The sequence below is a fragment of the Chlorogloeopsis sp. ULAP02 genome, assembly GCF_038404745.2.
In the GTDB taxonomy this organism is placed as follows: domain Bacteria; phylum Cyanobacteriota; class Cyanobacteriia; order Cyanobacteriales; family Nostocaceae; genus Chlorogloeopsis.
In genome coordinates this window covers 57,672-173,014 of record NZ_JAYKTT020000017.1, presented here as the reverse complement: position 1 = coordinate 173,014, position 115,343 = coordinate 57,672, and the positions used below count along the sequence as shown (strand labels likewise).

Genomic DNA, 115,343 nt, shown 5'->3' with positions numbered 1-115,343 from the left:
CGAGGGCAACCAGTTACCCGAATGGTGCTCAACCATGACCAAGTTTCCCGTTTTCATGCCTTAATTGAGTGGGAACGAGATCAATTAGTGGCAACCGATCAAGGTAGTGTTAATGGCATTTATGTGAATGGTCAACGTCAAACACAAGCCATTCTTAATAGTGGGGATCTTTTACAAATAGGCCCTTATGTAATTTCTCTAAGCTTTGCAGTTCCCACTACACCCAGTCCACCTCCACAAGTTCCTAGCAGGAATTCTACTATTCAATTCAACCCTAATACCAACCTACCAGACCCGACTTTACCTCCACAACAACCTGTGACACCAGTGAGTAGCAATTTTCCGCCTCCGGTGTTTCAACAACAACAAATTTCTGTACAAGCACTTCATGCTACAGGCTTACCAGTAGAGGAAATAGACTACCTAGCAGTTGGGGCTGGATTAGGTAGTTTTGTTTGGATAGATTTACTGAGAATAAGTGGTGTCCCAGTTGACAAAATTATCGCACTGGGCATAGATAAAGAGCCATACGCCCGTTATAAGCTTCTATGTCAAAATTCACAGATTCCTTTACACGAAAGATTGCGCTCTAATTCTGACTCTTGTCCTGATAATATTTGGGGCTGGCCTAGTTATGCTTTGCGGGAAGCTTGGCACGACTTTACTAAAGGCAGGCTTAATAATTCTGTGAGGCATCTGTGGCAAGTTTTTGCTGAACCTACCTTGATCGAAACTTATACGCCCCGTTCTGGTAATGTATTTGATTCTATAGACCGGGAGGCAAAGCGTATTGGCTGGGATACAATGTATCGCTTCGGGCGAGTGTTGGCAATTCGTAAAACTGATGATGGCAGGTATTGTCTAGCCTATTCACGCGGACGTGGCAATCATGCTTTTTTTGTGTGCCGTTATTTACACTTAGCTACTGGTTATCCAGCACTTCAGTTTCTTCCCCACTTGCAAGTTTATCGGGAAAAATACAAAGACTTCAAGTCGGTTGTAAATGCTTATGAAGAACACAATCATGTCTACGAGCAATTAGAACGCCAAGGTGGCAGAATTTTGATTCAGGGGCGAGGAATAGTTGCTTCTCGGATTTTGCAGCGCGTTTATGAGGTACGACAGAAGAATCCCAATATTTCTGTTTTGCACTTAATGCGATCGCCTAAACCGGAAGGCAATAAATACGGCAGTTCTCAGCGTTCAGTCAAGCATCACATCGAATTGCAACCATTTAACTGGCCGAAAGCTTGTTGGGGTGGAGAATTGCGAGAAATGCTAGAAAAATCAACTCCAGATGTACGTAAAGAATTAATATCAAATAAAGTCTGGGGAGGAACCACCACCGCCGATCGCCTAGACTGGCAACGCATTACAGACAATGGAATTGCAGAAGGTTGGTATAAAATTCAATTTGCTGTGGTGACAAGAGTAGAGCAAGACTCCAGGCAGCACATCATCACTTACATTCAAGATAAAGACTTTGGTGAAATTCAACTTCCTGCTGTTGATTTTATTATTGATGCCACTGGCTTAGATGCCAAAGTCAAGGAAAGTCCTTTATTGAAGGATTTGGTTGAACATTACAATCTACCGCTAAATCCTATGCAACGTTTAGCTGTTGCCAACAATTTTGAGTTAGTAGAAATGCGGAATAACAAAGCTAAAATGTATGCTGGGGGAACTATTACATTCGGTGGCCCCTATGCAGCAGTTGATAGCTTTTTGGGCTTGCAATATGCTGCTCTTTGTGCCGTGGATAGTCTTGCTGTTGCCCGTGCGCCTAAACTACATCGCTTAGATCCTGTAAGTTCCTTCAGACAGTGGCTAAAGTGGGTATTTAATCAATCTCCCTAGTTAGGTTACAGGGGACAGGTTACAGAACAGGAGGGGGAGAGAGGGAGAGTGGGAGAGAAAATCCTTCTCCTTGTCCCCGCGTCCCCTTCCACGTCTTTGCCTCTTTGCGTCACCTTCCTCACCTCCCTCACCTCCTTGTCCCCGCGTTCTCTTCCCCGATTCCCTATCCCCTATTTCTCCAATATCTGTAGCATGGAGCTGGAAAATATACTTGTTTATGGTGTAGAAATGTATAGAATTTTGTAAATAAATAAAATACTGTTTGTTTAATATGCAGACATTTTCAGTACCTACCTCAATGCAACTGTCTACAAGACCAACCGAAACTCAGCCTTTAAAGATTGTCGCACTGGGGGACAGTTTAATATACGGATTTGGTGATCCCGAAGGAGGCGGCTGGGTTGAGCGACTGCGGCGGCAGTGGATGTCACCCGATCGCGCCGGTCATGTCCTCTATAATTTGGGTGTCAGAGGCGATCGCGTCCAGCAAGTCGCTCAAAGACTAGAAGTTGAATTTCGCCACCGGGGCGAACTCCGCAATCAAGTTCCCGACTTGATCATTCTCTCAGTCGGTGTGAATGACTCCGCGCGGCTAGGTCGTGAGAATGGACGCAATTACACAGACTTTGCCATTTTTGATGTCGAAATCTCTTCTCTGCTAGAACAGGCACAACAACTCTGTCCAGTGCTATTTGTGGGTATGGTACCAGTTGACGAAGCAAAAATGCCATTCCTCGATTGTTTCTATTACAATCACGCCGATCAGTTTCGTTACAAAGAAGCGACTCGACTTGCTTGCCAAAAACACGGAATTCCCTATCTCGATATTTTTCAAAAATGGATGGAACGGGGAGAGAATTGGCGGTTAAGACGTTTGAGTAATGACGGTCTTCACCCCAATACACTAGGCTATCAAGCTTTGTTAGAAGATGTCACAAATTGGGAAGCACTTGAAACTTTTCAACACAAGTCCTATTCCCATTAAGCATCATCTTTTGACTTTTTGTTTTTGACTTGCTCTATGACACCCACATTATTTGGCCGCTGGCAAACTCGATTATTACTGCTTGTAACTGTAGGTGTAGTAGTATCCATACCCTTTGCTTTAGGTTTAGTTGGTTCCCCTCCTGGCAGTGTCTATTTCTGGATTCTTGCTTATGTCGCTATTTTTGGCATAGTCTGGGATGTAGTTTATGATCGGCTGCAAAAAAATCGCTGGGATAGAGACTGGCCAGCAATTTATCAACTATTAGCTGGGATTTGGGAATTTATATTTGTAGTTTGTGGAGTAGCAATTTTTGGCTTTTTGCCAATTCCTCTTCCCAAAGAAAAACTACCTGTTTTCTGGGTGGTTATGCATTATAGTATTGTGTGGATAGCGGTTTTTGTTGCTTCGCAAAGTCTAATGCGGATTATATTTCCCAAGTGGCGCTTCCGTGGCGGACAGTGGTTGTAAATAGAAGGTAAAAGGTCGAGAGCATGAGATGGTAAAGTTATACCAATTTTGGATTAAAACCATTGATTAGTAGGCTTGTCTAGAATTTTGAAACAAAACTCCTTACGCCATTTTGGTATTACCACACTTTTACCAATGCTCAATTTTCGCAGGCCATTTAATTACCACTAAATTTAAGTGGGACTTCCCATAGCAACTAATGGAAGATGGCAATAAAAATTACATCGTTAAGCGTCGATTTCCATACCATTGACTCAAATCATCCTCGATCGCCTCAATCATCGCAATTGCCTCAGTGATTGATTTTGCATCGGTAGTTAAAAGTGTAAACGCTCGCTCAACCCGTTTTTGATAGTCCTGCGGGCAAATAGCAAACCTACCTGCGACTGCCGTCGCTCCCTTTTCATTCAACAGGTAATCTTCATTAAACGCAAATAAAACCTGATTTATACACGCCACACTACGGAAACAACAACCTGCTGCGTAAACAACATCATTGCGTGCGATCGCCTTTTTTGCAACCAATAGCGAGAAACTTATTTCCCAGGCGAAAGTATCAATAGTTGCCTGTTTCAGCCCAACTGGATAGGGCTTTGTTTTTACCTTCAAAGCTTCTAAAACTCCATCAGGATCGTAAAGTGCCTGACAAATAGCAATTTCCCCCATATAAATAGAGGACACAAAGCCATGAGGATGTCCTGGTTGATAATCAATAGTAATACGTCCTATATGGCAATCATCAATAACACGATTGACCTTTGTCAAATCGCGATAGAGAAAATCTACACCTACACCTTCTACCTGTAGCCAACCGCCGCCGTTAATCCACTTTCCCCATTTACCAATCGCAGTCATCAAATTTTCGCGATGCTGATCATCAAGTTCACAGGCAAGACGATTGAGAGCAATTAAATCGGGTGGGTTTTCTGGATTGTAAAAAATCCCCAAATCCACATCTGACTTGTGAGTGTGGTTGCCCCTTGCCCGTGAACCACCCAGTGCGATCGCTGCAATTCCCTCAATTGACTGCAAGCTTGAAACAATATGGTTGATGAATTGGGGCAATTCTTGATTCATAGAGCGATTGTGAGATTCCTATCGCTGTCATTCTATATTTTAAAGGCAACACTGCTCAGAGCGATGTTGGCGCTCAAGGACTGGGAAAAGCATTGATGATATTTAGCCCTAGATATCACTGTATTGTAAGATCGCTTCTGTATAATTCATCTCTCAGTCGTATGCTGTGGTCGAGCAATTCCTTGATTGTAGGGAGTATTAGAGCACCCAACTCTAGCCACTGTAATTATTTTAAAAAGTAATAAAAATAGTTTGATTTTCATCAACAACATGATTTAATCAGAAATCAAAAAATAAATTACAAGTTTAAGAAAAAGACACAGTTTATAGTATTTCCTTTAGGTATTATGTCCTTCAGGTAGTGAATATATCTCCATCAAATCACAATACTGAGGGAGAATAAAGCGCGATTATACTAGGTAAATAAAATGCAAGGAAGTGTATTAGACAAGCGCTACGAGATTATTCAGCCTTTAGGACGGGGTTTTTTTGGCGCAACTTACCTTGCTAAAGATATCCGCAGGATGGGTCGTCAGTGTGTAGTTAAGCACTTACAACCAGGAAGTAATGACCCATACACACTGCAAGAAGCAAAAAAGCTATTTGAATCAGAGGCAAGAACTCTGGAAAAATTAGGTCAACACGATCAGATTCCTGATCTACTGGATTACTTTCAAGAGAATAACGAATTCTATTTAGTACAAGAATTAGTTGAAGGCTATCCTCTAAATACAGAAATACTGTCTAATCAGAAATTAGCAGAAACCGAGGTTAAATTGATTGTTAAGGATGTTCTAGAGGTATTAAGCTATGTACACAAATGCCAAGTAATTCACCGCGACATTAAACCCAATAATTTGATGCGGCGGCACAAAGATAGAAAGATAGTTCTAATTGATTTTGGAGCAGTTAAACAAGTTCGGACTCAAGTAGTTAATGCTCAAGGGCAAACAAGCTTTACTCAGGTAATTGGTACTCCTGGTTATATGCCCGATGAACAACTAAGAGGTCAACCACAGTTTAATAGTGATATATACGCCTTAGGAATAACAGCAATTCAAGCATTGAGTGGAGTAGCACCAACAGAATTCCCCTCAGATCCGCGTACAGGTGAAGTTATTTGGCATGGATTGGTAGAGATAAATCCTGAATTGAGAAAAATTTTAGACAAGATGGTGCGATCGCACTGGATGGATCGCTATCAATCTGTAGATGAAGTACTGCAAGACTTACAAAAATTGTCTGCACGGCAAACTCCCTTGCCAAATCCATCTCCACCTCGGAAATTCAAGTTAATTCTCGGTGGTGCAATTTTGGTTTTGGGATTAGGGGGATTAGGAAGTCTTGCATATATCAACTCTGTTTCCAGTCAAACTGAAAAATTCTTCAAAGCAGGTGTAGAAAAGGTTGAAAAACAAGACTGGAAGGAAGCGATCGCCGATTTCGACAAAGTTATTCAAAGTCATCCCAGCAATGGCGAAGCTTATTTATATCGAGGTAATGCTTACTATCAGCTAAAGGAGTCAAAAAAAGCGATTGAGGATTACACCCAAGCATTACGCTATTTAGTTAAAAAAGTTGCTGGTATTGGTGTGCAGTGGCAAAGCGAGCCACAAACCAAAACACTAACTATTCTCAGTGTCCAAGAAAATTCTCCAGCCGCACAGGCAGGAATCAAAGCAGGCGATCAGATTCTGGCAATTGATGGTAATTCGACTGAAAATATCACTGTAGAAGAAGCAACTAAGCAAATTCAAAGCGGCAAGGAGGGTACTCCAGTTACTCTGCGAATTGGGCGCGAAGGTGGTGAATTTACGCTCACGTTCAACCGAATCGACATAGTTAATCGCAAGTATGCCGAAGCCTATCACAAGCGAGGTCATGCCCATTATCAATTAGGAGATAAACAAGCAGCGGTTGAAGATTATACCCAGGCAATTCAAACGGATGCTAATTTCGATCAAGCTTACTATAGCCGTGGATATGTTCGTCACTATGACTTCAGCGACAAACAAGCAGCAATAGATGATTACAACCAAGCAATTCAGCTCAACCCCAACTATACTGCTGCCTATATTAATCGAGGTCATGTCCGCTTGGACTTGGGCAACAAACAATCAGCCATAAATGATTACAACCAAGCAATTCGTATCAATTCTAACTATTCTCTAGCCTATTACAGTCGAGGTAATGTCCGCTTTGACTTGGGCAATAAACAAGCAGCAATTGAAGATTACACACGAGCCATTGAAGCCAATAGTGATTGGGGTACTATTAGTCTCGTTGATGCTTACTTCAAACGTGGTTTTGCTTACCAAGATCTAGGAAATCAACGTGCAGCAATTGAAGATTACAACCAAGCAATTCGGCTTAATCCCAAATATGCCGCAGCCTATAACAATCGAGGTAATGCACGCTCAGAGCTAGGTAATAAACAAGCAGCTCTAGATGATTACACTGAAGCAATACGTATTAACTCTAACTATTATCTTGCTTATTACAATCGTGGTCTAGTTTATCAAGAAAGAGGAGACAAACAAGCAGCTATAGATGATTACACACAGACAATACGTATTAATCCTAACTATGAATCTGCCTACTATAACCGAGGTTTAGCTTACCAAGACAGTGGAGACAAACAAGCAGCCATAAACGACTACACCAAAGCAATCAACATTAATCCCAATAAAGCTAATGCTTATTACAACAGGGGTATCGTTCGCTCTCAGTTAGGAGAAAAACAAAGCGCGATCGCAGATTATCAAAAAGCTGCCCAGCTGTATCAGGAGCAAGGAAAAACAAAAGATTATCAAAATGCTCTCACACGCATCAGTTTGCTTCAGCGGTAGTGAGGGAGGCAGGAGGAAATTAGGACGCGGAAGGGGACGCAAAGACGCGGGGATAAGGGGAGACGGAGACAATAAGAGAAGAATCTGAAACCCTCGTTACCGGGTTCAACCTGGTAAAGAGAATTAAGTGGAAGGTGAAAATTTAGCCTGCGGAGGCAGGCTACCCTCCCGGTAGACACGTAGACGGACGTAGTCCGGCTTCTCGTAGAGTAATGGCTTCTGTTTCCCGTAGGGGTTCCCACAGGGTAAGTAGCTGCCTTTGGCGTCTATATTTGTATAGCCGTACCCTTATAGGGTATCGGAATATTGTAAAAAATCATGAAAAATCAAATCGAAAGATTGAAATAACTATTATGACTTGTGAAGTCACAATTTAGCTTTAATTTTTGAGAGTTTAACTTTGTTATCATCATTATTCGCTGTTAATACTGCTTCTGGCACCCCATTACCATTAACCGATCCAGTTTATATTTTTTGTATTTTATTGTTAGCGATCGCTACAGCACCCCTAATTGCCAAACTGCTGCATCTGCCACCTTTAGTTGTACTGATTATTTTAGGTGCTATTTTAGGTTCCAATGTTCTAGGGATCTTAGCGCGAGACAGCCAATTAATTTTATTAGAAAAAATTGGTCTGCTTTACATTATGTTGTTAGCAGGCTTACAAATGGATTTAAGTAAATTTAGACAAGTGGGAGTGCGATCGCTAATTTTTGGATTGCTCACATTTGGTCTACCCTTAACAGTAGGGATTGTATGCGGTCATTGGCTGACAACGAGCTTTTTAGGTAGCGCACTTTTAGGAATTCTGTACTCTCCTCATACTTTGGTTTCTTATCCAATCGTGACCGTGTTGGGAATCGTGCAAAAAGAAGCAGTTGCAGTTGCGATTGGCGGCACAATCGTTACATCAATTCTTACCCTAAGTGGCTTATCAATTGTGCAAGCGATCGCTGGTGGTAACGTCGGAATTCTCCTGTGGATTAAGTTACTGATTCTGTTACCGTTACTAGTTTTAATCTGTCTTTGGGGTATACCTAAATTTGGACGGCGTTTTCTTTTCAATCAATCAATACCATCTTTGAGAAATCAATTTATCTTCATTCTCAGTAGTCTATTTTTAACAGCAAGTGCTGCACTCTTACTAGGTGTTGATTCTATTGTCGGAGCTTTTATAGCTGGATTATCTTTAAATCCTCTTATTAAGAACGAAAAATCTTTAATGGAACGGGTTGAATTTATCGGAAATAGTTTATTTATTCCTGCATTTTTAATTTCCGTGGGCATTCTATCTAATCCACGGATTTTATTTACTCATCCAGAAAATTTAGGACTTGCCCTTGTGGTAGTAGCAGGAGCAGTGGGCGGTAAATTCCTTGCAGCTTGGATTGCTGGGCTTATTTTTCACTACTCCTTTGCAGAGGTAATGACAATCTTAGGCTTAACAATGTCTCGCGCAGCTTTAGTATTAGTAATAGCTCTGTATGGTAAACAGGTAGGATTGCTAAATGAAGGTTTATTTAATGCCATCATTTTTTATATTTTAATTACCTGTTTGATTGGCCCTTTAGTGACAAATGCTTTTGGCAAAAAAGTTGCAGGCAAGTAATACCATTTTGGATTTAGATTTTGGTTTTTGGATTAAAAGACTCTCTCTGCCACTTTGGTATCAGAATATGAAATATATTATCAGTATGTTTTGCTTAAATTAGGTAGACATAATTCAATGTAAAATGCCACTTGTAGACAACAGACATAAACAGTCTTTTGCCTTCTGCCTACCTACGCTCTTGCGCGCAGCGACTTGGTGCAAGTAGCCGTACCTACCCTACCCTGCGGGAACCCCTTTCGGGGAACGGGAACAGCTTCGCTGAACGGAAGCCGCTAGCTAACGCAACACCTTACGGCGAACGCGTCTACCGCGTCTACTGCCTCCTGCCCTACCCTTCGGGAACGGCTACTCTGCGAGAAGCCGCTTTGCGTCTACGCCGAACGGGTACCTGTGGGAACGCCTCCGGTGTATGGGTAGTCCCCCTACCCTGACGGGAAGCCGCTAGCTAACACAACGCCTGACGGCGAGCGCGTCTACGCCGGAAAGCACAGCCACTGCGCCCTTGCGGCTGTGCCGATTTGTAGTTGCCCGTCAGGGCGGCTACTTTCAAAAGCCACTACTCTACGAGAAGCCGGACTACGTCCGTCTACGTGTCTACCCGGAGGGTAGCGCGTGGCATCCAAGACGGGGGCTGCCTCACCTCCTGCCTTCTACTTAACAACAATTAACATAGCCAGTAACTAAGAAAAAAGTTAAGTGAGCTACAACGGTTGACATATTCAAGCGATTTACAGAATCATCTTAGGAACACCGGATAGTCGCTTGTGAGGAAACTATGCACACAGTTGTTCTCGTTTTGATAGAGGTGCTAATTGTTATTGGGCTGTCTCGGCTAGTAGGATTGGCATTCCGGTGGATTAACCAACCGCTCGTCATTGGTGAAATTGTAGCTGGAATTATGCTCGGCCCTTCTTTTTTTGGCTTAATTGCTCCAGGGCTAGCAGCTACTTTATTTCCAGCCCAAACAGCCCCCTTCCTGAATGTTTTATCTCAGGTAGGGCTAATCTTTTTTATGTTTTTGATTGGGTTGGAACTAAATCCTAGATACATTAGTGGCAATTTAGAAATAGCAATTTTGACTTCCCATGTCAGTATTTTAGTACCGTTTTCCTTGGGAACTCTGCTGGCGGTACTGATTTATCCTTTGCTTTCCAATGCTAGTGTGTCGTTTACAGCCTTTGCCCTTTTTTTGGGAGCGGCAATGTCGATTACTGCTTTTCCAGTACTGGCACGAATTATTACCGAGAACAACTTGCAGGGAACGCGATTGGGTACTTTAGCGCTAACTTGCGCTGCTGTAGATGATGTGACTGCTTGGTGCATATTAGCGGTGGCGATCGCTGTAGCACGTACCGGCAGTTTTGCTAGTGCTTTTCCTACAATTATAGAAAGTTTAGTATACATAGGCGTGATGGTTACACTAGGACGGATTTTCCTATCTCGCCTTGCTACCTATTATCGTCGCACCGGACGCCTGAATCAATTTGTTCTCGCCTCAATTTACATTGGCGTCATTGCTTCGGCGCTGCTCACCGAACTAATTGGCATTCACCTAATCTTTGGGGCATTTTTACTAGGGGCAATTATGCCTAAGAGTGCAGGTTTGGTAAGGGAATTGGCAACAAAAACCGAAGATTTTGTCTTAATATTCCTGCTACCAGTATTTTTTGCTTACAGTGGATTGCGGACGGAAATCGGTTTACTCAATCGCCCTGAATTATGGATTTTGTGTGCATTAGTACTTGCAGTGGCGATCGCGGGTAAATATATTGGCACCTATGTAGCAGCTAGAGTTAGTGGCATTGAAAAGCGAGAGGCTTCTGCTCTTGGTTGGTTAATGAATACCCGTGGCTTGACTGAGCTAATAGTCCTTAACATTGGTTTGGAGTTAGGAGTCATTTCGCCCTTACTCTTCACCATGTTAGTAATTATGGCGTTGGTAACAACATTTATGACATCGCCACTACTAGAGTGGACTTATCCGAAAAAGCTGATCAAATTAGATGTGATAGAAGCAGAATTGGAAGTAGAGACGGCTGTAAAAACCATTACAAGTGGAGATAATTTTAGTCGTCCTTACCGAATTTTAGTACCAATAGCCAATCCTGACACTCAAAAAGGTTTGGTACAACTAGCAGCAGCGATCGCAATTAACAATATACATCCCGCCACTGTTAACCCCCTCAGCTTGATCGAACTTGAGGAAGATTATGCCTTTGAGAGTACCCCCGTTGAAGCAGATAGATTAATTCAACAGCGTCGCCAACATTTAGAAGAGTTAATTCAACGCTTGGAACCACCAACAGTTCGTTCATATGTGCATCCTATCATTCGCGTCTCTAATAATGTCGCACGGGAAACTGCTCAAATAGCCGCACTTGAACAAGCTGATCTAATTATCGTCGGTTGGCATCGTCCAGCTTTTAGTAATAATCGTTTAGGTGGACGAGTTGGTCAAATTTTGACTAGTGCAGCTGTTGATGTTGCGGTATTTATAGACAGAGGAGAAGAGCGGTTGGAAAGTTTGCTAGTTCCTTACTCTGCGAATATTCATGATGATTTAGCTTTGATACTTGCCCTGAGATTATTAGTAAATCGCGATACTAGCCACTTACAAATTTTACAGGTAGTTTCAGAGCATCAAGTCAAAGATGAATTGAGTTATGAGTTTCGTTCTTTGATCGAACAAATGCCTAGCAGGATCAGCGATCGCATTGACATGATCACCGTTGCAGCTACAGAGCCAATCCAAGCCGTCGTTGCAGCCTCACAAAACGCCGATCTCACCATTGCAGGCACAAGTCGTGCTTGGGGTATAGAACGTCAAACGCTAGGAAGATACACAGATGAACTAGCCATTCAGTGCCGTTCTTCCCTGCTTATTACTCGCCGTTATAGCCAAGTTACTTCTCATCTCGCCTCGGTGCTGACTGAAATGAAGTCGGAAGTTACAAATTAGGGGAAAGTAAGAGAACAAGACAATATGACGCACAGACAAGGAGAAGAATTCTTCCCCCACTCTCCCACTCTCCCCCTCTTCCCTATTCCCTATCTCCTGTCTTTACCAGTGATTCAGTAATCACATTGGATTGCTATATGCACCATTTCAACTTTAAATCTTTAACCTTTTACAGTATAGCGATCGGTTCAGTTTTGCTTTTATTTAAAACTGTAACTACCTATGGAGAAAAAAATCTTAAGGCTCCTCCCCAAATTAACGGTCGTTATCGTATAGTGTTGGCAGAAAAATTATCTCCTTGCAACCAATCAAACCCAATATTATTAAATATTTATCAATCAGGAATTTATTTAAACGGTTATTTATCACCAGCAAACACTAGTACTGAAAATTTTTCTACTGTCAGTCAAACTAACCAATCTCTCACAGGCAAATATCAAAATTCAACAGCAAGTTTATCTGGGCAAGTCTCTGATTTTGTACTTTGTAATAACGCAAATATAGAAACACAAGCAAATACCAATCAAAATAAGAATTCTCGTAGCTCAATTAGCCTATATATGCAACTAGTTGAGCAAGAAAATTTAATCGGTCAAATCAAAGTAGGTAGTTTTCCTAAAGCAGTCAAATTTACTGCCACATCACAACAATATCAGCAGCAATCTGAGCAATCAAGCAGTTATTAAAAATAAACGCAATTGACTTAACCAGTAAAGGATAATCTCATGGCAAAGCAATTCAGGAATAAGTTATTTTCTCAGTGCTGGGGCAAGTATTTGTTGCCGATAAACTTGTTTGCCTTTCATGCAATCTTTGCCTTAGATGCTGGCATTAGTACTGCCGAATCAGTCGTTAAGTTGGAAGATTGGCGCTTTGATCCAAAAGTAGCCCAGTTAGAAATTAGACTTTCAGCACCTTCACAACCACACTTTTTTTACCTCTCCCAACCTCCTCGCATTGTTGTAGATTTACCAACTACTAAATTAGGTTATGTTTCTACTCAACAAAACTACTCAGGAGCTATAACAAGCATCCGTGTTTCTCAATTTGACACAGATGTAACTCGTATTGTGATTGACTTAGCACCCGGTACTATTTTCAATCCCAACCGCGTACAACTACAAGCATTATCTCGTCAAAATCCTACACGTTGGGTTTTACGTCCATTCCCAGCAGGTAATAGTACATCTCTAATACCTGAAAAGTCTCCACCTCTACCTAGTAGCTTATCCCCTACTCCAGGTTTATACAACTCACCAGCTTCGACTAACTCCACACCAAATTCAGGTAAACATAACCCACTATTGCCTTCAAATAACAGCACACCAAATCAAAATTTATACTATCCGCCACCTCCCAATCACTCCTCACCACAGCCCTTGGTTACTGTACCACCTCTAGTTCCTGATAGTTCTTCTCAAACACCTAACTCTGTTCTTCCGCCACCGATTTTTCCAAATCAGTCCGGTAATTTGAACAATATTCCTTTTTTTCCAACTCCTAATTTACCAGTGCCAACCGCTCCTAAAAATCAACCGATTGATCCTGCTTCCAAAATTATTGAATTTGGGCAACCTCTACCTATCCAAACTAAGTAAAGTTAAAAGTTAGGAGTTAGTCCAAAGTCATTTGATTTTAGATTTTGGATTTTGGATTAACTCACAGATAAATTTAGAATCTTTCCGTTTCTATTGACGGAGCAACGGCTCCTGGTTCATTGACAAAAAAGTTTTTAGCAGCATCATTCTGGTAAATGCAGTTAATATCTGGTTTTTCACCCAAATCACCTGTATAGCCAAAGGTATTCAAACGGTTCTTGCATTCTCTTACCTGTTCATTTGTCACTAGCTTGCGTTGCTCTAAAATAGCCCAGTTATTAGTACGCAAAACGCATCCTGGACGCATTGTAGGTTGAGAAACATAAACATTGAAGGGGTTAAGTGTTACGAACAATCTGGTGTCCATAACCATAGCGCTAGCTCCAAATTGCACACAAGTTTCGGGATTTGGTGCTTTGGTGTCAATAAATTCGCGGGAAGCCACGTTGGATGGAGTAAACGTAGCTGTAGAGCTAAAAGCAATACCAATACCAATGCCTAAAACAAACACCCCTCCTAAAATAGCGAGCGTGGTGAGGTTGAACATTGGAGATTGAAAAAGAGGAGATTTAGGAGTAGTAGCTGTTCTACCAGTGGATTTACGTCTCATTTTTATGTCATCAACTTTATGCTTTAGACAGCAAGTGGGTTTAATCGCTGTCCTTATATTCAGTATGCCTATTATTGGGTGCAATTGCCTGCAACTTTATTTTTTAACCATTGTTTATGTAATTGCTGTAAATTATGCAGTCTTTGCTGGATTAGATCTAACTATAGGGTAAAAAGTGCGATCGCCCCCGGCGGCGTTGTTATTGGCGTGTTCTTTGCTACATCGCGCACAATCGGGGCAAAAAATCCTCTGGATTGTTTACTGACGACGGAGTCAATAATCCTCGCGTATGCGATCGCTATTACCACAATTGCTCTCCAATCACTTTGTCATCATTTCTCTATTTTTTTAAGAGCAAAAATTTTTCACCCAGGTACATCTAAACTACATAACTGCTGTACGCGTAAGCTTTAAGAGCAACTTCTCTTAAGTGATGAATCTATAAATCAATACGCTCCTGCTACCAACTACCAAACGAAACCGCAGATATGTCTTACACTCTAATATTCGCCAACTATTCTTGATGTTGACTTTATCAATTGCTTATTCAGTTTCTCAAGCTAAATATATATTTATTAGTGCTATAAAAGATACAATTTTAGCAAATCCTTTGTTTCATTTTTAACACCTTACTTCTTTTTTTTAAAGTATACATCAGATAAATTATTATCTTTCAATTTTATAACAGAAATCAAGCGCTATATTCTAATGTAGCAAATGATATCTGCTTAATAATTCCATTAAATAAGTCACATAAAATTCTACAGAAAAAACATTGTTTTTTGCATAATTTTCATAAATTTAAACTGGCATTTTGACTTTATCTTCATTACAATTACAGACAAAATTATGTAAAAGTATATGACAAAAAATACTGTAAAAAAAATAAGTATTGCACTTTCTCTGATCCCAGCCCTTATCCCTTTTAAAGCCTTAGCAGATGATTACAATCAGCTTTTTACCTTTGGTGATAGTCTATCCGATAATGGCAACTTGTTTAGATTAACAGGAGGCATATTTCCACTCAGCCCTCCCTACTTTCAGGGGCGTTTTTCTAACGGCCCAGTTTGGGTAGAAATACTAGGTTCTGATTTAAAGATAGATACTAATGCAACTAATAATTTTGCGATTGGTGGTTCCACATCAGGCAATACTAATGCTCTCAGTGAAACACTAAAAATACCGCTACCATCTTTGCCGGATCAACTGGACAACTTTACTTCTACACCAGGAAATCCTAGTTCCGATGCTCTCTTTATCTTGTGGGCTGGTGCTAACGATTATTTAATTCAACCAACAGAACGCAGAGCAACCGACACGCAGGTAGTGGTGAACAACTTATCTAACGCAGTTGCCACACTTATTAATAAAGGCGCTCGCAATATTATTGTGCCTAACTTGCCAGATTTAGGCAAAACTCCTCAAGAGCGATTAGAAAAAACAGCTTCCACTACTACCGCCCTAACTAACAGTCATAACAACAACTTGAATCTCGCCCTCCAACAGATAGTAAAAAACCGCAACGTTAATATTATTCCTCTAGACGTTAATGCCTTATTTAATGAAATTCTTGCTGAACCTGCTAAGTATGGTTACACAAATGTCACAGAGCGTTGTTTTAATCAAGCTTTAGGTACACTTTGCTCAAATCCAGATCAGTATTTATTTTGGGATGGTATTCATCCTACAGCTCGTGGTCATCAACTGATAGCAGAATATACAGTTGCGGTGCTAAATGCTCCTCAAGATATTCTTCCCCAAGCAGACATTGCCTTAAATGTTGCCAAAAGACAAGTACAGCTAATTGATGCTCGTCTTCTCGCACTACGAAATACTTCTGTTAAACCATCAGCAAACCGTTTAGCTATTTTTCTCAACGGTGATGTCAATTTTGGTAATCAAAACTCTAGTAATCAAAATATAGGTTATGATTCTACAACTTCCGGTGTGACAGCAGGCTTTGATTATCGCATTACAGATCAACTTGCTGTGGGAACTACATTGGGCGTTGTAAATAATGATAATGAGTTACGTAAAAATAAGGGTGAAATTGAAGTAAATGGTTATGCCATTTCTGTGTATAGTTACTATGCCCAAAAAGACTTTTACAGCAACGCTGCAATTAGCTATGGTGGTAATGATTTTGAGATAAAACGTAAAATCGATTTCGACAATCGCACAGCAACTGCTAACACTGAAGGCAAGCAGTTTTCTGTTAATATCAACAGTGGTTACATTGCTAAATCAGGCAGTGTTTCCTATGGCCCTACTCTCAGTTTGAAATATGATCGCGTCAGCATTGATAGCTACACAGAAAAAGCAGCTGGTAGCTTAAATATGAAAGTAGATGAGCAACAAGCAGAGTCATTTACCTTAAGTATAGGTGCTCAAATAGCAGTAGCATTAAAGACTGGTATCGGCACCGTTATACCCAATATTCGCGCCAGTTACGAACATCAATTTGCAGAAGATAGCCGCACCATTACCACGGAACTCGTTACCCAACCTGGTATACCCATGCGTGCGAAAACAAATGAACCTGATCGCAATTACTTTAAATTAGCTGCCGGAGCGCAGATAATACTTTCGGAAAATTTTACAGGTGCGATTGACTATGAGACAGCGATCGGGCTAGAAAATGTTAGTGATAATACAATTAGGGGGGAAATCCGCTATCAATTTTGATTAGTTCTTAGGTTTTTTGACATTCATTCTGATCACAGCGATTATTTACATCCTATGAATTTCGCCTCAACTCAGTGGAAATATTGAAAGAGCTTGGCCATTAGTATTAATAATGACCAAGGGCTAATAACTAACAACTAACTAGCTAACAGAGTCTTTTCCAGTGGCATCCACCGGAAAGTGCGATCGCCACCCCTTTCAATCACCACCTTGACTCGTGGTTCTAATTTGGGCAAATTAGCTAAATACTCAACTTCCTCATCAGAAAGAATATGCCCTTCAATGATCCACAAAACTAGTCCCTTTGACTTAGGTGGTAGCTGCTCGAGCTGATAATTGACAATGGGAGGTACGTAATACACGTAACCCACTGCCGCTCCATTCGCAGTACTTTTTTTACCAAGATGCGGAGGTCTAACACCATGAACTCCTGTGAGATAGGCAGAAACATCTCCTAATCCCTTAGCAGTCATATGCAGGGTGACATAGCCAGCTGCACGCAGTCGCCGTCTATACCGACCTTCAAACCCTCCTTCTAGAGGTACGTACACACCAAGAGCGCCATGTTTTTCCAGATCGCGAATTAAAGTGTTACCAGTGGTAATTAGTGCCATAGATTTTTGTCCTATCCCACCTAGATATCTCTATTATTCACCGTTTGCTGTTACATTAAGTTACACAATTAACTTATAGACTAGATTAACTTCATCCACACATGGGTCATTAGTGAGTGGTTAGTAGGAGAGCCAGTGCGGTGGGGAGACAGCGCGTCACGTAAACGCGTAGCGGCTTCCCGTAAAGGTAGGCTAAGTGGCGTAGACGCCCGGAGGGCGGTGAGGGAGTCGCAGTCTTGGACGCCACGTAGCGGGTTTAGAAGATAAATTATCAGTTTGAACAGCAAGATTATCAACAAAACCCGCCCGTACAGTGTTTAGTGGTTGGTTTATTACTCTTTTTGTCCCCTTGTCCTCTTCCCACTCCCATCCTGTTGCTGCTTCCCTACTAAAAAATAATAAATGCAAAAATTTTCTAGACAAAAATAAATATTTGATCTACACTACTAGATTGTGGTCAATTATTAGTCTGCAATCTTATTGTCCTTAGCTAAATTCCAAACCAAAATGGCTAGCTATAGTGGACAATAGGCTGGTAAACTATATAAGCCTTAAGGTTAACTTAAGAGGGCAGAGTGAGTTATAAACTCAAGCCAGCCCTGAGCAGTCAAACAAGTTCACTCTCTCAGCCCTGAAAAAAACAGGTAAGCCCTTAAGCACATAGTTTAAGGAAACAAGTAGAAGCTAAGCAGTAATGTTGGTTTATAGCATTGCATTAGTCTTAGTAAATGGATACTGGGTAAGTCGCTGCCTAAGTCCTACTACAACCAAAAGTGCCAGAGCAATTGCTTGAGTAAAAGTATTGCTGCACCAAGCGCATAGGTTTTAAAGCCTTGCAAAAAATCCAAAAGTGACTCCTTCTAAATCGGAAGGTTCTTTTGGCTGTTCTGGTGAGAAATGAGTGAAATGTAATTGTGGATTCACCAAATGGTACAGACGCTTGTGAAAACCCAGAAGTTGGAACCCTATTACCTAAGGTGTTCCTGACTTCGTTAGGAGGTACCGCAATCAGCGCTAATTAGTCTTGAAGACGTCTGCACCAGCGTTCTGAAGAATCCAATTCCCAAGGAAACAAGTAAAAAGGAGCCAGTAACTGTGTCTGTAGGTATTCTCGGCACTAAACTGGGCATGACCCAAGTTTTTAGCGATGAAGGAGTAGCTATTCCTGTCACCGTTATCCAAGCAGGGCCATGTACAGTTACCCAGGTCAAAACAAAGCAGACCGACGGTTACTTTGCCATTCAAGTCGGCTATGGTGAAGTAAAGCCAAAAGCGCTAAATAAACCGCTATTAGGTCACTTAGCTAAATCATCTGCTCCATCATTACGTCACTTACACGAATATCGCATAGATAATTCTGGCGATTATTCCTTAGGTCAAGAAATTAAGGCAGATATTTTTAGTGCAGGTCAGATTGTAGATGTCATAGGTACCAGTATTGGTCGAGGTTTTGCAGGCAACCAAAAACGCAACAACTTCGGTCGTGGGCCTATGTCGCACGGTTCTAAAAATCATAGAGCGCCTGGTTCTACAGGTGCTGGTACAACACCCGGTCGTGTCTATCCAGGTAAGCGGGCGCCGGGTCGTTTGGGAGGTAGCCGTGTCACAGTTCGTAAGCTGACTGTGGTGCGAGTAGACCCGGAAAGCAACATATTACTAATTAAGGGAGCCGTTCCTGGTAAACCAGGAACCTTATTAAATATTGTGCCTGCAAAGAAAGTTGGGAAGTAGTCATTGGTCATTGGGTCATTGGTCATTAGTAAAGAAAAACTACCAAGGACAAATGACAATTGACAAATGACAAAGAACAAAGGACACGAAAATGGTTGAATGTGTAGTCAAAAATTGGCAAGGAGAGCAAGTCGGGCAGAAAAGCTTTGAGTTGCGGGTTGCCAAAGAAGAAACAGCGGCTCATGTTGTGCATCGAGCCTTGGTTAGACAATTGACCAATGCTCGCCAAGGAACTGCTAGTACAAAAACCCGTTCTGAAGTCAGAGGCGGTGGTCGCAAACCTTGGCGGCAAAAAGGTACCGGTCGGGCGCGTGCAGGTTCTATTCGTTCACCCTTATGGCGTGGTGGTGGTGTCATCTTTGGGCCAAAACCCAGAGAATATAACCTGAAAATGAACCGCAAAGAACGGCGTCTGGCACTGCGGACAGCCTTTACCAGCCGTGCTGATGACTTGATTGTGGTAGAAGATTTTAGCGAACAGCTAGCCCGTCCCAAGACAAAAGAATTAGTGTCGGCGATCGCTCGTTGGGGTTCCGAACCAGAACAAAAAACTTTATTAATAGTGCCTGAGCGGAGCGAAAACGTATACTTGTCAGCCCGCAATGTTGAGAATTTAAAGCTAATTGCTGCTGATCAAATTAATGTTTACGATTTGCTGCACGCTGACAAAATCGTAGTTACAGCATCAGCCCTAGAAAAAATTCAGGAGGTCTACAGTGACTAAGTTTGACCCCCGAAAACTTCCTGATTTAATACGTCGCCCCATTGTAACCGAACGGGCAACCATGCTGATGGAGCAAAACAAATATACTTTTGAAGTCACTCCAAAAGCGACAAAGCCAGAAATTAAAGCGGCAATAGAAAGCTTGTTTGACGTTAAAGTCACACAGGTGAATACCACAAATCTACCTCGTAAAAAAAAGCGCGTAGGCCGATTTGTAGGTTTCAAGCCCCAATACAAGCGAGCCATTGTTACAGTGGCGGCTGGGGACGAAGAGAAGATTAGACAAGTTCTATTCCCAGAGGTTTAAAACAAAATGGGTACTCGTTCTTATCGCCCCTATACCCCCAGTACTCGCCAAGTCACAATTTCCGACTTTGCGGAAATTACCAAGACCGAGCCAGAAAAATCTTTAACTGTCTATAAGCATCGCCACAAAGGTCGAAATAACCAAGGGCGTATTACCAGTCGTTTCCGGGGTGGCGGACACAAGAAACTTTACCGGATCATCGACTTTAAACGCGATAAACGTAATATTCCAGCCAAAGTCGCAGCAATTGAATACGATCCCAACCGTAACGCACGCATTGCTTTATTGCATTATCAAGACGGCGAGAAGCGTTACATCCTTCAGCCCAACGGCTTAAAAGTTGGCACAACAGTGATTGCAGGCCCAAATTCTCCCATTGAAGATGGTAATGCTTTACCACTAGCCAACATCCCCTTGGGTACAAGTGTCCACAATGTGGAGTTAAAAGCAGGTAAAGGTGGTCAAATCGTTCGTTCTGCTGGAGCAACTGCTCAAGTAGTAGCCAAAGAAGGTAACTACGTGAGCTTGAAATTGCCTTCAGGAGAAGTCCGGATGGTAAGGCGGGAATGCTATGCCACCATTGGACAAGTGGGTAACCTGGATGCCAGAAACTTGAGCTTGGGTAAAGCTGGTAGAACTCGTTGGAAAGGTCGTCGTCCTCATGTTAGAGGTAGCGTCATGAACCCAGTTGACCACCCCCACGGTGGTGGTGAAGGACGAGCACCTATTGGTAGATCCGGCCCCGTAACACCCTGGGGTAAACCAGCATTGGGTATGAAGACTCGCAAACCCAAAAAACCAAGTAGCAAGTTGATTGTGCGTCGTCGTCGCAAATCTTCTAAACGTGGTCGTGGCGGTCGTGAATCATAAAAAGTAGGAAGGATGAAGTATGAAGTATGAAACTTAATTAACTTTTCATTCTTCATCCTTTAGCCTTTATCCTTTAACCTTTATCCTTCATCTCTTACTATGGGTCGTTCTCTTAAAAAAGGTCCCTTCGTTGCGGATCATCTGTTGAGCAAAATTGAAAAGCTCAACGCTAGTAACAAAAAAGAAGTTATCAAAACTTGGTCGCGAGCTTCGACAATTCTGCCTGAAATGGTAGGTCACACCATCGCGGTTCACAACGGACGTCAGCACGTACCCGTTTTCGTTAGTGACCAAATGGTAGGACACAAACTAGGCGAATTTGCTCCTACACGCACCTTTAGAGGTCACGCCAAGGATAAAAAAGCAGGGAGATAAAAGGAGTTAGGGGCTAGAGACTAGAGTCTAGTTATTTTCCTAGTCCCTAATCCCTAGTCCCTAGTCCCTACATAGGAGAAAACTATGGCTAATGATACTACTAATGAAGTAAAAGCGATCGCCCGTTATGTACGTATGTCTCCCTACAAAGTGCGGCGAGTACTCGATCAAATTCGTGGACGTTCATATCGAGAAGCACTAATCATTCTGGAGTTCATGCCCTATCGAGCCTGTGAACCAGTCTTAACGCTGATCAGAAGCGCTGCTGCCAATGCCGAGCATAATGCCGGGCTAGATCGCGCTGAACTAGTTATTACTAAAGCATATGCAGATCAAGGCCCAGTACTAAAACGCTTCCAGCCAAGAGCACAGGGACGTGCGTACCAAATTCGCAAGCCAACGTGTCATATCACTGTAGCTGTTGCTCCCGGAGCAACAGCCCAGTAAACACACCAACACGAACAATTGCGTACAAAAAGAATTTTTTAGAGGAAGCATTCGTGGGACAGAAGATACATCCAGTTGGTTTTCGCTTGGGCATCACCCAAGAACACCAATCTCGTTGGTTTGCCGACCCTAGCCGTTATCCAGAACTTTTACAAGAAGACCACAAACTTCGTAATTTTATTGAAGAAAAGCTGGGCAGATACGCTCAAAACAACGCTGGTATTTCTGAAGTGCGGATTGAGCGTAAAGCAGACCAAATCGATCTCGAAGTACGCACAGCTCGACCTGGTGTAGTGGTAGGTCGAGGTGGGCAAGGCATTGAAGCATTACGAAATGGACTCCAACAACTGTTGGGTAGTCATCGCCAAATTCGTATTAACGTCGTTGAAGTGCAACGCGTTGATGCTGATGCCTACTTAATTGCTGAGTATATCGCTCAACAGCTAGAACGCCGGGTTTCCTTCCGACGAGTAGTGCGACAAGCTATCCAGCGCGCCCAAAGAGCTGGAGTGCAAGGCATCAAAGTGCAAGTTAGTGGTCGTTTGAACGGCGCAGAAATTGCTCGGACTGAGTGGACTCGTGAAGGTAGAGTACCTCTACATACTTTACGGGCCGATATTGATTACGCTTACTGTACCGCAAAAACTGTCTACGGTATTCTCGGTATCAAGGTTTGGGTATTTAAGGGAGAAATTATTCCCGGACAAGAAGAAACGCCTACTCCAACAACAACACGGGAGCGCGAACCACGTCGCCGTCAACAACAGCGCCGTCGTCAGCAATTTGAAGACCGCTCAAATGAAGGATAGTCATTAGTCATTAGTAAATGACTAAGGACTAATGACTAATGACTCTTGACCTAACGACAAATGACAAATCATGCTAAGTCCTAGAAGAACAAAATTCCGCAAACAGCAACGCGGACGAATGAAAGGTCTTGCCACTGCTGGCAACTCCCTTAACTTTGGTGATTTTGCCCTCCAAGCCCAAGAACCTGCTTGGATCACTGCCCGCCAAATTGAAGCCTCTCGTCGGGCAATGACCCGTTACATCCGTAGAGGAGGTAAAATCTGGATTCGTATTTTCCCAGACAAGCCTGTAACAATGCGTGCTGCTGAAACACGGATGGGTTCCGGTAAGGGTTCGCCTGAATACTGGGTCGCAGTAGTAAAGCCCGGACGAATTTTATTTGAGATCGCGGGTGTACCCGAAGCTACTGCCCGTGAAGCAATGCGCTTGGCTGCTTATAAGCTGCCGATTAAAACTAAGTTCATTTCACGCTCTGAGCAGGAGACGCAGGAGTAGGTTATGCCTCTTCCAAAAATTTCAGAAGCAAGAGAATTAACTGACGAACAGCTAGCAGAAGAAATTCTTGCTATCAAAAAGCAGTTATTTCAGTTGCGCTTGCAAAAAGCAACAAGACAACTAGAAAAACCCCATCAGTTTCGACACGCCCGACACCGCCTTGCTCAATTAATGACGGTAGAAGCAGAGCGCAAGCGGGCAACAAGTCAACCTGCTAAAGAACAAGAGTAAGAGAGTATGGCAGTCAAAGAAAGAGTTGGCTTAGTAGTGAGCGACAAAATGCAAAAAACGGTGGTAGTCGCCGTTGAAAACCGCGCTCCCCATCCCAAGTACGGCAAAATCGTGGTGAAAACCCGGCGTTATAAAGTTCATGACGAAGAGAATCGCTGTAAAATAGGCGATCGCGTTCGCATTCAAGAAACTAGACCCCTGAGCAGGACTAAGCGCTGGCAAGTCACAGAAATCCTCACCACAAAAAATAGCTAAAGGTTAATAGCTAACAGCTAAGAGCTAATGGTTAATCACAATGAAAAATTAACAATTAGCAATTAACAAAACCAAGGAGAGTAATTGTGATTCAACCCCAGTCTTATCTTAATGTTGCAGACAACAGCGGAGCCCGTAAACTTATGTGTATCCGCGTCCTTGGGGCAGGTAACCGTCGCTACGGTCACGTCGGCGATAGAATTATCGCTGTTGTCAAAGATGCACAGCCTAACATGGCTGTCAAAAAATCTGATGTTGTTGAAGCAGTGATTGTTCGCACCCGTCATAATATCAAGCGGGATAGCGGTATGAGCATTCGTTTTGACGACAATGCCGCAGTAATCATTAACAAAGATGGCAACCCCAGAGGAACACGGGTCTTTGGACCAGTTGCACGAGAATTACGCGACAAAAACTTTACTAAAATTGTTTCTCTGGCTCCGGAGGTGCTCTAATGCCAAGCAAGAAGGAGAAGCCCAAATTTTACAAAATGCACGTAAAAACTGGCGATACCGTGCAGGTGATTGCCGGTAAAGACAAAGGCAAAGTTGGTGAAGTTATCAAAGCACTTCCCCAAGAAAGCAAAGTCGTTGTCAAAGGTGTCAACATCAAGACTAAGCACGTCAAACCCCAAGCAGAAGGCGAGTCGGGACGAATTGTGACCCAAGAATATCCAATTCACAGTTCCAACGTCATGCTTTACTCCAATAAGCAAAACGTTGCTAGTCGCATCTGTTATACCTTCACTGCTGAAGGCAAAAAGGTTCGGATGCTCAAGAAAACTGGGGAAATTCTAGATAAATAAAAGTGTAAAGGCTGAAGGATGAAAATTAGTCATTAAATCACTGATTGGTTCAGATTTCAGACTTCATACTTCAATCTCTTCCCTGACCAAGCCCAGGGGTAGCTAGGACAAAAAACTATGGCAACAAGACTAAAAAGTTTATACCAAGAAACAATTGTCCCCAAACTGATGAAGCAGTTTGAATTCACCAATATTCATCAAGTACCGAAGGTGGTGAAAGTAACTGTGAACCGGGGTTTGGGAGAAGCAGCTCAAAATGCAAAAGCTCTGGAAGCGTCTTTAAGTGAAATTGCCTTGATCACCGGTCAAAAACCCGTAGTAACGCGGGCAAAAAAAGCGATCGCAGGCTTCAAAATTCGTCAAGGTATGCCTGTTGGGATCATGGTGACCCTTAGAGGCGATCGGATGTATGCTTTTCTCGACCGTTTAATCAACTTATCTTTACCGAGAATCCGCGACTTTCGTGGTGTCAGCCCCAAAAGCTTTGATGGTCGTGGTAACTATACTCTTGGCGTCAGAGAGCAATTGATTTTTCCAGAAGTCGAGTACGACAGTATTGACCAAATCCGAGGGATGGATATTTCCATCATCACTACAGCTAACACTGACGAAGAAGGTCGCGCCTTACTAAAAGAAATGGGAATGCCCTTTCGGGATCAATAAATTCATTTATAGAGGAAACGATGGCAACAAACGACACTATCGCTGATATGTTGACGCGCCTCCGCAATGCTAATTTAGCGCGGCATCAAACTACACAAGTGCCATCCACAAAAATGACCCGTAGTATAGCCAAAGTTCTTCGAGAAGAAGGATTTATTGGTGATTATGAAGAATCAGGCGAAGGAGTAAAACGTAACTTGGTGATTTCCCTCAAGTACAAGGGTAAAAATCGCCAACCGATTATTACAGCCCTTAAGCGAATCAGCAAACCAGGCTTGCGTGTTTACTCCAACAAAAAGGAATTACCACGGGTATTAGGTGGTATTGGCATTGCCATTATTTCGACTTCCAGTGGCATCATGACCGATCGGGAAGCACGGCGTCAGAATTTGGGTGGCGAAGTACTTTGCTACGTCTGGTAGTCATTTAGTCATTTGTCATTTGTAATTAGCTAAAGACAAAAACAAATAACAAACGACAAACAACAGAGGACAAAAGGTTATGTCTCGAATTGGTAAACGCCCAATCACAGTCCCTGCAAAAGTGCAAGTGACAGTTGATGGCACCAAAGTTAGTGTCAAAGGGCCAAAAGGTGAGCTTTCTCGCGAGCTTCCCAATCATGTAATAGTTTCCCAAGAAGGGGAAATCTTGACGGTTAGCCGTCGAGATGATTCACGCACCTCAAGGCAAATGCACGGATTGTCCCGCACCTTGGTTGCCAATATGGTTGAAGGAGTTTCCAAAGGCTTTGAACGCCGTTTGGAGATTCAAGGAGTTGGTTACCGGGCTCAAGTCCAAGGTCGTACCCTCGTTTTAAATATGGGTTATAGCCATCAAGTGCAGATTGCACCACCAGAGGGAGTTAACTTTGCAGTTGAAAATAACACCAATGTTATTGTCAGCGGCTATGACAAAGAGGTGGTAGGCAACACGGCAGCCAAAATTCGTGCCGTTCGTCCCCCAGAACCCTACAAAGGTAAAGGTATTCGTTACTCTGGCGAAGTCGTTAGACGCAAAGCTGGTAAGACTGGTAAGGGTGGTAAGAAATAAATTATGAAGCTTACTCGTATAGAATCAAGACAGCGTCGCCGTCGGCGCATTCGCGGCAAAGTAAACGGTTCTACCGAACGTCCACGGTTAGCAGTGTTTCGTTCACACCAGCATATTTATGCTCAAGTAATTGATGACACTAGTCATCACACTTTAGTGGCAGCCTCTTCTGTTGAACCCGAATTAAAATCCAAACTTGGCTCAGGTAAAAACTGTCAAGCTTCTACCGAAGTTGGTAAATTAATCGCTCAACGATCGCTAGAAAAAGGCATCTCTAAGGTAGTCTTTGATCGCGGTGGCAATCTTTATCATGGTCGGGTGAAAGCACTAGCTGAAGCAGCACGTGAGGCTGGGCTAGATTTCTAAATACTAGTCATTGGTCATTAGTTAGTAGTCATTAGCAACAAATGACAAATGGCAAAGGACAAGTGACAAATGACAAAGGACAAAGGACTATCGAAACATGGCAACAAATCGTCGTAAAGCTAACCGCGCAAAAAAAGAAGAAACTAACTGGCAAGAGCGGGTTATTCAGATCCGTCGAGTCAGCAAAGTAGTAAAAGGAGGTAAAAAACTTAGCTTCCGCGCGATCGTGGTCGTCGGTAATGAACGCGGTCAAGTAGGTGTGGGAGTAGGTAAAGCCTCAGATGTAATTGGTGCCGTGAAAAAAGGTGTAGCCGACGGCAAAAAACACTTAATTGACATTCCCATTACCAAATCCAACTCCATTCCCCACCCCATTAATGGCATGGGCGGCGGTGCAAAGGTAATGATGCGTCCAGCCGCTCCTGGTACTGGTGTAATTGCCGGTGGCGCTGTTCGTACTGTGCTGGAGTTGGCAGGCATTCGTAATGTCTTGGCTAAACAACTCGGCTCAAATAATCCTCTCAACAACGCAAGAGCTGCTATCAATGCTCTTACCACCCTGCGTACCTTCTCAGAAGTTGCTGAAGACAGGGGTGTTTCTGTAGAAAATCTTTACATTTAATAGCTAAATGCTAATTGCTAATTGTTACGTGCCATTAGCTGTTAGCTATTAGCAAACTAAAAATATTCTCTTACGAAAAGCTTTGATTATGAGATTAAATGATGTTCGTCCTCAAAAAGGCTCAAAAAAGCGACCTCGTCGTCTAGGGCGCGGTATCTCTGCCGGTCAGGGTGCAAGTGCCGGTAAAGGTATGCGTGGTCAAAAAGCTAGATCTGGTGGCGGTACCAGACCTGGTTTTGAAGGTGGTCAACAGCCATTGTACCGCCGCATACCAAAGTTGAAGGGCTTTCCCCTAGTTAATCGTAAAAATTACACTACGATTAATGTAGAGAAGCTAGCCTCCCTCCCAGCAGATACAGAAGTAACATTGACCTCTCTAAAAGAAGCAGGTATTCTCACTGCTGTCAAAGGTCCATTGAAAATTTTGGGTGATGGGGAATTGAGCGTTCCGCTCAAAGTTAAGGCGGCAGCTTTCACAGGTACAGCTCGTAGCAAAATTGAGGCAGCTGGTGGGAGTTGTGAAGTTTTAGAGTGAGCCAACTGGGAGCGCACCTAAGCGTACGCGTACTCTAGCCAGCGCCTGCTTCACTATCTAAGGTAGCCCTCTATGATCAGTCGAGATAAACCCCCAACAGCTCAAGAAACTTTTATGCAAATGGCACAAGCAGCTGGGCTAAGAGGTCGGCTGCTTGTCACCGTTGGTATTCTGATTCTGATTCGTATGGGTATACACATACCCATACCAGGAATTAATCGAGAGCAGTTTGCTGCTGCTGTTAGTAGCAATAACCAGATTTTCAGCTTTTTGGATATTTTTTCTGGAGGCGGACTTTCGGCATTGGGAGTCTTTGCCTTAGGTATTTTGCCTTTCATTAATGCCTCTATTATTATCCAATTGCTTACTGCTGCCATTCCATCTTTAGAAAATTTGCAGAAAAATGAAGGTGAAGCAGGAAGGCGAAAGATTTCCCAAATTACACGCTATGTAGCTTTGGGTTGGGCGATTCTTCAAAGTGTCTTCTTAGCAGCATTCTGGCTCAGACCTTTTGCCTATAACTTCAGTCCATTTTTTGTAGTTGAAACAGCAGTGGCTTTAGTCGCTGGCTCAATGTTCGTAATGTGGGCATCGGAAGTAATTACAGAGCGGGGAATTGGAAATGGCGCATCTTTGTTGATTTTTGTCAACATCGTGGCAACACTACCCAAGTCTCTTAGTGATACTATTGCCTACATCCAAGGTAGCGGTCAAGAAATAGTAAGGGAAAGAGTTGGCCCAGTTATTGTACTTGTCCTAGTCTTCTTAGCGACGATTGTCGGTATTGTATTTGTTCAAGAAGCGATTCGCCGTATTCCGATTATTTCTGCTCGTCGTCAAGTCGGTAGGCGTATTTTCGCCGAGCAGCGTAGCTATCTCCCCTTACGTTTAAATCAAGGCGGAGTGATGCCAATTATTTTCGCTGCTGCAATTCTTAGCTTGCCACTTTTGATCGCCAACTTTACTAGAAATCCAGAGATTGCCAACATCATCAATACTTATTTAAGTCCTGGCGGCTCTCAATCTTGGGCTTACGCGCTAGTTTACCTCATTTCGATCGTATTCTTTAGCTATTTCTATTCATCTTTGATTGTAAACCCTGTTGACATAGCGCAAAACCTCAAAAAAATGGGTTCTAGTATTCCTGGTATTCGTCCGGGTAAAGCCACCAGCGAATATATAGAGCGCGTTTTAAACCGACTAACTTTTTTGGGTGCTATATTTTTGGGTTTGGTTGCTATTATTCCCACTGCCGTAGAAAGAGCTTTAGGAGTACCAACCTTCAGAGGATTAGGTGCTACTTCTTTGCTAATTTTAGTTGGAGTGGCAATTGATACAGCAAAGCAAATTCAAACCTACGTGATTTCTCAGCGCTATGAAGGAATGGTGAAACAGTAGTGACGCGATTAATCTTCTTGGGACCACCTGGAGCCGGCAAAGGAACTCAAGCTAAAACATTAGCTGAGTACTGGAACATCCCCCATATTTCTACGGGTGATATCTTACGCCAAGCATTGCAAGAACAAACTCCTCTTGGGATTAAAGCTCAAAGCTATATGGATAGAGGAGAATTAGTTCCCGATCAACTTGTGCAAGATATGGTGGAGGAACGTCTCCAGCAAGGTGATACTGATTCGGGTTGGATTCTTGATGGTTTTCCCCGCACAGTCAAACAAGCAGCTTTTTTAGAGGAATTGCTGCAAAAGTTAGCTCAAAGTGGAGAAAAGGTAGTTAATTTGGATGTTCCAGATGAGGTTGTAGTCGGTCGTTTGCTGCAACGTGGACGCAAAGATGATTCGGAAGAAGTGATTCGTCGCCGCCTAGAAGTCTACCGCTCTGAGACAGCCCCCTTGATTGATTTTTACCGTAACCGTCATCAACTCTTGAGTGTCAATGGTAATCAGTCCCTTGAAGAAGTTTCTACCGAAATTAAAAAACAGGTAAACGCTTCCTAGTTTTACAAGCACCTATATGGAGTGGGATCAGGAAACTGTATCCTATCCTACTCTCATCCACTCTCATTCCAGATAGTGTCAAGAATTTTAGATAAGATATATTAATAAACTGTTGATATATTCCCCGAATTATGTGCGAGTGCAGACTAAAATTAGCTGCAAACGACAACAATAGTTGAGTTGAGGAACAAACAAATTGTCTAAGCAAGATTTGATTGAAATGGAAGGAACTGTGACTGAGTCATTGCCCAATGCGATGTTTCGCGTTGATCTAGACAATGGCTTTAATGTTCTAGCTCACATTTCTGGTAAAATTCGCCGCAACTATATCAAGATTTTACCTGGCGATCGCGTCAAAGTTGAACTGACTCCCTACGACCTTACAAAGGGTCGAATCACTTATCGATTGCGCAAGAAATAATGTAGAAGTAATAGTTTTTACAGGAGGTGAAGAGACAATTGAATGAGCAAAACAGGATTTAGATTGAAGGTGTCATCACCGAGATTTGCTCAAGTGATACGTTTCAAGTTGAAGAAAATGATGGCTAGATTGTTACTAAATCACAAGTTCAAAGTGACTTTAGAACATAGCGGTGCTGACCTCTTGGCTTGCATCCCTCCTTAAGGGAGTTACTTTAAGGGATGTTATGGCAAAGACAAGAATATGGAGTGAAAGAGCCAATAAATAAGCGAGGTTCAATCACCTATAGATTTCGGAAAAAGTAAGTGTATGTAGAATACTATACCATACAACCAAATCTGTTAGTTTTCCTTCTACCATTTAACTGAATATTTTCTCGAAAAATGCTATAATTCACTATTTGTAATCAATCAAAAAAGTATGAAAGTCAGAGCTTCAGTCAAGAAAATGTGTGAAAAATGTAACGTGATCCGACGTCGGGGTCGCGTAATGGTGATTTGTATTAACCCGAAGCACAAACAACGCCAAGGCTAAAGCAATACTACAGTTATAGCGCTTGGAATTCAGTGAAGCACAAAATCACTATTTCAAAGAGACAAAAAAGCTTGAGAAGATAGGGAGATAATTGTTGTGGCACGTATTGCCGGAGTAGACCTTCCACGTGATAAGCGTGTTGAAATTGGTCTAACTTATATCTACGGAATTGGTTTATCAAGGTCTAAAGAGATTTTAGAAGCTACAGGTGTGAATCCAGACACCCGTGTTAAAGATCTCAGTGATACTGATGTGACAGCCCTACGGGCAGAAATCGAAAGTAACTATCAAGTAGAAGGCGACTTAAGACGCTTGGAAGCAATGAACATCAAGCGTTTAGTTGACATTGGTACCTACAGAGGACGTCGCCATCGCTTAGGTCTACCAGTCAGAGGACAAAGGACTCGCACCAACGCCAGAACCAGACGCGGTAGAAGGCAGACAGTGGCTGGCAAGAAAAAAGCACCAACGAAATAATTCTTCTTTCATGCTTGCTAAAAGCAAGTTTTACCTTCATTTAGTTACACCACTATGGCGCGACAACCAAGTAAAAAAACTGGGAGCAAAAAACAGAAACGCAATGTACCTAACGGTATTGCCTACATTCAGTCTACTTTCAACAATAGCATTGTCACCATTACCGATCAAAACGGAGATGTGATCTCTTGGGCAAGTGCTGGCTCTAGCGGCTTCAAAGGCGCAAAAAAGGGAACTCCTTTTGCAGCCCAAACCGCTGCTGAAAGTGCAGCACGTCGAGCAATAGATCAGGGAATGCGCCAAATAGAGGTAATGGTAAGCGGCCCAGGAGCAGGTCGAGAAACTGCAATCCGGGCATTACAAGGAGCAGGACTGGAAATAACATTAATACGGGATATTACCCCGATCCCCCATAATGGCTGTCGTCCGCCCAAACGCCGTCGAGTATAGACACAAACACTTGGGCGGTAGAGGCAATCAGTGAACAGTTAACAGTAAACAGTACAGACGCGCTGCGGTAAACCAGCACGATCTTGGGGATTTCTCCCGTGTAGACCGTCCGTCAGGACAGCTTTCCGTAGGGTACGACTGGTAAACCCGTAGGGCTTGCCGCAAGCTACAGCAAATGATTACTGAATTATTGATGAGTGTTAAACTTGCCTGTTTCCCTCACACGTATAGTGGCCGTCCGAAGTGCGTCAGTTTTTATTGCACGAAGAACTGCTAAACTTCGGAAAACCTAAAACATAATAGTAGCGCCCATCAGTTCTTCAGGACTTCAAACTCTATCGCCATTGGAAAATTGCAGTTTGATAGACCTCAAGCACAGGGCAAAAAATTATCTGTAGGCAAATTATTGCCTACAAGCAAGACCTTACAACAAGGGAGGCTACTCCGTGGCGCAATTTCAAATTGAATGTGTAGAGTCTAATACAGAAGAAAGTCGGAGCCACTACAGCAAATTTATTTTGGAACCTCTGGAGCGGGGACAAGGAACTACCGCTGGCAATGCTCTGAGACGGATTTTATTGTCAAACTTAGAGGGAACAGCGGTAACAGCAGTAAGAATCGCGGGTGTTACACATGAGTTTGCTACTGTTCCGGGCGTAAGGGAAGATGTTTTGGAAATTATGATGAGGATGAAGGAAGTTATCCTCAAAAGCTATTCCGCTCAACCGCAAATAGGTCGCTTACTTGTGACTGGGCCAGCCACCGTCACTTCGGCACATTTTGATTTGCCAAGCGAAGTAGAAGTAATGGACCCAACCCAGTACATAGCTACCCTAGCTGATGGTGGAAAGCTGGAAATGGAATTTCGGATTGAGAAGGGTAAGGGTTATCGCACCATAGAGCGAGGTCGTGAAGAAGCGACATCTTTAGACTTTCTCCAAATTGACTCGGTATTTATGCCAGTCAGAAAAGTTAACTACAGTGTTGAAGAAACTCGTAGTGATAGTGGATTGCCCAAAGACCGACTGCTGTTGGAAATATGGACAAATGGCAGTCTAACCCCTCAAGAAGCTCTTTCCTCGGCAGCTGGAATCTTAGTAGACTTATTTAACCCCTTAAAAGACATTGATATCAGACAGACAGATACAGATTCTGATATCCCAGACGACCCCACTGCTCAAATTCCAATTGAAGAATTACAGCTTTCAGTACGTGCTTATAACTGTCTAAAGCGAGCACAAGTTAATTCTGTAGCGGACTTGTTGGATTATACCCAAGAAGACCTTTTAGAAATTAAAAACTTTGGTCAAAAGTCGGCTGAAGAAGTAGTTGAGGCTTTACAGCGACGCTTAGGTATTACTTTGCCGACTGAAAGGTCTTCTAAACATGGAGGTTAATAGCTAATGGTTAATAGCAACTAACAATTAACAATTAGCAGCCATCTTAAGTAAGTATTATCGTTAATGGTTCATAGTTATGCGTCATCGTTGTCGAGTCAAAAAACTCAGTAAACCTGCCGATCAGCGTCGTGCTCTGTTGCGAGCGCTGACTACCCAGTTGATTCGTCATGGTCGAATCACCACAACTCTAACCAGAGCCAAGGTCGTACGGGCAGAAGTAGACAAAATGATTACCCTGGCAAAAGATGGCTCCCTCGCAGCACGTCGTCAGGCGATCGGTTATTTGTATGATAAACAACTAGTTCATGCTCTCTTTGATCAAGCTGCTAGTCGTTATGGTAACCGTCAAGGTGGTTATACTCGGATTTTGCATACCGTACGTCGCCGCGGAGATAACGCCGAAATGGCAATCATTGAGTTGGTGTAAGAAGGATGAAGGATGAAGGATAAAGGATGAAGTAATAAGAAGAAAGAATTAATTGCAAATTAAATAATTCATATTTCACACTTCATACTTTTTTCAGACTTCAGACTTCAGACTTTAATTGATTGTATGTTAGAGAGCTACCAGCCTACACCAACCCAGCGAGTCGCCCTGGTAATCCAATACCTGGGCACTCATTTTCATGGCTGGCAAAGACAACTACAACATCGCACGGTACAAGAGGAAATAGAAACAGCACTGGCGAATATCCTCGGCTATCCAGTGACATTACATGGTGCGGGACGTACTGATGCTGGAGTTCACGCCGCCGCTCAAGTGGCTCATTTTGACACCAACAGTGTAATACCAGCTCATAAATGGGCAACAATTCTAAACAGTTACTTACCTAAAGATATATTGATTCGGGCATCAGCAGGTGTGAGTCAAAGTTGGCATGCTCGTTTTAGTGCCGCATATCGCCGATATCGCTATACCATATATACCGATCAACGACCGAACTTGTTCACTAAAGCCTTTTGTTGGCATTATTATCATGCATCTTTAGATGAATTATTGATGCAAGCAGCATTGAAGCCCCTGGTTGGATGCCATCACTTGGGAGCATTTCATCGGGCTAACTCAAGTCGCAAGCATTCTTGGGTAGAGGTGCAAGCAGTAGAGTGTTATCGTAGCGATCCATTTATTCATATTGAAATTCAGGCAGATGGATTTTTGTATGGGATGGTGCGGCTGTTGGTGGGAATGCTAGTACAGGTAGGTTCTGGGCAGCGATCGCTAGCTAACTTTACCGACCTCTGGAAATATGAACGTCGAGAAGAGGTGAAATATGCTGCACCCTCTCACGGTCTATGCCTTTTGCGAGTAGGCTATCCAGATTTTCCCTTTCCAAAAGAGGTCTGGTTTGATACACAGCCTCTCTATGTCATTAGTCAACATTAGTCATGACAAAAGCCAAATGACTACTAGACAAATGACAATAATAAAAGACAGATGACAAAGGACAAACGACAAATGACACTGAACAAAACATACCTTCCTCCTGGTAATTCTCTCACGCATGACTGGTACGTTGTAGATGCCACCGATCAGCGTCTTGGCCGTTTGGCCAGCGAAATTGCGATGGTGCTACGAGGGAAAAATAAACCTGAATATACACCCCATCTAGATACAGGCGACTTTGTAATTGTCATTAATGCAGAAAAAGTAGCTGTAACCGGCAAAAAGCGTAGCCAAAAGCTTTATCGTCGCCATTCTGGTCGTCCCGGTGGCATGAAAACAGAAACTTTTGCCAAGCTGCAAGCTCGTTTACCAGAACGGATTATTGAGCATGCTGTGAAAGGAATGCTGCCCAAAAACACTCTGGGACGCCAGTTATTTACTAAGCTTAAAGTTTACGCTGGCCCGACTCACCCTCATCAAGCCCAAAAACCTCAAGAACTAAAAATTAGTACCATTCCAGGAGAACAAGATTAATGCAAGCAATCGATAATACTGACGGTCGTGCCATGTACTGGGGTACTGGTCGTCGTAAGTCTGCTGTGGCACGTGTACGCCTAATTCCAGGTAGCGGCCAGTTAAACGTCAATGGTAAAGCTGGAGATTTGTATTTCCAGTTCAATCCCAATTACCTGGGAATTATCAAAGCTCCTCTAGAAACTTTGGGTCTGGAGAATGAATATGATATTTTGGTCAAGGCTGAAGGTGGCGGCTTAACTGGACAATCAGATGCAATTCGTCTGGGAGTAGCTCGCGCTCTTTGTCAACTCGATCCAGAAAACCGCTCGCCTTTGAAAACCGAAGGCTATCTTACCCGTGATCCACGGGCAAAAGAACGGAAAAAGTACGGTTTACACAAAGCCCGCAAAGCCCCTCAGTACTCCAAGCGTTAAGCGATTTTGGATTGTGTTTAGATAGTCTGCGGTAGGGCATTCCGTGGACTTAAAACAAAGCTCGTCACCTCCTAAGCAATAGCCGGATTGGACGAGAAGCCTACACTGTATGCTTGGATCAGTTTAGGAGTATGTCACCTGGTGGCTAAACTATTTGTTGCCATCAATTAGGCTCAAAGCCAAAAGTTATAATTGTAATAAACTCACAAACAAAAAACAATGGCTAAACCTGGAATTCATCCCGAATGGTATCCAGAGGCTAAAGTTTACTGCAATGGTCAAGTTGTGATGACCGTAGGCTCTACAAAGCCAGAACTGCACGTAGATGTTTGGTCTGGAAACCACCCATTTTACACTGGTACTCAGAAGATAATTGACACCGAAGGTCGCGTTGAACGCTTCCGTCGTAAATACGGCATGACGAACGATCGAACTTCTGGCGGCAAAAATAAAAAGTAGCTGGTTGGCAGCCTCATTTTACGACGACCCTGCATCTGCTGGGTCGCTTGTCATTAAGGCTTGAGCCAACTTGTTATTTTAAGGAGCGATTGCACTCGTCATGGCTGAACAGTATTTACTGGAGAAACTTAAATCTGTTGAACAAACTTTTAATGAATTGACTCGTCGTCTTGCCGATCCTGATACTGCCAAAAATCCGGATGAGTATCAGCAAGTGGCAAAGGCACGTTCTTCTTTGGAAGAAGTGGTCAACACCTATGAAATTTGGAAAACAGCTCAAGAAGAATTAGTAGGGGCGCGTCAAGTCCTCAAAGAATCTCAAGGCGATCCAGAACTGCAAGAAATGGCAGCGATGGAAGTTCAGGAACTGGAAGAAAAAATTGACAACCTGGAAACTCGTCTGAAGATATTATTATTACCACGCGATCCCAATGATGATAAAAACATCATGTTGGAAATTCGTGCAGGTACTGGAGGTGATGAAGCTAGTATCTGGGCTGGTGATTTAGTCCGAATGTATTCCCGCTACGCAGACACTCAGGGCTGGCGAGTCAAGCTGGTAAGTGAATCTCTTGCTGAAATGGGTGGCTTTAAAGAGGCTATTCTGGAAATACAGGGAGACAACGTTTACAGCAAGCTCAAATTTGAAGCGGGTGTCCATAGAGTACAGCGCGTACCAGTTACAGAAGCTGGTGGACGGGTTCACACTTCTACTGCCACCGTGGCGATTATGCCAGAAGTGGATGATGTGGAAATCCATATTGACCCTAAAGATATAGAAATGACTACAGCTCGTTCTGGTGGTGCTGGTGGACAAAACGTCAACAAGGTGGAAACAGCAGTTGACTTGATGCACAAACCCACTGGAATTCGGATTTTCTGTACCGAGGAACGCAGTCAGTTGCAAAACAAAGAACGGGCAATGCAGATCCTGCGGGCGAAATTGTATGAAATGAAGTTGCGTGAACAACAGGAAGCAGTAACTTCCATGCGGCGATCGCAGGTTGGTACAGGAGCACGTTCTGAAAAAATTCGCACCTACAACTATAAAGATAACCGCGTTACAGACCACCGTCTTGGGCAAAACTACTCGCTGAACACTATTCTGGAAGGCGATTTAGAGTCAGTTATTCAAGCTTGTATCTCTCAAGATCAGCAGGAACGCTTGGCAGAACTCGCTGCTTCTGGTGTATCTCAATCATAGGTTTTATTTATTCTATTAGGTTGTAGACAACCGCTTGTTGTGCTGCTACATAGAGCATGTTCAGGCGGTTTTTAATTGCCGTGAAATGAAGAGAGCCAGAATGCTATAGTTCTCGTTACCAGGTTCAACCTGGTAACGAGTATTTGTGAGGTTTTTGAATTTCTATCGACCCACGCCTATGTATTGGAAGCCAGCTCTAACCATTTTTTCAGGATCGAGGAAGTTGCGACCATCAATGATCACAGGGTGACTCATTAATTTTGCCATCTGACCATAGTCAAGATTGTTGAACTGCTGCCATTCAGTCACTAGTACTAAAGCATCACAGCCATCAGCAAGTCTTTCGGGATCGGTTTCTACCAGTACACCTGTTAGACCATCACGCAAACCAGATTGGGAAACAATTGGATCATATGCTTTAACTTTGGCTCCTAGTCTGTTCAGTTGCTCAATGAGGTTGAGTGCTGGAGCATCACGCATATCATCGGTATCGGGCTTGAAAGTTAAACCAAGTAATCCAACTGTCTTCCCTTTGAGGATTTTCAATGCTTGTTGAAGTTTTTCTACAGCAATCAAGCGCTGGCGTTGGTTAACACAGACAGCAGATTTAAGTAGCTGGGCTTCATAACCGTAGTCATCGGCAGTATGAATCAGAGCAGCCACATCTTTGGGGAAGCAGGAACCACCCCAGCCGATACCAGCGTTTAAGAATTTGTTGCCAATCCGAGAGTCTAAACCGATACCTTTGGCTACCTGGGTAACGTCCGCACCAACGCGATCGCAAATGTTGGCAACTTCATTAATAAAGCTAATCTTGGTTGCCAAAAAGGCGTTAGCAGCATATTTAATCATTTCTGCCGAACTCAGGTCTGTTACCAACACGGGTACTGGTGGTAGAGACTGGTCTTCAGCATATTTACGCTCAACAATCGGAGCATATAATTCTTGCATCATGGCAACAGCCCGAGAACTATTACCACCTAAAACAATGCGATCGGGGTTGAAAGTATCGTAAACCGCCGAACCTTCACGCAAAAACTCTGGATTGCTGACTACATCAAACTGAGCTGTAATCTCAGGCAGTTTCTCTTCAGTACGCCCACCCCCAACGGGTACTAAAGTTTTTTGGCGTTCGGCGATGCCATCTAAAACGATCATCCGCACCCAGTCACCTGAGCCAATTGGTACTGTCGATTTATTTACGATCACTTTGTAGCCACCGTTTAAATTGGCACCAATTCCACGGGCAACAGCTTCGACGTAACGGGTATCACTTTCACCTGTGGGCAGTGGCGGGGTTCCTACAGCAATAAAGAGAATATCGCCATGACTGACTCCTGCACCAAGATCGGTCGTAAATTGGATTTTACCAGCTTGAATAGCAGCTTGCATAATTTCCGAGAGTCCCGGTTCAAAAATCGGTGACTGCCCAGCCTTCATCAACTTTACTTTTTCTTCGTTGTTATCTACACAAATAACATCATGTCCGATGTGAGCCAAGCAAGCACCCGTCACCAAGCCCACGTAACCAGTACCAATAACGCAAACACGCATTTTTTTCAATTCCTTGCTTTGTTGGGGTTAAATTTAAAAAAGAAGTTTTCAGCAGTCTACAGCTAAAAGTTATGAGTTAGTTTAACTGTTGCATGAGTATTTTTAACTATTGATTTTTGAGGTTTGAGTGTTCGTTATGCGATCGCGGAAATCTTCTACAGTCAGTTTTAACCCCTCTGGTAAAGGAACGGTAGGTTTCCAATTTAACCATGTTTTAGCTTTAGTAATATCGGGACGACGACGGCGCGGATCGTCTGCGGGCAGTGGCTCATACTTAATTTGTGCATCTGGATTGATCAGGTTTTGCACAGCCTGAGCTAATTCGAGAATTGTATATTCGTCAGGGTTTCCTAAATTCACTGGCCCAATATATTCTCCATTCATCAACCGTATCAGTCCATCCACAAGGTCTGATACATAGCAAAAACTACGGGTTTGCGATCCATCACCATATACTGTCAGGGGGATACCCCGTAAAGCTTGAACTACAAAGTTGCTTACCACCCGACCATCATTTTCCAGCATCCGAGGCCCGTAAGTGTTAAAAATGCGAGCAACCCTAATATCAACTTTATTTTGCCTGTAGTAATCAAATGCCAATGTCTCGGCAATACGTTTGCCTTCGTCGTAGCATGAACGAAGTCCAATCGGATTGACACTACCTCTGTATTCTTCACTTTGGGGATGAACTTCGGGATCACCGTAAACTTCACTAGTTGAAGCCAACAGAAAGCGAGCCTTGACACGCTTTGCTAACCCCAACATATTTAAGGTTCCCATCACGTTAGTTTTGACAGTTTTGACAGGATTGTACTGGTAATGTACTGGAGATGCAGGACAAGCTAGATGATAGATTTGATCAACCTCTAACCGAATTGGTTCAGTAATATCATGGCGGATGAGTTCAAAATAAGGATGATCCAACCACTTCAAAATATTTCGCTTATGACCAGTATAAAAATTGTCTAAGCAAATTATTTCATGTCCCTCATTTATTAGTCGGTCGATCAGATGGGAACCAATAAAGCCGGCACCGCCCGTCACCAAAATTCTCATAGTTTCCTTGGTAGTTGCAGATATTTTTAGCCAGAACTAGAACTTGTGCTTAGATTTACCACTAATGGTATAAAAACAGCACAGGTATTGTGATTGAGACAACTAGATAATATTAGTCAATATTAGTCAATATTTTTTCGTAGACAAGTTTTGTTGTTTATACGTAATTTTTTAGTAATTAAACAATTATTTAAGAAAATTATCAAATATCTTTTGGAAATATTAAGATTTACATAAACTTTTACTAAATCTTTAAAAAAATTAAAATTATTCAATTAATCTTTTTAATTTAAATAAATAATAATGCTAAATCTCAAAATTTTGCTACTAATCAATTTGCCAATCACAGTTTCACATATATCAACTAAATTGTGTATCAGTAAAAATTTCTTAAATTCATAGAAATCTTTGTGAGTAAGAAAATTCTAAATATTTTTCTCGTCAAATCGCTCAAATGCTTAGGCTAGTGAGGACGTCGTTCAGTAATTAAAAAATTAGCTACTAACGCTATCTACCTACCGTCTTTTAAACAACTGCTGTCGAGTTAGGTACACCTGTTAATAAAGCTGTAGATGGGCTGTGTTGTGGTTCTCCAAACATGACAATAGAGCAGGTCAATTGACTAGCTAACTGAGTTGTGACATCACTTATCGCTAATCCACCCGGACTAGTACGATTACGTACAAAAGGCAGTACAACTAAATCATATAATCGTGCTGCTTGCAAAATTGCCTGGGCAACATTTTCATGAGCGATGATTTGTATTTCTGGTGGATTAGGCAAAGTTAACTTTGACACCAGTAAAGAAAGTTGCGATCGCCGCCATGATATTTTGCTAGAACTAGTACGGCGATCACACACATTTAACACAGTTACTTGTGCTTGATTTGCTTCTGCCAGAATTTGAGCAAATTGTACGGGTTGTAATGTTGGTGCGATGAGGTTTTCTACTGGCACTAAGATACGCTGTATTTTTTTTGGTGAGTCCACTAGACGTGTAACTGCAACTGGACAGTGAGATGCCCAGAGCACGCCATCAATGACATTACCAAATAACCGCGCTCTTAACCCAGTGCGTTTACCCCAACCCATAACAATTAAATTAGCCTTATGTTCGCGTGCGGCTCTGCTGATTCCTTGTGCAAAAGCATCATCGATACGCAATAGTGGCTCTGCTTTTACACCCAATACTCGACTTAGTGCTGTAGCTTTTGTGAGTAACCTTTCACTCTTTTGTAAAGAGGTTTCTAATTGGGGTGCATCCATGTGAGCTGTGGCAGTGGCAATTGCTAAAGGCATAATTCTGCCATTAGCTTGATCAGCTAATAATGCCGCCATTTCAATTAAGTATTGCTGTGTCTGCGGATTGTAAACTGGTACGATGATAGTAGACGGCTTTTTGTCTGTTTTTTCAGAATTATTTTCAGGTGGCACTGGTGCAGGTTGTTGTCTAGTTGGTGAGGAAGGCAAACTAACAGCAAACTGACTGGTCATGAATGGTCCTAAAGTTGATGTAAAAACCATGAGTATAATGGCGCTGTCTAAGACCATTCCTGATAGCAACCCACTCTGGTAACCTACTAAAGTTGCAGCTAATGTCACGCCAACCTGAGGTAGTGAAAGCGACCACATAGTTAACATTTCTTGCCAGTTGTAGTGGTAAACCAGTCTTGTCAATAAAGCTGCGATAAATTTACTGGCTATTAAACCCACAATCATTAAAAAAGTTAACTCAAGTGTAGCGATGTTATTAATCAAGCTGGGCAGGTCAATGAGCAAGCCAAGGTAAACAAAGAAAATAGGGATGAACAGCACACTCCCAGCAAAGACCACTTTATCTTTTACCGGCCCTTCACCGACTACTTCATTTACAGCTAAACCTGCTAAAAATGCTCCGACAATTCTTTCTACGCCAAATAATTGCGCACTTATAACAGCGAAAAATACAGAAAGCAGCACAAACAAAAACTGATTGCCCTCATCTTCTCCCGATCGCCGCAAAAATTCTTTACCTGCCCAATTGCAACCAACTAAAACGACGAATGTATAAATAGCTAATGAATTCAGTGAAGGAAAGATCTGCCAAAAGCCTAAGTTTTTGGTATTAACTGCTAGACATAAGGCTAATACCAGTAATGCACCTAGATGGGTAAAAATAGTAGCTCTAACGACTACACTCACTGCCTCGTTGTTGATTATTCCGAGACGATTAATTAAGGGATATGCCAAAAGAGTGTAGGAAGCTAAGGTCGAGCCAATGATGATTGTAGCAATCCAGTCAAAATCAAAGCTCCGGCCAATTAAAATTCCCACTACCAAAGGTACACCGAAGGTCAAGCTACTAAAACCTAAAGCTTGCCATTTCTGCTGATCGCGAAATTGCTCCAGGTTAATTTCTAGACCTGCTACAAACATTAAGTAGATTAACCCAATATTTGCTAACAGGTTTAATATTGGCGAATTGATATGAAATATATGCCATCCAGAAGGGCCAAAAACTACCCCTGATAACACTAAACCTACTAATCCCGGTACTCGTAGCCGCTCAAACAGAATTGGTACAACTAAAATAACCACTAAGAGAATGGCAAAGGGAAGAATGGGTTCTTGGACAAAAACACGGGTACTAGGTTCAATAATCAGAACTTGTGATATCAGTTCCATAGGTAGGGCTTGGAGGGTTAACAGTGAGGCTGCGATTTTCTAAATGCTGGTTTCAATTCCAAAATTTTACTTACATTAACGAAAGCCACGAGCAAGCAACTACCTATGGGTGGATTTGACTCAAAATAAACCGTAAGCGATCATAGTCATCTTTGAGCAACACACTTAGAGTTCGTCCAGCTTTAGTTAGCCATTGTCGATCAGCTTTACGCAATTGATATACCTCGCGAATAGCTGCTGCTGTTAAAGACTCTACTGGTGCACTGTTAACACAAAGTAGTGTCCGTAAAAAATCAAACTCTTCAGTGAATTTAATGATCGCTTCTGGTTCGCAACGATAAACTGGTTGGTGGATTTGGGGAGGGCGAGGGGGTAAATATTGGTACATCCTATTACTGGAACCTTGAGTTCCAGAGGTTGTTTCAAACCCCACAATTACTGCACGAAACTCAGTTTTGAGCATGGCAAAAATTTGGGGTTGTTCCTCTCGCAACTCCTGCAAAGATAACCCCAGAGCGACTGGTCGGTGTACGGAATCTACGGGCATCGTGGTTGCATAATGCACTACAGCATACACTTGATTGCCAGACTCTTCATCTACAGAATAAACCCAACTACCGAAGGGAGGCATGGGAGGAAAGCTTAAATCTTCTGGTTCCAAGCACTGGGCTAAAAAATCGCAAGTAGAAGTTTCGATCACCTCTGCAAAGTGGTTGGGATGGCGATCGCCTCTATTAAATTGTGGTAGGGGGAGGCGCATAGTATTTATTGGTCATTAGTCATTAATGACTAATGACCAGTGACAAGAGTTAATTTATTTTGCTTTTTTACGTCCTGCGGTGGTTTCTACAACTTCTAATTCCGAAAGGCGAAAGGAAACTAATTTGTCCCAGTTACCACCTTCAAACAGTACGGCAACCTTGCCATCACTAACCCGTTGCACGAGTCCTTCATAACGATAATAGATATCTGTCGGATTTTTGACGCGAACAGTTGCTCCTGGCAGGATCATAATGTGTACCTTCTAGCGTTCCTGTTAATAGCTTAATACTTGTGACTAGTGATTTGTCATTGGTAATTTGCGCTTTGTTGCTTTTCAATTATCAATGATCATGACTGTTGACTATGACCAATACTTCTGTCTTTGTCGAAAGTTAGCCACCGATTCGACTACTCCCAAGGCAATGAAGTTTGTCAACATAGCAGAACGCCCATAACTCATCCAAGGAAGGGGAATGCCTGCTACTGGTGCTAAACCTACATTCATACCAATGTTGACTATCATCTGGAATACAATCATAGATAAAACACCAATAGCTAACAGTGAGCCAAAGTTGTCTTTAGCAGTTTGGGCAATATGCAATAGGCGTAGGCAGAGTAAGCAAAATACCAGTAAAACGAGTAAACACCCAATAAAACCAAATTCTTCACCTACAGCAGAGAAAATAAAATCTGTATGTTGTTCAGGAACAAAATTTAACTGAGTCATTGGGCCTTTAAAAAGACCCCATCCCCACCATTCACCAGCACCAATAGCAATCCGAGATTGGATTTGGTGATAGGCAGAACCGAGGGGATCGGCATTAGGGTTGATAAATGAAGTGAGTCGGTCTTTTTGATAATCTTTGAGTAAATACTTCCAAGCAAAAAGTCCTAATTCCCCACCCAGCATATTTAAACCCCATGCTCCAATGGTGCCAAGACCAAATCGCCGCCAGGGGAGAGTACACCAGCCAACAATGCCCATCGCGATTGACCAAACTAACCCCAAAGGACCGAATGTTAGGTCTTTTGAGAAAGCGATCGCAAATGGCCAAGGTATGCTAAATAAAATTGCAGCAACAATTGGAGAAATCAGCAGTATCAACCAGCCGGGATTAGCATTTGCCCAATACAACATCCCCAAAACGATCGCGCCAAATACCAGTGAAGTTGCTAAGTCTGGCTGCAAAAAGACTAATCCCCAAGGAACGGCAGTGATAGCCAAAGCCCGGAACACATTATCGAGGCTAGAAGCTGTGCGTTTGTGCAACAAAGCTGCAAGGGTGATAATTATTCCGATTTTGGCAAATTCTGAGGGTTGAACGTTAAAACCAAAGACACCTATCCACCTCTGTGCGCCTTTGGCACTATGACCGATCAGCATGACTGCAATTAAGCTGATGTTGATAAGAGTGTAGGTAACCCAGTGCCATTGCAGCATATTTTCGTAACGGATGCGGGCTAAGAGCAACGCGATCACACAACCAATTCCACCAATCAGCCAATGCCACCACCAATCAGTGAGTCCTTGGTTTAATTCCGTACTGCGGATCATAATCCCGCCAAATATGGTTAAGCTGATTGGTAAACAAAATAACAACCAGTCTACTTGTTGCCAAGGTTTAAACCAATATTTCCAACGTAGCTGGGGGAGCCAGGAACGTGACCTTTTTAACAACATTAGTAATTTTAGATTTTAGATTTAGACTTTAAATTTACTGACTAATTTAAGTAGGTGACAGGTTACAGGTGATAGGTTACAGTTTTTCCCTATTCCCTGTTCCCTGTTCCCTGTTAAGAGTTCCCTATGCTAAAGCTGCAACTGATACTTTGCCTGCGATTGTTTGAGCGATCGCTTTAAAAGCTTTAGCACTGGCAGAACTTGGATCGGCAACTACTATTGGTACACCATTGTCACCACCAATTCTGGTGGAAATTTCTAAGGGTATGCATCCCAACAATGGCACTCCCAACTCGTTTGCTGTTTTTGAACCACCACCAGAACCAAAAATGTCATACTGCTTATCCGGCAAATCTGGGGGAATAAAATAACTCATGTTTTCTACTATTCCCAAGACGGGAACATTCATCTGTTGGAACATCCGTAAGCCCTTGCGAGAATCTAACAAAGCTACGGTTTGGGGTGTAGTTACAATTACAGCCCCTGCCATCGGCACCGCTTGTGTCAATGTTAACTGAGCATCCCCCGTTCCTGGTGGCATATCCACGATCAAATAATCTAATTCTCCCCATTCCACTTGGTAGAGAAACTGACGAATCACCCCGTTTAGCATCGGCCCCCGCCATATGACTGGCTGATCGCGGTCAATCAAAAAGCCCATTGATACTAATTTGACACCATGATTAAAAGCAGGTTCAAGTATTTCTCCTTTTTCCGAGGAGCGTACTACTATCTGGGCATCAGCCAGTCCTAACATTGTTGGGTCGTTGGGGCCGTAAATATCAGCATCGAGCAAACCCACCTTTGCTCCTGTTTGAGCCAGAGCAACAGCAACATTCACAGCCACCGTACTTTTACCGACGCCACCTTTGCCACTAGAAATAGCAATGATATTTTTGACACCAAGAACACCATTGCGATCAGGTAAACTTTTTTGCTGGGGTGTCTCCGCTGTCACTTCTATGGATACATCCGTAACGCCTGGTAAATTTTTAACAGCCTTTTGACAATCTTCGACAATAAATTCACGTAAAGGACAGGCGGGTGTAGTCAACACCAAAGTGAAGCTGACCTTACCTTCTGTGATTTTAATGTTGCGAATCATGTTCATTTCTACCAGACTTTTGCGGAGTTCTGGGTCTTGTACCGGTCGCAACACTTCTAAGACCGAGCGAGAATCGAGGACATCATTCATAATGTTTTTTACCCTTACTGCCGCAATTTTTTTTAATAAACAGCAATGATTATCTACTTGAGATCTTATCTTTTAGGGGTATTAGGGACTAGGGACTCTTGAGTGGGGACTAGGAAGAATTTCTTTCCCAGTACCTAGTACCGAGTACCCAATTCCCAATTCTAAAAATCAAAACAACTATCCTTAAGAGGTTTACTTTTGCCTGAAACTGTTGACAGGGTATTTTCTTCAACTGCCTCGATTAAAGCTTTGGCCACGCGATTGGCATATGGACGAGACAAAGACCAAATCAAGGGTGATAACCAACCACGTAGTGTTACAGAATATGACAAACAAGTACCGCAAACTGTAGACTCGATTTTGTAAGTAACTCGTTCTTCAACACCGGGAATCGCCAATACTCTTACGCTCAATAGCTCTTGGTGATTAACGCGCTCAACAAAAATCCGGATGGGAATTGGTGACCAACGTGTCACCGCTTGGTAAATTAATCCAGGTTTGGGTACCAGTCCGTAAGGGACGTTAGTACTTTTTAGTAATGGATGCCAAGACACATCAGCCAAGTTAACTAGCTTTTGCCACAGTTCATCGACAGAAGCAGAACTAATCTCGCGATAAGTTCGCACTAAAGAAGCGCAAAACCGACGACGTTTGCGGTGGATGAATTTGGACAACCAAGCTCGCATTTTCCTAATCCTCCTCGCTACACGCTTTTTGGTAACTCTGGCATGGTCGGCACTGTGACTGATGTACAGCAAGTCTGGATTTGATACAAAGGCAGCTGCTGTTTAAAGCTTTTAATATAGTTATTAAATTTTACTTTTTGTTAGCTTTGTCTACATTCTGATGTCGTAGATGACAACCCTGCAAGAGAGACCATTTTTGATAAAAACATGAATCAGTGTCTGATATTATTCCTATCTACTGCCCAAATGCACAAGTGCTAGTAGACTAATTTGCTTAAAGTTGAATATTCATAGCAAAAAATTTACATAAAGAAAAGAACTTGAAAAAAAATCAATCAGTGTACAAGCCTACACGCATTTGAGGGAAAATAACTCTAGTCATGACCACAGATGGAGTGAATGCTTGACTTTAAGACAAAAGCAAGCTGGGTAATTTTAACTAGTTTGTTTACTCCTGTTGCCTTCTATTTTCAGTGAAAATTTTTCTTGCTTTTTGGAAATTGTAATTTAGGTTATTGATTTTATGGTGACCAACTCCCAAAGCCCAACTTTGTCAACAGAGTCGTTGACTTCTTTGCCGCCGACTGATGCTAAGGCTAGAGTCAGTCAGTTTATGAAAAATTTACAAGACGAGATTACGCAAGCTTTAGAAAAATTGGACGGTGTTGCTGAGTTTCAAGAAGACTCTTGGGAGCGTCCAGAGGGAGGTGGCGGGCGATCGCGCGTTCTGCGAGATGGAGCAATATTTGAACAAGCGGGTGTAAATTTTTCTGAAGTTTGGGGTTCTCATTTACCGCCCTCTATTTTGACCCAGCGCCCAGAAGCTGTAGGACACAAGTTTTATGCCACAGGTACTTCATTGGTATTGCATCCCCGTAATCCCTATGTGCCTACTGTTCACTTGAATTATCGTTACTTTGAGGCGGGGCCTGTATGGTGGTTTGGGGGAGGTGCGGATCTCACTCCCTATTATCCTTTCGCTGAAGATGCAGCACATTTCCATAAAACGCTCAAGCAGGCTTGTGATACACATCACCCAGAATATTACCCGGTATTTAAACGCTGGTGCGATGAATATTTTTATTTAAAGCATCGCGGCGAAACACGGGGTGTTGGTGGTCTATTTTTTGATTACCAAGACGGTCGGGGTACTTTATATCGTGGGCCAAATCCTGATGGTGAAGCAGCTAAGTACAGTAACCAACTAGGAGCAATTACACCACGCGGTTGGGAAGATTTGTTTGCCTTTGCGCAAAGCTGTGGTGGAGCCTTTTTAAACGCTTACGTACCGATCGTCGAACGGCGGCACAAGATTGAATATGGCGATCGCCAACGGAATTTTCAACTGTATCGCCGGGGAAGGTATGTAGAATTTAACTTGGTTTATGACCGAGGTACCATTTTTGGCTTACAAACTAACGGACGCACTGAATCAATTTTAATGTCCTTACCTCCTCTTGTACGCTGGGAATATGGGTATCGTCCCGAACCTAATTCCCCTGAAGCTGAATTGTATGAAACTTTTCTCAAGTCTCAAGATTGGGTAAACTGGGTACCAAGCCACACATAAATGGTGTGATTTAAACTACCTAATTAAATATCCAGCAATTAGGATGACATTTATCTATATTGCTTGTTAATCTCTAACTACAGAATCAATCAATCCTGAGTCAGAGGTAAAAAAAGTAACTAATGCTGGATAGATTACAGTCCACAATTCAGCAATTTTGCCTATCTTCTTTCGATAGAGGGATGAATGGCAATAAGGATGTTAGTGGTTAGTAGTTAGTAGTAAAAAAATCATTACCAGCTACTAACATCCAACAATTATCAACTTCAAATCAGTTGAGCTTAAAGATGCCAAAAGGAGGTTAAGTGATTCAGATCGAACAGAAAACATATACAAGCCAAGACGGTAACAGCGTGATTGTCCTAGCGCCTACAGGTCGTTTGGACATAACTACAGCTTGGCAATTTCGCTTAAAATTGCAAGAGTGCATTTCTAAACTGAGTTGTCACATAGTTGTAAATCTCAGTCAAGTCAACTTTATTGACAGTTCTGGTCTTACCTCTTTAGTGGCAGGAATGCGTGATGCTGATAAAGTCAACGGTAGTTTTCGGATCAGCAATGTCCATCCAGAAGCTAAATTGGTGTTTGAGGTAACAATGATGGACACAGTATTTGAAATCTTTGAAACAGAGGAGGAAGCTCTAGAGGGTGTACCTCGTAGTATTGCCAGCTAAATCAAAGTTCTATCTTAAAAGTGAAGAGTCCAAAATACAAACACTTCACGCTCCATAATTCATAATTTTAGTACTGTTCTTGCTTAGTGTAGCGATAAGGGCCCAAAATCGCTCCCCACATTGCCCCCCCAGTAGTAGGGTCAATTCCTTTGTCATAGGTGATGAATTCTTGGTGAGTAACTTCAAATCCCAAGGCAACTTGTACTACCCTGCCAGCATAATTAAAGCAGCAAGTAGCCCCGAAAGGAGGGCTAGCAACAAATTTATAGCGATCGCTAGCTTGGGTTTGCACAGTCACGTTGAGAACACAACCAGGTAGCAAATCTAATTGTTCAGGTGTAAGGTTGTGAAGTAATAAAGGGTTTTGACCAGCACCACGTAAAGCCAACGGATCTTTAGGCATATAGTATTGCACTTTCAAAAGTGCATTAGGTTCGTTAGCTTCCGTCAGTCGCATGATTCGCTGACGATAAGGTTGATCTAAATTAACAATATTGGCTTGTTCAGCAAATAAGGTCAAGCTATCTTCAGAAAATAAAGGTATGAACCTTTGCCACAAACGCAGGTGAACGTACCAAGCAGGATCAGCAAGAGCTTGTTGTTGATTTTCAAATTCACCAGCCAAATAATTCGCGAGAGTGAGCAACTCTGGTGAGAAATTCATAAATTATTAATACAATCACACAATATTATAAATTTTGCCTACTTGTGTAAGAAAGGGGTTTACAGCCCTTGATAGATGATTTTTGAGTAAGATTAGCGTGATTAACAAAGAGCTAAACTTGGCAAAGTTGCCTGGAAGCGAGAAAATAAACATACGTCGCCCTAGAAGTTTAAAAATTCTCTTTGTGAACAACGTCCGTACTTTATCTGATACAAAGCGAGCTTTCCACACCTTACACACCCGTCCGATCAACACTATTTATCGGCGGGTTGTAGAAGAATTGATGGTGGAAATGCACCTGCTCCAGGTTAATGTTGACTTCCACTACAACCCAATTTATGCCTTGGGCGTCGTCACCTCCTTTGACCGTTTTATGCAAGGCTACCAACCAGAATTAGATAAGGAGTCGATTTTTAACGCCCTGGTGCGATCTGTAGAGGCAGATCCGCAAATATATAGGCAAGATGCCCAACGGTTGCAAAATCTGGCAACAAGCCTGCCAAGCCAAGATTTAATCGCGTGGTTGAGCCAACAAAATCAACTTGATCGAGATGCTGATTTCCAAGCCTCACTGCAAGCGATCGCCAGCAATGCCAATTTTAAATACAGTCGCTTATTCGCGATCGGTTTATTCTCATTACTAGAACTATCAGAACCAGAAATGGTCAAAGACGAAAAAAAACGTACTGAGGCACTTAAAACCATTGCTGCTGGCTTGCACTTATCTGATGACAAACTTAATAAAGATTTGGAACTTTACCTTTCCAATCTAGATAAAATGACGCAAGCACTGGTAGTCATGGCAGATTTGCTCTCAGCTGATCGCAAAAAACGCGAACAGCGTACTCAACAATCAGGTACTACAGCTACTCCCCCAACCTCTAACGAATAGTCATAAGCGCCCTTTGCGGGTGCTTATTTTTTCCTCAAAATCATTGAAAGACGCGCAGTTTAACGCGTCTTTTAATAATTAGATTCTCTACACGATGATTTTTTCTGATCACCTTTGCGGAGTCGGATTGGTAGTTGTCGGTGCTGTGGGCTGTTGGGGAACAGCACCAGGATTAACAGGGGTAACCCCTGTTCCTATGGGGGGTTGACCGGGTACAGTTGGGAAAGGATTTTGAGTAGGGTTACCTTGAGGATTAACTGGGAACGGAGGAGTAAGGGGTGAGGGAGAATTTTGAGTTTTTTCTGAAGAACCAGGGATAATACCTAAAGACACGCGATTGCCCCCGACTTGTCGCAGCAAATCTAATAATTCAATCACATCATTATAAGTTGCGGAACGGGAAGCATATAGCACCACTGTGCCTGTAGGATTGGCTTGGAGATACTTACTTAAAATTTCTCCCAACTGCTCCCGTCTAACTGGTTGTTTCTCTACATAAGTTTGTCCAACGGCATCAATAGTCACGGGTAAAATTTGTCGCTGTGGCTTTAGCTCGATTGCCGTTGATGAACTAGCTCTGGGCAAATCAACATTAATTGCCTGCTGCCGGGTGAGTTGTAAAGATGCCAAAAGAAAAAACGTGAGTATACAAAAAATAACATCAATTAAGGGAATAAGTTGAACTTGAGCTTCTTCGATGGGAGTGTGCAGGTTAATTTTCATCGTCTTGCTTGCAAGCCAGGAGATAATTTTAACTAATTATTAAGAATCAGAAGCATTGGTTTCTGGATTTTCGGGAGATTGAGAAAACTTGTTTTGTCCCAGGTTGCGTGGAGGCGGAGGAGGAATGAAGTTTTCTCGTGCAGTATCTCGGACAACAGTCTGAGGTATGACTATATCTGATTTACTATTACTTATATCAGGCGCTGATTGTAGGTAAAGTATTTCCAAATCATTACCCGCCTTACGAAACACTTTGACTTGATTAACGACAAGAGCTTGAAATAGTCTATAGAAAATCAAGCTAACAATAGCAACACCCAAGCCAACTGCTGTACTATACAGAGATTCTCCAATCCCGGTAGTAACTCCTGCTGTGGCTTCTGTGCCTAAATCTCCAATCCGAATAGATTCCAAAGAACCAATTAAACCCCAAACAGTACCAAATAATCCCAGCAAAGGGGCGACAGCAATTACAAGTTCCAAAACTTTTTCGCCGCGTCGCATCTGAGCCAATTCAGTTTCTGCTGTTGACTCTAGGGCTAGTCGAAAAAGTTCCATATCGCTTTTTGGTTGGCTTAAAGGAGCATATAAAAACCTGCCTATGGGCTGATCTGTTGCCCGTCTAGCAATCTCTGTTGCTAATCCCCAATTTTTTTCACCAGCTGCATTTAAAACACGAGCAACAATTTCCTTTTCCTGATTTAAAATTCGCAACCAGAACCAAAGACGTTCTAGAATCACACTTAACGACAAGATTGAGAAAAAAAGCAACGGCCAGATTACTGGCCCGACTTTACGAAAAATATCTAAAATATCCACTGTTTTTGGTTTCCTCCGTCCATTGCTGGAGCAACTATCCCCAAGCATTTTAATACTTAGAGATGAACACACAACTTCTATACTTGTTTAAATTTTATGGAAAAGGATAGGGTTACAGAAAACTGGTAGCATCTTCCAGACATAATAGGGCGGTTATTCCCACAGGAAGTTTAGAGCATCATTTGCCAGAATTAAAAATAACTAGAGGTGATGGTTATGAAAGTTCCGCTCCAATCTGTCTATAACTGGTATCGTGGTTTAATTCGCAATCCTAAGTACCGCTGGTGGGTAATTTTAGGAACACTATTATACTTTGTTAGTCCCATTGATATAGTCCCAGATATTTTACCGATTGTGGGACAAATTGATGACGTCTTTCTTCTAACACTATTGATGACGGAAGTATCTGGGCTAGTAATTGAAGGCTTTAAAGCGCGTAGAGGTGTAGAGGCTCAAGCTGCTAATACCGCTGAGGATTCTACTTCTTCCAGCGACACTATTGATGTTGATGCTGTTTCTGTCAAGTAGTGGCGATCGCGAAATAAAAATTAATAACCCCCTTCTATTGTGTTCACGAGTACGCTGCTTTAGAAGGGGGATATTTTTGGGAATTTGGTAATTATACCAATTCTCCAAATTAAGACTACACATAGTTTGTAGTAGCGCTTAAGCGCAATTACAAACCTTTTTCCATCTGTAGCCAAAATTTAGGGAAATCGTATTAGATAGTAGGGGTGGGTTTAAAAGATAAATTGTCTGTTTTTACCAAAAGACAATCAGCAAAACCTGCCTATACTGTTATTGGTTATTAAACTTTAAATTATAAATTGTAAATTATCTTATACCAAGTATATTTAATTACTTATGCGCCAAATCGTTGCACTGTTACCTGCAGGAGGGGAAGCTAAAAGAATTTCTCCTTTACCACTGAGCAAAGAACTATATCCAGTAGGTTTTCAAACTTGTGGTCAAAAATCTAACTATCGACCGAAAGTAGTTTGTCACTATCTACTGGAAAAAATGCAGTTGGCAGGCATTAACAAGGCATATTTTATACTACGCCCAGGAAAGTGGGATATCCCGACATATTTTGGCGACGGCACAATGCTTTCGATGAACCTTGGTTATCTAATTATGGGTTTGCCTTATGGTGTGCCATTTACTTTGGATCAGGCTTATCCCTTTGTGCAAGATGCAGTTATAGCATTGGGTTTTCCCGATATTTTGTTTCAACCAGAGGATGCTTATGTACGGATATTAGCACGTCTGGAGACAACTAAAGCAAATGTAGTTTTAGGCTTGTTCCCAACCGATCAACCCCAGAAAGCGGGGATGGTTGAATTTGACGATACAGGCAAAGTTCATCTGATTGTTGAAAAACCTCCTCAGTCTGATTTACGTTATATGTGGGGTATTGCCGTTTGGACACCGATTTTTACCCAATTTTTACATGAGTATTTGATTCAGCTAAAAGCCGCTCCTAATGTGTCACTACTACCGGAAGTACCGATTGGGGATGTAATTCAAGCTGCGATTAAACAGGGTTTGCGTGTAGAGGCAGAAGCGTTTGCAGATGGTACTTACCTGGATATTGGCACACCGAATGATTTGATAAGAGCTGTGCAGCAGTTGAGTAGTAATATTTAAACGCAGAGGAGCGCAGAGGGAAGCGCAGAGGTTCGCGGAGTTTAGTAGCGTTCTTTTTTTGTTTTCAGAGGATATAACCCATGCAAATTTTGGGCAAATTAAGATTAGTTGATTTTTGAGACCACAACTTCAAGGCCAGATGACAGAAAATGAGTTAAGTGGAGTAATTATTGGTTGCGCGATGAGGGTGCATACCGTTTTAGGAGCAGGTTTGTTAGAGTCAGCTTACGAAGAGTGTTTGTATTATGAACTAAAGAAAACAGGATTGAATGTTGGCAAACAAATTCCTTTACCTTTAGTCTACGAATCAGTACAGTTAGATTGTGTTTATCGATTGGATTTGAAAGTAGAAAATAAAGTAATTGTAGAAATCAAATCTGTAGAAACCTTGAAACCGATTCACTCCGTTCAACTCCTAACTTACCTCAAACTAGCAAAATGCAAACTTGGTCTCATCATTAACTTTAACGTCCTCCATCTCAGAGAAGGAATAAAACGCGTAGTTAATAACCTTTAACTCTGCGTTCCTCTGCGTTTTCCTTTGCGCCCCATTGCGTTTAAAGTTCTGTCACAAATTCCGTCAAGAACCTAAACGCCTTAACAACATAACTAGCACACTCCTTAGGAGAGGTATTGTAGAACGCTCGCCACGCACTCGCTTTATCTTCGTCGTAGCGATCGCCTCTTTGGGGATGCCCGTCTAACCATGCTAATCTGACTGCATGACCGATTAATACATCCAAGACTATATATTCTTCGATTTGCAAACTTGGGTTGTTGGAAGCGATCGCCGCTAATTCCATCAAAGTTTCGATATTCACTTGTCGGTATTCTGGAGCCTCAATTTTATTTAACAGATGTTCTATTCGTAGAGCAAAGTTCTTTTCCCCCGCCGTCATCTCGGAGATCATCACCTCGCTATCCAAGCGGTTGCGGCGTTCTAGTTTATCGCCAATTACCAAGCCTTTACAATGATGCATCAACAGCCAAACTTGTTGAAAAAAGTCTTTTGGCACGCGCCCTGTTGCTCCCTCAGCTTGGCGAAAGCGTCGCCAACCCCCCAGTGGCATTTCTATGTCTTCAACAACTAATGGTTGCAACACCCATGCAATATCACTTTCTTTTTGTTTGACGTGCAATGACTCTTGCTGACGCAGTAATTTACTCATGCCTGCATATTCAGCTAATACCTGACGCAATCTTGTTTTTACTTCCAAGGGAGAAAGTTGCATGAGTGTTTCGTAGGCTTCATCTTGCGTAACTTTCAATTCCTGTGCTAATTCGCTGGTAATTAACAAAATTAGGTAGCCAACTCGTAGCGTTAGCAGTCCTTGAAACAGTTCTGGTTCTGATTTAATTAAGGTACTCAGATAAATCAGGATTTCTTGGGTGAGAACGCGATCGCGTATATCTTCTCGACAAAAATGATTGATTTTTTCGACAATTTCGCTGTGGGATAAAGGTACGGTAATTAGGGAGTCTTCGCTGTAGGCTTTACCGACTGCTATTTGCTTGCCCCGTACAACAATACTTGTCACTACATCTGATAAGGCTGTGTATGCCATCTGCCGCAAACCCGCCGCCCGACGCACAACTGCCCAAATCCCTATTTCGGCAGCTTTGGTGTAGACTTCATCAAGTAAATCACTGACTGTGACGGGATGTAAAGGCCCGCCAAAACCAGTGTTAAACTCCAGCCCTTGCAAACGAGTTAGCGTCTGCAATAATTCTATTTGTTCGTAAATATTTTCTGAAGAGCGTAAAGAAGTCAAGAGTAAATTCAAGTTAGTTTCGCATTCTACCTGAAATTCTTGAGTATGTCTGAGCAGCCAGTTTTTTTCTGGATGAAAGGCGAGATAAGCACAGCGGGGTTTTGCATTTTTGACAGAAGACTGAGAAAATTCAAACTCTGGCAGGAAATCAATTCGTTCAATAGCAGCAGTGAGCATCTGCTGATTTAGCCGCCCTAATTTTACCCGCACACCGTTACATACTCCATCTTTGAGTTCCTGCATCAGATTAAGCAATGCTTCGGAACCTGTTTCTAACATTGTATGTGTCAACATTAAAGTCAGGATCGGACGTCCTAAATCGCTCCAATATTTTTGAATGTAGGCGAGTTCGCTCTTGAATTGGGCGACGAGAAAATGGTAATCAAGGGTTAAGTAGAACTGTTGAGAGTCTAACTGTGAGGGTAAGAATACTACTGTTTCATTACCGATGCGAAAAATTCTGGATGTTGTTAAACTTCGAGGACGACGAGGCGGACGTCCTGTTAAACCGAGTTTATCACTACGTCCAATTTGGGAATAAATCGCAATAAAGTCATCGGCTTGGCGAACTTGAATCGGTTCTACTTGCTTGGGTGTTTGGGTTTCAATGCCGTGAACTTCTAGTATGATCTGTAAATCTTCATCTTCTGCTAGTAAGGCGATTTGCACTAAAGGTTCCCGGTGTATGTCCATGCGTAAGTGCCGCCCTAAGGGATCGATATCCCCGACGGCGATTAATTTTTCACTTAGCATTTGACTGAGAAAATACAAACTTTGCGCCCAGACTAAGGGAATGTTTTCGTTGGGCAGGCGCGGTTGAGTATGGGGTGCTTGCTTTTCTGCTTCTATGTATTCATCTGGAACATAATAAAGTTCTGGCAACAAAGGCAAACCATTTCGTTCAACCACTAGAGACTCTAAACGCTGTTGGTAATATTCGGTTTGTTCTTTATCACCACGAAATATTCCATCAAGTACCAAATATGTGAAAAATAAAGGCCATTCACATTCTATATTCTCAAATTGTTTGAGTTCCCAAGGTTCGTAGTGGAGGCGCTTGGTGTCTTCTAAAACTGTTTGGTGTCCGTCGCGTAAAAAACGCTTGCAGCCGTATTTGCCTGCGAGTTTAGCGATGATGTCATTGCGGGTGCGATCGCGCAATTGCACATCCTCAACTGCAAATGCCGGAAAACTAATCACACTCAAGAGTGCTGCATCAATTTCTTTGGAAGCAGATTCTCTAGGTAATAAGGATTCTAGAGTGATTCTGGCACGAGCAATTTCATCGGGGAGTACGTGAATTACCGATGCATGACTACCGCGCACGCCAAATAAATCCAGTCCATTAATTGCTTCTAAAGCAGCTTTTGCCATTCCTATGGAACTGGCGTTTAGTTCTGCACTTCCATGATTGATTTTGTTGCCCCGCTCCCAAATTCCGTAATCTGGAGTGCGATAAGCTCGACCGATATAGTAAACCAAATTTTGGATAAAGTTTACTTCATCAAGGGTGTAAATTATCTGCAATCCGGATGAGGTCATTTGTGCCAACATCAGCAAATATATTGATGTGGCATCAAGTTGCAAATGTCCCCATTCTCCATCACCAACAACGATATCCCCAGTTGTGGTGTTGTACTTGGCGTGTAGTGCATCCAGTGGTGATTGGGTGTGTTTAAATTGCTCTACTTTATGTGCTTGTCGCATCATGGCGAACAACAAGCCCCGCATTAGCTTGACAACACTGTGTTCTAATTCGTAAGTCCGTCCTTTGTCTTCATCCAGCTTGCGGTATGCCAGCGCCAACCCCCAAACTGCCAAAATGCTGTAAACGTTATCACGCACCCAAGCATCTGTGTAATCACCGTGGGCTGTAATTGCAGTACTGGCAGGTAGCAAACCAGTAATTGGATTTTGACGCGCCAAAATGATTGTCTTGATTTGCTGATAATAAGACTCTAAACGAGCTTGTAATTGGGAGGCGGTTTTCATGATTTAACTCGAAAGCAGATTACGGAATTTTAGCCCGTAGCTATGAAGTAAATGATGTCAGGCAAAGTCAGAACTAAGTAGAGGGCAGAGGGCAGTCGTTATAAAACAAGTTTCAATACCAGGTATGAAAAAGGTATTTTCCTCTACAACGCCACTTGACGCCAGTCGCTTCAACGGGGGGAACCCTCCGAAGTCGCCTCAACGGGGGGAACCCCCGCACGGCGCTTCTCTCCGCAACGCGCTGGCTCCTTTATGCCGGGAAACCCGTCCACCGCAGTGGCTCCCCCATACCCTTACACCCTTACACCCCTCTTTCAAGTCAGAGGGCAGAAGGTAGCAGAAGGTAAAAGACTGTTTCCGTTTGCGGTCTAGAAATTGGTATTTTACATTTAATTATGTCCGCTTACTTAGTTCTGTAATTGTTAATTACATAGCAGTTTAGGTTGAGGGTGAGTTTTTTATTATCTCGTGTTCATGGCTATATTGTTAATCATTGCTTACTAGCACCTCATTACTTTCGTAAATCTATTCAAATTCTTCTATTATTTTTGTATAATTTTTTACTTTTAATTCAAATCTCTTTTCATGATTGATACAAATAGTAACTTTTTAAAAGTACAAGATAAACCAAAAATTATTCAGTCCATTTTCAGCACTCAAAACTTAAATATAAATCAAAGATAAACCAGGAAAATTATTATGTCTTTGCTTTACAATCACAATCAATCACCGTTGGTAAAACTTGTGTACTCTCGAATTAAAGTGAACGGCAAAATCGAGTTAGTACCACTAGAATTATATGCCGATGGTACACTTAAGAAGTCTATCAGCTAATTAGAGTAATAATTTCTAAGTGATAATTTTTAATTCTGAATATATTTATTGTCCTGATTGATTATTTATAATAAAAATAATTTTTTAGTCGCTGTTCGTTGATGTTTGCTGCGAAATCAAGTTTAGCCATGAAATGGCGCAAATTTTTTCTTGGCGCACGAGCACGAATTTTAGTTTGGTTGGTTGTTCTCATTTCTCTTTCAACCGCTATTTCTATCTTTGCGATTCGACAAATTTTGTTTGCACAGTTGTTGCAACGAGTACAGCGATCGCTTGAGCAAGAAGTTGAGGAGATTCAACGACTAGTAAATGGACGTAATCCCGCGACAGGAGAACCATTTGGCGATAATGTTGCGGCAATTTTTGATGTATTTTTGTCCCGCAGTGTGCCTGAGGATGATGAATTCTTCATCACGTTGTTGAACGGTGAAGTCTATCAAACCAGTCCAATTGCCTTACCAGATGCGTTGAGTACAGACACCAACTTACTGCGATCGCTAGCTCAAATTGAACGCCCTATACAAGGTCAAAAATCGACAGGTTGGGAAACCATTGTGTATTTAGCTCATCCTATTCAAGCATCAGGGAAGGATCGGAGTGTTTTTGTAGTAGCGCATTCTTTGAGCAATCAACAAAGAGAAATTGATCGAGCAGTATTGGTAGCGGCTCAGGTGATTATTAGCGTGCTGTTACTCGCGCTAATTCTGGCGTGGATTGCGATTGGGCGAGTGTTATCTCCCTTGGAGTTACTGACAGAAACTGCGCGATCAATTAAAGATTTTGATCAGTCGCTGAATCGTCGAATTCCGATCAAAGGAGTGGATGAAATTGCTGAGTTGACTGCTACATTTAACAAAATGCTCGACCGATTGCAAGCTTCATTTGCCAGTCAACGTGAGTTTATTAATGATGCCAGTCATGAATTTCAAACTCCAATCACGGTGATTCGCGGCAATTTGGAGGTACTGAGTCAATCGTTAGGAAAACGCTATGAAGCGCTAGATTTAATGCATGATGAACTCAATCGCATGAGTCGATTGGTCGATGATTTACTGCTCCTTGCCAGAGCCGAAAGACCGGATTTCTTAAATTTAGAATTATTAGAGGTTAGCAAACTCACACAAGAATTATTTGCTAAAGCAACAGCTCTGGCTCCACGAGATTGGCAGCTTGCGAGTGTAGCCTCGATTCGGATTGTGGCAGATCGGCAACGCATCACTCAAGCTGTTATGAATTTGGTACAAAATGCTGTGGAACACACGAAAGCTAGCGATGTAATTGAACTTGGTTCACAGTTAGTTGGAGATGCAGTATGTTTTTGGGTAAAGGACACGGGTATTGGCATTGCTCCTGCCGATCAAGTGCGGATTATGCAACGCTTTGCCCGTGCAGCCAGTAGCCGTCGTAAATCAAAGGGGGCTGGGCTGGGTTTGTCAATTGTCCAAGCGATCGCACAAGCACACGGAGGACAGGTAACAGTCGCCAGTGAACTTGGCAAAGGCTCGCGATTTAGTATCACCCTTCCCCTCGATCCACCACAAGATAAGATTGTCCGATGAGTCGAATTCTGATTGCAGAAGATGAACCGCGAATAGCTGCTTTTTTACAGAAAGGCTTACAAGCTCATGGCTTTACCACCACGGTAGCGGATGATGGAGTTAAAGCAGCCTATTTAGCTCGAACTGATGATTTTGAGCTGTTGATTCTCGATTTGGGTTTACCAGCAAAGCATGGAACACAGGTGATTGAAGAGTTGCGAGCACGTGGAGAATCTCTGCCTATTATTATTCTCACCGTCATTCAAGATGTTCAAGATAAGGTCAAAGCCTTGGAAGCCGGGGCAGATGATTACTTAACCAAACCCTTTTCGTTAGAGGAGCTAATTGCTCGTATCCGCGTCCAACTGCGACATCAGCGATCGCCCCGTACATTAGAAGAAACGGTGTTAAAAGCAGGAGATTTAGTCCTCGATCTGCGGCAGCGCAGCGTTCAATTTAAGGGACAACCCATCGAGCTATCCACCCGCGAATTCACACTACTAGAGATACTGGCGCGTCAGCCAGGGCAAGTGTGGACACGAGAAGACTTACTAGATCAGGTGTGGGGCTACGACTACGATCCCAGTTCCAATATTGTTGACGTTTACGTAGGCTATTTAAGGAAAAAACTAGGACGAGGATTCATTAAAACCGTGAGAGGCATGGGCTATCGGCTGCAAGCTTAAACCTGCTTTGTTGAGGTTAGAACTTACGCACTCAGATCCCCCAACCCCCTTAAAAAAGTGGCTTTTATAAGTTCCTGCTTTTTAAGGGGGCTAGGGGGGATGTAGGTTTCAAGCTTCAATGCGTAAGTCCTAGAGGTGATCCAAAGCTGCATCCTTAACCTTTTAGGGAGGCTGTTTTGAGATGACATTTCTTTGAAAAATGAGAGTTTTCTCATGATTTCTTATCAAAGTTTCATGCAAGGTAGAGCAATTTTACTTAACCTTTAGTTAATCTCACCTTTACTAAAGACTTACATTTTGTTTAAAAGCATCTAGAGTCGGTAGATTGCTTCAGGTTTTCCTATTCTTATGAAGAGGAAATACCTGCTTTGTCGCGTGTGCAAGTAATATTACTCATTTTTTCAGGATACTGAAGTGATGAAATTGCACACTAAAGATAAAAAAACCATTAAGTGTAGTGAAATGCCACCGCCTAAATCAAATGAAGAAGGCGTCCACAGTCGATTGGTTGATTGTGGGCAAATTGTTCTATCGCCAGGGGTAAAGCCACAACAGCATCCCTTAAAGATTGCTCTTTATTCCCATGACACGATGGGCTTAGGACACAAGCGGCGTAATTTGCTCATTGCTCAAACCTTGGCGCGATCGCTTCCCCATGCATCGATTCTTTTAATTAGCGGTATGGAGGAGGGACGTAGTGTTAACCTGCCTGCCAACGTTGATTACTTGTCCTTGCCTGCACTACAAAAAGAGGTCGATGGACATTATCAACCTCGGCGATTAGAGGTATCGCTGCAAGAGTTGATTGCGATTCGCTCACAGGTAATTCAAGCTGCGATCGGAACTTTTGCCCCCGATCTCTTCGTCGTGGACAATGTGCCACGCGGCGCAGTCCGAGAGCTAGATCCGACTCTAGAGCAACTATGTACACAAGGGCAAACTCGCTGTGTTTTAGGGCTGCGAGATGTTTTAGATGAACCCAGAGTGGTTCAACGTGAATGGCGACGCGCCCGCAATGAAGAAGCCATTCTTAAGTATTATGATGCCGTTTGGGTCTATGGCGACCCGGACGTGTTTGATCCGATTCAGAAATATCGGTTCTCACCGGAAATTGCCGCCAAAGTTCGCTATGCAGGTTATTTCGACCAGCGCCATCGCCTCCAATATATAGACTCTACTGAGAATGTGCTGGAGCAGTTAAATTTACCTCCTGGTAAACTGGCGTTATGTTTGGTGGGCGGCGGACAAGACGGAGCGCTTTTGGGGCAGATGTTTGCTCAAGCGACACTGCCTCCAGATATGAATGGAGTAATTTTAACTGGCCCGTTCATGCCGTCAAATATCCGGCAGCTACTTTACAATCACGTCAAGATAAATCCTCGCTTGCGCGTTCTGGAATATCTGCAAGAACCGACGCAACTGTTGAGTCAGGCAGATTGTGTGGTGTCGATGGGTGGCTATAATACCACCTGCGAACTGCTGTCATTTGGTAAGCGATCGCTAATTGTTCCCCGCGTCACCCCTCGATTAGAACAATGGATTCGCGCTCAAAGGTTGCAAGAACTTGGCTGGATTGATGTATTACATCCGGATCATCTCACTCCCAATGCGATTGCGAATTGGCTAAGACAATGCCAATATCCTTCATCAAAAACGCGAACGCCTATTGATCTGAACGGTTTAAATCGATTGCCAGAACTGGTTATGGAAGTATTAACCAATTCAACTGTTCAATCAAAATCTGTTGTTTGTCGCGTTTCATAAAAGAAGGATGAATAAATTTATATCTGTTCCCGATTCTGCCAAAGTGGGATATGTGCTCAAGCGTTATCCCCGTTATTCTGAAACCTTTGTTGTTTCTGAAATTCTGGCACACGAAGCGGCTGGTTTAGACATACAAATTTTTGCGCTCCATCCTCCCTTAGATGGACATTTTCAAGACATTATTGCTCAGGTGCGATCGCCTGTTACCTATTTATTTTCCCACGATCTCAGGGGCAGTACATTGTGGAGTGTCTTGAACGAAGCAAGCTACATCATTCCTAATTTCTGGAACAAGCTGGAATTTGCCCAAGGCGAAGACGTGCATCGATTGCATAAAGCGATTCAGCTTGCCTGTATTGCCCGAAAACAAAACCTCACCCACTTACACGCCCACTTTGCTACATCAGCAACAGTCATAGCACACTTGGCGAGCCATTTTGCAGAAATTCCCTATACCTTTACCACGCACGCCAAAGATATCTTTCATGAAAGCGTGGTTCCGGCGGAATATGAGCGCAAATTGACTGATGCCGCAGCAGTAATCACCGTCAGCGATTACAATCTGGACTATCTTCAGCAAACTTACGGTGCGGCAGCACAGAAGGTGCAGCGCATCTACAACGGGTTAGATTTGCAGCGATTTCCATATGTATCTCCACAGCATCGTTCTCACAAAATCGTGGCGGTGGGGCGATTGGTGGAGAAGAAGGGATTTGCGGTACTGATTGATGCATGTAAAGTTTTGGTTGAGCGCGACATTCCTTTCACCTGTGAGATTGTGGGAGCGGGTGAACAGGAAGCTCATTTGCGTACTCAGATTGAGACATTGGGATTACAAGCAAAGGTGAGATTGGTAGGTCTGCGTCCGCAAGGTGAAGTGGTAGAACTGGTACAGTCGGCGGCGGTTCTTGCCGCTCCCTGTGTGGTGGCAGCAGATAGTAATCGAGATGGTTTACCGACAGTCTTACTAGAGGCAATGGCATTGGGAACGCCATGCATTTCCACAGATCTAACCGGAATTCCAGAGGTGCTGCGTCACCAGGAAACGGGATTAATGGTGCCACAACACGATCCGTTTGCCCTGGCAGATGCGATCGCTCAACTGTTGCAAAATCCCGATTTGCGAGTGCAGCTGGCAACCCAAGCTAGACAACTAATTGAACAAGAATTTGATATTCACCGCAATGCGGCTCAACTGCGAACGGTGTTTCGTGCTGCTGCGTCGGTGAACACGGTAGCAGCTTAGGAGGTAGGGGAATGCGAATTGCTTATATTTGTGCCGATCCGGGAATTCCGGTATTTGGCTGTAAGGGATGTTCGATTCATGTCCAAGAAGTCATCCGTACTCTAATCCAACAAGGGCATCAAATAGAATTGTTTGCCGTGCGTTGGGGAGGCAATCCTCCCTCTGATTTAGTGTCTGTAACACTACACAAACTACCCAAACCACCCAAGGGCGATGCCTGCGGCGGGCTTCGCCAACGCGCCTTGCGAGAACAAGCGCTGTTAGCCCATAACTTAGATTTACGATTTGCTCTAGAAACAGCAGGACGATTCGATCTGGTTTATGAACGCTATTCTCTCTGGAGTTTTACGGCGCTGCAATATGCTCGCACTCAGGGTATTCCTGCGGTATTGGAGGTGAATGCACCGCTGATTGAAGAACAGGCAACACACCGGAGTTTAACTCATCGACAGGAGGCAGAAGCAGTCGCTCGGCGCGTGTTTAGTGCCGCAACAGTAATAATCGCAGTCTCAGAGGGCGTTGCGGATTATCTCCAGCGTTATCCCCAGACTCAGGGCAAAGTGCATATCATTCCCAATGGCGTTAACCCGGATCGCTTCCCCGTACATTTGCCCCCCACTTTACCGAGCAACAACTTTACAATCGGCTTTGTTGGCACCATGAAGCCTTGGCACGGCTTACCGACACTGGTAGATGCCTTTGCTCAATTGCACGATCGCCACCCTCACACGCGTCTGTTAATTGTCGGTGATGGGCCGGAGCGATCGCAACTTGAAGCCAATCTCATCGATAGTGGGATTCGGGATGCGGTGCAGTTTACCGGCAAAGTGCCACCAGCAGACGTGCCAGGATTACTTGCCTCAATGGATGTCGCCGTTGCACCCTATCCTCACCATCAGAATTTCTATTTCTCGCCGCTTAAGGTTTATGAGTACATGGCGGCAGGGTTACCAGTTGTAGCCAGTCGGATTGGGCAACTCCAAGCGCTGATTAACGATGGCGTCAATGGGATACTGTATGAGCCGGGCAACAGCCAGCAGTTAACAAATTGCTTAGATCATCTGTGGCAACATCCCTGGTTGCGTACTCAATTGGGACAGAATGCCCGCGCCACCGTGTTGCGATCGCACACCTGGGAAGAAGCTGTACAGCGGATTTTGAGCCTCACGCAACAAGCCACAAGTACGCTGGAGGTAAGCGCCTGATGGCTCGTCCCCAAAATCTCAAGGAGGTTATACCGGGATTATGGCGGATTGTACGGCGGTTTTCGCCCTACATCCGCAAACAGCAGATGCTGCTCGTCATTTCGATGCTGGCGCTGTTCTGCGAAATCGGGTTGCGATTGTTAGAACCTTTGCCGCTCAAGTTTGTCTTTGATGAGATTTTTGCAGAGCGATCGAACGGAGAGTTTAACAATTTTCCTTTTCTGGTTGAAGTGCTGAATACACGAACGCTGCTGATTGGATCGGCGATCGCCGTGTTCGGCATTGCTGGATTAAGAGGCATCGCCGCCTATTGGAATACAGTGGGTTTCGCATTGGTAGGCAATCGCGTTCTGACTGAAGTTCGCAGCGTGCTATATTGCCATCTCCAAACCCTCTCCCTCTCTTTCCATAACAGCGCTCGCAGTGGTGATTTGACGTTGCGCGTCATTAGTGATGTAGGCTTACTTCAGGAAATCGCTGTGACAGCATTGCTGCCCCTGCTTGCCAATTCTCTAATTTTGGTGGGCATGGTGGGCGTCATGTTCTGGCTGAATGTTCAACTTGCCCTGTTAACACTGGCGATGATTCCCCTATTTTGGTTCTCCACAATTCGGCTGACTCGTCGCATCCGAGAAGTTTCTAAGCAACAGCGTCGCCGCGAAGGAGCAATGGCAGCTACTGCTGCTGAGTCAATCGCTGCGATCAAAATTGTGCAGGCTTTATCGTTACAGGATAAGTTTGCGTCTGCGTTTGCGGGACAGAATAAAAAGAATCTTAAAGAAGGCGTGAAAGTCAAGCGACTAGCGGCAAATCTGGAGCGGACGGTGGATGTGCTGATTGGAGGTGCAACCGCCCTGGTACTGTGGCGCGGAGCAGAATTAGTATTGAGCAATGCTCTCACACCGGGCGATCTGTTGGTGTTTCTCACCTATCTCAAAAACGCCTTCAAACCCGTGCGTGATTTTGCCAAATACAGCGGACGGCTGGCAAAAGCCTCAGCCGCAGGCGATCGCATCCTCGATCTGCTGGATCAAACGCCCGAAGTCTACGATCTGCCCGGAGCAAAACCCGCTCCCCGCTTTGCTGGAGCCGTTGAGTTTTCGGAAGTAAGTTTTGCCTATAAGCCAGGACATCCAGTGCTACAAGGCATTGACTTTGTGGTGCAGCCCGGACAGCAAGTGGCGATCGTCGGACATTCCGGCAGCGGTAAATCTACGTTAGCCAATCTGCTGTTGCGGCTCTATGACCCCAGCAAAGGTAGCATTTTAATTGATGGCGAGGATATTCGCAATTACACCTTAGAGTCACTACGGGCGCAAATTAGTGTAGTGTTGCAAGATAGCCTGCTGTTTGCTGCCAGTGTGTGGGACAACATCGCCTATGGTTCTCCTACTGCCACTGAGGAAGAGGCGATCAGGGCAGCAAAACTAGCCAATGCCCATGACTTTATTACCAACCTGCCCCAAGGCTATGACACGGTGTTAGGTGAACGAGGAGTGACGCTCTCCGGTGGACAAAGACAAAGAATAGCGATCGCTCGTGCCGCCATTCGTCAAGCGCCGATTTTAATTTTGGACGAACCCACCACTGGACTGGATAAAGAGAATGAACAAGAAGTATTGGACGCATTAAAGCGGCTTTCTCAAGGACGCACTACTTTCTTGATTGTTCACGATTTAGATCTTGCTGCCCGTGCTGATTGCATTCTCTACTTGGAACGAGGGCGCTTGGTAGAACGGGGAACGCATGATGAATTGATGCAACTGAACCATCGCTATGCGGCGCTCTACCGTTTGCAAGCAACGGAACGCAAGCGTTCCGAAGATTCTCGTCACCAGAAGGAGGATTCTGATGTTATCGCCTGCTGATTATCATTTGATTCGTCGTGATGTCGATCTATCGGGATTGCGTCTAGTGCTGGACACAGATGCCTTGGCTGCCGTACTTGTTGCCCAGTTTCCCGATCTCAATTTGAGTCAGGTGAAAAGAACCTACATTCGTTACAAACCTGCTACAAGTTGTATTGTCAGCTATGAATTGATGATCGCTCAAACAACGGTGTTGGCATATGCCAAAGCCGTTACCAGCGCAGACAAACTGGAAAAATACAGCCAACGCCCAGGAGTCATTCAAGATTTTGGCATCGGACGCACCGTTCTCAAACGAGAGGGTATTATTTTCTCAGTGTTGCCCAATGACAACGCCCTGAAGCAATTGCCAAAATTGTTCGATCCACAATTGCGTCAGAAACGGCTGCAAAAACTGCTGCTCGATCGCCCCGATTTATCACAAGCCGCCTTAAAAACACTACGATATAAGCCCGAACGTCGCTACGTTGCTCAATTGGATGCTGGAGAACAGGGGCAAGCCGTCGTTAAAGCCTACACCAGTAGCAACTATCAACAAGCACAAGTCAACGCTAATGCCTTTGACTCGATCGCCCCGTTGCAAATCGTGCCAGAACTGGGGCATTCCAACCGCGATCGGCTGCTTGCCTTTCCCTGGATTGTCGGTTCTCCGTTGTCACAATTAATTACCACTTCCAAGGCAAAATGGGAAAAAATCACGCAAACGGGAATTGCCCTAGCTCAACTGCATCAACAGCATCCTAAACACCTTAATTTTCTGTCTCGCCATGATGAAGCTACAAATCTGCTGCTGCTTGCCTCCGATTTAAGCTGGCTTTGTCCTCAGTGGAAAAATCGGATTCAAGCGATCGCTGTACAACTTTCCACGGCGCTGTTGAATGCACGCCCAATCAACTTTCCTATTCACGGTGACTTCAATGCGGAACAAGTACTATGGAGTCCAAATACAAATGACATTACATTTCTTGACTTCGATCGTGCTGTTCGCAGCGATCCGGCAGCCGATTTAGGCTCATTCATCGCTAAGTTAATGCAAGATGAATTGCGGGGAGTGCTGTCTGCCGAGCAACGCGAACAAATTGCAGCAGATCTGATTGCCGGTTATCGTACTGCTGCACCTGAGCTAATTTCAGAGGATCAGATTCAACTCTATACCGCCATTGGACTGCTTCGATTAGGGGCAGATCCATTTCGCTATTGTGAATTTGATTGGTTAGAAAAAATCGACACTATACTTTGTCGCATTGAACAACTCATGAATCGACTTCCATTTGATCGGTTTCATTCTAGTTGTCCAGCTTAATTTTTTCTATGTTTGTTTCTGTCAGCGATCCATTCAATATCCTTAAAGATCCAAAGCTGAGTTTTTTAGCATCCGCCCTTGATCCACAGCAAGTGCAACAGCAATTTCAAACTCAGTTATGCTATCGGTTTAACCGTAATCAAAAATTACAATTACAAGCGATTCGCGTGATTCGATATAAGCCAAAGCGACGGTGTTTGATTGAGTATGATGTAGTTATAGAACAATTTGGTCGTATTTGGCATACAACATGGATTGGTAAAGTCCGAGCCAAAGGACTAAATCCGTCCACTTATCAACTGCAACAAATCCTTTGGGAGAATGGCTTTCAAAGCGATAGTTCAGATGGTATTTCTGTTCCGGAAACTATTGGTATTATTCCAGACTGGCAGATGTGGCTTCAGCGTAAAGTCACTGGTGTTACCGCAACAACCTTACTGGCTCCAACTGAAGGACTAGAACTATGTCGGCGAATTGCACAGGCAGTTCACAAACTTCATCGAGCCTGGATTTTGCCGCAGCGCTGCCACACTATAAACGATGAACTCGACATTCTCAATGATCGCCTTGCTAAAGTCACCCAACAGTTTCCGCAGTGGGAACAACGATTAGAGCGAGTGTTGGCAAGATGCGATCGCCTAGCTGCCACGATTGCCGCTCCTAAATTCTGTGGCATTCATCGCGACTTCTATCCAGATCAAATTTTGGTGGATGGCTCGCGGCTTTATTTACTAGATTTCGATCTCTATGCCGGAGGCGATCCAGCCCTAGATATTGGTAACTTTAACGGACACCTGATTGAACAAGGACTACGTACCTTTGGCAATCCAGATGCTCTGCTCGCCCAACAAAACGCTTTAACCGACGAATTTATCCAACTCAGTGATAAAAAATTTCACCATTCCATTGAAGTTTATACAACCCTCACGCTAGTCCGACACATTTATTTGAGTACCCAATTTCTCAATCGCCAAGCTTTCACAGAAAAGATTTTAGAATTATGTGAACAGCGGCTGGAAAATTCATTGCTTAAATTCGTTTGATTGCGCTGATGACTATAAGAAAAGTAAGTTTGTCGATTGCTGCAATTCTAGCCCTGTGTATGCCACCAGCGATCGCCAATCAGCAAACAACTCAATTTGTGAAGTCTTCCTCCAACCCAATCAGTAGCGAAACTCCGAGTCACTTTGACACAAACAGTCCATCTGTTGCACAGCTATCCGATCTCACTCCCGATCATTGGGCTGTTGAGGCGTTGCTATCCCTAGCCAATCGATATAAATGCATTTCCGGATATCCAAATGGCACTTACCAAGGCGATCGCCCTCTGAATCGCTATGAATTTGCTGCCGCTTTGTCTAAGTGTTTAGATCGGCTCAATCAACAGATCGCGCAATCCACAATCAATTCCATCCACTCCGACGATCTGGCTACACTGCAACGACTTCAAAGCGACTTTGCCACCGAACTAGCAACAATCCAGCAAGAGGTGGATAATTTAGAAACTCGAACCGCCACCCTAGAAGCGCAGCAGTTTTCCACCACAACAAGATTCAACGGTGAAGTGATTTTTGCTTTGGCTGGAGTAGGCGGCAATCGCAAAGCAGATGGTAGTGGCGAATCTATTGATCGCAACATTGTGTTTGGCGAGCGAGTCAGGCTTGAATTTAGAACTAGCTTTAGTGGCTCCGATCAACTGCGGATGCGTCTGCAAGCTCGCAATATTCCAGAGTTGGAAGACGCGACTGGAACCCAAATGGCAAACCTCGGATTTGATGGCAACACTAGCAATAGTATCGAACTCGATCGCCTGGACTACGAAGCAAGAATTGGCGAACGAGCGCTTGTTATCGTCAGTGTTGTGGGTGGTGGCTTGGGCGATTATGTTACTACGGTTAATCCCTTGTTCAGTGGTAGTGCGGATGGAGCGATTTCTCTTTTTGGCCGCGAGAATCCGATTCGACGGCAGGGCAGCGTTCCCGGTGTGGGACTGGTTTACGAACTCACTGACGACATTGTATTAGAACTGGGATATATAGCCGCACAGGCAACCGATCCGGAAGTTGGAATTACTCAAAGTCCCTACGCCGCAGTTGCTCAAGTCACCATCGAACCAACAGATTTTTCTCGATTCAGCCTGACATATGTGCGATCGTTTAACGGTCTTGATACAGGTACTAGCAGCGAGTTAGCAAGCGATCCGTTTGAGGGTGATTCTGATGCTATCATTGCTAATTCCTTTGGAGCAGAAGCCTCAGTCAATGTTAGTCCAAACTTTACAATCGGCGGACGGGTTGGATACATTCAGGCAACCGCAAAAGATTTGAGCGAAAATCCTCAAGCTGATATCTTCACCTGGGCTGTGCTGCTCGGCTTTCCCGATCTGGCAGGAGAAGGAAATTTGCTGGGGATAATTGCAGGTCAACCGCTACGAGTGACGCATAATCAATATGGCGATCGCGAGTCGAATGCCGCATTGCATTTGGAAGCCTTTTACCGTTTGCAAATCAATGACAACATTGCGATTACACCGGGTGCGTTTTTATTAATTCATCCAGAAAATGATGCCAGCAACGATCCTATTTATGTGGGAACCATTCGTACTACATTTAGCTTTTAAAATAAAAGTTATTTAGATTACATACTTAACATAATTCTTTTGAAAATTATTTCTGTAGCAAAGTGTTCAAAAGGCTTCTGACGGAATTAGTATTGCTCAACTTCCCTGTCTTATCTTCTAGCAAGATTACTTCTAAAGTAGTAAATATTATCACTTTGTAAAGATTAAAAATAAACCCCCAGATAAGCTTGACACAGGTACTAATAGTAGTAAAATCTACTGAAATAAGGATTAAAATTTCGAGACAGTTAATAGGCTGATAGTAAGAAATGTCACTACATTTCAACACTAAAGCCTAATATCTACCCGACTACATAACTTACGAGTCAGGCTTCTAACTTAATGATGTCTTGACTCAAACATATTGAGTTGAGTTTTTGAAGATTTTATGGACAAAAGTCCACAAGATGGCAGTACTATCCTCCTCTAAGCTGGCGAGCTTGTCTCCCAGCTAGGGGAGACAATGGGAGGTTGTTATGCTCGCACAGGACATTCGCAATGCAGGCGTTGATGTTGCTGACTTAAATCAATTGAAGTGCGATTTGAATCGTTTGCAACCTGTTGACGTGGGAGATTACATTACACAATTACCAAGTCAACAGCGGGCGATCGCATTTCGTTTGCTCAATAAAAATCAAGCAACTGATGTTTTTGAATATCTACCTCCTGAGGTGCAGGAAGAACTAATAAATTCTCTGCATGATTTGCAGGTAGTGCAAATTGTAGAAACTATGAGTCCCGACGATCGGGCAGAATTATTTGATGAGTTACCTGCAAAAGTTGTGAAGCGGCTATTGCAAGAACTTAGTTCAGAACAGCGTCAAGCAACAGCAACTATTCTCGGTTATCCCGAAGGAACCGCCGGCAGGGTGATGACAACGGAGTATGTACGGTTGCGGCAGGGTTTGACTGTCGGTACAGCTTTGAGTAAGATTCGCCTGCAAGATCAGGATAAAGAAACTATTTACTACGCTTACGTTACAGACGACAACCGCAAGTTAGTAAGTGTTGTTTCATTGAGACAACTATTATTTACTTTTCCTGATGTTTTAATTGGGGATATAGCGAGCGATCGCGTTGTCAAAGTTAGAACGGAAACACCCCAAGAAGAAGTCGCCCGCCTCATGCAGCGCTATGATTTAATCGCCTTGCCTGTAGTGGATCGCGAAGAGCGATTGGTGGGTATTATCACAATTGATGACGTAGTTGACATCCTCCAAGAAGAAGCCACAGAAGACATTCAAAAACTTGCGGGTGTTGGTGATGGAGATGAAGCTGCACTGTCGCCTCCTTTGGTAACAATCAAGAAGCGCCTGCCGTGGCTGTTGGGAATCATGTTTTTGTACATCGGAGCATCAAGTGCGATCGCGCCATTTCAATCTACTATTGCGATGGTGCCAGTACTAGCTGTAATCATGCCCTTGTTCTCCAACACAGGTGGTACTGTCGGTATCCAAGCATTAACTGTCACAATTCGCGGGCTGGGAGTCGGAGAAGTAACACCTAAGGATACTCTCAAAATCCTCCGTAAAGAACTGATGGCAGGAATGGGTACAGCTTTAACCTTAGGACTGACGATGATTTGTCTTTCCTTAATTTGGGCGCCTCCCCAAGAACGTTGGGTATCGCTAGTTGCTGGATGCGTAATGGCAACAAATACTTTTGTGGCTGTGACGCTGGGTACTTTGCTGCCAATGGGTTTAAAGCGGCTCAAGCTCGATCCCGCTTTGATGAGCGGCCCTTTGGTGACAACAATGTTAGACGCGATTGGATTTATGATTTTCTTAACGCTTATTTCTACGGCTTTGCATTTTTTCCAGTTCAAAACCTGAGCGTTGTTGATTGTTGTGAGGGTGTAAGAAAGAGTGGGGGAAGAATTTAATCTTATCACTTCCTCAACTCCCTTAGATGCTTGTCCCCGTGTCCCTGTTTCCTAATTTCCTACCTACGGAAGCAGCTTGCGTGTCTACTGCCTTCTGCCTTTTCAAGACAGCTTAGGTTGCCAATGCTCGTTTTTTTAATTGCAGTTCAAAGCGTTCACCTGGTAATGGTTCAATCACTTGCACAGCAAGATTGTTGTTCTCAAGTAAGGAGCGAAATTCCTCAACGCTTCCCTCTTGCCGCAGAAATTTTGTCAGCAATCCTTCAAATATTACATCCCCTCCAGCCGCTGTAGGCAGCATAACTTGAGGTTGCAACAACTTTGCTACTTCTAAGGCATTTTTTCTACCCCTGATGATTGACCCAACCAATGGTAAAGCCAAGTCAACGAGCGGAATGATGATAACATCTACTGGGGCAGCTTCTTTTAGCGAAGGCGAATGATACCCGTGTGGTTCGTAGTAAAGAGTTAAGCCAGTTTCTAACTCTTTGAGCAGATAACCATTTTCTACTAAAGTGGGGCCAATAGGAGAGCCAGGAGTTGCCTTGATTTCTACACTATTGTTGAGGATAAAGGATTGATCGTGAGAAAGTGTTGTGATTTGGGTGTAACCTAACTGGTGTACTACTTTGGCAGCATTGGGAGAAGCTACAACCTGAATGTTGTGATTGAGTTGTTTGAGGGTTGGTGGATGGGCATGATCTTCTAATCCCTGAGATAGCAAAATCAAGTCAATATTTTCTGGGATTGAGCGTTGTAAAGTTCGCGAACCTTTGAAAAACCAATCCAAATTGCCAAAGGTTAAAGAATCAACAAGCCAAGGATCTAGTAGTACGCGTTGTTCCCCGATTTCAATTAGCCAGCTATTACTGTCTAAGTATGTTAGATGCATAACGTTTGTAAAAATAATTTTATTGGAAAGAACTCAGAATGATTTTGATGACTGTTCTATTATTTATTATGAGTTGATTAGAGCTTTAGGTTTTGAGCTTATTTCCTAAACAACTGTGCGATCGCCCAATCAAAATTAACCACTACCTTAGAAGGGATTAACAATAATCGAAAAATACACACCGTTTTCCTGCCATGAGTCTTTCTCCCCAGAAATGGAAACTAAAGGAATACCCCAGTCAAAGCGGGCAGTAAGATAATTTTGAAGTTGCAAGCGCAGTCCTAATCCTACAGATACCAAAGTATTTGTATCTAGCTCTAATTGAGAATCGTCTCTGCCAGACTCGTTCCAAGCATTACCAATATCTACAAAAGGAGTTAGTTGCAAAAGATTGTTACGCTCCCCTAAGCGAGCAATGGGAATGCGCACTTCTGCTGAGGCAAAAATGGCACTATCTGAAAGTAAGGCATCTTGCCGATAACCCCGGACAGTTTCTATCCCTCCTAAGCTAAATTGTTCAAAGGGAACAAGTGGGCGATCTGCTAGTTGTACATCACCTCGTAGTAATAATAAAGTATCAGGAGCTAACAAGCGTACCCACTGGGCTTGCCCCCTCCAAGCAAAAAAACGTCCATCCGGTGAATTTTCGTTGATAGTTGCATTCAAAGCATCGATTCCAATACTAAACTGGGAACGCAGGGCGAGTACCTCTTGGCTACTGCGAGAAGTCCATTCTTGAAAAAAGCGTACAGCCGTAACTCGCGTTCTTCCCTCCTCATCTGTTCCCGATCCCGGAAAGGGAAGTTCTCCATTTAAAAAGCTGGCTTCGCTTTCGCGGCGAGTTGCTGTGACACCCAAGGAAAATTCCCGTGTTGGTGTTAAGATTATCGGCTGGCGGAAAGTTAATTCATAGTACTTAGAGTTAGATTGAATATCGAGAACGTTGAAGGGTCTTTCAATTACTCTATTATCAGATGTCCCGTAGCTAAATGAGAGAGTGCCGTTACGGGGGTTGATGGGCAGAGTATAGTACAAATCAAAGGCATTGCTGCCATCAGTGTTGGTGTAGACTGCGCTAATGCTATCGCCCCATCCGATGAGATTACCTTCATTTACTTGTACTTGGCGACGAAAACTTCCTACCGCAGGCGATCGCCCATTATCCAAAGCTACCTGCACGTTAAAAGTATCTGCTTCCTTGATTTGCACTTCTAATAAACTTTGTCCCGGATTTGTACCTGCCGATAGTTCTGCTGATAGATTTTGAATGAGGGGATTAAGTTGTAATAGTTGCAATGCTTCGAGTAAGCGATCGCGATTTAGAGGTTTTTTTGTGGCGATCGCCAGACGACTTCGCACGTAGCCAGGATTGAGTCTACGAGTACCTGTAACTTGAATTTTCTCCAATCCTCCTTCGACTACCCGGATTTCTACCACACCTGCTTGGAGTTTCTGCGGTGGAATATATGCTCCAGATGTAATGTATCCCCTATTTACATAAAAATTGGTAATTTCTGTTCGTACCTGGAATAGTTCTGCCAGGGTAATAGGACGATTGGTGTAAGGTTCGGTAACTTGTGTGAAATCTTCTGGGCGAAAGACAGTACTACCTGTGATTGCAAATTTTTTAACAATAATAGTTTGGGGAATTTTCGCACCAGGAGGAGTTTGTTCTGGAATTGCAGGTGTTGTAGGAGGTGGGAGTAATTCTTCTGGAGGTGGCAGAGGTTGTGGTGGTAAAGGTTCGGGCAGTGGTTGAGTTGAAGGTGGTTTTGTTTGCCGAGGAGTGTTTGGAAATATAGGATTTTGAGCGCTAGGTTGCAAGGGCGATCGCCTGATGGGAATAATTTGTGCTTGTAATGGTTTAATAATAATTACACTGGGAATGATTACCAAATTCAAACTCAACCAGTATTTGTAAATATTTGATTTCAAGCAAAATTTACCTAACATGACAAAAGCGTAGAAGATAACCTTGAGCATCAAGAGTTCAAGCAAGTTTGATTCAAGCAAGTTTGAAAAAATTTAAATATTAACCTCTTTGGATTATAAAATGTAAGAAATTTAAATTGTTATTAAAAGTAAAACTTATCACAGCATTTAGCTTCTTACTCACACCCTACATAAAATGGCGAAAGAAATAGAGCGTAAATATTTAGTCAAAGGAAATGATTGGAGAGAGCTTGCTCAAGGCAATGTATATCGGCAAGGATATATTGCCACGCAAGATGGAGTGACGGTAAGGGTACGTATAGTAGAAGAAAAAGGATACTTAACTATCAAAGGGCCTAGTGTTAAGTATTCCAGAGCCGAATTTGAGTATCTCATTCCGATTGAAGATGCTCAGGAAATGCTTGAGACATTATGTCAACGCCCTTTTATAGAAAAAGTCAGATATAGATTAGAGTGGGGTAATTTGATTTGGGAAATAGATGAGTTTGATGGTGTGAATAAAGGTCTGATATTAGCAGAAGTTGAACTAAATGATGAAGCACAACAAATTGAATTGCCGCACTGGATTGACAGAGAAGTTTCTGAAGATCCCAAGTATTTTAATAGTAATTTAGTTAAACGTCCCTTTTCGCAATGGTAATTGGTGATAAATTCTTCCCAATCAGACAAAACATATAATTCAATTAGCTGACCCCTCACCTGATGATATAGCACTTCAACGAAGAATAAAGCTACCCTAGCTTAAAACCGAGCAGGAAAACAATTATAGTGGGGCTTTTTTAATCAAGGCACTACGCTCAAATTGACAGAGAAACCAAAAAGAGTGGTTATTTTGATTGTACTCTGAAACTTTTACAGAAGTATTCTTGAGTGAATACTTAAAGCATTTTTGTGTGAATTTTTTATATATTTCTTATCAATATCTTATTTTTTTAGTTTATTTCTTTATTTAAGAAGTAACTATTATAAACTGCACAAACCAAAACTAATAAAAAACTTTCTTTTTTTTCTACCTTTACTTTTTATATTCTGACTTCGTATTTATCAATACGATCTAGCAGATTATACATTTCTCGGCAAGCCTATTAGGGATGATTATTGTCGAGCCGCCAGAGATACATAAATTCTTGCGAAGGAGTCAAGAAGCCATGAGTGAAGTAATTGGTAATTTATACAACTTGATCGCGCTTTTAAAGGGGAATCAGGCAAAGCGGCTTTAAATGAGCGATCGCTAAACTCATTCATATGTTTAGAAGATCCAAATATCAGCCAGACATAAGGCTTCGTACTCCTATGGGGATTACTTTGATTTGGAAGCCCTCAGCACGGAAACAACGAGCGGCAAGACGTAGGGCTTTATACTCTAACTCTAATCAGAATGGCATTACTCACAACAGAAGCCAGATTCGGAAAAACTACGGAGTAAATAAGATTCGATTTGCCACTACACCCGAATTGCGAGAGGAATTACGGAAGAATTTAGGATGGGCGATCGCTTTAGGTATTGTCATGATCATTTTGGGTTTGGTAGCGATCGGGAAACCATTCTTCACTACTTTAAGCCTAATATCAGTTTTTGCTTGGTTATTTATTGTAGGTGGAATTTTCTTATTAATTTATGCTTTTCAAACTCGTCAAGCTGGAAATTTTCTCCTAAAACTATTCGTTGGATTTATTTATCTAATAGTAGGAATTATCTTACTGCAAAATTCTATAAAAGGTGTAGCATCAGCATTAGGATTCTCTATTTTGCTCAAAGGTATTTTTCAGGTTACTTTGGCATTACAGCTACGACCATTACCTAACTGGAGTTGGGTATTATTGAGTGGTATCGTAGGTGTCATTCTTGGTATGATCATTTGGAATTACATTCGTACCGAGAATCTATTATTCCTAGCAATATTTGTTGGTATTGACCTATTATCTGATGGATTATGGATGGTTTTGTTATCTTCAGCTGTTTGTCGTGTGCTGAAATAGAGTAACTTTAACATTTGATACATAGGGTGTGTTAGCGAAGCGTAACGCATCTTCCAAAGGTTTTGGTACGCTGCGAACTCTATCCTAAGGTGCTATACATAGAATTAGATTTTTTCAAACATCAAATCGGATTGTTATATGAAACCTAACTAATAGCTTTTAGCTATTAGTTAATAGTTAAAAACAGTTAGCTGTCAGCTACTATAGCCTTGATTTTGTGTATAAATAATTTATGATTGTTATAGTAACTGATTGTGTTCAGCCGCATATGCTCAGAACTCCGACTTCTTTAAAGAAGTTAGAATTTTATACTAATTACATCTTTAACAAAGACGTTGAAAATATTTCTTTTAGGAACCAACAATAAATCGACTTTTTTTCCCAAAAATATTCTTAATTATCAGGAGCGAAACAATACTTGCTCCCACTGAAAGGAGAAAAATTAACGAAAAAGTCAATGGATTGGCTTGAGTCCAAAACTGATTAAATCCAAATTTATTAGCAGCTCCAGAGTAAGCAATAATAAAGTAGCCGTGGAGAAAATAGATTCCAAAACTCAGTTCTGCTAAGAAACCCATTACATCATGGAACTGTTTTGGTAGTTTTAATTCAAATAGCCACAAACAGTAAATAATAAGTACACACAAAATCAGTTTACTCCATGAATTAATCGCTGTCGGTCTTGGTGTAATTGTAAATTCCAAGATAGTCAGTATCACAAAGCCTATTAGTAACCAGAAATATTTCCTCTTCAGAATCGAAAATATCTTGTCTCGATAGTGTGAGCAAAACATACCAATCATATAAACAGAAAGAAAATGAACAAATGACTGGATAGGATTTGCGTTATACTGTGCTCTCGGTATAATTGCAGTTATTCCTAGTAGTATCGGAAGTATCCAATAGTTTTTGGGGTGTCTATCTACCCATATTAGTATAGGTGAAATTAGATAGAAAATGGTAATCATTGGAATGAACCAGAACGGTGGTAAATGCGCTCCGGTCAATAAATACATCAGGATTTGTCCGGGAATTGACCAATCAGAAAAATGGTGCTGAAACCAATCTGGAGGAGTATAGATTTTTTCAATTAAGCAAAGTTTGATAGCTGGTATTGATAGAAATAAATAAGGTAAAATTACGTATTGTAGTTTTTTGTTTAAGTACTTTTTGTACTCATATTTAGAAGATAAAAATTGGAAAAGAAAGCCTGCTATAAAGACAAAATAGACAGTCCCATTGCCAATTAATATGTAAGTAAGTTTTTCGATTGTTTCATTTCTCCACTGTAAAGAGGCAATAATATGTGTAGCTACAATTGTGAGAATGGCAAAGCCACGAAAATTATGTATGTACCTTAAAAATTTGGAGGAGCTTTTGGGATTTTGATTTGGACTTATTTCATTTAAATATGTCCCTGTCATGCCACTTACCTCACAATTGTTTAATTCCGCAAAACATCATAGCTGCTACTAAATTCTCAAACTTTGTCATCAGATTGAGAGAGCCAGAATCTCTAGTTCTTGTTACCACGTTGAACCTCGTAACAAGAGTGTTGTATACATGGCACCTCAAGAGTTATTTTTGCAGCTACTTTACCCTTAAAAATTATTCGTATTCAACTATGATTTTGACTAAAGTCGATTAATGCCTTGTACTTAGGTGAACTTTTTTGCTCTAAATATTCTAAAGCACCCCAGCTACCCCATTTACTGGGTGAACCAATATCAACAAAATGCATGAATAATCCACCTCCAGCTTTTTTCCAACTATTTAGTAATTGAGAATACAAGTCATACATTGCTGGATGGCGATTTAATTTGATAAAGAAATTAGTAAGCCTTTCATTATTTTCTACTCCAGAATGACCAACAATATGTTGTCCACCTTCATAAGCAACTAGCTTCAGTCCTTTTTTTTGGGCTACCTTGTTGTGATAAATAAAGCTGTTGTAATTATCTACTAAGCTATCTTGAGATTTCTCAAGTAACTTTCCTGTTTTTAAATGCTGGATTGCTTTACTAAAACCACCATCTGAATCATTCAACCAAGACTCTACTTTTTGAGTATTTTCTGGTGTACCTAAATCTCTACCAAAATAGCCAGCGATCGCATAAGCATCAATACCATGTTGATAACAGGGTTTATTGCCTTGGGCTACCCAAGATTGGCAATCTAAAGCCGCATTCTCTAACCCTTGCCATCCAGTATGAGTACCCAGCACACAAACTACACGATTCTTTTGTTTACCAAAGGTATTTTTCCAGAGATCGCACATTTGAGCAGTACGCATACCGTACCATTGCATTTGAACATGTTCTTTATCCTTTCCCCATTTAACTTGTCCTTGTTGTAAGGCGTAATCAGCTTGAGGAAATTGCCCGTTCCAAACCTCATTAGAAAACTCTACATAAGCCTTTAACTTTGGGTTCAGTTTTTGCTTAACGATTTGGGCAAATTTAGTCATGTATTCATCAGTAGCCATATGCGGCATATTAAACCACGGTTCCGCATTCGCTTTATTGGCTAGAGCAATCATCACCTCTAGCGGCACTCCTTTTAATGCATAGGAAGCAGTTGTTGTTTTCGGACGAGAAAACCACTCTTTTTGCTCTGAGCCATTCGTTTGCATCCAGTCCATAAAACGAAATGCTCTAAAGTTTTTAATTCTGTTTATAAAAGTGGGGTTAAATATTTCACCCTGATTGTAGAGTGGTAAGTTTTCTGCTTTAACAACTCGAATATTACGAATGTAATTGCCTATCTTTTTTGGATCGGTAGAAGTAATAGTAATTAATATACCTCCGCCTGCTTTTGAATTTACATTAATTACATCTCTACCAGCAGTTGAGGCAGCTTTATCTTGTTGAGCATCAAAACCGTAGGAAATTGTACCTTCACCTTCATAAAAAACAATGTATTTTCCAGAAGGATAAAGACCTGGTATTTCTCTATATAATAGAGTGCTAACTCTTGTGTATTTGGGAGTATCACTAGGTGCTGGTAGAGATTTGATCCAACCATCTTTGTCTAAATTCAATAAATTATATTCATTTGTATCCCATTCACCATTACAGTCAGGATCTGTATTTACGCATTGAGTAATCCATTGTCGAGAAGACTTAAAAGCGTCTAAAAAGGGTAATTGTGTTGACCAATCAGCAATACCATTCAAACCAATACCCAAGGCTGGAGTAGAAGTAATAACACTTTTTTTAGGGCTAGGTTTAACAGCAGTAACAATACTTTTTTCGGGACTGGATTTGACAGCATTAACAATACTTTTTTCAGGGCTAGCAGTGACAATTGTTTGTTGATTTAATTGTGAACAACTACTAATAATTGTTGAAAAACTGAGCAAAGCTAGACAGAGATAAATCAAAATTTTATTTTGAATGTAGAACCTAATTAGCGCACTTCTCCAATGAGATAATTTGGTAATTAGTACATTAAAAAAAGACATAAGTCACATTTGATGGTATTATTCGTTACATTTACCCCTCAATTATTTAGAACTAACGCACGAGTCACGTAAGAATAAAACCGCTCCAGGCACAGGGAACACAGAGGAATAAGAATTAGAGAGGTATGATGCGTGAGTTCTGTTAATAATTAGTAGTAGTGCTCTACTATCTAAAAAACTCCGCAACTGGGATATGTATACCTTCACGAATAATAATTTCGCGGTTTTTGACTGGAGTCCAACCAAGTTCATGCTCGGCTTTTGAGGAGTCAAATTTAGCACTAAAGCTACGACCTTCACAATCGGCATAGCTAGGAAATGCAGTGTGAGGATCGCGTCCAATCCTCTTGATTGCCCACTTGAGGAGGGACTCAATGTAGGAACTCCTGGCTGATGTGGGTACACGTCGTAACTTGATGCTAGCTTGATGCTCAAACTCATCCAGATATTCATTAGCTGTGATACAAGGTGTACTAGTAAGGTTGTAGGACTTGCCCTCGATGCTTGGTACTTTGATTGCTCGCACCATCGCATCAGCAACGTCATCTACAAGTACGATTGGTAGGGGGTTATTTCCATCACCATAGAGGCTACACACTGAACTATAAGGCCAAGCTGCAATTCCCCAATGGTAAGGACTTCCACCACGTCCTAGTACAACACCAGGACGAAATATTGTTACGGGTAAGCCTTGTTTGTGATGGAGTTCCAGCAGCGATCGCTCATTTTCTGCTTTTGATCTCGCATAGGGAGCAACACGCATAATACCTTGGTGGGGTTCAGTATTTTCCGTAATAGTTGAGGTCTTCTTACCAGCATAGTAAATCGCAATTGAAGATGCGTAAAATAGCTTTTCAATACCGTGTTTTAGGCATAATTCGGCAACATGGCGCGTAGGCTTAACATCAGTTTCTAAGTAATCGCTCCATGTTTTTCCATTTCCACGTGCAAGGTGATAGACATAACGGATGCCATCCAAGCCAGTCTCTACCGCGTTGGCATCAGCAAAGTCGCCCTTGGCAAACTCAACTCCCAGACTGTGCAATTCAGATGGACAGCTATTGGGGTTGCGGGCAAGAATGCGGACGCCATATCCTTCTTGACGCAGACGACGAACCAGTGCTTGCCCAATGAAACCAGTACCACCAATTACTAATACCGTAGACTTTGGAGTTGGAGTGTCAGCCAATTGATTAGCAGTAGATACCACTTGATAAGAGATGGGCAAATCAGCCTCACGCGCTATCCACTCAGCTAATGCTACCGCAGCTTCGCTGATGGCAGGATCTATTCTCTCATCAAGCGTCCCTCCTCTAGAGTTGTAGAAACTCTCGACTGTCCGGGCGATGCTGTACGGAAAAGGGCCTGAGTTTTTGGATAAACCCATTTTTGATAATACGAAGCTGGTTAAGGTGCCACTGGCTTGCAGTACGGAATCGCGAGCGCTTGCAACCACATTGGCATAGCGATCAATATCAAGTAGGTAAGGTGTATGTTCCTGACAGATGTAAGTGTTGTTCTCGAAGTCAACTCTTGCCACTGCATTCGTGCCACGGACATGGATGTAATGCTCTGGATATCCATCAATGAATGAAAACCGCAGCCGGATGCTGGTATTATGTTTCCAGCCTCGAATTTCCCAACGACGATAAAACTCTAGCCCGCGTGGTAGTTCCAATTTATCGCGGACATCGACAGAAATTTCATCAGGCTGTCCAAGGAGATGGATAAGGTGAACAAATGAGTGGGGAGCTATCTCAAAGAGAATATTTTTTGGAGACTGGAGCATCCATGCCCCAAAAGGCCCGCCTTTGAGTTGTCCAAGTTCTTTATTCCAGACAATATCAATCTGATCAATCTGTCCTAACCTACCGCTGCGTAAGTCAGATACCAATTTTTCATACACTGGAAAGTACAGAAAGTTATTGCTGACAGCGATCGCTCTACCCGCAGCTTGGCTGTGTTTGCGTAACTGTTGACAATAACTAACCTTATGGCAAAGTGGCTTTTCAATCAAGGCATCAACGCCAGCCTCAATCGCTTGAGTGGCATTTGTAAAGTGAATATGGGGTGGTGTAAGAATGTGAACAACGTCTAGCTGCTCGGAGGACAACATCTTGTCAAAATCGCTGTAGACATTCTGTATCCCCTTTGCCTGAGCAAACTGCTGTGCTAATCTGCTGTTGAGGTCGCAAACTGCTCGCACTTCTACATTAGGTAGCAAGCGTAACGCTCGGAAGTGGTAGTCACTAATGTAACCAGCACCAAGAATACCCACAGTGACAGGATTCCTATGTCCTTTCCTCGCAGCCATTGATTTATCTCCCAGTTGCTTGAATTGCTTCGATCTGTTCCCTTATGGGGGTATAAAACCCATCTTCTAGAAGTTGCAAGTTTGTGTTGGGGTTTAAATCCCCATCTCCAATCCCCTATTCCCTGTTCCCTTTTCCCCGTTCCCTTTTAATACAGGTGTTTGAGAATTTTTGTACTCGATGATTTGAAATTGTTTGTTACTCAGGCGATCGCGGTGAAATTTGATTACACCTACCGCTTCGGGAAACACTGACAGCCCACAAGATAAACCCCAAGCTAAAGTGTCAGCCCACAAGAAGCCTTGTTGTCGAGTCTGATAAATCGTTCGTAATGATACTAATGGATAGCGCCCGAAGATGATCAACGAAAGCCCGTAGGTAAAAGGCAACAGTAACAGCGCGCTCAAAGGTGCGATCGCTCCCCACATTAAGGCGCGTCGTACTTCTTTCACAAACTTGCGCTCAGGCAGATTCCCATGCAGATAGGAAACCTGAGCATATCCATAACCACAGCGTTTGGCACGCTGCCACCACTGCGATAGTCTATGCATATTGGCATCATGCAAAGTGCTATCGCGATCAATACGCAGAATTTTTCCTTCGGCTTGGCGTAGACGTACGCTCAACTCGTCATCTTCGGCAGCAATCACGCTGCTGTTGTAACCTCCGACATTAGTCAAAGCTCCGGCACGAATCATCACATCTCCGCCAAAGCTAGAGATATTTCCAACTGAGCCAATCCGCCACTCAACATCGCAGATGCGATTGTAGACACTCTTTTGGGGATAACGTTCGCGCCGCCAACCACATACAGCCACGATATCAGGGTTGGCATCTAAAGTTTCACAAGCTGCCTCAATCCATCCCTCGATTACTTCGCAGTCACCGTCAACAAACTGGACATACTCTACTTGTGGATACTTTTCGCGCAGTAGCTCAAAACCAGCATTGCGAGCTCTAGCAGCAGTAAATGGTACTGACATATCCAAATTAACCACCTCGACTCCACGCCCAGAAGCAACTTCACAACTGCCATCTGTAGAGCCGGAATCGACGTAGACTACTGTGCAAGCTGTATCGACAACAGAATCCAGGCTGCGGATTAAGCGATCGCCCTCATTGCGCCCAATTACAACTACTCCAATTTTTCTGGCAAAGCTTGACACTTCATACCCCCTTTTTGAGTGCTTATACGTGACTACCCTTCCAAAACACGCTATTGAGCAGAAAATCAATCATCATTTGGGGGGGATCTTTGTCTGGCTTACGCTGAATCACCCTTCGCCATCTCCACAAAATAAAAGCAAATATCCAAATGGCGTCAGCAGCCGCAGCATAGAGCAAACCATGATTTTTGAGAAAGTATCTGCGCCTAGAATCAAACCAATACTTGGGTAGACGCTTGGGTGGGCGCTTAGTATCGGTTACTCCTGTACTTTGCCCAGCTAAATGCATAACTCTAGCCGCGGAAACGTGCCAGCAAGGAAAACCTGCTTTTTTTGCCTGCAAGCAAAAGTCCACTTCTTCAAAATACAAAAAGTATTTTTCGTCTAGCAAACCCACCGACTCAAAGACTTGGCGGCGGATAATCATCGCTGCTCCACACACCCAATCTGTTTGATAGGTGCCTTCACGAACAGGAGGTGCAACTACCCACTTTGATAGTAATTTCGATACTATTCCCAAACGCAAACCAGAATCAAGTTCGCTAAAAATAGTATGGAAGCGAAAAGCCGAGCATTGGGGAGTGCCATCCGGTTCTTCTAAGCGGCAACCTGCTATGCCCACATGGGGATGTTCATCCATAAAATCTAGCAAAGCTTTGAGAGCGCCAGGACGAACGATAGTATCCGGATTGAGCAACATAAAATAGGATGGCGGATGAGTGCCTTGCAATCCTAAGCGAATTGCAGCGTTATTGCCGAAGGCGTATCCACCATTGCGATCTAGTGGCAACAGCGATGCCCACTCACCCCAGCCTTCAGTTTCAATTGCAGCTTGAATTTGTTCTACCGAGCCATCACCAGAAGCATTGTCGGCAACAATGACGCGAATACCTCCTAGCGATCGCACCTCGTCTACTAATGAATGCAAGCACTCAATTGTCAAACTGGGAGTGCGATAATTCAGGATAACTACAATTAGACGAGTCAGATTCTTTAATAAAATTGCATCAGACATATATTAATCTCTTAAAGTTTGCTGAGGGCGAATCTGAACTAAATTTGGTTTTGTTTGATTTTTTGTTTGATTGATGACTAACCCCGCTATACCTCCACAGGCAAGTATGTAGATTGGATTGATTAAAGCGTTGAGCAGACAGTCTATCGTATACAAAATTAAAAGTATGACAAGAGCGGCGGCTGGTGCGACTTTCGGATGATTCCAAATACTCACGGGATAATGTTGCATGAAGGCGATCGCTGGTAATAATAGCGATGCCATCACAGCGATTAAGCCAACTACACCCCTAATACCAAAAGCAATAATCCACAAACTATCGGTGATTGTGAGTCTTTTACCCCATTTGTCATAAATCTCATTTCGTCCCCATCCTCCCCAACCAAACACCATTTTTTCCCGCGCCCTTTCTGAGAGGATTTTTTCGTTATCGAATCTAAACTCCACTGATTGTGCTCTTTCTTCATTTAAGGTAGTGGATACTACAGCTACTATCTGCTCTCCAGGAAAGTTACCAGTTACTCCCAGATATAGATGCAATGAAATAGCCGCAATCACCATCAACACCAAGATGGAGGTACGAAACCTAGTGGAAAAGAAAATGATACACAACCCAACCAGTAGTAAAAGTATTGCACCTGTAGATTTGACTAATATGTTGGTCAATAATAATGCAGCCACAAGCCACTTGATTGGAATACCCCAGACTTGCTTGAGCGCTTCAGTTTTCCATAGCCAAATACCAATCAGTGCAGCAGCCATCATCCATGCACCAACCATAAGCCCATGTTCCATAAAAACTGTTGGTCTGTATCCTCCATATCGCATTGTTTGGGTAAAATCACTACGTGCATGAAAGCCATAAAGCACTCGATGTAACTGCGGACTCATCCGGAGTTCAAAAAGACACAGAGGAATATAGATCAAACCACCAATGAAAATATAAGTAGCTAGCTTGCGCAATCCATCTAAAGTACCGAGATACAATCTACCTAAGTAGTACGGTAATCCCCAAGTCACAACTTGGTAAAAGACGCCTGATAGTCCATCATACAGACCTAAATCGTTAGTCATTGACGATGGCAATGGAGATAAGCACCAAACTAGCATTGGTACATCAAGCCAGCCAAAATGAAAAGAACTGAAGCGTTTAACGTCAAAAACAATAGTTGCCAGTAGAATGCCGTAACAAGTTGCGACTATTTTAGTATAGTTTGGTATTCCCGGCAGTTCAAAGCTGACTACAGGTAGAAATAGCCACGCAATAATAAAACTCAGAATCACAGCTTTCTGAGTTGGCATCCACCTAAACAGAAAGAGTACAAATGGAATCCAGCCGAAAATAACAACATATACTAAAGGATTCATATTTTCCTATTCCCTGGTTTATATTCCTGCCTTGTGCCTAAGGTATTTTCCTGCATCAATCAAGATTGGAGGAAGTAATTTTTTTAGAGTAGTTTTGGCTGTCAAACCTAAAGAATTTTTATTTTTTTCCAGTAATTGATATTCTCCTGGACGAACCCGGAACATAGTTGAATGAGGACTAGAAATTTCTGTAGATGGTCGCCCATTACTGTAGTAATATAGCGCCAGTGACTTCCGTGTCAGTCCTTGGGGACTATTTAATGGTTCCGGATGCCCATGATAAGAAGAATCTGTTGTATTGAAAATAACGCATCGATTAAAGACTGGTAATATTTTTTTTACGCAACTGCTCATCTGCTGATCCCATAATTCCAGATGACCACCATATTCTTCTTGCCAATTTTTATTAAGATAAAGTAAAAGATTTAATCGTCGATCCAGTCGCAGTTTTCTATGCCAATTAAAGTCAGCATGTATCTTTAAGTAACCACCTCTTTCTATTTGATGAAGCCCACCTCCTTCAAAATGAGGATCGGGAATTAATCCGTCAATACCTGTAAGATTCTCTAAAAAATTAATAAAGATTGAAGAATTTAATTGATACAAGAGAAATCGTGTTGTATCTCCCATTTGTAACTCATTTTTTGATGCTAGTTTCTTTTCAGCAGAAGCATCAAATTTTTGCCAATCAATCTTATCTACTCTTGGAAACTCATCGAGAATACTTTCTAATATAAACTCTGGTAAAAAATTATCGATAATAATGTGTGGAAATGGTTTAGCCTCATGGTAAGATTCTCGATATTTAATTGCTAACTTATTTAAGTAATCTGCCTCAATGTAAAACATCATGTTTGTATGCATCATTATTCCTCTGTATTAATCTATATATAAATTTAAGAGCTAATTATCTTAAGGTTTGTATAGATATAAATTAGCTTGATCACCATCTTTTTGCCTATTTAATTCTATTGCCTTAGCTTCAAAACTCTTCATTTGTTCTTTAGAAAAAATAGATTTTTTAGAATTAACAGCATGAGATGAACTATCTGCTATTGGTATATTCTTCATTATCTGTTCGCTGCCCCAAAATTGATAAGAGTTTGAATTGTATTCGACATCTAAAATTTTTAAACCTGCTTGACTTGTCAAAATTTCCATACTTTTAATTGTATGTATAAAGAAGTGACGTGGAGCATCGATTTGAACCCAATTTACACCATAGTTTCGCCAAGCAAAAGATGGAACTATGGGAATCCCAATTACCACATAACCCTGACTATTTAATAAACTGTATAGTTTCTGAAGTACAGCTAAAGGTTTAGGCATATGTTCAAAGGAGTGATTGAGAAATATCAAATCGAATTGCCCTTCGATTTCATCTAGGTATTTTTTTAAAATCTTGACTCCATTGTCATAAAAAATATCTTTTTCTATGAACGGATCTACTCCTGTAACATCAGTAAATCCATCCGCTCGCATATTGAGAAGATATGTACCAACTCCACAGCCTACATCTAGAATTTTTGCGTTTAATGGTAATTTCAGTTTTCTCAGCCAATCATAATAATTATAATTAGGTAATTTATATAATTTTCTCAAGACTTTTGATAAAAAAATCTCCAGATTAGTATTTCCAGAAATTAAGTATTTCATTCTCTGACGTCTGAAAAAATTCTTCAGCGTTTTTTCCTTTTCAACGGTAGGTAATTGAAAAGCATAAAAATTATCAGGGTAATATTTGGAAATATTATTGGGAATATCTTTAATCTGTAAGCATCCACATTCTCCACATTCAAAATATTCAAATTCATCTCTAAACCCAAACATCATTTCTCGGACAACATAAGATTTGTGATCAAGGGAATTATGACAAATTTTACAGATAGTCATTTTCTTTAACAACTCATGACAACTAGGAAGTAAATAACAACTTGATCGGAAGTCCCCATCCGAAAACAATGCGACTACCAATAATGAAAGTGAGTGAAGTCAGAAATATAAAAGTAGCCTGAATATCTTGTTTTATACAGGCAAGTTTTTCCCGCCAAAGACCATAAGTAACTACCACATAAAAAGGAAGGTCATTGAGTGCAACTACAATCACACCTCCGGCTATACCCATAAGATGAAACCCAAGCGGCAATCCAATAATCATAAAAATAAACTTGGTAAGGCTGGCGATCGCTGCATACTTAGCTTTGCCAATAGCAAAAAGAGATGTATCAATTGTTTGGGTAAGTATGCGAGGCCATATACCAAAAGCTAACAGCGGAAACATCCAGCTCGCTTGGATATACCTTTGGTCGTATAAGGTCAAAATTAGTAAATCTCCGAAGCTAACCATAACTGTCAAGCCTAATGCCACTGCAATCAAAACAGGCTTGCGGTTGTTTTTAATTTTGGCACGAAAAATTTCGCGGGGCAGGTCAGCAGATTTAGAAAACACAGGGAAAAATACCTTACTACTGATTGCCAAAAGTACTTGACGTGGAATGTCAGCAAGTGCAAAAGCAATACCATACACGCCTAAAAGCTCGATGGGAATTAATTTGCCAAGAATCAGCCGATCAGATTGTTCAGCCAGAAAGTATAGAGCTGTTGAAACAAAAATCCACTTACCAAAAGATAATATGGCTTTGACTGCATTGTGATCCCAAACAAAGCGGTTAGGTGTCCCAGAATTTATGAGATGGCTTCCAATCATCCAAAGCAAAGCATTCACAAGGCCACCAATGACAAGCGCCCAGATGCTCCGACTCAAAGCAGCCCAGATAATCATGATTGTTAGGGAGATTGTCTGTACGCTAAGTTCAAAAATTGCTAGTTTACGTACAGCCAAATGTCGATTCAGTGTAAACAGAGCAGTGGAGTTGAAACCAGAGATAATCGTGTTCAAACCAACTACTGGTAGTAGCCATAACAGTTGGGGTTCTCCGTAAAAGTTAGCAATCGGCCAGGCAATCAAAGCGCAACAGAGCCACAAAACAAAACCGCGAATTACTTGTAATGTCCAGGCAGTATTGAGAAAAGCTGGTTCATCTCCCCGCTTATTTTGGATGATGCTTTGACCAATACCAATATCTGAGAACAGATTTAAGCCAATAATGAAGGTATTAATCAGTGCCATCAGTCCGAATAACTCTGGAAAGAGTAAGCGGGTTAGAACTAAGTTACTGCCGAATCTCAAGATTTGGCTCGCTCCATAGCCAGCGAACGTCCAAACAGCACCACTAATGGCAAGCTTCTTTAATGAGGTCATGGTTTTTTTGAAGAGAGTTAATTCAGCAGTAGGAGACTTGTTAGCTTTTAATTCAACATCTTTACCTCGACATTAGGATTGTTTAGACAGTCAACAGTTGATGGAGTATCAATCTCCTGAGTTTTTAAATTCTCGTTGCTAGATTGAAAGAGTGCTGCTAAGTTGCCAGCTTCAATAGTGATATTGTGCTTTTGAATAACCCGGCTTCGACCTTTGGTACCCATGTGTTCTAGCTGTTCTATCGGTAACTGTAATGCCTCCCGCATTGCTGTCACTAATGCTTCGATTGAGCCTGGTGGTACCAACCAACCGCAAACTCCTGGTTCAACTAATTCAGGAATCCCGGCTATATAAGTGCTGATGACTGGACGAGATAGTGCCAGTGCTTCCATGAGTACCACTGGTAAACCTTCGGCAAAGCTGGGTAATACCATTGCTCGCGAAGCAAGAATATGTTGGCGAACTTCGCCATTGCTAGCCCAGCCGATGAGTTCAACATAATTTTGCAGCCCAAGTTGAGCGATCGCATTTTCAATTTCGTTCCGCAAGAGTCCGTCGCCTATGAATACCAGCTTGAACTGCAAGCCCTCACGCGCCAACTGAACTGCGGCATCTAATAAAAGTAGATGTCCCTTGGCTTGACTCATTCTGGCAACACAGACAAAGCGTGGCTCTGACGGTATGGAGGTGGGTGTTAGATCTAGAAATCCATCATCTACACCGCAATGAACAACATGAATTTTTGACCACTCAGAGCGATCGCACCAGCGATACAACTGGCTCTTACCAAAGGAGCTAACTGTTACTACAAAAGCAGCTCGTTTAACTTTTTCTACTAAGGATAAAGACTGGACAGAATCAAATTCTTCTGGCCCGTGAATAGTAAAGCTGTAAGGGGGGCCACCCATTGCCGAACACAACATTGCTACCGTGGTGGAATTTGTGCCGAAGTGAGCGTGAACATGATCTATAGATGCTTTTCTCCACCAACCTAAAAGTACGCAAGCCTCAGCTAGGTAGATTAAATGATACAAAATACCCCGCTCGGAACGCCAACCAACTCTCAGCGCCAACCACAGGGCTTGTAAAAAACGAATTGGCCTTGCGATCGCAGTGCGAATTAAACTAACAACTAAACCTATTTTTCCTATTCCTAAAACTACCTGAGTCTTCTCCAACTCTAGTATGTCTGCTTCGTCAACCAGTTCGGTACCGCAAGAACGGATTGCAAATCGCTGAATTTTGATGCCGTATTTCTCCAAGCTGGTGATTTCTCGGCGAATAAAGCTGTGGCTGACTTTGGGATACTGATTTATCAAGTAGGCGATCGTTAAAGACATCTTGATTTTGTAATTGCTCAAAATATTGGGTTGTCTTGCTAGAAAATAATAAAAAACAAATACTGAATCTTTCAAATAGGTCAAACGGTCTATGGTTCATTTACTATGCTCTACTAAATAGAAATTATTGATAGAGCATAATTTTAATTTTTACCGCACTACAATCTATTACTGGTAATAAAGCTTAGGAAATTTCTAGCTGCAATTTTCGCTATGAGCGTACAAACTCAGACTTTGCAACAGGGTCTTATACTTTTAAGAATTTATCACTAAAACCCACACACGTCATTTTAAAAAGAAAATCAAAAAGAAAGTGATATTTATGGACAACCTTCATCTAATCTTAATTCAATTGCCAATGCCTTTTGTAAGTATTATTAACCTCTAACCAAAAGCTTACGGAATATTTTATCATATCTATTTATAAAGATTTGATTAAGACTGATTTTTTTAGATACAAAAAAGGAGAAAGTTTAGTTGATTAAGATAAAACTCACTTAGTTTTTTCGATACCATACAAACTTTCTGTAACCTTATTCATTTCTTATGATTTTCTTATTTTTTTGTAGTAACATCTGAAGTGGATTATAAAGTATTCCGATGTCAAGTTGAGGAAGCGTTATTAAGAGTGCATCATCATACTCTGATTTTTTCAGTATGCTTTCCTCTGTTATTACATGGATAAGGTTGAGTTGATTGAATTTCAAAAATCCATGTCAAGTATTTTATATATTACCCATCTTGAAATACAACTATTCTTGGTAGTCAGAATAGAAGCCACTTAATATTTTAAATATTGAGATTATTGAGAATTTAGAATCTAAATAGATAATTTTTTCTGAATTTATCTAAGTTAATTATTTATGGCTAACTCAAGCTCAAAATCGCTTCGCATTCTATATGCAGCTGGGCCTGGAAATGTAATCGGAACATACAAATATTGGGTTAACGGACAGGATGATCCATCACAAGTCTGTGTTACGTATTCTGGGCAGTTTTATGATATGTGCCGCACTTTAAATGCAGAAGCTTACATTATTTCATCATTTCGTCAGAAAGAATTCTTACGTGATGGTCAATTTACGATTGAACACAGACCAGTAAAATTTAAGAATGCATCGGGTATACTATATCACTTGAATCAACTTTGGTATGGGATAGGCTTGATTTTTTCTGCTTTGATGTGGAAGGCTAATGTAGCAGTTGTGAATGAAGGTACAACGCATTGGTTTATTTTGTCTATCCTACCTTATTTAGGAGTTAAAGTAATACCTTCTTTACACTGTACTCTATGGCGTAAGTACATACCCCTAACATCTACAGAGAAACTTATTTCGAGACTAAACAGACATTTTTTTGCTAGGGGATGTACTGCAATTTTGGCAGCCTCAACAGATATTTCTAAGCAGGTTCAGGAGTGTGCTGGTAGCCAATCTCGACCAATCTTTGAGTTTTTGCCTCTGTACCGTAGATCAGTCTTTGATGGTATTGCTTCTCCAAACGAGCAGCATTTGCCATTTATAGTTTTGTTCATAGGTCGCATCGAACCATGTAAAGGTGTATTTGATCTGTTGAAAATTGCTCAACGCTTTTTATCTGAAGGCAGGCAGGATATTAAATTTGAAATTTGTGGAAAAGGCTCGGCATTAGAAGCTTTACGTTTTGCCGCAAAACAATCCAAAGTTGATTCATTTTTTGTGTGTCAAGGCTATTGTCATCAACCAAAGATGCGTGAAATGTTGGGTAGAGCGCATGTTGTCATTGTGCCAACAACAACAGCTTTTATTGAAGGATTTTGCCAGGTGGTTGCTGAGGGAATTTTAGCTGCTCGTCCTGTTGTGACTTCATCTGTAATTCCGGCTTTATCGTATGTGTCGAATGCTGTTGTTGAAGTTCAGCCTGATGATGTTGAAGGCTATGGTGATGCATTACTGAAGTTATGTAGCGATCGCAAATTTTATGAACAAAAGCGTCAGGCTTGCTTGCAAGTACAAGAACAATTTTATGACATCTCAAAAAGCTGGGGAACAGCACTGAAATCCGTCTTGAAGACAGTTATTTAGTAACCACAGTCAAGTAGTCAAAGGCACTTAGAAGCTTAAAAACTTTGTAATTTTTACGAAGGGCGCTTGTTAAAAGCACCCTTTTTTAATTTGAGAATTATTTCTTGATAAAATTCATGTTGTTCACAATAGACTTTTGCCTTAAGAAAGCAATTTCATTCTTGAGATTCTCTTTGATTGGTAACTCTAAAACTTTAAACATATCCTTAATACGATAGCGCCAGTCATGTCTATTTAGACATTCACGATAGTTTCTCTGTGAGTTAGCAATCAAACCATCATTATCACTTAATAATTCTTCAAAAAATGCAAGCCAATCTGCTGGATTATCTGGAACTTCAATTGTACTATTTTGCCAGTTGATTAAATTAGCCACGCCTTTACCGAAAGGTTTTTTGCCTACAACAGTGCAACCAGATGACCAAGACTCAAACCAGCGCATTAGAATTGGCGAGTACCCTTGAAAACGTTCTACATTACTTGCTTCAAAGCATAAACTAATTTTCGATCTACTTAAAATCTTAAATAACAATTTTGTGTGTTCTTGGATATTAAAAACCTCAGGGTGAGAGAATGTAGAGTGCAAATAGATTCGATTATTGTGCTCCTCATTGAAGTTTCGCTGCAAACACTTATGTATTTTGGGATCAGTTCTTCCATAGCTGATAATATCAATACTACGATGAATCGAATTTGAGCCTAGTTTGAGTACATCAGTTGCTAGTGGTAAAAAAGCTGTACTTAATTTAGTACTTCTATTGATAGCATCAGCAAGATCAGCACAAATTACAAATAAGTAATCTAAGTATGGCATTACATCTCTATCCAAATGAGATGAATAAAAACCATCTAGTATGTAGCCTATTCGTAGGTCAAATTTCTTGAGAACAGAATTAAGAGCATGAATTGATAAAAGAAATCTAGGCCCTAAACCAATAACTAAAAGGATATTTGGCCCTTGATCTAGAGTAGGTAAGTCATCAATTTTGTACCATGACTTAAAAATTCGGTGTCTATAGCGTCTTAGCAACTGAATCTTATTGTTTGGTAAGGGGTAGATGAATGTAGCATTAAAGGTAGATGATAGTACTTCCTCAAGCGGATAAAGTACTGACCAACCAACATGTTTATTCCCAGGATAAAGTTCTGACAATACAAACAGATTCATATTATTAGCATCACGAATTATCAAGTAACTCTTTATCAAACATCTCACTTGGCCTACTACCTATTTTGCATCTATACCCCGTAAACAATGATTATTTAAGTTTTCAGCAAAGTCCTCGTTAAGCTTGCAAATTTTTTTAGAACAGGCAGTTGATCAAACCATTGTGGAGTAATATCACTACGCGAACTCCGCTGTCCTCCAAAACTTGGTATGGAAATTAGTCTAGTAACATCTGAATTTTTTGATTGGAAGAGGTTATAAACTCCATCTGGTGAAATTGGCCCACAATCAGGATGACCGAGAGGCATTTTGAGTGATAACTCAAAGAAATCAATAACTCTGTCAAATATTTTATTATTGACTCCATAAAAATGAGCTCCAATTATTCCTGTAGATAATGATTGAAGTGTCCCAAAAGTATTTTGTTCTGGATTCATAGCATGATCACAAAAGTATCCAAAGTGAACAATATCCCAGTTTATGTTATGTAATTGCTCGACTAGCACATCCTCATATTGTTGAAAATATTCTGATAATGCTAAATCATCCTCCATAATCAAAACATTTTTTAGATTTTGCTCTTTTGCTAGCTTTAATACAGATAAATGACTTAAAAATGCTCCCTTGTATCCTATTTTTTCAAATGGAGCAGCACTATCCGGTCTAATCGCTGCAAAAAGCTCAACTTTCCCTGGAGTAAATGGCATTCTTGCTTTTTCCAGTTCTTTTTCCATTGCTTGGCGTCTGTCTACTCTATAAGGTAGATTGATGACGTAGATACGCTCAAAAAACTCTATGAATTTCATTTTTTTAGCTAATATTTGGTAAAAAACTAAATTGACAGTGCAAACTTTAGGAACTGTGGTATGGAAGTAAAACCTAATTTTTCTAGGAATGTAACGTAAATCTCTTTTTACTTACAAGTTTCAACAATTAGTTGTTTACTTGAAGCAAGTTTAGGTTTATTTTTAGTATACTTTCTCAATTCTAATTTGTAGAAAGTATGAGATAAAGCTTGAGAGAACTGAAAGTTTTTTATTTGATGTTTTTAGAGATATCCATAGCATATTCCAAAAATCGATATCGATAAATATATAAAAACAATCTTATCTGAAATATTTAATTATTTAATAGGAGTATTATATTGTGTAATATTAGCAATAGTTTGAGGAAGTTTATAATTAAAAATTGCTGAAGACAGAGAAAACAAAAAATAAATTACTATATTTATAGACCATAAAGGCCAATGTATCAAACACCATAAATAGTATTTTAATCTTATGAAGAAATTATCTTTTGTTAAATCTTCTTTGAAAATTTTTAAAATCATTCGACTGTAGAATTTACGAGGATAACCTATTTCTTGAAGTTTCAAATAAATTTCAGGTATATCTTTATGTAAAATTTTAAACCAGGCTCTTGGATCTTCTTGCCAATAGCTAACACCCATAGTACATTCTATATAGTTATTTTTAGTTACTAAAATATTTCCTTGAACAGCGCAATAACCAGCTAAATATGCTAAGTAACCCCAGTTCTCCATACCAATTGACCATTCTTGCAAAGCAGCTTGTGCTAGATCTGTGCGATATATAGTAGCAGTCAAAAAAATTACGCTGCCAAAGTTTTTTTCTATACAATGCTGAAATGTTCCTTTTCCATCATAAATATTTTTCTTGTTGTCAAGATTAGTATCAAACCAGTGTTCTGATGTCACTTCACCTGTTTTCCTGTTCAGGTCTGAGAAATTCAGGTATAGTAATCCTAAATTTGGGATGCTTTTCAATTTACTTATGACGTAAGCAAGTGTGTTATTAAAGATTAAATCGTCATCACCAATTATCCAAGTAAATCGACTTGTCGAAACATTTAAGCAATAAGTAATATTTCTGATACAGCCGATATTTTCATCATGTTTGTTCGATTTAAATGTTGTTTGTATAAATGCCGGCTGCCATTTTTTAATTACACTTTGTGTTTCGTCATTTGAACAGTTGTCAGAAATAATAACTTCACAATCATCTTCAAAGCCCTTAATATCTTGAGCAAGCCAAGAAAGCTGGTTATGAAGTTCTTGAGCACGATTAAATGTTGGGATACAAATAGAAATTAGTTTTTTCATTTGATTCAGTAGTTAAGTTTTCTAATTGGATTTTTATAGGATTGCATTGGATTAAGAGTCTGATTAACTTCATAGAGAAACTAAGAAAGAGGTTTTTCGGGTTGTGATGATTTATGATTCTTACTATCTACTCCCCGATCGCCGAATCTCGTTGTGTGCGAATCCACTCTGTCTGAGGTTGAAGTAGAAAAGCTAAATATAGGGGTATCTTCCACAGAATGTACAGTGGAATGGTTAGCATCGTTCGCAGAGGGAAATTGGTACGACCAAACTTAGCCCAAACTGCAACAATTGAGATACAAATCAGTAACCCTTCTATTGCTAGTAAGATAGTTGGCAGCCATGAAGTCCCAAATACTCCTGCTAGGGTAGCTCCTGTTATGGCTGTTGCCCAGAGCATTACCAACAGCGAAAGTGGTGGAACACACAAATCCAAAGCGATCACCAATAAATCAAAACGCTTTTGCTTATAAGAAGCTTTTAAAAGTCGCGGTACTTGCTTGAGCATAGTTTGTAAATAACCATGCTCCCAACGTGTTCTTTGACTTTTGGCTGCTTGCTGCTGTTGTGGAAGAGTTCCCATCACAAGAGCATCCATACAAAATTTAGGAGGATATCCAGTGATGGCAAGATCCATAGATAGTTGAATGTCTTCAACAATATTGCTACTGGCTAAAGGAATGTTATGAATGATTTTCCAGGGGAAAGCCATGCCCGAACCCATTAGTAAGCAGGGTAGATCCAGTCTTCCTAATCCCCTGGGGCGAACTAAGTTCTTAACTAGAAATGCTAGTGCCGAGACTATATCCTTTGGTTGAGGATTGAGGGGTTGTGTCAACAGATAAACAGCCTGAACAGGGCGTACTGTAGCTAATGCTAGACGACTAATCCGAGCGATCGCGCCTGAATGAACGATACAGTCTGCATCTACCATTACCACCACATCAGGAGGATTATTGGCTATAAATTGCAAACCGTAGTCCAAAGCATAGCCTTTCCCCCGACGCTCAGGATCTTGACGCGAAATCACTGTTGCACCAGCTTTGTGTGCTAGAGATGCTGTGTCATCATTACAATTATCAGCTATGACTATAAGGCGGTCTTGTTCTATTAACTGCGGCAGCAATGATTGGAGAGTGGTATTGATTCCAGCTGCTTCATTGTGAGCTGGAACTAAAATATCAACTCTAGGTCGAGGTACAAGCGCGTAATACGACTGAATTTGAAACTCAGGAAATAATGCTGCAATACATTCTATAAAGAAAACAGAAACCGGAACCAAAAGCCCCAGTGCGATTGCAAATAAAACAATCTCAACAAATAGGATTGCCAACTGATGAACTATCACAACTGTTGAACCTTTATTTAAGGATGGGTATGTGCCTACAGAAATAGAGAATCAGTTATAATTCCGAGCGATCAAATCCGAAATCTTTAGCTTCATTTTTTACAGAAGCAGGAAGTACCCGCTGATTTGGCTTTGGATGGAGGTTATGAGAGCTAGTTAAACTATTTTTGCCTGTGTTGGCATGATTAGCAATTATCCCCAAAACAGGTAATTGCAACATTTGCAATCGTGACAGAGCCTGTGTAATTAATGGACGTTTGGTTTTGCCAACTCCCACAACCATCAATATCCCATCTGCATGTTCTGCGAGTAAAGGAACATCAGCAAATCCAAGCAGATGGCTAGTATCGTAAATCACTAAATCAAACGCTTGGCGAAATTTCTCCATTAAATGCTGCATCTGAGCAGAGCCAAGCATTCTGGTAGAGGATGGTAAAATTTTGCCTGAAGTAAGTACAAAAAGATTTTTTTGTAAGGGTGATGCCTGAATGAGAAATGATTGAGACGAAACATCCTGAGAAATTAAATTGCTTAGTCCTTGTACATTGTCTAAGGCAAACTTTTTATGAAGACTAGGATTACGAAAATTTGCATCTACAAGCAAGGTTTTCTTACCCATATCAGCCGCAGCTTGAGCAAGATACATGGCAACGGTAGACTTTCCATCTCCAGGTGCAGGTGAAGTCACGATGATAGATTGAGCTTTAGGAGAACCAGCTAGAAAACGAACACTGGCGTAGAGAGAATCAAAAGCTGACAAAAACCTAGCATCTTCCTCAGTCTCTTTGATTGCACCGACAACCTTCAAAGAATTGGGATTAGTGACAGCAGTTTGATTTGCTGGTATTACCTCTAAGATAGGTAAGTTGATGCCATCTTTAATCTCCTCAGGGCTATGGAAGACATTACGATATTTCTCTTTGAGAAAAGCAGCTCCCAATCCTAATACAGTAGCAGCAGCTAGTCCGATCACTATTCTCCTAAGATTGCCGCTCTTGGCGATTAAATTACCCTGTTCATCACGGGGTATCCTGGGCTGAGAAACAATTTTCCAGGGTACTTCCTTCTGTGCTGCATCGACTCTTAGTGTTTCGCGCTGTAATAAAAATTGATTGAGTGTCTTGGTAGCAATTTCTAGCTGTCGTTTCAGCTCGTTATACTGGCGCATAGTAGCCGGGTACTGCTTTACTTGCTGATCTAGGTAAGCTTCGGATTGAGCGATCGCACTCAGACGGCTCTCTAAGACTCGAACATTATTACCAGTATCAACCAGTTGCTTAATTAGCCCCAAGCGAGTGGGATCTTGGAAGTTCAAGAGTTGAGGATTTACTGTAGCTGTGAGTTTTTGTCCCAGAATATTTTGGGCTTCCCGATTCAAAAGCTGAGATAGATTTTGCTGTTGTTGTTGCAGCGTAATTAAAGATGGGTTACTTTCCGTATATTTTGCCGACTCAATCGCTATCTGAGTTTCTATTTTCTTAAGTTGGGCAAGTAGTTCTTGATAACGAGGTTCTTGACTAAGAGTAGATGTAGCAAGTGCTTCATTAGGTGTTAATCTAAGTTGTTTTTGCAAGTCTTCATAAAGCCGCCTGTTTTCTTGCAACTCTTTTTGAGCACCTAGCTTTTGAGCTTCTATTTCGCGAACTTGTTTAGATAGTTCTCCAACTTGACTATCAGGATCACTTAGATTATATCGTTGTTGCAGTCTTTGTAAATTACCTTCTAAAAAACTGACTCGCTGTTGCAATTGAGGAAGTTGAGCATCAATAAATTTAACACCTCCGTAAATGCGATCTTTTCTATCCTCAAGACTAAAATTCAAATACTCTTTTGCAATTTCTGACAAAATGAATTCTACTTTTTCAGGATCAGAATCCTTGTAAGTCACGTCTATGATATTAGTCGAGTCAAGCATATTTTCCCCGATTCGTTGAACTACTAAATTTTTTCTGATTGATTCATAGTTCACTTTGGGATACTTAACTCTAATGTTTTGAGCTACTCGCTCTAGTAATTCATTCCCTTGCAAAATTTGAAGTATAGACGGATAGTTTATTTCAACTTGTGTCTGAGGTGCAATTTCTCTATTGCGCGATATGAACGAAGGATCAGTAAGTTTGCCTTCAGAAGATACAGGCTCTACTAAAATCTGAAAATTACCTTCGTAGCTACGAGGAGAAACAAGAATTGAGTATAAAGTGATAACAGCAACAAAACTGGCAATGCTACCAATCAAAAGAATATTGCGTTGCAACATTCGACCGAACGAACGCAAATCTAATCCTCGTTTATTTGAATCAATAAAATCATCTGCGTTGACTAATCTTTGCTGTTGTAATTTATCACTACGCTCACTGATTACTAAGGCTGAAGATTCTTGTTTAGAATTCATAGTGACCACTGTAGTTGTGTCTAGTTCTCCCTAGCTCAATGCTTTGATAAAGCAATGATTCAAAATAATAATTATCTATTCTCTATGAGCTTTCATATAATTCCGAAATATGTTTTTGAACAAATGGCATTTTATATAAATTCAGTCTTTGTTTGAGAATCAACCAAAAAAAAGGTATATCATCTATCAAGTACCTTTTCCATAATCTTTTTGGCTCTAAAACTAATCTATACAACCACTCTAATCCTACTTCTCTCATCCATTTTGGAGCTCTTTTAAGTTTTCCTGCTTCAAAGTTGATAGTCGTACCTATGGCCATAAATATTTTGACATTTGGTAGTTGATTTCTGTATTTATAAATCCATTTTTCTTGTTTTGGTGAACCAACTCCAACTGCTAAGACTGTTGCACCAGAGCTATTAATCAATTCAATAATTTTCTGACACTCTTGCTCATTGTTCTCAAATCCCCAAGATGGAGAGTAAGAATCGACAACAATATTTCTTTCTAACTTACTATTTATTCGCTCTTGAGCTATTGCAGCAACACCATTAACTCCTCCTAATAAAAAGATTTTAATTTGATGATTATCTTTGTGATAATTACAAAAGGCAGGAAAAAAATCCGAACCTGCGATTCGCTCTTGTATTGATTTACCTAAAAAACGAGATGCATAAATTAGAATTTTACTATCACATAATTTATAGTCAGCAATGTTATAAACATTAAAGAAATCACAATCATGTTGCAATCTGATTAGATGGTCTACATTAGGCGTAAACACAATACCAGATTTTAGACTTTGCAATACTTCCTCTAAAGTTAGATTGGTAATTTCGATATTTAATACTCTCACTCTCTTCATTTTTGTCTTCCTAATGCTCTACCCTAATTCTGCGTAATTAACTATCGCTTCTATGAGGTCAATAATGTTTTTAAAACAAAAAAATAGCAAGACACAAGACAACAGCCTTGTTGGTTGTCATACCTTCACCATTTGTTAGTTGACTAAATTTCACATACAAATTTTTAGCCAATTATCATCTTTGACATATTTATAAAAACTGTTCAGATAGTTAGTGTCAAAAAAGAGAAAGTATCACCAAGTACTGAACAACTAAAATCCTTGAGGTGTACATGGCTTTTCACCGACAAGCCTCAATTTCTGTGGTCTTTGCGTGAAGCCAGACAAACTTTCACTCTATGGTAAATATGTCAAATCTGTACTTACAGACTTTAACCACTTCATATTGCAACATACAAAAGCTTACAAAGTTTGTTTCTATTTAACGTAGCAAAGGAAATTTTTAAGCTAGAGGGTACTTTTTTCAAGTGTCAATCAAATCCTTATCAATATTTAACACAAAATTGGCTATTGAACACAAAATTAGTAAAAATTGATTAGGTTTACACTTCCTAATTGATTAAGTCCAATGCAATAGTTTGAATATTTTCTTCTTATAAACTTCTTACTTATTTGCACTACTTTCTGTCTAATGTAGTGTTTTGATTGACAAAATAGCTTGAATCGGTTTTTTTGCTAGTTATTGTACATCTTAACCTGATTAACTACTGTTTTTAGGCAGATGGTTGGGTTAGGTATCACATAACTATAAGCTTTAAGTTTGGCAAATGACAAGATTTTCAATATAGCGTGAGACTATTTGTTCTAAGTCTAAAAATGAAAGCTTACTCATTAGATTTACGGCAAAAAATTCTTGAAATCTACAAAAAAGAGAAGATTTCACAACGTCAACTGGCTAAACGCTTTGGTGTTAGCAAGAGCTTCGTGCAATCGCTGCTTAGACGCTATCGAAAAGAAGGAACGGTAGCTAAAAAGCCACATGGTGGAGGTAAACCAAGATTATTGACTTCAACACAGATAGAACAACTAAGACAATTAGTAACTGACAACAAGGATGCTACTTTGGATGAGTTATGCGAACTTCTATATCAAAAAATACAAGTAAAAGTCAGTCGTTCCACTATGGGACGTATACTACAGCAGATGAACTTAAAACGTAAAAAAAAACCTTCTACACCAGTGAATACAACCTTAGGAGTTGGGATTGAAATACTGGTATGAAGATTAGGCTAAGATGCAAAGATTTTATACATTTGGCAGAAAGTCAAATTTTGATAGTAACTTTGGTATCTGACAATGATTGATGCATTGTAGTCAATTGGGAATCTATATGTTCTTTTCTCATTCTTAAACAATAAAACATTGAAGCTTCATAAAAATAGTAGGAGATTTCATTTTATATAGCCAGCTAAAGTAATTCTTATAAGCTTTTAGCTGTTGTATTTTCATGCTTTCTGTCACATTGACTAGATTAACTATTTGCTGCTGATATGTAAATTACACTTAGTCTTTACATTGAGCTTATAACTTTTTTATTTTCCTTTTGAGAAGTGAAAAAATAGCCTCTAATCGCGATTATCAAAATTAAATTCTATATCAGCATGATATTTAAGTTAGACTTGAGACGAAAGATGAAAGTTATCAGTTAACTAATCTTTTTATCATTTGTGCATATTTCTTACTTTTTATTTATGAGTTTATTAGAAAATGATTATAAAATTCTTATTTATCGTTGCTAGATTTGAAACAACAATACACTAGCATGACTGCTATCTAAATTATGAGATGGAAATACTATTAACTTTATCTAGATCTAATCTGAGAGTGAACTCTTTCAAGAAACAAAGCAGATGGCAGAGGAGCCACTGCGTTGCAGAGGTTCTCCGGAGGCGGAGCGTCTTTGGCTCCGCTCCGTTATAGCAAGTGGCGTAGCAGATGGCAGATGGAAATAAGGATTTGACTTGTTTGTTTCATTTGTAGCATGTGGTGTACGCCAGTGCGTCTGCTCCTAAGAAGATGTAAAAAATATCAATAATCTTTAGAAATTTTTCAGGCTTTAGAATTAAAGTTCCTTGGGTAATTGAAAAGAATATGCGACTTAAAAGTTTAGTTGCTGCCTGTATTACAGGATTTGTATTTGCTGTAGGCTCATGGTCTGCCATTATAGCTGGTGAGACTGGTGTTGTAACCTCGCGTTACTTAACTATACGCTCTGGCCCGGGTACAGAGTATCGTTCAATTTTTATTCTCAGACAGGGCGATCGCGTGGAAATTGTCGAGCAACAAGGTGACTGGGCAAAAATCATTGGTGAACTCGGTGGAGAAGGTTGGGTAGAAACTGTCTACATATCTATGCAGAATGCTGGGGACAATTCTTCTGAATCTGACGATAATAATGTTATTCAAGGATTATGGTAATTCAAAGCAACTTTTATAAATATCTTATTTCTTTGATCTAGTCTTAATTATTTAAAGGACAAAGTACTTTCTTATCTTATGATTTACCACATTTGCTGACTTAAAAACTAATTTTGAGAACTTGCACATGACAGTCTCCATCTAAAGATTTTCCCAATTTAGACCACAAGGAAAGAGATCCAAGAGGTAAGTGCTGTATCTATACTTCCCGTAGAAAGGAGTTTGAACGGATGAATATTGTAAAACTTTGTATTGCTGAATTTATCGGCACATTCTGGCTAGTTTTAGGCGGTACTGGAAGCGCTGTATTAGCAACATCTTACGTAACAAATGAGGTAAATATTATTCAATTAGTAGGGGTATCTTTAGCCTTTGGTTTGACTGTGCTAATTATGGCATATGTGATCGGTCATATTTCTGGTTGCCAGCGATCGCCTCTGGCAGGTGCGGCGGGGATAGCAGCATCGCTGTTGTCGCCATCCCCGCACGTGCGATCGCTGCTGCTGGAGTAGTTTACCTTATTGCTAGTGGTCAATGGTTCTATTCAGCTATATTTAGTGAAGATAACTCAACAGAACGAGTTGTAAAGCTTGTGTAGTCAACGATTGCGATAATTTTATTGGCAATTCATGACTTCACAATTCAAACTTGAGATTGGAGCTGTGGTGTGATGAACTCCAATGATTTTATGATGTCTGCAATTACAATTGTCACTCCCCTAGTTGCATTATTACTTGTAGATGCACAGCAGATTACTTCACCCAGTCGTAAAGAAGTCTGTGCAGTTGTCACAGCTATGTCAAACGGACAGACTACAGATAATTTTCTCAAAGAAATTGGTGTTGAGCGGCAGCAAGTAATCCATAATCTGGGACAACTCAAGATAATTAAACTCTATAAAGAAAATATAAACTGGCAATATGCTGTTGAAAACTCAAAGTCAATTCCTGAGGCTCAATTGCATACTTCAATTATGGGTGCATTACATATGGCGTGTGAGTAAGGAAAGCAGATCTGTTTCCTGATTATATGACCCTTTATTTTTCTCATGCTCCGCGGGAAGGCAAGGAAAGAGGACATATCCTGCTATGTTCATCTTCCTTGTCTTCCTTTTCCTATTGGTTAACAATTCATTATAATTGACATGGGAACGCAGAAAAATTTAAGCGATCGCCTACCAAATTGAAGTGTAAACAATTTTATTGTCTTACTTTTGCATCTAATCATCCGTAGTCGTTGATAAAGTGATGAATAGAGGCTCTATTGGCTTCGCACATATAACTTGTGCCTTAAAAGTAGGTTGCAATACCTGCACATAGGGTTTATGAAATTTTGAGCTCATTCATTAGAGACAGATGATCATAGCAAAAGAATTCCAGCAATTAATTGAAAAACAGCAAAAAACTCCTGAATCCCTACCCAAAGCACTGCAAGCTCTGTGGTATGACTACAAAGGTAATTGGGATAAAGCTCATGAAATAGTTCAAAATGCTAGTGATGCTGATAGTGCTTGGGTTCATGCCTATCTCCATAGAAAAGAAGGAGATTTGAGTAATGCCCGCTATTGGTACAGACGCTGTGGTAAACCAGAATTTCATGCCGGGCTAGATCGAGAATGGGAGGAAATTGCTTCTAATTTGCTGACGAAGGTAAAAGAATTATGGATGCCAATGAATTAATCAGGCGTTATGCCGCAGGAGAAAGAGATTTTACAGCAGTCAATTTAGCTAATGCCAAGTTAATTGGAGCAAATTTAGTTGGCATCAATTTGTATGCAGCAGATTTGAGTGGAGCTAACCTAGCTAAAGCTAAACTATGGGGAGCAAATTTGAGTGGAGCTAACCTAGCTAAAGCAAATTTAACTAGAACTAACCTCAGTGGTGCAAAGTTAGTGGACGCGAATCTGCGCGGAGCAAGGTTACACTATACTAAGCTGTTTGAAGCGAATTTAACAGGAGCTTGCTACGACGACAGCACCAAATTTTCTTGGGGATTCGATCCTGTGAGCAAAAATATGCGAAAGATTTAATGCAGCAGCTTGAAGAGTGAGTAGTGGGGAGCTTTGATCACGAAATAGCTGGAGATGTAACTGCTTGGGAAATATAAGGTAACTTCCAATCAACTTGGTAATTGATCTGATCCAAAACTAGTTGAATAGAAGCTTTACTAGTTTCCCAAGTAGATTCAACCAAATACTCGGTAAAAGTTGCCAAAATTTCCAAGCTGCCAGGGGCAAGTTCTAGCAGAACTTCTAATAGTACCTCAATAATAATTGGCTTCCAGTAGATTCGCATTGTCTTACTCTGAACAGCTTGTTAAATATAGATACAAGTGGCAAAGAGTAAATTATGTATTTCGACTGGAAAATGACAGAAGGAATAAGAAAAATTTTTTATGAAATCTGCTGATGAAAGTTTTGCACAAGAATTAGCCCAGAAATATTCAACCTGTTTTACCCAGTAATGGAAAATTCTCAAAACTCGCGGTTGTCGAAGCAAGATGCAATGACACTACTTGATGCATGGTTATTTGTTGATGACGCAACAGTGCTACCAACAAATGAAGGTACAGTTAACACAACTTATTTTGTGAAGACGCAGGCAGGCAATTTTGTCTTCAAGTTGTACAACGATTCCACAACCACTGCTCAAATTCAGTACGAACACTTGCTACTAACACATCTGAAAAAATTGAATTTGTCGTTTGCTGTTCCGGCTCCAATCCCAACCGCATCGGGTGAAACACTGCTTGTGGTTAATCGAGATGACTGCTCGTTGCGAGTTGCTCTGCTGCCATTGATTTTAGGAAATAAGAGCGATCGCACAAATCTTGCTCACACCTACGCTGTTGGTAAGGCATTAGGAGAACTGCATCACGCCTTGGCTGGGTTTGATTTAGAAGGGCAAATGGCTCAGTTACCTCCCTGGGGGGATCTCTATCACATTCATCCATTATTGCCAGATCCATTTGAAGTACCACGGTTACTTGAATTGCCACTAACACAACAACAACGAGTGATTAAAACGTTGACTGAAGTTTTGGAAGCTGTACCTAACCTATACAAAATGCTTCCAGTTCAAACAACTCATGCAGATTTTCTGTCTCCCAATGTTTTGGTAGCAAACAACCGTGTAGTTGGGATTTTGGACTTCGAGTTTGCTACTTCAGACTTACGGTTAATAGACTATATTGCGGCAGTCGATCACTTTACGCGATCGCCTGGGCAGGAGGCACCTCGTTGGGAATTTATTAAAGCTTTCAGTACTGGCTATACCGAATATATTTCTCTTTCACAATTTGAAGTAGAAGCACTAACATTAGTTTGGCGCTTGCAGCAGGCAAGTTGTATTGTTTATTGGACAGGGTGGCTACTTGAGAGAAAAGTGACTTCCCAAAGTGTATTGGATGGAGTAGCGAGAATGCTGGCGCTAGAAGATTGGTTGGCAGAAAACACCGCTCAGTTAATGAGTGATTTACCTGCAATATTTAATTAAGAAAAATACGAATAATGCACACAAAAGCTCCTTTACCTATTGCGCTTGGCTATCCGCTAATTACGACATATGGTAGTTGACAAATTACAACATATACACAAACTGTAAAAGCATGGGCAACTAGAAGCAAGAAGTAGCCTAGTTTCTAGTTGGGTACAGTTATTTGCTGCTACCTTGCTATCTATCATATTCTTCTTTCAATTATCATCACAAACCTATCTAAAATTTACTAAGAGCGGAAAAGTCGTAAAAGAAAATCAAGATTTTTGATACATATCTTGGACATAAAGGCTTGAAATCATCTTCCAATCATTACAAAACATCAAAAGTGTTATTTGTGTAATTTGTTTGGGAAACATAACTTTAATACTAAATGAAGAGAGAACAAGACATTAAATTGCTGAAATCCAAGAGTATTTTAAAAATGCATTTATTATTACAAAAAATTCACAAAAAAACATTTCTTAGTTTAGCTGTGATTCTTGCTGTCTTTACCTTATGCTGTACTGTTTCAGAATCTAATAGAGCCACAAGCGAGCAAGAAAGTTTAGATAGCAAAGACAACAAGCAAAAACTCAAAATAGGAGTTTTACCAACTCAAAGTCACACAGAACAACAACGGATGATTAAACCGTTGGATGAATATCTAGAAAAAGCACTCGGACGACAGGTGAGTTTCCAAATTGCTAAGGATTACAAAGAAGTAGTTGATTGGCTAGTAGAAGAGAAAGTAGATATGGCTTATGTGGGAGCCGTATCTTACTTTGAAGCACTAGAGCGGGGTGCAGAGGTTGAACCGTTAGTTGCTCCCATTGATAAATATACAGGACGACCTTGGTATCGAGCCGCAATTATCGTCAACAAAAATAGTCCGATTAAGACGCTACAAGATTTGAAGGGTAAGCGAGTTGCATTTGTCAGTAAATCGTCTACATCTGGTTATCTCATGCCACTGGCAGCCTTGACAAAGCAAGGGATTAAACCTGAGTATGACTTTACCCAAGTCATCTTCCCTGGAACTCACGCCAAAACTGAAGCAATGCTGGAAGATGGGCTTGTCGATGCAGTTGCCACTAACATCCCTTCTTACATCAAACGGCAGAAAATTGGCAAGCTGGCTCCCGCAAACTCCAGAGTTATTTGGGAATCCGCTCCTGTTCCCCATTCACCTATGCTAGTTTCCAAAAAATTACCCCCAGAACTGATTAAAGAGTTAAAACGGGCATTCCTTAATACTCCCGCAGGCATGGAAGATATCGTCGGTACTCAAGCAGCTGGTTACACCTTAGTTGTGGCGTCAGATTATGCACCGATTGAGCAACTGCGAATACAACTTAATCTCAATTCTCAGGGGGCAAAATGAATATTTCTACTAAATTTATAGGCACTTCTGCTTTTGTTGTTGGGTTAATCGCTGTTGTCTTGGGTGGGATTACAATCTGGCGTAACCAAATGGAAACTTCTGCTTACAAAAAGTTGGAGCAAGCCAGCCGTACTATTGAATTAGCTTGGCAGGTACAGGCGATTGTAGGACATGAAGTTCACGCACTTAAAGACTATGTATTCTTAAAACGCAACACTCAGATATACAAAAGTATCAAACAAATGTGTTGGAGAATCTTGAGGAGTTGGAAAAACTAATGCCTCAGTCTCCTGATTTGGAGAATATTCGTCGCCGTCATGAATTTCTTGTTCGCTTAGGAACACAACTGACAAATTTGGCAACTGTCACGTCTGAGACATCTGTGGCAGATTCTCAACAAGACTTTCGGGCAATTAATGCTTTTGACAGAGATATTGACTTTTTTTTAGATGAGGTGATTGAAGATTCCCATCAGCAAATGCACTTGGCTAAACAAGAATTACAACAAGTTCAGGAAATGTCACATTTTTTTTCCTATGGGATTGTATTTCTTATCCTTGCTATTTCTGTGAGTAAGTTTTTCTTCATCTTGCGTCCGGTGATTCAATCCTTGCACAAACTACAGACGGGAGCTACAGCAATTGGCGCTGGTGATTTAGGATACCGTCTGAACATTCAAAGTGGTGATGAAATTGAGCAAGTTTCTAACGAATTTAACCGTATGGCAGACAAACTTGCTGAATCCTACAATGTCTTGGTTGAGCGCAGTCAGGAATTGAGTAAACTTAATGACAGCTTAGAAACCGAAATTACTGAACGTAAAGAGGCAGAGGCAGAACTTCAGCAAACTTTACACGAACTCCAGAAAACTCAAGCTCCACTGATTCAAACAGAGAAAATGTCTAGCCTTGGTCAACTTGTAGCAGGGGTGGCACATGAAATTAACAATCCCGTTAACTTTATTCACGGTAACATTGCTCATGTAAATGAATATACTAAAGGCTTGCTGGAACTATTATGTCTTTACCAACAAGAGTACATAAACCCCAAACAGACAATTCAAGAAAAGGCTGAGGATATTGAGTTAGATTTTCTTGTTGAAGATATGCCCAAAATACTCAGTTCCATGAAAATGGGAACTCAAAGAATTAAGGATATTGTCTTGTCTTTACGCAACTTTTCCCGCCTGGATGAGGCAGAGATGAAAGCAGTCGATATTCACGAAGGTATTGACAGCACTCTACTGATTTTACAAAATCGTCTTAAAGCTAAAACAGAACATTCAGCAATTGAAATTATTAAGGAGTATGGCAACTTACCTAAGGTAGAGTGCTATCCGGGGCAATTGAATCAGGTGTTCATGAATATTATTAGTAATGCTATTGATGCCTTGGATAGTTACAACCAGAAGCGCTCCCAACAGGAGATTAGAAATAACCCTAGCAAAATTACAATTTGCACCAAGCTTGTTAATAATAGAGTGGTAGTATTAATTGCTGACAATGGTTCTGGTATGACTCCAGAGGTGAAGCGCAAGCTGTTTGATCCATTTTTTACTACTAAACCTGTAGGTCAAGGAACAGGGTTAGGTTTATCAATTAGCTACAAAATTATTGTGGAAAAACACGCAGGCGTGCTGCGGTGTGAGTCAGAATTAGGGAAAGGAACAGAGTTCTGGATTGAAATTCCCTTATGTCAAATATGTCAAAAAAAGCATCAAGAGTCGCTGTATAATACCATCTCTGTTGAAAATTGATAGAGTAGCAGGCTGAGGAGATGGCAGAGATTAATAAACCGCTGAACTTATTTGAGTATGAAAAGCGAGCAGCTGATTGTCTATCTCAGATGGCTTGGGATTACTACTCTAGTGGTGCTTGGGATGAAATCACGTTGCGGGATAACCGAGCTGCTTTTACCAGAATTAAATTACGCCCGCGTGTAATGGTGGATGTGAGCGATCGCCTTTTGGCAACCACAATATTGAATCAACCCCTACAAATGCCACTGTTGATCGCTCCGATGGCATTTCAATGTCTCGCCCATCGAGAGGGAGAATTAGCGACAGCAACTGCTGCATCAAAGGCTGGTGTGGGCATGGTGTTGAGTACGCTGTCTACTCAAAGTCTGGAAGATATAGCTGATGCCTATCAGCCGCACAATCCAACTGCACCCTTGTGGTTTCAGCTATATATTCATCGCGATCGCGGACTAACTCGTGCTTTGGTAGAGCGTGCTCATGCGGCAGGTTACAATGCTCTGTGCGTAACTGTAGATGCACCTGTACTCGGACGGCGTGAACGAGATACACGCAACCAATTTACTTTACCACCAGGTTTGCAACTCGGTAACCTTGCTAATCTATCGGAACTCAATATTCCGATTGAGCAGGGAGAATCTGGGTTATTTACTTATTTTGCTCGACAGTTAGATGCGGCGGTAACTTGGCACGATTTGGAATGGTTGCAATCTCTATGTCCTTTGCCATTGGTAATTAAAGGGATTTTACGGGGTGATGATGCTGCCCGTGCTGTTGAGTGTGGCGCCAAGGCAATAATAGTTTCCAATCATGGTGGACGTCAATTAGACGGAGCGATCGCTTCTTTAGATGCCTTGGCTGAAGTGGTAGCAGCTGTAGATGGATGTGCTGAAATACTTTTAGACGGTGGTATCCGTAGAGGTACTGATATCCTAAAAGCGATCGCATTGGGGGCTAAAGGTGTATTATTAGGTCGTCCAATCTTGTGGGGATTAGCTTTAGCAGGAGAGACTGGTGTAGCTGATGTGATGGAAATTTTACGCGACGAACTAGATGTGGCAATGGCATTAAGTGGTTGTGCGAAATTACAAGATATTGATATCAGTTTATTGACTGTCAACAGTTAATAGTCAAAAGGTTATTAGCTATTAGCCGCAAAATAATGTTCATGAATCATTTAGGATTACCACATAACTAGACATTATTAATATCTTTACTTCTGCGTGGAAGCTCTTGTTCGGTCTAGCTTCTAATTATGTTTATATTCTCTTACTGTAAGAGACAATAAATCAACACTGTTCCATTATAAATATTGATGCTCAATTTTCGTAATTTTGAAGATAATTGTATTTAGTAGCTGAGTGACATGAGAGTTATTGTAGTCTTCTCTGGTTGGTTCACTTACTGATTTCCCTTAACATTTACCCATTATTGAACTCTCCGGGTCTAGCCCTTGGAGAGTTTTTTTCTGCTTTGAACATAAACAAAACAATAGATTACCGATTTCTTTGAGAAGGTGGGTGTCTAACAAAAATTTAGACGAAATATTAAGCAAATTCAATTGAGTAAAATACAATTAACATAAAACTTTAACTATAGAATGTAAACAGTTGGAATTTTATAATTTACTTTGACATTAAATTGAATGTATTACAGCCAATTAAGAATCACCTACCCATAAAAACTCTGTAGATTCACATCTTCCACCAGTTCCAACAGCTTGGAGATAAAGCCTCGTAACCCTCGTTACCAGGTTCAACCTGGTAACGAGAACTAGAGCAATCTGGCTCACTCAATCAAATGGTACAGTTTGATTAAAGTCAAGACTTGGTTAAAACTTTGGAGGCAGAATTACCTTGTCAACTACGTGAATAACACCATTTTTAGCTGGAATATCCGCCTGAGTTACTCTGGCATCGTTTACAGTAATTGCGTTATTGGTATTGTTCACTTTGACTTTGACAGGAGAACCCTCAACTGTTTTTACGTTTCCAGATGTAAACTGACTGGAGGTGACTTGTCCTGGTACAACATGGTAAGTAAGAAGCCTGACTAACTGTTGCTTATTTTCTGGTTTGAGGAGCTTTTCTACAGTACCTTTTGGTAGAGCGTTAAAAGCAGCATCAGTAGGTGCAAAGACAGTATAAGGGCCTTTTGCAGATAATTGCTCAGTTAAGCCAGCTGCTGCTACTGCTTTTGTTAAAGTCTTAAAAGCTCCTTGGCTGGCTGGTGACTGTGCAAGTTCTGCGAAAGTTTGGTTTGCAGTTGTACCAGCAGGAGTTTCTGTTGTGGGTGCAGTGTTAGCTGGAGAAGCTCCAGGTGAGCTAGTTTCTATTGGTGTTTTTGCAATCGAAGGAGTATTTGTATTATCTGCCGTCGGTTGACTACAAGCAGATAAAGTAAAAAGACTACCCACACCAAAAATGCTCAACAAAGTTTTTTGGAAATTACCTTTGCTTGCTTTCATAATTCTCTCAAAATCAAGCTAAATAAGTAGTTGAACAAAATTAAATTCATTTGTAGAGACAGGGTTGGGAAAAACAATGTCTGTAAATAATTCTGTCTAAATACCTACATCTTGCTTTACAAAAAGTAAGGATGCTAGGAAAAAATCCCTCAATCTGACGACATAGTTTTTCAAACATTATCAAGTATTGGTAGCTGGTTTCTCTCTCTTTGGTGGAACTACTTCAAATTCAAAAGTAGCAACGTTGCGATCGCCAATGTAGACTTCGATAGTATGTTTTCCCAATGGATCGCCAGGAGCGATCGTCCAAGAATTTTTGATCACGCCATCTTTAGCGGAATCTTTGCGTTTTGTCTGTGCTGCGGTGCCGTCTGCTGATAATGAAAAGTTTTCGGTATTGGTTGTACCCCAAGTTTCAGGAGGTTCTGGTAGTTGCAGTACTTCTCGCCATGCTACTTCGCCCTTGTAGTCTTTGAGGTGAAGACGCCAACCATATTTAACTCCTTCTTGCAGTGGTATTTTCTTTGTTGGGATCAATGTAACTTTTCCACTCTTTTCTTGTCTAAGAACCCCAAACTCAGCTTTGGTGACAGTAATTGGTTTTGCAGTGCTAGCAGGAGAGGATGGTGTGGTGTTGCTCGCCCATTTCTCCGGAATATTAACTGGTACACCAGCGATCGCTGGAGATATTAACCAAGAAAACGCCAGGAAAAAGCTAGAAACCCAAATTCTCAATCGCATAGTTTTTCTAATATTAAAGTGATATTTATTGATGCATGATAAAATTCCTTTTTCAGATACACTACTAACAGTTTTGCTGTATCAAAAAATTTTCTTATCAAACCGCTGATGACAATTGTATTTTTCCAGAAATGTTCCGGTTTTTCAGGTTAGTAATATGAATAGAGTAAACTTCCTTAAATAAGACGCATGGTATTCACTCATAAATCCCATCGCTATCAGTAAGGTTAGTTATTGGGTAGTGGGTAGTGGGGATTGGGAATAAGAGGACACGGGGAGGGGAAAAAGGAAGGGGAGGACACTTCCGTGCTGGGTTCCCCCCGTTGTAGACGCGTTCGTCGTAAGGTGTTCGTTGCGTTAGCTAGCGGCTTCCGCAGGTGGAAAGTGTCCGTCGACAAGGGGAGAAGACGTGAGTCAAGATCCTTCCCCTTGTCCTCTTCCTAGTCTCTAGTCCCTAAGACAGTTATTTTTGTGACACAAAACTTTGTAGCTGCATCAAAACAAATATTACAGTTCATATAATGGAACGGCATAATTTGTGATGAGAAAACGATGAAGAGCTACTTAGTTAGTACTAAAGATTTATCAAAAGAAGATATGGAGGATATGTACTTGCTCCTTAGCACTCACTTTAGGGGTGTGAAGCGAAATATTTTTGATGCAGATTTAGCAAATAAAAACTGGGTTATTCTTTTCAAAGATGAAAAAGTAGAAAAAATGCAAGGTTTTTCTACGCTTTTAATTTACAAAACTAAGTTTGAGGGTGAAAGCCTCAGTGTTGTTTACTCCGGAGATACTATTATAGATCCTAGTGCTTGGTCAAGTTCAATACTGTCTCGTGCTTGGATTACCTCAGTCAATAGGCTTCGTTATGACTATTGTCAAGGAAAGCTTTATTGGCTGCTGATTTCCAGTGGTTATCGTACCTATCGTTTTCTGCCAATTTTTTGGCAGGAATTTTACCCTAGATACGATACACCAACACCAGAATATACTTCGCGCTTGTTAGAGTTTTTGGCGTGCGATCGCTTTGGTAGGTACTACGATCGACAAGCTGGAGTAGTTCGCTTTCCCTATCCTCAAATTCTGCATGAGTCACTTCAAGGTATTCCCTCAGAAAGACTGCTAGATCCCCACATCCAGTTTTTTGAGATGCGTAACCCCAATCATCTTCAAGGAGACGAGTTGGTTTGTTTAACAGAAATTAGTGAACAAAATCTTACCCGTGCTGGCAGGCGGATGTGGTTTGCAGATTATTCAGCAGCAGAAATATATAAAGATAAACCCCGATTAGCTTCTATGGTTCCCTAATCATTATTTAATAGAACAATTTTTTGAGATTGGGAATTATATAATCAGCCAATTCTGCTCTAGTAAAACTATTAAAATGAATGTTAACTCGCAGCCTGTTAACTCGAATCGCCATACCAAACATTTTAATAATCCAGAGCGTTTTATCGAGGGATGGTACTGGGCTACTCCTTCCCATCAGCTGCGTGTGAATCAAGTAAAACCTCTGACTTTATTAGGTAGAGAACTAGCTATTTACCGTGGCAAAGATGGCAAAGTAGTTACTTTTGATGCCTACTGTCCGCACATGGGCGCTCACCTTGCTGAAGGTAAAGTCGAGGATAATGGACTCCGTTGCTTTTTCCACAACTGGAAGTTTAATGCTGATGGCAGTTGTGTTGATGTTCCTTGTTTGGGGGAAACACTTCCCATCAAGCTAAAAACTTGGCCTACTGCCGAAAAGTATGGAATGATTTGGATTTGGACTGGCAAAACTCCACAACAACCCCTGCCCTTTGTTCCAGAATTGGCAGACGCAGAATGCGATGCCGCCTTTGGTGCGCGTTTTGTTAAAAACTGTCACCCCAACGTCGTGATGATTAACGCAATTGATGCCCATCACTTCAATACGGTTCATAACTTCCCAGTAGATATAGTTTTTGAAAGACAAGAGGTAAATGAAAACGCCATTATTTTTAGCAACACCACACGCGGAGGTGATAATTCTTTATTCTTAAAATTAATCCGCCCCTTCTACAAAAATGCTGTTACCTATAGTATGTGCTATTGGTATGGCAGCACTGGTACGGTGACTGTAGGCCCCGATTTTCTTCATTTCCACATTATGTTTGCCCTGCGCCTTTTAGAAGGGGGAAAAACTGAAGGTCAAACTATACTAATTACTAAGAAGCGCCAAGGTATTCACGGTTGGTTACTAAATCGAATATTACTTTGGCTAACTAATTTAGTCG

Annotated in this window: 112 protein-coding genes (2 of these 112 cut by a window edge); 74 read left to right on the top strand and 38 right to left on the bottom strand. The window is 41.5% G+C overall.

The features are described from left to right. The 3 genes from U2718_RS09305 to U2718_RS09295 all read left to right on the top strand — a co-directional run. On the top strand, positions 1 to 1,857 hold the 3' portion of the coding sequence (locus U2718_RS09305; RefSeq protein WP_341997561.1) for an FHA domain-containing protein. 126 nt of this gene lie to the left of the window's left edge; 1,857 of the gene's 1,983 nt are visible here — the last part of the coding sequence; its start codon lies beyond the left edge, outside the window; its stop codon occupies positions 1,855 to 1,857. A gap of 298 nt (positions 1,858 to 2,155) precedes the next feature. Then, complete coding sequence (locus tag U2718_RS09300; protein ID WP_289790480.1) at positions 2,156 to 2,842, top strand: GDSL-type esterase/lipase family protein; 687 nt, start codon at positions 2,156 to 2,158, stop codon at positions 2,840 to 2,842. Positions 2,843 to 2,878: 36 nt separating this feature from the next. Then, the gene (locus U2718_RS09295) at positions 2,879 to 3,313 is read left to right on the top strand and encodes a hypothetical protein (RefSeq protein ID WP_341997557.1); all 435 of its coding nucleotides are present in this window, start codon (positions 2,879 to 2,881) and stop codon (positions 3,311 to 3,313) included. A 219-nt stretch (positions 3,314 to 3,532) separates the two neighbouring features. Here U2718_RS09295 and U2718_RS09290 read toward each other — a convergent pair whose 3' ends face one another. Then, positions 3,533 to 4,390 (bottom strand): nucleotidyltransferase domain-containing protein, encoded by an 858-nt coding sequence (locus U2718_RS09290; protein ID WP_341997555.1) that lies wholly within the window; start codon positions 4,388 to 4,390, stop codon positions 3,533 to 3,535. A 428-nt stretch (positions 4,391 to 4,818) separates the two neighbouring features. Between U2718_RS09290 and U2718_RS09285 the strand changes: the two genes are divergently transcribed. The 3 genes from U2718_RS09285 to U2718_RS09275 all read left to right on the top strand — a co-directional run bounded on the left by U2718_RS09285 (position 4,819) and on the right by U2718_RS09275 (position 9,282). Continuing rightward, positions 4,819 to 7,239 (top strand): tetratricopeptide repeat protein, encoded by a 2,421-nt coding sequence (locus U2718_RS09285; RefSeq protein ID WP_341997553.1) that lies wholly within the window; start codon positions 4,819 to 4,821, stop codon positions 7,237 to 7,239. Between the two features lie 400 nt (positions 7,240 to 7,639). After that, on the top strand, positions 7,640 to 8,848 hold the full coding sequence (locus tag U2718_RS09280) for a cation:proton antiporter (RefSeq protein WP_341997551.1): 1,209 nt from the start codon (positions 7,640 to 7,642) through the stop codon (positions 8,846 to 8,848). A gap of 158 nt (positions 8,849 to 9,006) precedes the next feature. Further along, entirely contained in the window at positions 9,007 to 9,282 is a 276-nt protein-coding gene (locus U2718_RS09275) for a hypothetical protein (protein ID WP_341997549.1), read from the top strand. 42 nt (positions 9,283 to 9,324) lie between these two features. Here the strand turns inward: U2718_RS09275 and U2718_RS09270 are convergent, their stop codons facing one another. Further along, on the bottom strand, positions 9,325 to 9,474 hold the full coding sequence (locus U2718_RS09270; RefSeq protein ID WP_341997547.1) for a hypothetical protein: 150 nt from the start codon (positions 9,472 to 9,474) through the stop codon (positions 9,325 to 9,327). A 152-nt stretch (positions 9,475 to 9,626) separates the two neighbouring features. On the opposite strand from U2718_RS09270, the gene U2718_RS09265 reads away from it, so the two are divergent. The 3 genes from U2718_RS09265 to U2718_RS09255 all read left to right on the top strand — a co-directional run bounded on the left by U2718_RS09265 (position 9,627) and on the right by U2718_RS09255 (position 13,408). Then, on the top strand, positions 9,627 to 11,810 hold the full coding sequence (locus U2718_RS09265) for a cation:proton antiporter (protein ID WP_341997545.1): 2,184 nt from the start codon (positions 9,627 to 9,629) through the stop codon (positions 11,808 to 11,810). A 137-nt stretch (positions 11,811 to 11,947) separates the two neighbouring features. Continuing rightward, a complete protein-coding gene (locus U2718_RS09260; RefSeq protein WP_341997543.1) occupies positions 11,948 to 12,496 on the top strand; it encodes a hypothetical protein in 549 nt (182 codons plus the stop codon). Positions 12,497 to 12,535: 39 nt separating this feature from the next. Next, entirely contained in the window at positions 12,536 to 13,408 is an 873-nt protein-coding gene (locus U2718_RS09255; RefSeq protein WP_411813254.1) for an AMIN domain-containing protein, read from the top strand. Between the two features lie 73 nt (positions 13,409 to 13,481). Here the strand turns inward: U2718_RS09255 and U2718_RS09250 are convergent, their stop codons facing one another. Together U2718_RS09250 and U2718_RS09245 are read right to left on the bottom strand one after the other, a co-directional pair. Beyond that, on the bottom strand, positions 13,482 to 14,018 hold the full coding sequence (locus U2718_RS09250) for a DUF3172 domain-containing protein (protein WP_341997541.1): 537 nt from the start codon (positions 14,016 to 14,018) through the stop codon (positions 13,482 to 13,484). A gap of 161 nt (positions 14,019 to 14,179) precedes the next feature. Further along, the gene (locus U2718_RS09245) at positions 14,180 to 14,326 is read right to left on the bottom strand and encodes a hypothetical protein (RefSeq protein WP_341997539.1); all 147 of its coding nucleotides are present in this window, start codon (positions 14,324 to 14,326) and stop codon (positions 14,180 to 14,182) included. A gap of 553 nt (positions 14,327 to 14,879) precedes the next feature. Here U2718_RS09245 and U2718_RS09240 point away from each other — a divergent pair. Continuing rightward, the gene (locus tag U2718_RS09240; RefSeq protein ID WP_341997538.1) at positions 14,880 to 16,703 is read left to right on the top strand and encodes an autotransporter domain-containing protein; all 1,824 of its coding nucleotides are present in this window, start codon (positions 14,880 to 14,882) and stop codon (positions 16,701 to 16,703) included. A 137-nt stretch (positions 16,704 to 16,840) separates the two neighbouring features. On the opposite strand, the gene U2718_RS09235 is transcribed toward U2718_RS09240, so the two are convergent. Beyond that, entirely contained in the window at positions 16,841 to 17,317 is a 477-nt protein-coding gene (locus U2718_RS09235) for an NAD(P)H-quinone oxidoreductase subunit N (protein ID WP_341997537.1), read from the bottom strand. 1,095 nt (positions 17,318 to 18,412) lie between these two features. Between U2718_RS09235 and rplC the strand changes: the two genes are divergently transcribed. The 31 genes from rplC (at position 18,413) to prfA (ending at position 36,837) form a co-directional block, all read left to right on the top strand. After that, a complete protein-coding gene (gene rplC / locus U2718_RS09230; RefSeq protein ID WP_341997533.1) occupies positions 18,413 to 19,048 on the top strand; it encodes a 50S ribosomal protein L3 in 636 nt (211 codons plus the stop codon). A 91-nt stretch (positions 19,049 to 19,139) separates the two neighbouring features. After that, on the top strand, positions 19,140 to 19,772 hold the full coding sequence (rplD, locus tag U2718_RS09225) for a 50S ribosomal protein L4 (protein WP_341997532.1): 633 nt from the start codon (positions 19,140 to 19,142) through the stop codon (positions 19,770 to 19,772). After that, positions 19,765 to 20,079 (top strand): 50S ribosomal protein L23, encoded by a 315-nt coding sequence (locus U2718_RS09220; RefSeq protein WP_341997530.1) that lies wholly within the window; start codon positions 19,765 to 19,767, stop codon positions 20,077 to 20,079. The genes rplD and U2718_RS09220 overlap by 8 nt, the downstream gene beginning before the upstream one ends. Before the next feature lie 6 nt (positions 20,080 to 20,085). Next, the gene (gene rplB, locus U2718_RS09215) at positions 20,086 to 20,949 is read left to right on the top strand and encodes a 50S ribosomal protein L2 (protein WP_341997529.1); all 864 of its coding nucleotides are present in this window, start codon (positions 20,086 to 20,088) and stop codon (positions 20,947 to 20,949) included. Between the two features lie 99 nt (positions 20,950 to 21,048). Beyond that, positions 21,049 to 21,324 carry a 30S ribosomal protein S19 gene (gene rpsS / locus U2718_RS09210; protein WP_289790495.1) on the top strand — a complete coding sequence of 92 codons (276 nt, stop codon included), beginning with the start codon at positions 21,049 to 21,051 and terminating at the stop codon, positions 21,322 to 21,324. 84 nt (positions 21,325 to 21,408) lie between these two features. Continuing rightward, the gene (gene rplV / locus U2718_RS09205) at positions 21,409 to 21,771 is read left to right on the top strand and encodes a 50S ribosomal protein L22 (protein ID WP_341997527.1); all 363 of its coding nucleotides are present in this window, start codon (positions 21,409 to 21,411) and stop codon (positions 21,769 to 21,771) included. 53 nt (positions 21,772 to 21,824) lie between these two features. Then, complete coding sequence (rpsC, locus tag U2718_RS09200; RefSeq protein WP_341997526.1) at positions 21,825 to 22,580, top strand: 30S ribosomal protein S3; 756 nt, start codon at positions 21,825 to 21,827, stop codon at positions 22,578 to 22,580. 70 nt (positions 22,581 to 22,650) lie between these two features. Continuing rightward, entirely contained in the window at positions 22,651 to 23,076 is a 426-nt protein-coding gene (gene rplP / locus U2718_RS09195) for a 50S ribosomal protein L16 (protein ID WP_289790498.1), read from the top strand. 3 nt (positions 23,077 to 23,079) lie between these two features. Then, positions 23,080 to 23,307, top strand: a complete 228-nt coding sequence (rpmC, locus tag U2718_RS09190) for a 50S ribosomal protein L29 (protein ID WP_341997524.1) — start codon at positions 23,080 to 23,082, stop codon at positions 23,305 to 23,307. A gap of 6 nt (positions 23,308 to 23,313) precedes the next feature. Further along, positions 23,314 to 23,562 carry a 30S ribosomal protein S17 gene (gene rpsQ / locus U2718_RS09185; protein ID WP_341997522.1) on the top strand — a complete coding sequence of 83 codons (249 nt, stop codon included), beginning with the start codon at positions 23,314 to 23,316 and terminating at the stop codon, positions 23,560 to 23,562. Positions 23,563 to 23,648: 86 nt separating this feature from the next. Beyond that, positions 23,649 to 24,017: a 50S ribosomal protein L14 gene (gene rplN / locus U2718_RS09180; RefSeq protein ID WP_289790501.1), complete on the top strand. Its 369-nt coding sequence runs from the start codon at positions 23,649 to 23,651 to the stop codon at positions 24,015 to 24,017. After that, positions 24,017 to 24,367, top strand: a complete 351-nt coding sequence (rplX, locus tag U2718_RS09175; protein WP_341997520.1) for a 50S ribosomal protein L24 — start codon at positions 24,017 to 24,019, stop codon at positions 24,365 to 24,367. The genes rplN and rplX overlap by 1 nt, the downstream gene beginning before the upstream one ends. Positions 24,368 to 24,484: 117 nt before the next feature. Further along, positions 24,485 to 25,030 carry a 50S ribosomal protein L5 gene (gene rplE / locus U2718_RS09170; RefSeq protein ID WP_341997517.1) on the top strand — a complete coding sequence of 182 codons (546 nt, stop codon included), beginning with the start codon at positions 24,485 to 24,487 and terminating at the stop codon, positions 25,028 to 25,030. Between the two features lie 20 nt (positions 25,031 to 25,050). Next, a complete protein-coding gene (rpsH, locus tag U2718_RS09165) occupies positions 25,051 to 25,452 on the top strand; it encodes a 30S ribosomal protein S8 (protein ID WP_341997516.1) in 402 nt (133 codons plus the stop codon). A 79-nt stretch (positions 25,453 to 25,531) separates the two neighbouring features. Then, a complete protein-coding gene (gene rplF / locus U2718_RS09160) occupies positions 25,532 to 26,080 on the top strand; it encodes a 50S ribosomal protein L6 (protein WP_341997514.1) in 549 nt (182 codons plus the stop codon). A 3-nt stretch (positions 26,081 to 26,083) separates the two neighbouring features. After that, positions 26,084 to 26,446, top strand: a complete 363-nt coding sequence (gene rplR / locus U2718_RS09155; protein ID WP_341997513.1) for a 50S ribosomal protein L18 — start codon at positions 26,084 to 26,086, stop codon at positions 26,444 to 26,446. A 97-nt stretch (positions 26,447 to 26,543) separates the two neighbouring features. Beyond that, complete coding sequence (rpsE, locus tag U2718_RS09150) at positions 26,544 to 27,068, top strand: 30S ribosomal protein S5 (protein WP_341997511.1); 525 nt, start codon at positions 26,544 to 26,546, stop codon at positions 27,066 to 27,068. A gap of 88 nt (positions 27,069 to 27,156) precedes the next feature. Continuing rightward, on the top strand, positions 27,157 to 27,603 hold the full coding sequence (gene rplO, locus U2718_RS09145; protein ID WP_341997510.1) for a 50S ribosomal protein L15: 447 nt from the start codon (positions 27,157 to 27,159) through the stop codon (positions 27,601 to 27,603). Between the two features lie 72 nt (positions 27,604 to 27,675). Further along, the gene (gene secY, locus U2718_RS09140; RefSeq protein WP_341997508.1) at positions 27,676 to 29,001 is read left to right on the top strand and encodes a preprotein translocase subunit SecY; all 1,326 of its coding nucleotides are present in this window, start codon (positions 27,676 to 27,678) and stop codon (positions 28,999 to 29,001) included. Next, on the top strand, positions 29,001 to 29,558 hold the full coding sequence (locus U2718_RS09135) for an adenylate kinase (RefSeq protein WP_341997506.1): 558 nt from the start codon (positions 29,001 to 29,003) through the stop codon (positions 29,556 to 29,558). Before secY ends, U2718_RS09135 begins: the two co-directional genes overlap by 1 nt. Positions 29,559 to 29,754: 196 nt before the next feature. Beyond that, the gene (gene infA / locus U2718_RS09130) at positions 29,755 to 29,979 is read left to right on the top strand and encodes a translation initiation factor IF-1 (protein WP_006276978.1); all 225 of its coding nucleotides are present in this window, start codon (positions 29,755 to 29,757) and stop codon (positions 29,977 to 29,979) included. Between the two features lie 420 nt (positions 29,980 to 30,399). After that, entirely contained in the window at positions 30,400 to 30,513 is a 114-nt protein-coding gene (rpmJ, locus tag U2718_RS09125) for a 50S ribosomal protein L36 (protein WP_341997472.1), read from the top strand. A 96-nt stretch (positions 30,514 to 30,609) separates the two neighbouring features. Then, a complete protein-coding gene (rpsM, locus tag U2718_RS09120) occupies positions 30,610 to 30,990 on the top strand; it encodes a 30S ribosomal protein S13 (RefSeq protein ID WP_341997470.1) in 381 nt (126 codons plus the stop codon). Positions 30,991 to 31,044: 54 nt separating this feature from the next. Further along, positions 31,045 to 31,440 carry a 30S ribosomal protein S11 gene (gene rpsK, locus U2718_RS09115; protein WP_016877827.1) on the top strand — a complete coding sequence of 132 codons (396 nt, stop codon included), beginning with the start codon at positions 31,045 to 31,047 and terminating at the stop codon, positions 31,438 to 31,440. A 446-nt stretch (positions 31,441 to 31,886) separates the two neighbouring features. Further along, positions 31,887 to 32,837 carry a DNA-directed RNA polymerase subunit alpha gene (locus U2718_RS09110; RefSeq protein WP_341997467.1) on the top strand — a complete coding sequence of 317 codons (951 nt, stop codon included), beginning with the start codon at positions 31,887 to 31,889 and terminating at the stop codon, positions 32,835 to 32,837. Positions 32,838 to 32,916: 79 nt separating this feature from the next. Then, positions 32,917 to 33,267 carry a 50S ribosomal protein L17 gene (gene rplQ / locus U2718_RS09105; RefSeq protein ID WP_341997465.1) on the top strand — a complete coding sequence of 117 codons (351 nt, stop codon included), beginning with the start codon at positions 32,917 to 32,919 and terminating at the stop codon, positions 33,265 to 33,267. Between the two features lie 126 nt (positions 33,268 to 33,393). After that, complete coding sequence (truA, locus tag U2718_RS09100) at positions 33,394 to 34,224, top strand: tRNA pseudouridine(38-40) synthase TruA (RefSeq protein ID WP_341997463.1); 831 nt, start codon at positions 33,394 to 33,396, stop codon at positions 34,222 to 34,224. Positions 34,225 to 34,302: 78 nt separating this feature from the next. Beyond that, a complete protein-coding gene (gene rplM, locus U2718_RS09095; protein ID WP_341997653.1) occupies positions 34,303 to 34,758 on the top strand; it encodes a 50S ribosomal protein L13 in 456 nt (151 codons plus the stop codon). After that, complete coding sequence (gene rpsI / locus U2718_RS09090; RefSeq protein ID WP_341997461.1) at positions 34,758 to 35,174, top strand: 30S ribosomal protein S9; 417 nt, start codon at positions 34,758 to 34,760, stop codon at positions 35,172 to 35,174. The genes rplM and rpsI overlap by 1 nt, the downstream gene beginning before the upstream one ends. 219 nt (positions 35,175 to 35,393) lie before the next feature. Then, positions 35,394 to 35,633 (top strand): 50S ribosomal protein L31, encoded by a 240-nt coding sequence (gene rpmE, locus U2718_RS09085; protein WP_341997459.1) that lies wholly within the window; start codon positions 35,394 to 35,396, stop codon positions 35,631 to 35,633. Positions 35,634 to 35,733: 100 nt separating this feature from the next. Further along, a complete protein-coding gene (gene prfA, locus U2718_RS09080) occupies positions 35,734 to 36,837 on the top strand; it encodes a peptide chain release factor 1 (RefSeq protein WP_341997457.1) in 1,104 nt (367 codons plus the stop codon). Positions 36,838 to 36,999: 162 nt separating this feature from the next. Here prfA and U2718_RS09075 read toward each other — a convergent pair whose 3' ends face one another. The 8 genes from U2718_RS09075 to U2718_RS09040 form a co-directional block, all read right to left on the bottom strand. Next, positions 37,000 to 38,391: a UDP-glucose/GDP-mannose dehydrogenase family protein gene (locus tag U2718_RS09075; RefSeq protein ID WP_341997456.1), complete on the bottom strand. Its 1,392-nt coding sequence runs from the start codon at positions 38,389 to 38,391 to the stop codon at positions 37,000 to 37,002. A gap of 102 nt (positions 38,392 to 38,493) precedes the next feature. Beyond that, on the bottom strand, positions 38,494 to 39,447 hold the full coding sequence (locus U2718_RS09070) for a UDP-glucuronic acid decarboxylase family protein (protein WP_341997454.1): 954 nt from the start codon (positions 39,445 to 39,447) through the stop codon (positions 38,494 to 38,496). A 525-nt stretch (positions 39,448 to 39,972) separates the two neighbouring features. Then, on the bottom strand, positions 39,973 to 42,111 hold the full coding sequence (locus U2718_RS09065) for a cation:proton antiporter (protein WP_341997452.1): 2,139 nt from the start codon (positions 42,109 to 42,111) through the stop codon (positions 39,973 to 39,975). Positions 42,112 to 42,214: 103 nt separating this feature from the next. Then, a complete protein-coding gene (locus U2718_RS09060; RefSeq protein WP_341997451.1) occupies positions 42,215 to 42,871 on the bottom strand; it encodes an HAS-barrel domain-containing protein in 657 nt (218 codons plus the stop codon). A 54-nt stretch (positions 42,872 to 42,925) separates the two neighbouring features. Continuing rightward, positions 42,926 to 43,123 (bottom strand): NAD(P)H dehydrogenase subunit NdhS, encoded by a 198-nt coding sequence (locus U2718_RS09055; protein WP_289790522.1) that lies wholly within the window; start codon positions 43,121 to 43,123, stop codon positions 42,926 to 42,928. Positions 43,124 to 43,234: 111 nt separating this feature from the next. Continuing rightward, on the bottom strand, positions 43,235 to 44,554 hold the full coding sequence (rodA, locus tag U2718_RS09050; protein ID WP_341997447.1) for a rod shape-determining protein RodA: 1,320 nt from the start codon (positions 44,552 to 44,554) through the stop codon (positions 43,235 to 43,237). A 124-nt stretch (positions 44,555 to 44,678) separates the two neighbouring features. Beyond that, complete coding sequence (locus tag U2718_RS09045) at positions 44,679 to 45,749, bottom strand: Mrp/NBP35 family ATP-binding protein (RefSeq protein WP_341997445.1); 1,071 nt, start codon at positions 45,747 to 45,749, stop codon at positions 44,679 to 44,681. 161 nt (positions 45,750 to 45,910) lie between these two features. After that, on the bottom strand, positions 45,911 to 46,435 hold the full coding sequence (locus U2718_RS09040; protein ID WP_341997443.1) for an SRPBCC family protein: 525 nt from the start codon (positions 46,433 to 46,435) through the stop codon (positions 45,911 to 45,913). A 523-nt stretch (positions 46,436 to 46,958) separates the two neighbouring features. Between U2718_RS09040 and hemF the strand changes: the two genes are divergently transcribed. Next, positions 46,959 to 48,005, top strand: coding sequence for an oxygen-dependent coproporphyrinogen oxidase (gene hemF / locus U2718_RS09035; RefSeq protein WP_341997441.1), 1,047 nt, complete (start codon positions 46,959 to 46,961; stop codon positions 48,003 to 48,005). A gap of 305 nt (positions 48,006 to 48,310) precedes the next feature. Then, positions 48,311 to 48,679 carry an STAS domain-containing protein gene (locus tag U2718_RS09030; protein WP_341997439.1) on the top strand — a complete coding sequence of 123 codons (369 nt, stop codon included), beginning with the start codon at positions 48,311 to 48,313 and terminating at the stop codon, positions 48,677 to 48,679. Positions 48,680 to 48,746: 67 nt separating this feature from the next. Here the strand turns inward: U2718_RS09030 and U2718_RS09025 are convergent, their stop codons facing one another. Further along, a complete protein-coding gene (locus U2718_RS09025) occupies positions 48,747 to 49,343 on the bottom strand; it encodes a chromophore lyase CpcT/CpeT (RefSeq protein ID WP_341997437.1) in 597 nt (198 codons plus the stop codon). 184 nt (positions 49,344 to 49,527) lie between these two features. Between U2718_RS09025 and psb29 the strand changes: the two genes are divergently transcribed. Continuing rightward, positions 49,528 to 50,235, top strand: a complete 708-nt coding sequence (gene psb29, locus U2718_RS09020) for a photosystem II biogenesis protein Psp29 (RefSeq protein ID WP_341997651.1) — start codon at positions 49,528 to 49,530, stop codon at positions 50,233 to 50,235. A gap of 108 nt (positions 50,236 to 50,343) precedes the next feature. On the opposite strand, the gene U2718_RS09015 is transcribed toward psb29, so the two are convergent. Then, positions 50,344 to 50,958 (bottom strand): biopolymer transporter ExbD, encoded by a 615-nt coding sequence (locus U2718_RS09015; protein ID WP_341997436.1) that lies wholly within the window; start codon positions 50,956 to 50,958, stop codon positions 50,344 to 50,346. 39 nt (positions 50,959 to 50,997) lie between these two features. Continuing rightward, positions 50,998 to 51,777 carry a MotA/TolQ/ExbB proton channel family protein gene (locus U2718_RS09010; protein WP_341997434.1) on the bottom strand — a complete coding sequence of 260 codons (780 nt, stop codon included), beginning with the start codon at positions 51,775 to 51,777 and terminating at the stop codon, positions 50,998 to 51,000. A 216-nt stretch (positions 51,778 to 51,993) separates the two neighbouring features. Here U2718_RS09010 and U2718_RS09005 point away from each other — a divergent pair, with 216 nt between their 5' ends. The 3 genes from U2718_RS09005 (at position 51,994) to U2718_RS08995 (ending at position 53,941) form a co-directional block, all read left to right on the top strand. Continuing rightward, a complete protein-coding gene (locus tag U2718_RS09005; protein ID WP_341997432.1) occupies positions 51,994 to 52,305 on the top strand; it encodes a YkvA family protein in 312 nt (103 codons plus the stop codon). A 336-nt stretch (positions 52,306 to 52,641) separates the two neighbouring features. Beyond that, on the top strand, positions 52,642 to 53,424 hold the full coding sequence (locus U2718_RS09000; protein ID WP_341997430.1) for an NDP-sugar synthase: 783 nt from the start codon (positions 52,642 to 52,644) through the stop codon (positions 53,422 to 53,424). Between the two features lie 139 nt (positions 53,425 to 53,563). Continuing rightward, positions 53,564 to 53,941 carry a GxxExxY protein gene (locus U2718_RS08995; RefSeq protein ID WP_341997429.1) on the top strand — a complete coding sequence of 126 codons (378 nt, stop codon included), beginning with the start codon at positions 53,564 to 53,566 and terminating at the stop codon, positions 53,939 to 53,941. 40 nt (positions 53,942 to 53,981) lie between these two features. Here U2718_RS08995 and U2718_RS08990 read toward each other — a convergent pair whose 3' ends face one another. Further along, a complete protein-coding gene (locus tag U2718_RS08990; protein ID WP_341997428.1) occupies positions 53,982 to 57,188 on the bottom strand; it encodes a glycoside hydrolase family 15 protein in 3,207 nt (1,068 codons plus the stop codon). A 699-nt stretch (positions 57,189 to 57,887) separates the two neighbouring features. On the opposite strand from U2718_RS08990, the gene U2718_RS08985 reads away from it, so the two are divergent. The 11 genes from U2718_RS08985 to mgtE all read left to right on the top strand — a co-directional run bounded on the left by U2718_RS08985 (position 57,888) and on the right by mgtE (position 72,084). Beyond that, positions 57,888 to 58,022 carry a hypothetical protein gene (locus U2718_RS08985; protein WP_341997427.1) on the top strand — a complete coding sequence of 45 codons (135 nt, stop codon included), beginning with the start codon at positions 57,888 to 57,890 and terminating at the stop codon, positions 58,020 to 58,022. A 128-nt stretch (positions 58,023 to 58,150) separates the two neighbouring features. Beyond that, on the top strand, positions 58,151 to 59,581 hold the full coding sequence (locus U2718_RS08980) for a HAMP domain-containing sensor histidine kinase (protein ID WP_341997426.1): 1,431 nt from the start codon (positions 58,151 to 58,153) through the stop codon (positions 59,579 to 59,581). Further along, positions 59,578 to 60,246 (top strand): response regulator transcription factor, encoded by a 669-nt coding sequence (locus U2718_RS08975; protein WP_341997425.1) that lies wholly within the window; start codon positions 59,578 to 59,580, stop codon positions 60,244 to 60,246. Before U2718_RS08980 ends, U2718_RS08975 begins: the two co-directional genes overlap by 4 nt. A 417-nt stretch (positions 60,247 to 60,663) precedes the next feature. After that, positions 60,664 to 62,010 carry a glycosyltransferase family protein gene (locus U2718_RS08970; RefSeq protein ID WP_341997423.1) on the top strand — a complete coding sequence of 449 codons (1,347 nt, stop codon included), beginning with the start codon at positions 60,664 to 60,666 and terminating at the stop codon, positions 62,008 to 62,010. A 7-nt stretch (positions 62,011 to 62,017) separates the two neighbouring features. Next, a complete protein-coding gene (locus U2718_RS08965; protein ID WP_341997422.1) occupies positions 62,018 to 63,256 on the top strand; it encodes a glycosyltransferase family 4 protein in 1,239 nt (412 codons plus the stop codon). A gap of 11 nt (positions 63,257 to 63,267) precedes the next feature. Then, entirely contained in the window at positions 63,268 to 64,461 is a 1,194-nt protein-coding gene (locus U2718_RS08960) for a glycosyltransferase family 4 protein (RefSeq protein ID WP_341997421.1), read from the top strand. Next, entirely contained in the window at positions 64,461 to 66,329 is a 1,869-nt protein-coding gene (locus U2718_RS08955) for an ABC transporter ATP-binding protein (protein WP_341997420.1), read from the top strand. The genes U2718_RS08960 and U2718_RS08955 overlap by 1 nt, the downstream gene beginning before the upstream one ends. Beyond that, a complete protein-coding gene (locus tag U2718_RS08950) occupies positions 66,313 to 67,632 on the top strand; it encodes an aminoglycoside phosphotransferase family protein (protein ID WP_341997418.1) in 1,320 nt (439 codons plus the stop codon). Before U2718_RS08955 ends, U2718_RS08950 begins: the two co-directional genes overlap by 17 nt. A gap of 8 nt (positions 67,633 to 67,640) precedes the next feature. Continuing rightward, positions 67,641 to 68,675: a phosphotransferase family protein gene (locus U2718_RS08945; RefSeq protein ID WP_341997417.1), complete on the top strand. Its 1,035-nt coding sequence runs from the start codon at positions 67,641 to 67,643 to the stop codon at positions 68,673 to 68,675. 8 nt (positions 68,676 to 68,683) lie between these two features. After that, complete coding sequence (locus tag U2718_RS08940; protein ID WP_341997415.1) at positions 68,684 to 70,252, top strand: iron uptake porin; 1,569 nt, start codon at positions 68,684 to 68,686, stop codon at positions 70,250 to 70,252. Positions 70,253 to 70,728: 476 nt separating this feature from the next. Then, positions 70,729 to 72,084, top strand: coding sequence for a magnesium transporter (gene mgtE, locus U2718_RS08935; RefSeq protein WP_341997413.1), 1,356 nt, complete (start codon positions 70,729 to 70,731; stop codon positions 72,082 to 72,084). 162 nt (positions 72,085 to 72,246) lie between these two features. Here mgtE and U2718_RS08930 read toward each other — a convergent pair whose 3' ends face one another. Then, positions 72,247 to 73,026 (bottom strand): MBL fold metallo-hydrolase, encoded by a 780-nt coding sequence (locus tag U2718_RS08930; protein ID WP_341997411.1) that lies wholly within the window; start codon positions 73,024 to 73,026, stop codon positions 72,247 to 72,249. Positions 73,027 to 73,173: 147 nt separating this feature from the next. Next, the gene (locus U2718_RS08925; RefSeq protein WP_341997649.1) at positions 73,174 to 74,979 is read right to left on the bottom strand and encodes a ShlB/FhaC/HecB family hemolysin secretion/activation protein; all 1,806 of its coding nucleotides are present in this window, start codon (positions 74,977 to 74,979) and stop codon (positions 73,174 to 73,176) included. A gap of 175 nt (positions 74,980 to 75,154) precedes the next feature. On the opposite strand from U2718_RS08925, the gene U2718_RS08920 reads away from it, so the two are divergent. Further along, positions 75,155 to 75,619 (top strand): CYTH domain-containing protein, encoded by a 465-nt coding sequence (locus U2718_RS08920; protein ID WP_341997410.1) that lies wholly within the window; start codon positions 75,155 to 75,157, stop codon positions 75,617 to 75,619. A 605-nt stretch (positions 75,620 to 76,224) separates the two neighbouring features. Then, positions 76,225 to 76,959: an HdeD family acid-resistance protein gene (locus U2718_RS08915; protein WP_341997408.1), complete on the top strand. Its 735-nt coding sequence runs from the start codon at positions 76,225 to 76,227 to the stop codon at positions 76,957 to 76,959. A gap of 350 nt (positions 76,960 to 77,309) precedes the next feature. Here the strand turns inward: U2718_RS08915 and U2718_RS08910 are convergent, their stop codons facing one another. The 10 genes from U2718_RS08910 to U2718_RS08865 form a co-directional block, all read right to left on the bottom strand. Continuing rightward, a complete protein-coding gene (locus U2718_RS08910; protein WP_341997406.1) occupies positions 77,310 to 78,383 on the bottom strand; it encodes an acyltransferase in 1,074 nt (357 codons plus the stop codon). 194 nt (positions 78,384 to 78,577) lie between these two features. Further along, positions 78,578 to 80,422: a cellulose-binding protein gene (locus tag U2718_RS08905; RefSeq protein ID WP_341997404.1), complete on the bottom strand. Its 1,845-nt coding sequence runs from the start codon at positions 80,420 to 80,422 to the stop codon at positions 78,578 to 78,580. A 166-nt stretch (positions 80,423 to 80,588) separates the two neighbouring features. Then, on the bottom strand, positions 80,589 to 82,736 hold the full coding sequence (locus U2718_RS08900) for an NAD-dependent epimerase/dehydratase family protein (protein WP_341997402.1): 2,148 nt from the start codon (positions 82,734 to 82,736) through the stop codon (positions 80,589 to 80,591). 93 nt (positions 82,737 to 82,829) lie between these two features. Next, a complete protein-coding gene (locus U2718_RS08895; RefSeq protein WP_341997400.1) occupies positions 82,830 to 83,900 on the bottom strand; it encodes a glycosyltransferase family A protein in 1,071 nt (356 codons plus the stop codon). 22 nt (positions 83,901 to 83,922) lie between these two features. Then, complete coding sequence (locus U2718_RS08890) at positions 83,923 to 84,915, bottom strand: glycosyltransferase family 2 protein (protein WP_341997398.1); 993 nt, start codon at positions 84,913 to 84,915, stop codon at positions 83,923 to 83,925. A gap of 3 nt (positions 84,916 to 84,918) precedes the next feature. Then, positions 84,919 to 86,283 carry an O-antigen ligase domain-containing protein gene (locus tag U2718_RS08885; protein WP_341997396.1) on the bottom strand — a complete coding sequence of 455 codons (1,365 nt, stop codon included), beginning with the start codon at positions 86,281 to 86,283 and terminating at the stop codon, positions 84,919 to 84,921. Positions 86,284 to 86,301: 18 nt separating this feature from the next. After that, positions 86,302 to 87,150: a 2OG-Fe(II) oxygenase gene (locus U2718_RS08880; RefSeq protein ID WP_341997394.1), complete on the bottom strand. Its 849-nt coding sequence runs from the start codon at positions 87,148 to 87,150 to the stop codon at positions 86,302 to 86,304. 45 nt (positions 87,151 to 87,195) lie between these two features. Continuing rightward, positions 87,196 to 88,176 carry a class I SAM-dependent methyltransferase gene (locus tag U2718_RS08875; protein WP_341997392.1) on the bottom strand — a complete coding sequence of 327 codons (981 nt, stop codon included), beginning with the start codon at positions 88,174 to 88,176 and terminating at the stop codon, positions 87,196 to 87,198. A gap of 22 nt (positions 88,177 to 88,198) precedes the next feature. Next, complete coding sequence (locus U2718_RS08870) at positions 88,199 to 89,545, bottom strand: oligosaccharide flippase family protein (protein ID WP_341997390.1); 1,347 nt, start codon at positions 89,543 to 89,545, stop codon at positions 88,199 to 88,201. A gap of 47 nt (positions 89,546 to 89,592) precedes the next feature. Then, positions 89,593 to 90,885 carry a glycosyltransferase gene (locus tag U2718_RS08865; protein WP_341997385.1) on the bottom strand — a complete coding sequence of 431 codons (1,293 nt, stop codon included), beginning with the start codon at positions 90,883 to 90,885 and terminating at the stop codon, positions 89,593 to 89,595. 863 nt (positions 90,886 to 91,748) lie between these two features. Here U2718_RS08865 and U2718_RS08860 point away from each other — a divergent pair. Beyond that, complete coding sequence (locus tag U2718_RS08860) at positions 91,749 to 92,948, top strand: glycosyltransferase family 4 protein (protein WP_341997383.1); 1,200 nt, start codon at positions 91,749 to 91,751, stop codon at positions 92,946 to 92,948. 97 nt (positions 92,949 to 93,045) lie between these two features. On the opposite strand, the gene U2718_RS08855 is transcribed toward U2718_RS08860, so the two are convergent. The 6 genes from U2718_RS08855 to U2718_RS08830 form a co-directional block, all read right to left on the bottom strand. Continuing rightward, positions 93,046 to 94,116, bottom strand: a complete 1,071-nt coding sequence (locus tag U2718_RS08855; protein ID WP_341997381.1) for a glycosyltransferase — start codon at positions 94,114 to 94,116, stop codon at positions 93,046 to 93,048. A 95-nt stretch (positions 94,117 to 94,211) separates the two neighbouring features. Next, the gene (locus U2718_RS08850; RefSeq protein WP_341997379.1) at positions 94,212 to 94,922 is read right to left on the bottom strand and encodes a glycosyltransferase family 25 protein; all 711 of its coding nucleotides are present in this window, start codon (positions 94,920 to 94,922) and stop codon (positions 94,212 to 94,214) included. A gap of 317 nt (positions 94,923 to 95,239) precedes the next feature. Next, the gene (locus U2718_RS08845; RefSeq protein ID WP_341997377.1) at positions 95,240 to 96,238 is read right to left on the bottom strand and encodes a glycosyltransferase family 2 protein; all 999 of its coding nucleotides are present in this window, start codon (positions 96,236 to 96,238) and stop codon (positions 95,240 to 95,242) included. A gap of 127 nt (positions 96,239 to 96,365) precedes the next feature. Then, positions 96,366 to 97,586, bottom strand: a complete 1,221-nt coding sequence (locus U2718_RS08840) for a glycosyltransferase family 2 protein (protein WP_341997376.1) — start codon at positions 97,584 to 97,586, stop codon at positions 96,366 to 96,368. 55 nt (positions 97,587 to 97,641) lie between these two features. Then, positions 97,642 to 99,978: a polysaccharide biosynthesis tyrosine autokinase gene (locus U2718_RS08835; protein ID WP_341997375.1), complete on the bottom strand. Its 2,337-nt coding sequence runs from the start codon at positions 99,976 to 99,978 to the stop codon at positions 97,642 to 97,644. A gap of 82 nt (positions 99,979 to 100,060) precedes the next feature. Further along, positions 100,061 to 100,843: a WecB/TagA/CpsF family glycosyltransferase gene (locus U2718_RS08830; RefSeq protein ID WP_341997373.1), complete on the bottom strand. Its 783-nt coding sequence runs from the start codon at positions 100,841 to 100,843 to the stop codon at positions 100,061 to 100,063. 816 nt (positions 100,844 to 101,659) lie between these two features. Here U2718_RS08830 and U2718_RS08825 point away from each other — a divergent pair. From U2718_RS08825 to U2718_RS08800, 6 genes are all read left to right on the top strand, one after another. Continuing rightward, on the top strand, positions 101,660 to 102,064 hold the full coding sequence (locus U2718_RS08825; protein WP_341997371.1) for a transposase: 405 nt from the start codon (positions 101,660 to 101,662) through the stop codon (positions 102,062 to 102,064). 870 nt (positions 102,065 to 102,934) lie between these two features. Next, complete coding sequence (locus U2718_RS08820) at positions 102,935 to 103,261, top strand: SH3 domain-containing protein (RefSeq protein ID WP_341997369.1); 327 nt, start codon at positions 102,935 to 102,937, stop codon at positions 103,259 to 103,261. 230 nt (positions 103,262 to 103,491) lie between these two features. Beyond that, positions 103,492 to 103,773, top strand: coding sequence for an aquaporin (locus tag U2718_RS08815; RefSeq protein WP_341997367.1), 282 nt, complete (start codon positions 103,492 to 103,494; stop codon positions 103,771 to 103,773). Positions 103,774 to 103,931: 158 nt separating this feature from the next. Beyond that, on the top strand, positions 103,932 to 104,264 hold the full coding sequence (locus U2718_RS08810) for a hypothetical protein (protein WP_341997365.1): 333 nt from the start codon (positions 103,932 to 103,934) through the stop codon (positions 104,262 to 104,264). A 352-nt stretch (positions 104,265 to 104,616) separates the two neighbouring features. Beyond that, positions 104,617 to 104,940: a hypothetical protein gene (locus U2718_RS08805; RefSeq protein ID WP_341997363.1), complete on the top strand. Its 324-nt coding sequence runs from the start codon at positions 104,617 to 104,619 to the stop codon at positions 104,938 to 104,940. Next, complete coding sequence (locus tag U2718_RS08800; RefSeq protein WP_341997361.1) at positions 104,922 to 105,290, top strand: pentapeptide repeat-containing protein; 369 nt, start codon at positions 104,922 to 104,924, stop codon at positions 105,288 to 105,290. The genes U2718_RS08805 and U2718_RS08800 overlap by 19 nt, the downstream gene beginning before the upstream one ends. Before the next feature lie 37 nt (positions 105,291 to 105,327). On the opposite strand, the gene U2718_RS08795 is transcribed toward U2718_RS08800, so the two are convergent. Further along, on the bottom strand, positions 105,328 to 105,555 hold the full coding sequence (locus U2718_RS08795; RefSeq protein WP_341997360.1) for a hypothetical protein: 228 nt from the start codon (positions 105,553 to 105,555) through the stop codon (positions 105,328 to 105,330). 168 nt (positions 105,556 to 105,723) lie between these two features. On the opposite strand from U2718_RS08795, the gene U2718_RS08790 reads away from it, so the two are divergent. The 5 genes from U2718_RS08790 to U2718_RS08770 all read left to right on the top strand — a co-directional run bounded on the left by U2718_RS08790 (position 105,724) and on the right by U2718_RS08770 (position 111,001). Beyond that, entirely contained in the window at positions 105,724 to 106,755 is a 1,032-nt protein-coding gene (locus U2718_RS08790; RefSeq protein WP_341997358.1) for a phosphotransferase, read from the top strand. Positions 106,756 to 107,179: 424 nt separating this feature from the next. After that, a complete protein-coding gene (gene phnD, locus U2718_RS08785) occupies positions 107,180 to 108,118 on the top strand; it encodes a phosphate/phosphite/phosphonate ABC transporter substrate-binding protein (protein ID WP_341997356.1) in 939 nt (312 codons plus the stop codon). Then, positions 108,115 to 108,396, top strand: coding sequence for a hypothetical protein (locus tag U2718_RS08780; RefSeq protein ID WP_341997354.1), 282 nt, complete (start codon positions 108,115 to 108,117; stop codon positions 108,394 to 108,396). Before phnD ends, U2718_RS08780 begins: the two co-directional genes overlap by 4 nt. Continuing rightward, entirely contained in the window at positions 108,396 to 109,874 is a 1,479-nt protein-coding gene (locus U2718_RS08775) for a sensor histidine kinase (protein WP_341997352.1), read from the top strand. Before U2718_RS08780 ends, U2718_RS08775 begins: the two co-directional genes overlap by 1 nt. Before the next feature lie 20 nt (positions 109,875 to 109,894). Next, positions 109,895 to 111,001, top strand: a complete 1,107-nt coding sequence (locus U2718_RS08770) for an alpha-hydroxy acid oxidase (protein WP_341997350.1) — start codon at positions 109,895 to 109,897, stop codon at positions 110,999 to 111,001. A 704-nt stretch (positions 111,002 to 111,705) separates the two neighbouring features. On the opposite strand, the gene U2718_RS08765 is transcribed toward U2718_RS08770, so the two are convergent. Then, positions 111,706 to 112,341 (bottom strand): fasciclin domain-containing protein, encoded by a 636-nt coding sequence (locus U2718_RS08765; protein ID WP_341997348.1) that lies wholly within the window; start codon positions 112,339 to 112,341, stop codon positions 111,706 to 111,708. A 180-nt stretch (positions 112,342 to 112,521) separates the two neighbouring features. Next, positions 112,522 to 113,082: a hypothetical protein gene (locus U2718_RS08760; RefSeq protein WP_341997346.1), complete on the bottom strand. Its 561-nt coding sequence runs from the start codon at positions 113,080 to 113,082 to the stop codon at positions 112,522 to 112,524. 552 nt (positions 113,083 to 113,634) lie between these two features. Between U2718_RS08760 and U2718_RS08755 the strand changes: the two genes are divergently transcribed. Both U2718_RS08755 and U2718_RS08750 read left to right on the top strand, forming a co-directional pair. Beyond that, positions 113,635 to 114,393, top strand: coding sequence for a hypothetical protein (locus tag U2718_RS08755; protein ID WP_341997345.1), 759 nt, complete (start codon positions 113,635 to 113,637; stop codon positions 114,391 to 114,393). Positions 114,394 to 114,469: 76 nt separating this feature from the next. Beyond that, a protein-coding gene (locus U2718_RS08750) for an aromatic ring-hydroxylating dioxygenase subunit alpha (protein ID WP_341997342.1) crosses the window boundary here: on the top strand, positions 114,470 to 115,343 show its 5' portion. 212 nt of this gene lie beyond the right edge of the window; 874 of the gene's 1,086 nt are visible here — the first part of the coding sequence; the start codon lies at positions 114,470 to 114,472; the stop codon falls past the right edge of the window.

Excerpts from the sequence above, each read along its gene's own strand:
- U2718_RS08770 (WP_341997350.1), top strand. The coding sequence starts at position 109,895 with ATGGCAGAGATTAATAAACCGCTGAACTTATTTGAGTATGAAAAGCGA.
- U2718_RS08900 (WP_341997402.1), bottom strand. The coding sequence starts at position 82,736 with ATGGCTGCGAGGAAAGGACATAGGAATCCTGTCACTGTGGGTATTCTT.
- rplB (WP_341997529.1), top strand. The coding sequence starts at position 20,086 with ATGGGTACTCGTTCTTATCGCCCCTATACCCCCAGTACTCGCCAAGTC.
- U2718_RS08815 (WP_341997367.1), top strand. The coding sequence starts at position 103,492 with ATGAATATTGTAAAACTTTGTATTGCTGAATTTATCGGCACATTCTGG.
- U2718_RS08915 (WP_341997408.1), top strand. The coding sequence starts at position 76,225 with ATGTTTAGAAGATCCAAATATCAGCCAGACATAAGGCTTCGTACTCCT.
- U2718_RS08910 (WP_341997406.1), bottom strand. The coding sequence starts at position 78,383 with ATGACAGGGACATATTTAAATGAAATAAGTCCAAATCAAAATCCCAAA.
- U2718_RS08805 (WP_341997363.1), top strand. The coding sequence starts at position 104,617 with ATGATCATAGCAAAAGAATTCCAGCAATTAATTGAAAAACAGCAAAAA.
- rplX (WP_341997520.1), top strand. The coding sequence starts at position 24,017 with ATGCCAAGCAAGAAGGAGAAGCCCAAATTTTACAAAATGCACGTAAAA.
- U2718_RS08945 (WP_341997417.1), top strand. The coding sequence starts at position 67,641 with ATGTTTGTTTCTGTCAGCGATCCATTCAATATCCTTAAAGATCCAAAG.
- rpsH (WP_341997516.1), top strand. The coding sequence starts at position 25,051 with ATGGCAACAAACGACACTATCGCTGATATGTTGACGCGCCTCCGCAAT.
- U2718_RS08890 (WP_341997398.1), bottom strand. The coding sequence starts at position 84,915 with ATGTCTGATGCAATTTTATTAAAGAATCTGACTCGTCTAATTGTAGTT.
- rodA (WP_341997447.1), bottom strand. The coding sequence starts at position 44,554 with ATGTTGTTAAAAAGGTCACGTTCCTGGCTCCCCCAGCTACGTTGGAAA.
- U2718_RS08790 (WP_341997358.1), top strand. The coding sequence starts at position 105,724 with ATGGAAAATTCTCAAAACTCGCGGTTGTCGAAGCAAGATGCAATGACA.
- U2718_RS09240 (WP_341997538.1), top strand. The coding sequence starts at position 14,880 with ATGACAAAAAATACTGTAAAAAAAATAAGTATTGCACTTTCTCTGATC.
- rpsQ (WP_341997522.1), top strand. The coding sequence starts at position 23,314 with ATGGCAGTCAAAGAAAGAGTTGGCTTAGTAGTGAGCGACAAAATGCAA.
- U2718_RS09045 (WP_341997445.1), bottom strand. The coding sequence starts at position 45,749 with ATGAATGATGTCCTCGATTCTCGCTCGGTCTTAGAAGTGTTGCGACCG.
- U2718_RS08795 (WP_341997360.1), bottom strand. The coding sequence starts at position 105,555 with ATGCGAATCTACTGGAAGCCAATTATTATTGAGGTACTATTAGAAGTT.
- rpsS (WP_289790495.1), top strand. The coding sequence starts at position 21,049 with ATGGGTCGTTCTCTTAAAAAAGGTCCCTTCGTTGCGGATCATCTGTTG.
- U2718_RS08985 (WP_341997427.1), top strand. The coding sequence starts at position 57,888 with ATGTCTTTGCTTTACAATCACAATCAATCACCGTTGGTAAAACTTGTG.
- U2718_RS08880 (WP_341997394.1), bottom strand. The coding sequence starts at position 87,150 with ATGATGCATACAAACATGATGTTTTACATTGAGGCAGATTACTTAAAT.
- prfA (WP_341997457.1), top strand. The coding sequence starts at position 35,734 with ATGGCTGAACAGTATTTACTGGAGAAACTTAAATCTGTTGAACAAACT.
- U2718_RS09070 (WP_341997454.1), bottom strand. The coding sequence starts at position 39,447 with ATGAGAATTTTGGTGACGGGCGGTGCCGGCTTTATTGGTTCCCATCTG.
- U2718_RS08835 (WP_341997375.1), bottom strand. The coding sequence starts at position 99,978 with ATGAATTCTAAACAAGAATCTTCAGCCTTAGTAATCAGTGAGCGTAGT.
- U2718_RS08765 (WP_341997348.1), bottom strand. The coding sequence starts at position 112,341 with ATGAAAGCAAGCAAAGGTAATTTCCAAAAAACTTTGTTGAGCATTTTT.
- rpsI (WP_341997461.1), top strand. The coding sequence starts at position 34,758 with ATGCAAGCAATCGATAATACTGACGGTCGTGCCATGTACTGGGGTACT.
- U2718_RS08940 (WP_341997415.1), top strand. The coding sequence starts at position 68,684 with ATGACTATAAGAAAAGTAAGTTTGTCGATTGCTGCAATTCTAGCCCTG.
- U2718_RS08870 (WP_341997390.1), bottom strand. The coding sequence starts at position 89,545 with ATGACCTCATTAAAGAAGCTTGCCATTAGTGGTGCTGTTTGGACGTTC.
- U2718_RS09065 (WP_341997452.1), bottom strand. The coding sequence starts at position 42,111 with ATGGAACTGATATCACAAGTTCTGATTATTGAACCTAGTACCCGTGTT.
- U2718_RS08830 (WP_341997373.1), bottom strand. The coding sequence starts at position 100,843 with ATGAAGAGAGTGAGAGTATTAAATATCGAAATTACCAATCTAACTTTA.
- rpmC (WP_341997524.1), top strand. The coding sequence starts at position 23,080 with ATGCCTCTTCCAAAAATTTCAGAAGCAAGAGAATTAACTGACGAACAG.
- rplV (WP_341997527.1), top strand. The coding sequence starts at position 21,409 with ATGGCTAATGATACTACTAATGAAGTAAAAGCGATCGCCCGTTATGTA.
- U2718_RS08905 (WP_341997404.1), bottom strand. The coding sequence starts at position 80,422 with ATGTCTTTTTTTAATGTACTAATTACCAAATTATCTCATTGGAGAAGT.
- U2718_RS09295 (WP_341997557.1), top strand. The coding sequence starts at position 2,879 with ATGACACCCACATTATTTGGCCGCTGGCAAACTCGATTATTACTGCTT.
- U2718_RS08780 (WP_341997354.1), top strand. The coding sequence starts at position 108,115 with ATGAATATTTCTACTAAATTTATAGGCACTTCTGCTTTTGTTGTTGGG.
- U2718_RS08965 (WP_341997422.1), top strand. The coding sequence starts at position 62,018 with ATGAATAAATTTATATCTGTTCCCGATTCTGCCAAAGTGGGATATGTG.
- U2718_RS08825 (WP_341997371.1), top strand. The coding sequence starts at position 101,660 with ATGAAAGCTTACTCATTAGATTTACGGCAAAAAATTCTTGAAATCTAC.
- U2718_RS08970 (WP_341997423.1), top strand. The coding sequence starts at position 60,664 with ATGAAATTGCACACTAAAGATAAAAAAACCATTAAGTGTAGTGAAATG.
- U2718_RS08995 (WP_341997429.1), top strand. The coding sequence starts at position 53,564 with ATGACAGAAAATGAGTTAAGTGGAGTAATTATTGGTTGCGCGATGAGG.
- phnD (WP_341997356.1), top strand. The coding sequence starts at position 107,180 with ATGCATTTATTATTACAAAAAATTCACAAAAAAACATTTCTTAGTTTA.
- hemF (WP_341997441.1), top strand. The coding sequence starts at position 46,959 with ATGGTGACCAACTCCCAAAGCCCAACTTTGTCAACAGAGTCGTTGACT.
- U2718_RS09235 (WP_341997537.1), bottom strand. The coding sequence starts at position 17,317 with ATGGCACTAATTACCACTGGTAACACTTTAATTCGCGATCTGGAAAAA.
- rpsE (WP_341997511.1), top strand. The coding sequence starts at position 26,544 with ATGGCAACAAATCGTCGTAAAGCTAACCGCGCAAAAAAAGAAGAAACT.
- U2718_RS08930 (WP_341997411.1), bottom strand. The coding sequence starts at position 73,026 with ATGCATCTAACATACTTAGACAGTAATAGCTGGCTAATTGAAATCGGG.
- U2718_RS09005 (WP_341997432.1), top strand. The coding sequence starts at position 51,994 with ATGAAAGTTCCGCTCCAATCTGTCTATAACTGGTATCGTGGTTTAATT.
- U2718_RS08960 (WP_341997421.1), top strand. The coding sequence starts at position 63,268 with ATGCGAATTGCTTATATTTGTGCCGATCCGGGAATTCCGGTATTTGGC.
- rplE (WP_341997517.1), top strand. The coding sequence starts at position 24,485 with ATGGCAACAAGACTAAAAAGTTTATACCAAGAAACAATTGTCCCCAAA.
- U2718_RS08810 (WP_341997365.1), top strand. The coding sequence starts at position 103,932 with ATGAACTCCAATGATTTTATGATGTCTGCAATTACAATTGTCACTCCC.
- rplO (WP_341997510.1), top strand. The coding sequence starts at position 27,157 with ATGAGATTAAATGATGTTCGTCCTCAAAAAGGCTCAAAAAAGCGACCT.
- U2718_RS08990 (WP_341997428.1), bottom strand. The coding sequence starts at position 57,188 with ATGAAAACCGCCTCCCAATTACAAGCTCGTTTAGAGTCTTATTATCAG.
- rpmE (WP_341997459.1), top strand. The coding sequence starts at position 35,394 with ATGGCTAAACCTGGAATTCATCCCGAATGGTATCCAGAGGCTAAAGTT.
- truA (WP_341997463.1), top strand. The coding sequence starts at position 33,394 with ATGTTAGAGAGCTACCAGCCTACACCAACCCAGCGAGTCGCCCTGGTA.
- U2718_RS09265 (WP_341997545.1), top strand. The coding sequence starts at position 9,627 with ATGCACACAGTTGTTCTCGTTTTGATAGAGGTGCTAATTGTTATTGGG.
- U2718_RS08775 (WP_341997352.1), top strand. The coding sequence starts at position 108,396 with ATGCCTCAGTCTCCTGATTTGGAGAATATTCGTCGCCGTCATGAATTT.
- U2718_RS09290 (WP_341997555.1), bottom strand. The coding sequence starts at position 4,390 with ATGAATCAAGAATTGCCCCAATTCATCAACCATATTGTTTCAAGCTTG.
- U2718_RS08850 (WP_341997379.1), bottom strand. The coding sequence starts at position 94,922 with ATGAAATTCATAGAGTTTTTTGAGCGTATCTACGTCATCAATCTACCT.
- U2718_RS09075 (WP_341997456.1), bottom strand. The coding sequence starts at position 38,391 with ATGCGTGTTTGCGTTATTGGTACTGGTTACGTGGGCTTGGTGACGGGT.
- U2718_RS09250 (WP_341997541.1), bottom strand. The coding sequence starts at position 14,018 with ATGAGACGTAAATCCACTGGTAGAACAGCTACTACTCCTAAATCTCCT.
- rpmJ (WP_341997472.1), top strand. The coding sequence starts at position 30,400 with ATGAAAGTCAGAGCTTCAGTCAAGAAAATGTGTGAAAAATGTAACGTG.
- U2718_RS09040 (WP_341997443.1), bottom strand. The coding sequence starts at position 46,435 with ATGCGAGCTTGGTTGTCCAAATTCATCCACCGCAAACGTCGTCGGTTT.
- U2718_RS08800 (WP_341997361.1), top strand. The coding sequence starts at position 104,922 with ATGGATGCCAATGAATTAATCAGGCGTTATGCCGCAGGAGAAAGAGAT.
- U2718_RS08875 (WP_341997392.1), bottom strand. The coding sequence starts at position 88,176 with ATGACTATCTGTAAAATTTGTCATAATTCCCTTGATCACAAATCTTAT.
- rplQ (WP_341997465.1), top strand. The coding sequence starts at position 32,917 with ATGCGTCATCGTTGTCGAGTCAAAAAACTCAGTAAACCTGCCGATCAG.
- U2718_RS09015 (WP_341997436.1), bottom strand. The coding sequence starts at position 50,958 with ATGAAAATTAACCTGCACACTCCCATCGAAGAAGCTCAAGTTCAACTT.
- U2718_RS08820 (WP_341997369.1), top strand. The coding sequence starts at position 102,935 with ATGCGACTTAAAAGTTTAGTTGCTGCCTGTATTACAGGATTTGTATTT.
- U2718_RS08925 (WP_341997649.1), bottom strand. The coding sequence starts at position 74,979 with ATGTTAGGTAAATTTTGCTTGAAATCAAATATTTACAAATACTGGTTG.
- U2718_RS08975 (WP_341997425.1), top strand. The coding sequence starts at position 59,578 with ATGAGTCGAATTCTGATTGCAGAAGATGAACCGCGAATAGCTGCTTTT.
- rplR (WP_341997513.1), top strand. The coding sequence starts at position 26,084 with ATGAAGCTTACTCGTATAGAATCAAGACAGCGTCGCCGTCGGCGCATT.
- rplF (WP_341997514.1), top strand. The coding sequence starts at position 25,532 with ATGTCTCGAATTGGTAAACGCCCAATCACAGTCCCTGCAAAAGTGCAA.
- U2718_RS09300 (WP_289790480.1), top strand. The coding sequence starts at position 2,156 with ATGCAACTGTCTACAAGACCAACCGAAACTCAGCCTTTAAAGATTGTC.
- rplP (WP_289790498.1), top strand. The coding sequence starts at position 22,651 with ATGCTAAGTCCTAGAAGAACAAAATTCCGCAAACAGCAACGCGGACGA.
- U2718_RS09025 (WP_341997437.1), bottom strand. The coding sequence starts at position 49,343 with ATGAATTTCTCACCAGAGTTGCTCACTCTCGCGAATTATTTGGCTGGT.
- rpsK (WP_016877827.1), top strand. The coding sequence starts at position 31,045 with ATGGCGCGACAACCAAGTAAAAAAACTGGGAGCAAAAAACAGAAACGC.
- U2718_RS08755 (WP_341997345.1), top strand. The coding sequence starts at position 113,635 with ATGAAGAGCTACTTAGTTAGTACTAAAGATTTATCAAAAGAAGATATG.
- U2718_RS08845 (WP_341997377.1), bottom strand. The coding sequence starts at position 96,238 with ATGAAAAAACTAATTTCTATTTGTATCCCAACATTTAATCGTGCTCAA.
- rplD (WP_341997532.1), top strand. The coding sequence starts at position 19,140 with ATGGTTGAATGTGTAGTCAAAAATTGGCAAGGAGAGCAAGTCGGGCAG.
- secY (WP_341997508.1), top strand. The coding sequence starts at position 27,676 with ATGATCAGTCGAGATAAACCCCCAACAGCTCAAGAAACTTTTATGCAA.
- U2718_RS09285 (WP_341997553.1), top strand. The coding sequence starts at position 4,819 with ATGCAAGGAAGTGTATTAGACAAGCGCTACGAGATTATTCAGCCTTTA.
- U2718_RS09260 (WP_341997543.1), top strand. The coding sequence starts at position 11,948 with ATGCACCATTTCAACTTTAAATCTTTAACCTTTTACAGTATAGCGATC.
- U2718_RS08885 (WP_341997396.1), bottom strand. The coding sequence starts at position 86,283 with ATGAATCCTTTAGTATATGTTGTTATTTTCGGCTGGATTCCATTTGTA.
- U2718_RS08980 (WP_341997426.1), top strand. The coding sequence starts at position 58,151 with ATGAAATGGCGCAAATTTTTTCTTGGCGCACGAGCACGAATTTTAGTT.
- U2718_RS09255 (WP_411813254.1), top strand. The coding sequence starts at position 12,536 with ATGGCAAAGCAATTCAGGAATAAGTTATTTTCTCAGTGCTGGGGCAAG.
- U2718_RS08955 (WP_341997420.1), top strand. The coding sequence starts at position 64,461 with ATGGCTCGTCCCCAAAATCTCAAGGAGGTTATACCGGGATTATGGCGG.
- U2718_RS09000 (WP_341997430.1), top strand. The coding sequence starts at position 52,642 with ATGCGCCAAATCGTTGCACTGTTACCTGCAGGAGGGGAAGCTAAAAGA.
- U2718_RS08865 (WP_341997385.1), bottom strand. The coding sequence starts at position 90,885 with ATGTCTTTAACGATCGCCTACTTGATAAATCAGTATCCCAAAGTCAGC.
- U2718_RS08950 (WP_341997418.1), top strand. The coding sequence starts at position 66,313 with ATGTTATCGCCTGCTGATTATCATTTGATTCGTCGTGATGTCGATCTA.
- U2718_RS08855 (WP_341997381.1), bottom strand. The coding sequence starts at position 94,116 with ATGAATCTGTTTGTATTGTCAGAACTTTATCCTGGGAATAAACATGTT.
- U2718_RS08860 (WP_341997383.1), top strand. The coding sequence starts at position 91,749 with ATGGCTAACTCAAGCTCAAAATCGCTTCGCATTCTATATGCAGCTGGG.
- U2718_RS09055 (WP_289790522.1), bottom strand. The coding sequence starts at position 43,123 with ATGATCCTGCCAGGAGCAACTGTTCGCGTCAAAAATCCGACAGATATC.
- U2718_RS09060 (WP_341997451.1), bottom strand. The coding sequence starts at position 42,871 with ATGCGCCTCCCCCTACCACAATTTAATAGAGGCGATCGCCATCCCAAC.
- U2718_RS08920 (WP_341997410.1), top strand. The coding sequence starts at position 75,155 with ATGGCGAAAGAAATAGAGCGTAAATATTTAGTCAAAGGAAATGATTGG.
- U2718_RS08760 (WP_341997346.1), bottom strand. The coding sequence starts at position 113,082 with ATGCGATTGAGAATTTGGGTTTCTAGCTTTTTCCTGGCGTTTTCTTGG.
- mgtE (WP_341997413.1), top strand. The coding sequence starts at position 70,729 with ATGCTCGCACAGGACATTCGCAATGCAGGCGTTGATGTTGCTGACTTA.